Annotated in this window: 109 protein-coding genes, 1 pseudogene and 5 riboswitches (1 of these 115 running past the window's edge); of the genes and pseudogenes, 88 read left to right on the top strand and 22 right to left on the bottom strand. The window is 31.2% G+C overall.

What is annotated here, in order from left to right; all coding sequences use genetic code 11:
• The 7 genes from GOQ27_RS06635 to GOQ27_RS06605 form a co-directional block, all read left to right on the top strand.
• Window positions 1-456: the final stretch of a YfcC family protein gene (locus tag GOQ27_RS06635; RefSeq protein WP_203366050.1), read on the top strand. The gene continues 933 nt to the left of window position 1, outside the view; the window shows 456 of its 1,389 coding nt (coding positions 934-1,389); its start codon lies beyond the left edge, outside the window; the stop codon is at window positions 454-456.
• Between the two features lie 6 nt (window positions 457-462).
• Window positions 463-981, top strand: a complete 519-nt coding sequence (locus GOQ27_RS06630; RefSeq protein ID WP_203366049.1) for a GNAT family N-acetyltransferase — start codon at window positions 463-465, stop codon at window positions 979-981.
• 631 nt (window positions 982-1,612) lie between these two features.
• Window positions 1,613-2,149, top strand: coding sequence for a ribosome hibernation-promoting factor, HPF/YfiA family (gene hpf, locus GOQ27_RS06625; RefSeq protein WP_203366048.1), 537 nt, complete (start codon window positions 1,613-1,615; stop codon window positions 2,147-2,149).
• Window positions 2,150-2,456: 307 nt separating this feature from the next.
• Complete coding sequence (locus GOQ27_RS06620; protein ID WP_203366047.1) at window positions 2,457-3,038, top strand: DUF5317 domain-containing protein; 582 nt, start codon at window positions 2,457-2,459, stop codon at window positions 3,036-3,038.
• Between the two features lie 113 nt (window positions 3,039-3,151).
• A complete protein-coding gene (gene secA, locus GOQ27_RS06615; RefSeq protein ID WP_203366046.1) occupies window positions 3,152-5,890 on the top strand; it encodes a preprotein translocase subunit SecA in 2,739 nt (912 codons plus the stop codon).
• Window positions 5,891-5,900: 10 nt separating this feature from the next.
• Window positions 5,901-7,008, top strand: a protein-coding gene (gene prfB / locus GOQ27_RS06610) for a peptide chain release factor 2 (RefSeq protein ID WP_203366045.1) whose coding sequence is annotated in 2 segments (ribosomal slippage) — window positions 5,901-5,975 and window positions 5,977-7,008 — 1,107 coding nt in all. Because the reading frame shifts where the segments join, the coding sequence is not laid out codon by codon here.
• 292 nt (window positions 7,009-7,300) lie between these two features.
• Window positions 7,301-9,463, top strand: coding sequence for a methyl-accepting chemotaxis protein (locus GOQ27_RS06605; protein WP_203366044.1), 2,163 nt, complete (start codon window positions 7,301-7,303; stop codon window positions 9,461-9,463).
• Window positions 9,464-9,559: 96 nt separating this feature from the next.
• Here GOQ27_RS06605 and GOQ27_RS06600 read toward each other — a convergent pair whose 3' ends face one another.
• A complete protein-coding gene (locus GOQ27_RS06600; protein ID WP_203366043.1) occupies window positions 9,560-10,207 on the bottom strand; it encodes a GntR family transcriptional regulator in 648 nt (215 codons plus the stop codon).
• Window positions 10,208-10,387: 180 nt separating this feature from the next.
• On the opposite strand from GOQ27_RS06600, the gene GOQ27_RS06595 reads away from it, so the two are divergent.
• The 14 genes from GOQ27_RS06595 to GOQ27_RS06530 all read left to right on the top strand — a co-directional run bounded on the left by GOQ27_RS06595 (window position 10,388) and on the right by GOQ27_RS06530 (window position 23,755).
• Window positions 10,388-11,263 carry a dimethylarginine dimethylaminohydrolase family protein gene (locus tag GOQ27_RS06595; protein ID WP_203366042.1) on the top strand — a complete coding sequence of 292 codons (876 nt, stop codon included), beginning with the start codon at window positions 10,388-10,390 and terminating at the stop codon, window positions 11,261-11,263.
• A gap of 25 nt (window positions 11,264-11,288) precedes the next feature.
• Complete coding sequence (locus GOQ27_RS06590; protein WP_203366041.1) at window positions 11,289-12,953, top strand: M20/M25/M40 family metallo-hydrolase; 1,665 nt, start codon at window positions 11,289-11,291, stop codon at window positions 12,951-12,953.
• Window positions 12,954-12,977: 24 nt separating this feature from the next.
• Window positions 12,978-13,748 carry a dimethylarginine dimethylaminohydrolase family protein gene (locus GOQ27_RS06585; RefSeq protein ID WP_203366040.1) on the top strand — a complete coding sequence of 257 codons (771 nt, stop codon included), beginning with the start codon at window positions 12,978-12,980 and terminating at the stop codon, window positions 13,746-13,748.
• Between the two features lie 116 nt (window positions 13,749-13,864).
• Entirely contained in the window at window positions 13,865-15,319 is a 1,455-nt protein-coding gene (locus GOQ27_RS06580; protein WP_203366039.1) for an alanine/glycine:cation symporter family protein, read from the top strand.
• A gap of 202 nt (window positions 15,320-15,521) precedes the next feature.
• Entirely contained in the window at window positions 15,522-16,250 is a 729-nt protein-coding gene (locus GOQ27_RS06575) for a GntR family transcriptional regulator (protein ID WP_203366038.1), read from the top strand.
• A gap of 52 nt (window positions 16,251-16,302) precedes the next feature.
• Window positions 16,303-17,490, top strand: a complete 1,188-nt coding sequence (locus tag GOQ27_RS06570; protein WP_203366037.1) for an SIS domain-containing protein — start codon at window positions 16,303-16,305, stop codon at window positions 17,488-17,490.
• Between the two features lie 13 nt (window positions 17,491-17,503).
• Window positions 17,504-17,977, top strand: a complete 474-nt coding sequence (gene agaV / locus GOQ27_RS06565) for a PTS N-acetylgalactosamine transporter subunit IIB (protein ID WP_203366036.1) — start codon at window positions 17,504-17,506, stop codon at window positions 17,975-17,977.
• Window positions 17,978-18,028: 51 nt separating this feature from the next.
• On the top strand, window positions 18,029-18,802 hold the full coding sequence (agaW, locus tag GOQ27_RS06560; RefSeq protein ID WP_203366035.1) for a PTS N-acetylgalactosamine transporter subunit IIC: 774 nt from the start codon (window positions 18,029-18,031) through the stop codon (window positions 18,800-18,802).
• Entirely contained in the window at window positions 18,792-19,637 is an 846-nt protein-coding gene (locus tag GOQ27_RS06555) for a PTS system mannose/fructose/sorbose family transporter subunit IID (protein ID WP_203366034.1), read from the top strand. The genes agaW and GOQ27_RS06555 overlap by 11 nt, the downstream gene beginning before the upstream one ends.
• Window positions 19,638-19,696: 59 nt before the next feature.
• Window positions 19,697-20,128: a PTS galactosamine/N-acetylgalactosamine transporter subunit IIA gene (agaF, locus tag GOQ27_RS06550; RefSeq protein ID WP_203366033.1), complete on the top strand. Its 432-nt coding sequence runs from the start codon at window positions 19,697-19,699 to the stop codon at window positions 20,126-20,128.
• A gap of 9 nt (window positions 20,129-20,137) precedes the next feature.
• Window positions 20,138-21,292, top strand: coding sequence for an N-acetylglucosamine-6-phosphate deacetylase (nagA, locus tag GOQ27_RS06545; protein ID WP_203366032.1), 1,155 nt, complete (start codon window positions 20,138-20,140; stop codon window positions 21,290-21,292).
• A gap of 1 nt (window position 21,293) precedes the next feature.
• Window positions 21,294-22,148, top strand: a complete 855-nt coding sequence (locus GOQ27_RS06540; protein ID WP_203366031.1) for a tagatose bisphosphate family class II aldolase — start codon at window positions 21,294-21,296, stop codon at window positions 22,146-22,148.
• 9 nt (window positions 22,149-22,157) lie between these two features.
• On the top strand, window positions 22,158-23,084 hold the full coding sequence (pfkB, locus tag GOQ27_RS06535) for a 1-phosphofructokinase (protein WP_203366093.1): 927 nt from the start codon (window positions 22,158-22,160) through the stop codon (window positions 23,082-23,084).
• Window positions 23,085-23,095: 11 nt separating this feature from the next.
• Complete coding sequence (locus GOQ27_RS06530) at window positions 23,096-23,755, top strand: HAD family hydrolase (protein WP_203366030.1); 660 nt, start codon at window positions 23,096-23,098, stop codon at window positions 23,753-23,755.
• A 29-nt stretch (window positions 23,756-23,784) separates the two neighbouring features.
• On the opposite strand, the gene GOQ27_RS06525 is transcribed toward GOQ27_RS06530, so the two are convergent.
• Window positions 23,785-24,774, bottom strand: coding sequence for a Gfo/Idh/MocA family protein (locus tag GOQ27_RS06525; RefSeq protein WP_203366029.1), 990 nt, complete (start codon window positions 24,772-24,774; stop codon window positions 23,785-23,787).
• A 258-nt stretch (window positions 24,775-25,032) separates the two neighbouring features.
• Between GOQ27_RS06525 and GOQ27_RS06520 the strand changes: the two genes are divergently transcribed.
• The 14 genes from GOQ27_RS06520 to GOQ27_RS06455 all read left to right on the top strand — a co-directional run bounded on the left by GOQ27_RS06520 (window position 25,033) and on the right by GOQ27_RS06455 (window position 39,333).
• Window positions 25,033-27,210, top strand: coding sequence for a Tex family protein (locus GOQ27_RS06520; protein ID WP_203366028.1), 2,178 nt, complete (start codon window positions 25,033-25,035; stop codon window positions 27,208-27,210).
• Between the two features lie 141 nt (window positions 27,211-27,351).
• On the top strand, window positions 27,352-28,425 hold the full coding sequence (orr, locus tag GOQ27_RS06515) for an ornithine racemase Orr (RefSeq protein ID WP_203366027.1): 1,074 nt from the start codon (window positions 27,352-27,354) through the stop codon (window positions 28,423-28,425).
• Between the two features lie 72 nt (window positions 28,426-28,497).
• On the top strand, window positions 28,498-29,661 hold the full coding sequence (locus GOQ27_RS06510) for a M20 family metallopeptidase (RefSeq protein WP_203366026.1): 1,164 nt from the start codon (window positions 28,498-28,500) through the stop codon (window positions 29,659-29,661).
• Between the two features lie 223 nt (window positions 29,662-29,884).
• A complete protein-coding gene (locus GOQ27_RS06505; protein WP_203366025.1) occupies window positions 29,885-30,829 on the top strand; it encodes a metal ABC transporter solute-binding protein, Zn/Mn family in 945 nt (314 codons plus the stop codon).
• Window positions 30,830-30,839: 10 nt separating this feature from the next.
• Entirely contained in the window at window positions 30,840-31,592 is a 753-nt protein-coding gene (locus GOQ27_RS06500) for a metal ABC transporter ATP-binding protein (RefSeq protein ID WP_203366024.1), read from the top strand.
• Window positions 31,589-32,401 carry a metal ABC transporter permease gene (locus tag GOQ27_RS06495; RefSeq protein ID WP_203366023.1) on the top strand — a complete coding sequence of 271 codons (813 nt, stop codon included), beginning with the start codon at window positions 31,589-31,591 and terminating at the stop codon, window positions 32,399-32,401. Before GOQ27_RS06500 ends, GOQ27_RS06495 begins: the two co-directional genes overlap by 4 nt.
• A 164-nt stretch (window positions 32,402-32,565) precedes the next feature.
• On the top strand, window positions 32,566-33,840 hold the full coding sequence (locus GOQ27_RS06490) for an MFS transporter (protein ID WP_252187767.1): 1,275 nt from the start codon (window positions 32,566-32,568) through the stop codon (window positions 33,838-33,840).
• 450 nt (window positions 33,841-34,290) lie between these two features.
• Window positions 34,291-35,451, top strand: coding sequence for an amidohydrolase (locus GOQ27_RS06485; RefSeq protein WP_203366022.1), 1,161 nt, complete (start codon window positions 34,291-34,293; stop codon window positions 35,449-35,451).
• A 181-nt stretch (window positions 35,452-35,632) separates the two neighbouring features.
• A riboswitch (FMN riboswitch) is annotated at window positions 35,633-35,754 on the top strand.
• Between the two features lie 102 nt (window positions 35,755-35,856).
• The gene (locus GOQ27_RS06480; protein ID WP_203366021.1) at window positions 35,857-36,459 is read left to right on the top strand and encodes an ECF transporter S component; all 603 of its coding nucleotides are present in this window, start codon (window positions 35,857-35,859) and stop codon (window positions 36,457-36,459) included.
• Between the two features lie 141 nt (window positions 36,460-36,600).
• Complete coding sequence (tsaE, locus tag GOQ27_RS06475; protein ID WP_203366020.1) at window positions 36,601-37,056, top strand: tRNA (adenosine(37)-N6)-threonylcarbamoyltransferase complex ATPase subunit type 1 TsaE; 456 nt, start codon at window positions 36,601-36,603, stop codon at window positions 37,054-37,056.
• On the top strand, window positions 37,056-37,772 hold the full coding sequence (tsaB, locus tag GOQ27_RS06470; RefSeq protein WP_203366019.1) for a tRNA (adenosine(37)-N6)-threonylcarbamoyltransferase complex dimerization subunit type 1 TsaB: 717 nt from the start codon (window positions 37,056-37,058) through the stop codon (window positions 37,770-37,772). Before tsaE ends, tsaB begins: the two co-directional genes overlap by 1 nt.
• Window positions 37,762-38,211 (top strand): ribosomal protein S18-alanine N-acetyltransferase, encoded by a 450-nt coding sequence (gene rimI / locus GOQ27_RS06465; RefSeq protein ID WP_203366018.1) that lies wholly within the window; start codon window positions 37,762-37,764, stop codon window positions 38,209-38,211. Before tsaB ends, rimI begins: the two co-directional genes overlap by 11 nt.
• A gap of 120 nt (window positions 38,212-38,331) precedes the next feature.
• A complete protein-coding gene (locus GOQ27_RS06460; protein WP_203366017.1) occupies window positions 38,332-39,036 on the top strand; it encodes a YIP1 family protein in 705 nt (234 codons plus the stop codon).
• An 81-nt stretch (window positions 39,037-39,117) separates the two neighbouring features.
• Window positions 39,118-39,333, top strand: a complete 216-nt coding sequence (locus GOQ27_RS06455) for a hypothetical protein (protein WP_252187766.1) — start codon at window positions 39,118-39,120, stop codon at window positions 39,331-39,333.
• 34 nt (window positions 39,334-39,367) lie between these two features.
• On the opposite strand, the gene GOQ27_RS06450 is transcribed toward GOQ27_RS06455, so the two are convergent.
• The gene (locus GOQ27_RS06450; RefSeq protein ID WP_203366016.1) at window positions 39,368-39,544 is read right to left on the bottom strand and encodes a hypothetical protein; all 177 of its coding nucleotides are present in this window, start codon (window positions 39,542-39,544) and stop codon (window positions 39,368-39,370) included.
• A 146-nt stretch (window positions 39,545-39,690) separates the two neighbouring features.
• On the opposite strand from GOQ27_RS06450, the gene tsaD reads away from it, so the two are divergent.
• A complete protein-coding gene (gene tsaD / locus GOQ27_RS06445; protein WP_203366015.1) occupies window positions 39,691-40,710 on the top strand; it encodes a tRNA (adenosine(37)-N6)-threonylcarbamoyltransferase complex transferase subunit TsaD in 1,020 nt (339 codons plus the stop codon).
• A gap of 74 nt (window positions 40,711-40,784) precedes the next feature.
• Window positions 40,785-40,985 (top strand): TM2 domain-containing protein, encoded by a 201-nt coding sequence (locus GOQ27_RS06440; RefSeq protein ID WP_203366014.1) that lies wholly within the window; start codon window positions 40,785-40,787, stop codon window positions 40,983-40,985.
• Between the two features lie 559 nt (window positions 40,986-41,544).
• Here GOQ27_RS06440 and GOQ27_RS06435 read toward each other — a convergent pair.
• Window positions 41,545-43,455: an ABC-F family ATP-binding cassette domain-containing protein gene (locus GOQ27_RS06435; RefSeq protein WP_203366013.1), complete on the bottom strand. Its 1,911-nt coding sequence runs from the start codon at window positions 43,453-43,455 to the stop codon at window positions 41,545-41,547.
• Between the two features lie 344 nt (window positions 43,456-43,799).
• Between GOQ27_RS06435 and GOQ27_RS06430 the strand changes: the two genes are divergently transcribed.
• The 13 genes from GOQ27_RS06430 (at window position 43,800) to groL (ending at window position 60,302) form a co-directional block, all read left to right on the top strand.
• Complete coding sequence (locus GOQ27_RS06430; RefSeq protein ID WP_207751270.1) at window positions 43,800-44,429, top strand: redox-sensing transcriptional repressor Rex; 630 nt, start codon at window positions 43,800-43,802, stop codon at window positions 44,427-44,429.
• A gap of 54 nt (window positions 44,430-44,483) precedes the next feature.
• On the top strand, window positions 44,484-46,547 hold the full coding sequence (locus GOQ27_RS06425; protein WP_203366012.1) for a sigma-54-dependent Fis family transcriptional regulator: 2,064 nt from the start codon (window positions 44,484-44,486) through the stop codon (window positions 46,545-46,547).
• Between the two features lie 491 nt (window positions 46,548-47,038).
• Window positions 47,039-48,178: an acyl-CoA dehydrogenase gene (locus GOQ27_RS06420; protein ID WP_203366011.1), complete on the top strand. Its 1,140-nt coding sequence runs from the start codon at window positions 47,039-47,041 to the stop codon at window positions 48,176-48,178.
• A 23-nt stretch (window positions 48,179-48,201) separates the two neighbouring features.
• Window positions 48,202-48,990, top strand: coding sequence for an electron transfer flavoprotein subunit beta/FixA family protein (locus tag GOQ27_RS06415; RefSeq protein WP_203366010.1), 789 nt, complete (start codon window positions 48,202-48,204; stop codon window positions 48,988-48,990).
• A 21-nt stretch (window positions 48,991-49,011) separates the two neighbouring features.
• Window positions 49,012-50,235: an FAD-binding protein gene (locus tag GOQ27_RS06410; protein WP_203366009.1), complete on the top strand. Its 1,224-nt coding sequence runs from the start codon at window positions 49,012-49,014 to the stop codon at window positions 50,233-50,235.
• Between the two features lie 206 nt (window positions 50,236-50,441).
• The gene (locus GOQ27_RS06405) at window positions 50,442-52,550 is read left to right on the top strand and encodes a methyl-accepting chemotaxis protein (protein WP_203366008.1); all 2,109 of its coding nucleotides are present in this window, start codon (window positions 50,442-50,444) and stop codon (window positions 52,548-52,550) included.
• 141 nt (window positions 52,551-52,691) lie between these two features.
• The gene (locus tag GOQ27_RS06400; RefSeq protein WP_203366007.1) at window positions 52,692-53,507 is read left to right on the top strand and encodes an Asp23/Gls24 family envelope stress response protein; all 816 of its coding nucleotides are present in this window, start codon (window positions 52,692-52,694) and stop codon (window positions 53,505-53,507) included.
• A gap of 238 nt (window positions 53,508-53,745) precedes the next feature.
• Window positions 53,746-55,086, top strand: a complete 1,341-nt coding sequence (gene gdhA, locus GOQ27_RS06395) for an NADP-specific glutamate dehydrogenase (protein WP_203366006.1) — start codon at window positions 53,746-53,748, stop codon at window positions 55,084-55,086.
• A 121-nt stretch (window positions 55,087-55,207) separates the two neighbouring features.
• Window positions 55,208-56,092 carry a DNA-3-methyladenine glycosylase family protein gene (locus tag GOQ27_RS06390; RefSeq protein WP_203366005.1) on the top strand — a complete coding sequence of 295 codons (885 nt, stop codon included), beginning with the start codon at window positions 55,208-55,210 and terminating at the stop codon, window positions 56,090-56,092.
• 56 nt (window positions 56,093-56,148) lie between these two features.
• Entirely contained in the window at window positions 56,149-56,862 is a 714-nt protein-coding gene (locus tag GOQ27_RS06385; RefSeq protein WP_350445886.1) for a DUF554 domain-containing protein, read from the top strand.
• A gap of 111 nt (window positions 56,863-56,973) precedes the next feature.
• Window positions 56,974-58,071, top strand: a complete 1,098-nt coding sequence (locus GOQ27_RS06380; RefSeq protein ID WP_203366004.1) for an AI-2E family transporter — start codon at window positions 56,974-56,976, stop codon at window positions 58,069-58,071.
• Between the two features lie 278 nt (window positions 58,072-58,349).
• Window positions 58,350-58,631, top strand: a complete 282-nt coding sequence (locus GOQ27_RS06375; RefSeq protein WP_203366003.1) for a co-chaperone GroES — start codon at window positions 58,350-58,352, stop codon at window positions 58,629-58,631.
• A gap of 33 nt (window positions 58,632-58,664) precedes the next feature.
• Complete coding sequence (gene groL, locus GOQ27_RS06370) at window positions 58,665-60,302, top strand: chaperonin GroEL (RefSeq protein WP_203366002.1); 1,638 nt, start codon at window positions 58,665-58,667, stop codon at window positions 60,300-60,302.
• A 65-nt stretch (window positions 60,303-60,367) separates the two neighbouring features.
• On the opposite strand, the gene GOQ27_RS06365 is transcribed toward groL, so the two are convergent.
• Genes GOQ27_RS06365 through GOQ27_RS06355 form a run of 3 tightly spaced genes read right to left on the bottom strand, consistent with a single transcriptional unit; the run spans window position 60,368 to window position 61,304 of the window.
• A complete protein-coding gene (locus GOQ27_RS06365) occupies window positions 60,368-60,757 on the bottom strand; it encodes a hypothetical protein (protein WP_203366001.1) in 390 nt (129 codons plus the stop codon).
• 47 nt (window positions 60,758-60,804) lie between these two features.
• Complete coding sequence (locus GOQ27_RS06360) at window positions 60,805-61,086, bottom strand: spore coat protein (RefSeq protein WP_203366000.1); 282 nt, start codon at window positions 61,084-61,086, stop codon at window positions 60,805-60,807.
• A 2-nt stretch (window positions 61,087-61,088) separates the two neighbouring features.
• Window positions 61,089-61,304 (bottom strand): hypothetical protein, encoded by a 216-nt coding sequence (locus tag GOQ27_RS06355; RefSeq protein WP_203365999.1) that lies wholly within the window; start codon window positions 61,302-61,304, stop codon window positions 61,089-61,091.
• 150 nt (window positions 61,305-61,454) lie between these two features.
• Between GOQ27_RS06355 and GOQ27_RS06350 the strand changes: the two genes are divergently transcribed.
• From GOQ27_RS06350 to GOQ27_RS06335, 4 genes are all read left to right on the top strand, one after another.
• Entirely contained in the window at window positions 61,455-61,655 is a 201-nt protein-coding gene (locus GOQ27_RS06350) for a hypothetical protein (protein ID WP_203365998.1), read from the top strand.
• Between the two features lie 39 nt (window positions 61,656-61,694).
• Window positions 61,695-62,183: a hypothetical protein gene (locus GOQ27_RS06345; RefSeq protein WP_203365997.1), complete on the top strand. Its 489-nt coding sequence runs from the start codon at window positions 61,695-61,697 to the stop codon at window positions 62,181-62,183.
• Window positions 62,184-62,354: 171 nt separating this feature from the next.
• On the top strand, window positions 62,355-62,849 hold the full coding sequence (locus tag GOQ27_RS06340; RefSeq protein WP_203365996.1) for a sigma-70 family RNA polymerase sigma factor: 495 nt from the start codon (window positions 62,355-62,357) through the stop codon (window positions 62,847-62,849).
• On the top strand, window positions 62,839-64,221 hold the full coding sequence (locus tag GOQ27_RS06335; RefSeq protein ID WP_203365995.1) for a DUF4179 domain-containing protein: 1,383 nt from the start codon (window positions 62,839-62,841) through the stop codon (window positions 64,219-64,221). Before GOQ27_RS06340 ends, GOQ27_RS06335 begins: the two co-directional genes overlap by 11 nt.
• A 30-nt stretch (window positions 64,222-64,251) precedes the next feature.
• Here the strand turns inward: GOQ27_RS06335 and GOQ27_RS06330 are convergent, their stop codons facing one another.
• Entirely contained in the window at window positions 64,252-64,443 is a 192-nt protein-coding gene (locus tag GOQ27_RS06330) for a CsbD family protein (RefSeq protein ID WP_203365994.1), read from the bottom strand.
• A 71-nt stretch (window positions 64,444-64,514) separates the two neighbouring features.
• A complete protein-coding gene (locus GOQ27_RS06325) occupies window positions 64,515-64,706 on the bottom strand; it encodes a CsbD family protein (protein WP_203365993.1) in 192 nt (63 codons plus the stop codon).
• 121 nt (window positions 64,707-64,827) lie between these two features.
• Here GOQ27_RS06325 and larE point away from each other — a divergent pair, with 121 nt between their 5' ends.
• The 4 genes from larE (at window position 64,828) to larC2 (ending at window position 67,858) form a co-directional block, all read left to right on the top strand.
• Window positions 64,828-65,634 carry an ATP-dependent sacrificial sulfur transferase LarE gene (gene larE / locus GOQ27_RS06320; RefSeq protein ID WP_203365992.1) on the top strand — a complete coding sequence of 269 codons (807 nt, stop codon included), beginning with the start codon at window positions 64,828-64,830 and terminating at the stop codon, window positions 65,632-65,634.
• Between the two features lie 162 nt (window positions 65,635-65,796).
• Window positions 65,797-66,561: a nickel pincer cofactor biosynthesis protein LarB gene (gene larB, locus GOQ27_RS06315; RefSeq protein WP_203365991.1), complete on the top strand. Its 765-nt coding sequence runs from the start codon at window positions 65,797-65,799 to the stop codon at window positions 66,559-66,561.
• Window positions 66,562-66,656: 95 nt separating this feature from the next.
• Window positions 66,657-67,439 carry a nickel pincer cofactor biosynthesis protein LarC gene (gene larC, locus GOQ27_RS06310; protein WP_484477108.1) on the top strand — a complete coding sequence of 261 codons (783 nt, stop codon included), beginning with the start codon at window positions 66,657-66,659 and terminating at the stop codon, window positions 67,437-67,439.
• Between the two features lie 26 nt (window positions 67,440-67,465).
• Window positions 67,466-67,858, top strand: coding sequence for a nickel pincer cofactor biosynthesis protein LarC2 (larC2, locus tag GOQ27_RS17605; RefSeq protein ID WP_484477107.1), 393 nt, complete (start codon window positions 67,466-67,468; stop codon window positions 67,856-67,858).
• A gap of 139 nt (window positions 67,859-67,997) precedes the next feature.
• On the opposite strand, the gene GOQ27_RS06305 is transcribed toward larC2, so the two are convergent.
• Window positions 67,998-68,918 carry an LCP family protein gene (locus GOQ27_RS06305; RefSeq protein WP_203365990.1) on the bottom strand — a complete coding sequence of 307 codons (921 nt, stop codon included), beginning with the start codon at window positions 68,916-68,918 and terminating at the stop codon, window positions 67,998-68,000.
• Between the two features lie 476 nt (window positions 68,919-69,394).
• Window positions 69,395-70,939, bottom strand: a complete 1,545-nt coding sequence (locus GOQ27_RS06300) for a PucR family transcriptional regulator (protein ID WP_203365989.1) — start codon at window positions 70,937-70,939, stop codon at window positions 69,395-69,397.
• A gap of 138 nt (window positions 70,940-71,077) precedes the next feature.
• Here GOQ27_RS06300 and GOQ27_RS17455 point away from each other — a divergent pair, with 138 nt between their 5' ends.
• The 7 genes from GOQ27_RS17455 (at window position 71,078) to GOQ27_RS06265 (ending at window position 79,812) form a co-directional block, all read left to right on the top strand.
• On the top strand, window positions 71,078-73,015 hold the full coding sequence (locus GOQ27_RS17455; protein WP_203365988.1) for an oxidoreductase: 1,938 nt from the start codon (window positions 71,078-71,080) through the stop codon (window positions 73,013-73,015).
• A 30-nt stretch (window positions 73,016-73,045) separates the two neighbouring features.
• Entirely contained in the window at window positions 73,046-73,903 is an 858-nt protein-coding gene (locus GOQ27_RS06290) for an SDR family NAD(P)-dependent oxidoreductase (protein ID WP_203365987.1), read from the top strand.
• Between the two features lie 167 nt (window positions 73,904-74,070).
• A riboswitch (purine riboswitch) is annotated at window positions 74,071-74,172 on the top strand.
• A gap of 83 nt (window positions 74,173-74,255) precedes the next feature.
• Complete coding sequence (gene guaB, locus GOQ27_RS06285) at window positions 74,256-75,710, top strand: IMP dehydrogenase (protein WP_203365986.1); 1,455 nt, start codon at window positions 74,256-74,258, stop codon at window positions 75,708-75,710.
• Between the two features lie 18 nt (window positions 75,711-75,728).
• Window positions 75,729-77,261, top strand: coding sequence for a glutamine-hydrolyzing GMP synthase (guaA, locus tag GOQ27_RS06280; RefSeq protein WP_203365985.1), 1,533 nt, complete (start codon window positions 75,729-75,731; stop codon window positions 77,259-77,261).
• 318 nt (window positions 77,262-77,579) lie between these two features.
• Window positions 77,580-78,548: a serine hydrolase domain-containing protein gene (locus tag GOQ27_RS06275; RefSeq protein WP_203365984.1), complete on the top strand. Its 969-nt coding sequence runs from the start codon at window positions 77,580-77,582 to the stop codon at window positions 78,546-78,548.
• A gap of 66 nt (window positions 78,549-78,614) precedes the next feature.
• A complete protein-coding gene (locus GOQ27_RS06270; RefSeq protein ID WP_203365983.1) occupies window positions 78,615-79,250 on the top strand; it encodes a TetR/AcrR family transcriptional regulator in 636 nt (211 codons plus the stop codon).
• 10 nt (window positions 79,251-79,260) lie between these two features.
• Window positions 79,261-79,812, top strand: coding sequence for a hypothetical protein (locus GOQ27_RS06265; protein WP_203365982.1), 552 nt, complete (start codon window positions 79,261-79,263; stop codon window positions 79,810-79,812).
• A 185-nt stretch (window positions 79,813-79,997) separates the two neighbouring features.
• On the opposite strand, the gene GOQ27_RS06260 is transcribed toward GOQ27_RS06265, so the two are convergent.
• Complete coding sequence (locus tag GOQ27_RS06260; protein WP_203365981.1) at window positions 79,998-80,588, bottom strand: rhomboid family intramembrane serine protease; 591 nt, start codon at window positions 80,586-80,588, stop codon at window positions 79,998-80,000.
• A 188-nt stretch (window positions 80,589-80,776) separates the two neighbouring features.
• Window positions 80,777-80,878: riboswitch (purine riboswitch) on the top strand.
• A gap of 133 nt (window positions 80,879-81,011) precedes the next feature.
• Between GOQ27_RS06260 and GOQ27_RS06255 the strand changes: the two genes are divergently transcribed.
• The 3 genes from GOQ27_RS06255 (at window position 81,012) to GOQ27_RS06245 (ending at window position 86,033) form a co-directional block, all read left to right on the top strand.
• The gene (locus tag GOQ27_RS06255; protein ID WP_203365980.1) at window positions 81,012-82,361 is read left to right on the top strand and encodes an NCS2 family permease; all 1,350 of its coding nucleotides are present in this window, start codon (window positions 81,012-81,014) and stop codon (window positions 82,359-82,361) included.
• 180 nt (window positions 82,362-82,541) lie between these two features.
• A riboswitch (purine riboswitch) is annotated at window positions 82,542-82,643 on the top strand.
• A 156-nt stretch (window positions 82,644-82,799) separates the two neighbouring features.
• Window positions 82,800-84,179 (top strand): NCS2 family permease, encoded by a 1,380-nt coding sequence (locus tag GOQ27_RS06250; protein WP_203365979.1) that lies wholly within the window; start codon window positions 82,800-82,802, stop codon window positions 84,177-84,179.
• Between the two features lie 221 nt (window positions 84,180-84,400).
• Window positions 84,401-84,502: riboswitch (purine riboswitch) on the top strand.
• A 124-nt stretch (window positions 84,503-84,626) separates the two neighbouring features.
• Complete coding sequence (locus GOQ27_RS06245) at window positions 84,627-86,033, top strand: NCS2 family permease (protein ID WP_203365978.1); 1,407 nt, start codon at window positions 84,627-84,629, stop codon at window positions 86,031-86,033.
• A 75-nt stretch (window positions 86,034-86,108) separates the two neighbouring features.
• Here the strand turns inward: GOQ27_RS06245 and GOQ27_RS06240 are convergent, their stop codons facing one another.
• From GOQ27_RS06240 to GOQ27_RS06225, 4 genes are all read right to left on the bottom strand, one after another.
• Window positions 86,109-86,462, bottom strand: coding sequence for a helix-turn-helix domain-containing protein (locus tag GOQ27_RS06240; protein WP_203365977.1), 354 nt, complete (start codon window positions 86,460-86,462; stop codon window positions 86,109-86,111).
• A 269-nt stretch (window positions 86,463-86,731) separates the two neighbouring features.
• Window positions 86,732-86,902, bottom strand: coding sequence for a hypothetical protein (locus GOQ27_RS06235; protein ID WP_203365976.1), 171 nt, complete (start codon window positions 86,900-86,902; stop codon window positions 86,732-86,734).
• 70 nt (window positions 86,903-86,972) lie between these two features.
• Window positions 86,973-87,371: a YkvA family protein gene (locus GOQ27_RS17450; protein ID WP_203365975.1), complete on the bottom strand. Its 399-nt coding sequence runs from the start codon at window positions 87,369-87,371 to the stop codon at window positions 86,973-86,975.
• Window positions 87,372-87,510: 139 nt separating this feature from the next.
• Window positions 87,511-88,383 carry a nucleoside hydrolase gene (locus tag GOQ27_RS06225; protein WP_203365974.1) on the bottom strand — a complete coding sequence of 291 codons (873 nt, stop codon included), beginning with the start codon at window positions 88,381-88,383 and terminating at the stop codon, window positions 87,511-87,513.
• Window positions 88,384-88,574: 191 nt separating this feature from the next.
• Here GOQ27_RS06225 and GOQ27_RS06220 point away from each other — a divergent pair, with 191 nt between their 5' ends.
• The 10 genes from GOQ27_RS06220 to GOQ27_RS06175 are packed head-to-tail and all read left to right on the top strand — an operon-like array spanning window position 88,575 to window position 96,383.
• Complete coding sequence (locus GOQ27_RS06220; protein WP_203365973.1) at window positions 88,575-89,264, top strand: YeeE/YedE thiosulfate transporter family protein; 690 nt, start codon at window positions 88,575-88,577, stop codon at window positions 89,262-89,264.
• Window positions 89,265-89,287: 23 nt separating this feature from the next.
• Window positions 89,288-89,512 (top strand): sulfurtransferase TusA family protein, encoded by a 225-nt coding sequence (locus tag GOQ27_RS06215; protein WP_203365972.1) that lies wholly within the window; start codon window positions 89,288-89,290, stop codon window positions 89,510-89,512.
• A gap of 18 nt (window positions 89,513-89,530) precedes the next feature.
• Window positions 89,531-90,049: a YeeE/YedE thiosulfate transporter family protein gene (locus GOQ27_RS06210; protein ID WP_203365971.1), complete on the top strand. Its 519-nt coding sequence runs from the start codon at window positions 89,531-89,533 to the stop codon at window positions 90,047-90,049.
• A 14-nt stretch (window positions 90,050-90,063) separates the two neighbouring features.
• On the top strand, window positions 90,064-91,302 hold the full coding sequence (locus GOQ27_RS06205) for an ABC transporter substrate-binding protein (protein ID WP_203365970.1): 1,239 nt from the start codon (window positions 90,064-90,066) through the stop codon (window positions 91,300-91,302).
• A gap of 2 nt (window positions 91,303-91,304) precedes the next feature.
• On the top strand, window positions 91,305-92,171 hold the full coding sequence (locus GOQ27_RS06200; protein WP_350445885.1) for an ABC transporter permease: 867 nt from the start codon (window positions 91,305-91,307) through the stop codon (window positions 92,169-92,171).
• Between the two features lie 4 nt (window positions 92,172-92,175).
• On the top strand, window positions 92,176-92,976 hold the full coding sequence (locus GOQ27_RS06195; protein WP_203365969.1) for an ABC transporter permease: 801 nt from the start codon (window positions 92,176-92,178) through the stop codon (window positions 92,974-92,976).
• Window positions 92,977-92,995: 19 nt separating this feature from the next.
• Window positions 92,996-94,012: an ABC transporter ATP-binding protein gene (locus GOQ27_RS06190; RefSeq protein ID WP_203365968.1), complete on the top strand. Its 1,017-nt coding sequence runs from the start codon at window positions 92,996-92,998 to the stop codon at window positions 94,010-94,012.
• Between the two features lie 13 nt (window positions 94,013-94,025).
• On the top strand, window positions 94,026-94,700 hold the full coding sequence (locus GOQ27_RS06185) for a TIGR04283 family arsenosugar biosynthesis glycosyltransferase (RefSeq protein ID WP_203365967.1): 675 nt from the start codon (window positions 94,026-94,028) through the stop codon (window positions 94,698-94,700).
• Window positions 94,700-95,407, top strand: a complete 708-nt coding sequence (locus GOQ27_RS06180; RefSeq protein ID WP_252187765.1) for a TIGR04282 family arsenosugar biosynthesis glycosyltransferase — start codon at window positions 94,700-94,702, stop codon at window positions 95,405-95,407. Before GOQ27_RS06185 ends, GOQ27_RS06180 begins: the two co-directional genes overlap by 1 nt.
• Window positions 95,379-96,383: a phosphotransferase gene (locus GOQ27_RS06175; RefSeq protein ID WP_203365966.1), complete on the top strand. Its 1,005-nt coding sequence runs from the start codon at window positions 95,379-95,381 to the stop codon at window positions 96,381-96,383. The genes GOQ27_RS06180 and GOQ27_RS06175 overlap by 29 nt, the downstream gene beginning before the upstream one ends.
• 68 nt (window positions 96,384-96,451) lie before the next feature.
• On the opposite strand, the gene GOQ27_RS06170 is transcribed toward GOQ27_RS06175, so the two are convergent.
• Window positions 96,452-97,342, bottom strand: coding sequence for a LysR family transcriptional regulator (locus GOQ27_RS06170; RefSeq protein WP_203365965.1), 891 nt, complete (start codon window positions 97,340-97,342; stop codon window positions 96,452-96,454).
• 199 nt (window positions 97,343-97,541) lie between these two features.
• Between GOQ27_RS06170 and GOQ27_RS06165 the strand changes: the two genes are divergently transcribed.
• From GOQ27_RS06165 to GOQ27_RS06145, 5 genes are all read left to right on the top strand, one after another.
• Entirely contained in the window at window positions 97,542-99,365 is a 1,824-nt protein-coding gene (locus GOQ27_RS06165) for an FAD-dependent oxidoreductase (RefSeq protein WP_203365964.1), read from the top strand.
• A gap of 1 nt (window position 99,366) precedes the next feature.
• A complete protein-coding gene (locus GOQ27_RS06160) occupies window positions 99,367-100,137 on the top strand; it encodes a heterodisulfide reductase-related iron-sulfur binding cluster (RefSeq protein ID WP_203365963.1) in 771 nt (256 codons plus the stop codon).
• 159 nt (window positions 100,138-100,296) lie between these two features.
• The gene (locus tag GOQ27_RS06155; RefSeq protein ID WP_203365962.1) at window positions 100,297-101,271 is read left to right on the top strand and encodes a sulfurtransferase; all 975 of its coding nucleotides are present in this window, start codon (window positions 100,297-100,299) and stop codon (window positions 101,269-101,271) included.
• A gap of 130 nt (window positions 101,272-101,401) precedes the next feature.
• Complete coding sequence (locus tag GOQ27_RS06150) at window positions 101,402-102,109, top strand: TVP38/TMEM64 family protein (protein WP_203365961.1); 708 nt, start codon at window positions 101,402-101,404, stop codon at window positions 102,107-102,109.
• 166 nt (window positions 102,110-102,275) lie between these two features.
• Window positions 102,276-103,160, top strand: a complete 885-nt coding sequence (locus tag GOQ27_RS06145) for a sulfurtransferase (RefSeq protein ID WP_203365960.1) — start codon at window positions 102,276-102,278, stop codon at window positions 103,158-103,160.
• 35 nt (window positions 103,161-103,195) lie between these two features.
• Here GOQ27_RS06145 and GOQ27_RS06140 read toward each other — a convergent pair whose 3' ends face one another.
• The gene (locus GOQ27_RS06140; RefSeq protein WP_203365959.1) at window positions 103,196-106,438 is read right to left on the bottom strand and encodes a DEAD/DEAH box helicase; all 3,243 of its coding nucleotides are present in this window, start codon (window positions 106,436-106,438) and stop codon (window positions 103,196-103,198) included.
• Between the two features lie 152 nt (window positions 106,439-106,590).
• Between GOQ27_RS06140 and asnB the strand changes: the two genes are divergently transcribed.
• From asnB to GOQ27_RS17445, 3 genes and pseudogenes are all read left to right on the top strand, one after another.
• Entirely contained in the window at window positions 106,591-108,432 is a 1,842-nt protein-coding gene (asnB, locus tag GOQ27_RS06135) for an asparagine synthase (glutamine-hydrolyzing) (protein WP_203365958.1), read from the top strand.
• Window positions 108,433-108,537: 105 nt separating this feature from the next.
• Entirely contained in the window at window positions 108,538-109,101 is a 564-nt protein-coding gene (locus GOQ27_RS06130) for an ATP-dependent DNA ligase (protein ID WP_203365957.1), read from the top strand.
• Window positions 109,102-109,110: 9 nt separating this feature from the next.
• Window positions 109,111-109,522, top strand: a pseudogene (locus GOQ27_RS17445) (ATP dependent DNA ligase).
• A gap of 48 nt (window positions 109,523-109,570) precedes the next feature.
• Here GOQ27_RS17445 and yjeM read toward each other — a convergent pair.
• Entirely contained in the window at window positions 109,571-111,094 is a 1,524-nt protein-coding gene (gene yjeM, locus GOQ27_RS06115) for a glutamate/gamma-aminobutyrate family transporter YjeM (RefSeq protein WP_203365955.1), read from the bottom strand.
• A 590-nt stretch (window positions 111,095-111,684) separates the two neighbouring features.
• On the opposite strand from yjeM, the gene GOQ27_RS06110 reads away from it, so the two are divergent.
• Window positions 111,685-113,025, top strand: a complete 1,341-nt coding sequence (locus GOQ27_RS06110) for a sensor domain-containing diguanylate cyclase (protein ID WP_203365954.1) — start codon at window positions 111,685-111,687, stop codon at window positions 113,023-113,025.
• Here the strand turns inward: GOQ27_RS06110 and GOQ27_RS06105 are convergent.
• The 3 genes from GOQ27_RS06105 to GOQ27_RS06095 all read right to left on the bottom strand — a co-directional run bounded on the left by GOQ27_RS06105 (window position 112,989) and on the right by GOQ27_RS06095 (window position 114,475).
• Window positions 112,989-113,504, bottom strand: coding sequence for a transposase (locus GOQ27_RS06105; RefSeq protein WP_203365953.1), 516 nt, complete (start codon window positions 113,502-113,504; stop codon window positions 112,989-112,991). The genes GOQ27_RS06110 and GOQ27_RS06105 overlap by 37 nt on opposite strands.
• A 477-nt stretch (window positions 113,505-113,981) precedes the next feature.
• On the bottom strand, window positions 113,982-114,164 hold the full coding sequence (locus tag GOQ27_RS06100) for a hypothetical protein (protein WP_203365952.1): 183 nt from the start codon (window positions 114,162-114,164) through the stop codon (window positions 113,982-113,984).
• A gap of 122 nt (window positions 114,165-114,286) precedes the next feature.
• Complete coding sequence (locus GOQ27_RS06095) at window positions 114,287-114,475, bottom strand: hypothetical protein (protein WP_203365951.1); 189 nt, start codon at window positions 114,473-114,475, stop codon at window positions 114,287-114,289.
• An 86-nt stretch (window positions 114,476-114,561) separates the two neighbouring features.
• Here GOQ27_RS06095 and GOQ27_RS06090 point away from each other — a divergent pair, with 86 nt between their 5' ends.
• A complete protein-coding gene (locus tag GOQ27_RS06090) occupies window positions 114,562-114,858 on the top strand; it encodes a hypothetical protein (RefSeq protein WP_203365950.1) in 297 nt (98 codons plus the stop codon).
• Window positions 114,859-115,343: the final 485 nt, after the last annotated feature.

Genomic DNA, 115,343 nt, shown 5'->3' with positions numbered 1-115,343 from the left:
CTAGTATATGGTGCTTTGGTTATTGGTCTAGCTACATCTATCATGGTAGTGTTAGAAGATGGAAGAATATTAGACACAATAATCAATGGTATGGCTAGTGTTGTTCAAGGGCTTCCTCCTACAATAAGTGGTATTGGAATGTTTGTAGTACAGAGTTTAACAAATCTATTTGTTCCATCTGGAAGTGGTCAAGCAGCAGTATCTATGCCTATAATGGCACCAATGGCAGATGTTGTAGGTATAACTAGACAAACAGCTGTATTAGCTTTCCAATTTGGAGATGGATTCTCAAATGTAATATCTCCTACTTCAGGGTACTTCATGGCTGCAATAGCTATAGGTGGAATCTCTTGGGAAAAGTGGGCAAAATGGATGTGGCCTTTATTCCTTATTTGGACTATATTAGGTGCAGCATTTGTGGCTCTATCTGTTATAATTAATTATGGACCTTTCTAAAAAGGAGTGGTAACAATTAATAAACTAATAGAATCAGATAAAATAATATTTTTAAAAACTGAAGTTAAAGATGTAGATGAAATTATATCTATTGAAAGTCAGAAAGAAAATAGCAACTTTATCTTTTCCTGGCCTAAAGAAAGACATATTGAAGCTATAAACAATCCCAATGAACTTCATGTTACTATAAGGGATAAGGAGAGAGATTCAATTATAGGTTATGTTTTATTATCTGGTATAGGTGATACGCATGGATCTATAGAGTTTAGAAGAATAGCAATAAAAGAAAAAGGTAGGGGCTACGGTCGAGAAAGTATTAAATTAATAAAGAGATTAGCCTTTGAAGAAGAAAAATGCCATAGGTTATGGCTAGATGTATATGATGATAACTATAAAGCTTTGAACTTATATTTATCTAAAAAGTTTAGAATAGAAGGAGTCCTAAGGGAGTCAAGAAAAGGGCAAAATGGATATAGATCCATGATAGTAATGTCTATTTTAGAAACTGAATATGAACCATGTTAAATATGGATGATAGGGCAGGATATATCCTGCCCTATTTTTTTAAAAAAATAACATAGAAAATAACTAATTATTAGTGTTATTTTTTAATGAATATTAAAATAAATTATAATATAACTTATTAAAAAATTAGAAAATTAATCTTGTTAATAAAGAATTAACAAGATTAACATCTTCTCCACACTTTTCTCCACACAATAACTTGTACTATTTTACACTAATCCACAGAGTTATACACACTATCCACAGAAATGCCATAATTTTATCCACATATACACAGAAAAAATATGTGGATAAATGTCTAAATAATTATTCAATAGACTGCATAAAATATAATATATATAGATAAAATATATAGTTAAGTGTAAAATTTTAGGGAATCATATTAACCTAATGGATATACTTAAAGGACTATTGATACTTTAATAGTTTAAAAATGAGGATCTAGCTTATATTAGTAGTATTAGACATAATACGACTTAATGTAGAAATTTAATAATAAATATATGTTAGGACATATATTTATTGGGTATTAATAAAGATAATAACCTAAAGAAAAACTTAATTTATAGTTGATATTTATTTTTAATCGGCTTAGCCGATTACTTCACATAAATTGAAGGGAGTTGAATTTATGGACATTATTATTAGTGGAAAAAATATGCAGGTGACAGAAGGACTTAGAGATGCAGTAGACAGGAAGATAGAAAGATTAGAGAAGTACTTCCATAAGGATGCTAGAGTGGATGTGACAATGACTGTTGAAAAGAATAGACAGATAATTGAGGTTAATGTTCCATTTTCAGGTACTATAATTCGTGCAGAGGAAGATACGAATGATATGTACACATCTATCGACAAAGTAATAGATATATTAGAAAGACAAATTAGAAAACATAAAACAAAGCTAGAAAAAAGAAAGCATAATGGTAGAACTATAAGATTTGAGAATATTCCAGATTATAGAGATATTGCAGCAGATACAAATGAACCAAGCATTGTAAAGACAAAGAGATTTGCAATGAAGCCAATGGATGAAGAGGAAGCTATATTACAGATGGAGTTATTAGGTCATAACTTCTTTGTATATAAAGATGCAAATACAAATGAGACTAATGTAGTATATAGAAGGAAGGATGGAAACTACGGCTTAATAGAGCCAGAGTTTTAAAATATAAATAATAGGTGGAGAGAAACTCTCCGCCTTTTTTAATGGAGAGATAAGATCCTTCGACTACGCTCAGGATGACGATGGTACAGTCAGATCCTTCACAATGTTCAGGGTGACATAAAGCATGTCAGATCCTTCAACTATGCTCGGGATGACAAAATATAATAAAGATTCTAGCATAAATTAATTACTTTGATTAGATTATTTTAGAAAATTGTATAATAATAACAGTTAAAAAAAGAAGGATATTTGATATAGATATAGAATTAGATATAATAATAGAAAAAGCGGGGAGGTATAGGATTAAATGATATGGATGTTTTTAATCTTTGCCATTATTGTTGGGTGGCTTAAAGGTGGAAAATTAAGACGATTAGGTAATTTAGATTTTAGATATTTATGGATGTTTATTGTGGCATTACTCCTTCAATATTTAATTATTCTTTTTGGAGGGCAAGATATAAAATTTATTTCGGATTATTTTACTGAGATTTATATAGCCTCATATATATTATTATTTATTGGAATTATAATAAATATTAAAAACAGACCTTTATTAATAATTCTAGTAGGAAGTGTGTTGAATTTCTTTGTATTTATAATGAATGATGGAAATATACCAGTATCTCTAGAAGGGTTAAAATTAGCTGGAATGAATGAGGTAGTAGAAATAATTCAGTCAGGACAACTTAAGCTATATACAAGCCTAACTGAGACTACTAAATATGGGCATTTAGGTCAGGTAATTTCTATTCATGAATCTTTCCCTTTTCCACAAGTGTTTAGTATAGGGGACTTCATAATAGGACTAGGATTATTTATATTTATAGAGAGCGCAATGACTAGTAAAGGTCTCGATAGACGAGTAGATTTTGGATTTGGAAGATAAATAGTAAATTTACTGTTTATCTTTTTCTTTTTGTAAACTATGCATAATCTTGTATAGAAAGTTGTTTAATGATAAAATTATATGATAGGCAAACTATGGAGGGTGGTTTATAAATGAAAGGAATATTTGAAAAAATATTTGGTACTTACAGTAATAGGGAGATAAAAAGACTAAATCCGATATTAGACAAAATAGAAGCCCTAGAACCTGAAATGAAAAAACTAGAAGACAAGGCTTTACAGCAAAAAACTGAAGAATTTAAAAATAGATTGAAAAATGGAGAAACATTAGATGATATACTACCAGAAGCCTTTGCAGTAGTAAGGGAAGCCTCGGTAAGGGTCTTAGGTTTAAGACCTTATAGAGTTCAGCTTCTTGGTGGAATTGTCCTACATGAAGGAAATATTGCTGAGATGAAAACTGGTGAAGGTAAAACATATGTTGCATCAATGCCTTTATATCTAAATGCTTTAGAAGGAAAGGGAGCCCATTTAGTTACAGTAAATGATTATCTTGCATCCTTCCAAGGGGAAACTATGAGTAAACTATATAATTTCTTGGGATTAAGCACAGGTATAATAGTTCATGGTCTTAGTATAGAAGAGAGAAGAGAAGCATATAGTTGTGATATTACTTATGGAACAAATAATGAATATGGTTTTGATTATCTTAAGGATAATATGGTTATATATAAAAAGGAAATGGTTCAAAGGGATCTTAATTTTGCCGTAATAGATGAGGTTGACTCTATCCTTATAGATGAGGCTAGAACACCTTTAATCATATCAGGAAGCGGAGATAAACCCACTGAATTATATAAAGCTGCAGATACCTTTGCAAGAACATTAAAGGGAAGAATAATTGACCAAAGTGAAACTAAGAAGGATCCCTTCAACAGAGAGATGAAAGAAGAGAAAATGGATTATACCATAGATGAGAAGGCTAAATCTGTTACTATATCTGAAAAGGGAGTACAAAAGGCAGAAGACTTCTTTGGGGTAGAAAATCTAGCTGATCCTCAAAATATGGAATTAAGTCACCATATAAATCAAGCATTAAAAGCACAAAATATAATGTATAAAGATAAGGACTATGTGGTAAAAGACGGTGAAGTAATTATAGTAGATGATTTCACTGGTAGACTTATGTTTGGTAGAAGATATTCAAATGGTCTTCATCAAGCCATAGAAGCAAAGGAAGGATTAGATGTTAGAAGGGAATCAAAGACTCTAGCAACGATCACATTCCAAAATTTCTTTAGAATGTATAGCAAACTATCAGGAATGACTGGTACTGCTAAAACAGAAGAAGATGAATTTAGAGAAATATATAATATGAATGTAGTGGAGATACCTACAAATAAACCAGTAATTAGAGATGATAAGTCCGATTTAATATATAAAAATGAAGAAGCAAAATTCAATGCAATTATAGAAGAAATTAAAGAAAGACATCTAAAAGGACAGCCGATATTAGTTGGTACTATTAGTATAGAGAATTCTGAAACTTTAAGTAGACTTCTAAGAAAACAAGGAATAAAGCATGAGGTATTAAATGCAAAGCAACATGAAAGAGAAGCAGAGATAGTAGCTCAGGCAGGTAGATATGAAGTAGTTACAATTGCTACAAATATGGCTGGTCGTGGTACGGATATCGTTCTAGGGGGTAACCCTGAGTTTATGGCTAAATCAGATATGAAGAAGAAAGGATATTCAGACCATATTATTGCTTTAGCAGATAGCCCTATTGAAAGTAATGATGAAGAAGTGATAGATGCTAAAGAAGTATATAAAGCGCTCCTTCAAAAGCATGAGTCAGAAACAAAGGATGAACAAAAGAAAGTATTAGGGGCTGGAGGCCTTCATATAATAGGTACGGAAAGACATGAATCTAGACGTATAGATAATCAGCTAAGAGGACGTGCTGGTCGTCAAGGAGACCCAGGGTCATCCCAGTTCTTTATATCTTTAGAAGACGATTTGATGAGACTATTTGGTAGTGAGAGAATTAAAGGAGTAGTAGATACTTTAGGTATGCCTGATGATGAACCTTTAGAACATAACCTATTAAATAGATCCATAGAGACAGCTCAGCGTAAAGTAGAGAGCAGAAACTTCTCTATAAGAAAACATGTATTACAATATGATGATGTAATGAATAAGCAAAGAGAAGTAATATATGATGAGAGGAAAAAGGTTCTTGAAGGAGAAGACATGAAGGACCATATCTTCACTATGATCAATGATATGGTTGATGGGGTAGTAGAATTATACACTGCCAATGCAAAATATCCTGAGGATTGGGACTATCAAGGAATAGAAGATTATCTTGGAAATATATATTTACCTGAAAGTGGACTTCAAATAGAGGATAAAGAGTCCTTGACTAAGGAAAGTTTAAAGGACCAGTTATTAGAAATAGCTAAAGAACAATATGAAGATAAAGAGGAAGAAGTAGGAGAAGAACAATTAAGAGAATTAGAGAGAGTAGTACTTCTTAGAGTAGTAGATAGTAAATGGATGGATCATATAGATGCAATGGATCAATTACGTCAGGGTATTAACTTAAGAGCTATGGGCAATGAGGATCCTGTTCGTGCATATCAGGTAGAAGGATTTGATATGTTTAATGAAATGATTAAGAATATTCAATTAGATACAGTGAAGCATTTATATAATTTACAACCGGCAGAAAATATTGAAAGAAAAAGAGTAGCGAAAGTCACAGGATCTAGTCATGGAAATCAAGAGAAACCAGTACAAAAGACCGTGATAAAGGGAGATAAGATAGGAAGAAATGATCCTTGCCCTTGTGGTAGTGGTAAGAAATATAAAAAATGCTGTGGCAGATAGGAGAGATTAAATGTTAGAGCTAGAAAAGTATAATGGAGTAGTAGACTCCTTTAGAAAGAGACTTGATGAGGTAGGTGTGTCTCTTTGACTTATCTTCTTTGAAAGATAAGTTTAAGGAATTAGAAAAAGAAATGTCTCAGCCTGATTTTTGGAATGATAATAATAGGGCTCAAGACATAATACAAAGATCTAATGTGATAAAAGAAAAAATAGATGAACATGAAAGTTTATCTGATGAGATTGATGATTTAGAGGTTTTATTAGTATTAGCTGAAGAAGAACAGGATAAAACCTTACTAGAAGATATCGAAGAAAAGACAAAGGAAATAGATAATCGATTAGATGAATTTAGAATAAAGACTTTATTAAGTGGAGAGTATGACAATAATAGTGCTATTCTATCCATCAACTCAGGAGCAGGAGGATTAGAGGCTCAAGACTGGGCAGAGATGCTTCTTAGAATGTATTCAAGATGGGCAGAAAGAAAGGGATATAAATTAAGTACTTTAGATATTCTTCCTGATACGGAAGCAGGAATAAAAAGTGTAACTCTTTCTATCAAGGGCGAAAATGCCTATGGGTACCTAAAAAGTGAAAAGGGTGTTCATCGTTTGGTTAGAATATCACCCTTTGACTCTTCAGGGAGACGTCATACATCCTTTGCATCGGTAGATATAATGCCAGAGTTAGATGATGATTTGGATATAGATATAAATACTAGTGATCTTAGAATAGATACCTATAGAGCCAGTGGAGCTGGGGGACAGCATGTAAACACTACAGATTCAGCTATAAGGATTACCCATGTGCCTACTGGAGTAGTAGTCCAATGTCAAAGCGAGAGGTCTCAACATAAAAATAAAGCTACTGCAATGAAAATGCTTCAAGGAAAATTAATAGAGCTTAAAGAAATGGAACAAAAAGAAAAGATAGAGGATATTCAAGGGAATTATAATCAAATATCCTGGGGATCTCAAATAAGATCCTATGTATTTCATCCCTACAATTTGGTAAAGGATCATCGTACCAATGTGGAAGAAGGTAATACTGATAAAGTAATGGATGGAGATATAGATAAATTTATAAATGCATATTTAAAATATAAAGCAATGAAATAGGACTAAGAGCTAGACCCTTAGTCCTATTTTTGTACAGCATTCTACTTATTATTGTAGATTTTTAAGTAAATAATGATATAAGATCCTTCGACAAGCTCAGGATGACGAGAAAGTTGACCTTTGAGGGACTATAGCAATAGCAACAAAAGCAAATTTTATAGTATAATACCTACAACATTCACCAAATTTCCCGGGAAATTTTCTACAAAAAAAGAGGATTAACAGAATATTTATAGAATTCATAAAAGAGCAAAAATATATATTACATAATATTGAATGGGGGAGATTATAATTGTTAGGGAAAATAGGGAAGAAATCTCTTAAACCTAAGCTTAAGAATAAGGATAAAAAAGAGAAAAAAGATAAGAAATTATTTAAATTTTTAAAGAGAAAGAAAAAAGGAGAAACAAAACCAAAAAAAGAAAAGAAAGGACTTTTTAAATTTACTAAAGGTAAAAAGAAAAAGGATAGTACTTTTAAAACAAAGTATAAAATTAAAAATCAATTAATAGCAATGGTTCTTGTATTAGCACTTATACCAATGATTGTAGTAGGAATTATCAATTATAATTTTGAAAAATCCGGTAGGATTGAAATGATCAAGGATTCAAATCTTACTATAGCTAAATCTATAGCCAATCAAGCAAACTATATGATAACAAATTCTTTTAGTTCTTTAGAAACATTAGCTATAGCAAATAATTTCTCTGAAATGGAGTCTCAAGAATCAACTACTACCTTAATGAATGTTAGAGATGAATTAGAGGCTGTAGAGGATATCTATGTCATGGATAATAATGGGAATGTAGTAGTGGGAACCAAGACTATGACTGAATCCCTTGCTAATGAGTTATATTTTGTTAAAGCAAAGGGGGGGACTAGATATGTTTCTAATTCCTTCATAGATGATAAAACTAAAAAACCAGGAGTAATGATTTCTATACCAGTAAAGAATTTTATAGGACAGGTTGAGGGAGTTATCGCAGCTAAATTAAATGTAAACGAACTTAGTAATATAGCTAAATTTCAAAGAATTGGTGATACTGGAATAGCATACATAGTAGATAGGACAGGGGCTGTTATTGGGCATGAGGATTTCTTTAATAAAGTTTTAAAGAGATATAATTACTCAGATAACGGTAATAAAGGAGCAATAGCAGCTATAGCAGGAAATACTGATGTAATGACTTATGATAATGAGAATAATGAAGAAGTTATAGGAGCTTATACAAAAGTTGCCTATACAAACTGGGGAGTAGTAGTAGAACAAAATGTATCTGAAATAGAGAAAAATGCAGCTGGGGTTCTTCAAAGAACTGGTATAATAACCATTTTAGCGGGGTTAGTGATAGCGATTCTAACAGCAATAATCTCTAGATTATTTGCAAAACCAATTAATAACTTAGCGAAAAGTGCAAATAGAATCAAAGATGGAGATATGACTGAGGATATTAAGGTTACATCAAAGAATGAGATTGGTCTATTACAAGGTTCCTTCAATAGTATGATAGAGTCTTTGACTAATGTTATAACAAAAGTAAATACTTCATCACAAAATGTTAAGGATTCCATAGAGGAATTAAAACAACGTTCTGACCTTACAGTAAGAGCTTCCGAGGAAATATCAGCAGTGGCAGAACAAGTGGCTGCTGGAACAGAGAATCAAATCCAAAGTGTAGAAAACACCTCTCAAATTATTGGGAAAATGGCTGAGCAGGTAAAGGATGTTGAAGGTAGAGTTAAAGATATTGAAGGAGCGTCAATCCATGCTACAGATATTGCATCAAAGGGAACTGTACATATAAATGATACTCAGACTTCTATATCTAATATAGTGGATAAGGTACAAAAGGCTTCAGGACAAATCAACACATTAACTAATCAAACTAAAGAGATCGGAAAGATAATCACATTTATAGATAATATCTCCGATCAAACAAACTTACTAGCATTAAATGCAGCAATTGAAGCAGCTAGGGCAGGGGAAGCAGGGAGAGGTTTTACTGTAGTAGCCGATGAGATAAGGAAGCTAGCTGAGCAAACAGGAAATGCATCTAAGGATATAGTTAAGATAATTACAGAAATACAGAAGGAAATGAAGGATGTTACATCCTCCATGGATGATAGTATTGTAGAAGTAAATAAAGGAACAGAAGTAATAAATAAGGCAACAGATTCCTTTAATAATATTAAGGAAGAAACAGGCAAGGTAAGTGATATAGTAAGTGATTTCTCAAGTATAGTAGAGGGATTAACGGTGGGAATGGAAGAAATAGAAAGAAGTATCCATGTGGTAAGTGCAGTATCCCAGCAAACAGGAGCTGGAACTCAAACAGTTCTTGCTAGTGCAGAGGAACAGCAGTCAGCTATTGAGCATGTGGAGGAATTATCCGATCAGTTAGATAAAATGGCGGATGAATTAATAGATATTGTTAAAGAATTTAAGATAAAATAAAAAGAAAAGATAAGATAAGATCCTTCAGTTCCTTCAGGAAGACATTGAAGTTGTCATCCTGAGAGAAACGAAGGATCTTTTTTTAAAATACAATCTCTATAACTCCTCAAATTTAGCATGAGAAATATCCCAATGAGTATATCTTATGTATTTTTCAAGTTCATTTTTTCTTTTTTTTTCAAATAAATCTACAATGTTTTTATGTTCATTATTAGTTTCTTTAAGTATTTTAATAATGTTTTCCATGCTAGAATCATCATAAGGTTGTTTGATAAAACTTCTTCTAAGTTGATTTAAAATACGGATAAGTTCTTCATTATCGCATATATCAATATAAATATCGTGAAATTCTTTTTGTAATTTATAATAAAGGTCAAAATTATTTTCATCTATTCTCTTATTCATATCATTTACTTTTCTTTTCATTTCAGAAATTTCGTTTTCAGTGATAAAATTGGTAGCTAAATTAGCAGCTAATCCATCTAAGGTACCAATTGTGAGGTATAATTCTTTTGCCTTTTTCTCATCAATAGGTCTTACAATAAATCCTCGTCTAGGAAGTTTTTCTAAATAACCTTCAGTAGATAGCTGAATTAAGGCTTCTCTTACTGGCGTTCTACTAACTTGTAACGTTTCGTAAATTAGTTGCTCATTTATTTTTTCATTTGCTTTTAATGTTCCATCATTTATTTTTTTTTGTATAAAATTATATACATGATCTTTTAATGATAAATATAATGCCATAATATGCCTCCTTAAAAATATTATACTATATAGCTTGTTATTTTGAAAATTAATTTTCAAACATATTTAAGTGAATATTCAGAAAATACTGGACATAGTTATTAATATAGTGTAATATACAATATATTATATATAATATATAATATATTGTATACAAAAATAACTAATGGGAGGAACATTATGAAATATGATAGTCAATCCATGGTAAGTACTATAGGAAGTATATTGATTAAACATCCTAAAGATGCATTTATAAGTCAAGAAAACCTTAAAGAAAAACATGAAGAATTCAATTATATAGGTTGTCCTGATTATGAAAAAGTTTTAGAGGAATATAAAACTTTTGAACAGATTATTAAAGATTACGTTGAAAATATATATTATTTACCTAAGGATGATAATACAGGACTAGATTCAATATATACACATGATACTGCTAAAATAACATCCAAAGGTGCTATTTATTTTCCAATGGGTAAACGTTTGCGAAGAGGAGAACCTGAAGCTACTAAAGAATATCTTGAATCTATAGGCATCCCAACACTTGGTCAAATAAAAGGTAAAGGTAAAATGGAAGGTGGAGATGTGGTATGGATTGATGAAGAAACTGTAGCTATTGGAAGAGGTTATAGAACTAATGATGAAGGAATAAAGCAATTTAAAGAATTAGTAAAAGATTTTGTAAAAGAAGTAATAGTAGTACAACTTCCTCATGCAGAGGGACCTGATGAATGCTTACATCTAATGAGTATCATAAGCATGGTAGATAGAGACCTAGCTGTAGTATATTCAAAATATATGCCGGTATTTTTTAGAGATTATTTGTTAGAAAAAGGAATAAAACTTATTGAAGTAAATGATAAAGAATATGAATATTTAGGTTCAAATGTATTAGCCTTATCACCTAGAAAATGTTTAATGTTAAAGGGAAATCCTATTACAAAGAAAAAATTAATAGAAGCTGGAGCAGAAGTTTTTGAATATGAAGGTTATGATCTTTCATATAGAGGAACAGGTGGACCAACTTGTCTAACAATGCCTTTATATAGAAAATAAATCATAAAATAAGTGAGGATATAATATGAGTAAAATAAATTTTGAGAACTTATCACATGAAATAAAAGATATTTTTTATGATTATATTAAAATAAAAGGTTATACATCAACAAAAGATGAAAAATTAACAGAAGAATTTTTAATTAATTTTTTTGAAAGTATTGATTACTTCCAAAAAAATCCTGATAAATATGGATTATATAATATTGAAGGGGATTCTTTGAAAAGAAAAGTTAGTTGGGCAATGGTAAAGGGCGAGGGGTCTGACACAGTAGTTCTTATTCATCATAATGACATTGTAGGTATAGAAGATTATAAGAACTTTAAGCCATATGCTTTTAATCCAGAACAACTTGAAAAAGAACTATTTAAATATAAAGATAGTTTATCAGATGAATCAAAAATAGATTTAGAAAGCAAAAAATATATTTTTGGAAAAGGTACAGCTGATATGAAAGCAGGAGGAGCAATCCAACTTTCTTTAATAAAAGAATATTCATCACTTAAAAATTCAAAAGGAAATATTATTCTTTTAAGTGTACCTGATGAAGAAAATTTGTCCAGTGGAATGAGAGCAGCAGTTTTATTACTGGATGAATTGAGACAAAAATATAATTTAAAATATAAATTAATGATTAATTCAGAACCCCATCAAAGATTAGATGAAAATATAGGAATTATATCAGAAGGATCAGTAGGTAAAATGATGCCTTTTGTATATATAAGAGGTTCAATGAGTCATGCAGGTAAAGTTTTTGAAGGATTTAATCCAACTAATTTAATGAGTGAGATTGTAAGAAGAACAGAATTAAATATTGAGCTTTCAGATTTTATAAATGGAGAATCAGCCCCTCCACCTACATGGTTATATTTAAAAGATAGAAAATATGATTATGATGTATCGATGCCACTTAGTATTGGGGGTTGCTTTAGTGTACTTACATTAAATAAAGAACCACAGGATTTAATGGAAGATATAAGAAAAATTTGTGTTAATTCATTTAACAATGTAATAAATGAAATGAATAAGAGATATAAAATTTTTAGAGAAAAAACTGATAAGGAGTATAAAAAATTACCTTGGAAAACTAAAGTTGTAACCTTTGATGAATTATATAATGAAGCATATAAAAATTACAAAGAAGAATTCACTAAAAACTATAACAAAGAATTTGAAAACATAAAACAAAAAGTAATAAATAATGAAATAAACATGATAGAAGGCAACTTGGAATTAGTAGATACTATATTTCAATACATAAATGAATTATCACCAAAAGTAGTAATAGGTTTATCACCGCCTTATTATCCTAATGTATCTAATATTTATTTCGCTAATATAGATGAAAAAATAAAAAACATTTCAAATGAGATTAAGAAATATGTAAGGGATGAATTTAATCAACAATATACTAGAGAATACTTTTATACAGGTATATCTGACTTAAGCTATTCATCCATAAAAGAAAGTAAATCAATAATGATAAGCTTAGCAAAAAATATGCCGTTTTATAATGAGATATATTCTATACCAGTAGAAAAAATAGAACAAAATTCAATGCCTTGCATCAATATAGGGCCTTTAGGAAAAGATTTTCATAAATTAACAGAAAGAGTACTAAAGGAAGATTTATTTTATAGAACACCAAGAATATCAAATCATGCAATATCAATAGTATTAGATTGGTAAATAAAAATAAAAGGGGAGATTCATATGTTTAAAAATGTTATAGTAAGAAAGCCAGCAAAGTCTATGGTAGAAGGTATCACATCAGCACCAGAACTAGGAAAACCAGATTATGAGTTGGCATTAAAGCAACATGAGAATTATAGGAAAGCTTTAAAAGAATGTGGTGTAGAACTTACAGTGTTAGAATTAGATGATAAATATCCTGATTCTTGTTTTGTAGAAGATGTGGCTGTATTATCAAATAATTGTGCAATAATAACTAATCCTGGAGCTGAAAGTAGAAAAGGTGAAGAAGAAGAAATGATAGGTGTGATTAAAAAATTCTATCCTGAAGATAAAATTGGATATATAAAATCTCCGGGTACATTAGAAGGTGGAGATGTTATGATGGTAGGAGATCATTTCTATATAGGATTATCTGCTAGAACAAATGAAGAAGGTGCAAAGCAATTTATAGAAATATTAGAAAAGCATGGTCTTATCGGTTCTGTAGTAGAATTAAAAGAATTTTTACATCTGAAAACAGGAGTAGCTTATCTTGAAAATAATAACTTATTAGTAACAGGAGAATTCATTGATAATCCTATATTTAAAGATTTCAACAAAATAATAATAGATGAAGATGAGCAATACTCAGCTAATAGTATTTGGGTAAATGGAAAGGTAATAGTACCTGAAGGGTATCCTAATACTAAAAAATCAATTGAAGATGCAGGATATGAAGTTATTACAGTAGATACATCTGAGTATAGAAAATTAGATGGAGGATTAAGCTGTTTATCATTAAGGTTTTAATAGAATATATATATGGACTTTTTATAAAAAGTCCATATATATTAATTTAAATATTCAGAATATTAAGTTTATTAATAATTAATAATTAATAATTAATAAAGGAAGGTGAAGATGTTATGGCGTTACTTGAAAAGATAGTTTATGATTATTTGTGGGGATTACCATTAGTTGTTTTAGTATTATTTGCAGGTATTTTCTTTACATTTTATACTAAGTTTTTTCAATTCAGAAGGTTTAATTATTCTCTTAAAAAGACATTTAAAGAATTAAAATCTGAAAATGATGATGCTGAAGGAGTTATATCACCGCTTGAAGCATTAAGTGTAGCTCTTGGAGCTACAGTTGGTGTTGGAAATATAGGAGGAGTTGCGACAGCTATTGCATTTGGTGGTCCTGGTGCAGTATTTTGGCTTTGGATTGCTGGTCTTTTAGGACCAATAATAAAGATGGCAGAAATCTCCCTAGCAGTTCATTATCGTGAAAAGGATGAAAAAGGAGAAACTTATGGTGGTCCAACATATTATATTCATAGAGGTTTAGGAAAAGAAAAGAATCTGATGGGATTATCAAAAATACTTAATTTTATATTCATATTTGGTTTTGGTACAGGGTTCTTTCTTACAGTACAAAATTATACTATAACAGAAGCAATTGCTACAACATTTGATTTAAATATGATTTTAGTTAGTGCAGTTTTTACTCTTTTATTATATGGAATTATAGCAGGGGGACTTTCATCACTAGCTAAAATAGCTTCTAAATTAGTACCTTTCATGGTCTTATTTTATTTAGCTGGTGGATTATTTATTATATTTAAAAATATAGATATGTTACCTGAATCTTTTAGATTAATTTTTTCTAGTGCTTTAACTGGTTCAGCAGCTACAGGAGGATTTATAGGTGCAACAGTTGCTCAAGCAATAAAAATAGGAATGTCAAGAGCGGTATTTAGTAATGAAGCAGGTTGGGGATCATCTCCTATGATTCATGCTTCCGCTAAAACTAATCATCCTATAAGTCAAGGATTACTTGGCATATTTGAAGTTTTTATGGATACAATTGTAATTCTTACAATTACATCTTTAGTAATAATGACTACAGGACAGTGGTCATCAGGGCTTGATGGAGCAGCTTTAACATTAAGTGCATTTGAGTTGGGGCTTGGAAATATTGGTAGAATAGTGCTTACTGTAGGAATATTCCTATTTGGTTTAACAACAGTTTCAGGTATTTATGCACAAATTGAAGTTTTACTAAGGTATACATTAGGACCTAAAAATAAAAATAAGGATAAGATACTTTCAGTATATAAATGGTTATACCCACTACCAGGATTTTTAATGGTAGTAGTAGCTGTTTATTATGGGTTACCGGGTATTCAAGTATGGCTATTTGCAGATATGTCTACAGCCTTACCTATATTTGCTAACATAATAGCATTATTATTATTAAGTCCTAAATTTATAGAGTTAGTAAAGGATTATAATAATAGGTATATTAAAAAGAAAGATGTTGATAAAAATTTCAAAGTTTTCTATGAAGATAAAATTTTAGAAAGTAAAAAAAATTAATAGAATTTATAAATAAATAAGGTTCTTTGACTAAGTTCAGGATGACAAAATCATACTCTTATTTTGAGCTTGTCAAGGAATCTTTTTATAGTTCTAAGCATATATATTTAAAATAAATCACTTGACAACTTTTAAGTACAAGGTGTAGAATATTAATTAGAACAACTGGTACGTACAACAGAACAACTAAGTAGGTGATAAAGTGATAAATATAAATAAAAAGAATAAGTTACCTTTATACTACCAGCTATATGAGATTATAGTGGGTAAAATCGAGTCAGGTGATTATAAAGAAAATGATAAGATACCTTCAGAGAGAGAACTATGTGAGGAATATGATATTAGTAGATCTACGGTAAGGCAAGCTATGAGTGAATTAGAGAAGGAAGGATATATTTACAAAAAGCATGGAAAGGGAATATTTGTATCCCCTCAAGCTTTTAAACAAGATTTGTTGAAATTCTATAGTTTTACAGAGGAAATGAAGAAGATGGGAAAGGAACCTTCTTCAGAAGTAATAGATTTTGAGATTATAACTTGTACTGAGAAGTTATCTAAAAAATTAAATTGCCCTATAACAATAAATTTATATAAATTTACAAGAATAAGATTAGCTGATAATGAACCTATGATGCTAGAAACAAGTTATTTACCAGTAGATAGATTTCCTAATTTAACTAGAGAAAATCTTAATAACAATGCTATGTATGATATCTTTAGGAATAAATACGATGTAACCTTCTCGAAAGCTGAGGAGAGATTTAAGCCAGTAAATACTCGTAGAGATGAGGCAAAAATATTAGAAATTAGTAGTAAAATTCCTAGTATGATGATAGAAAGATTTACTTATGAGAAGGAAGATATAATAGAATATACTATAGGAATAGCTAGAGGAGATAAATTTGAATATAGAGTATTATTAGATAAATAAAAAAATTAAAACAACTGGTAATGATGACATTATATGAATGGGAGATGAAAAAATGAATTTTTTTGGAATTAATAAGGAAGAATTAAAGAAAGAAGGAGGAGATATTACTGCTGAAGAGATATATAGACAACCTAAAGTATGGGAAAAATCTTATGAAGTAATATGTAAAGAGAAGGAAGAATTAGAAAACTATGTTAAAAACATTCTTAATATTGATAATTTAAGAATAATATTTACTGGAGCTGGCACTTCAGGATTTATTGGAGATACAGTAGCACCCTATATAAAGAATAAGATTGATAAAAATTCAGTAGAATCTATACACACAACTGATATAGTAAGTCATCCTGAAAGTTACTTTAAAAAAGATATACCTACTTTATTGATATCCTTTGCTAGATCTGGTAATAGTCCAGAAAGTGTTGCCACAGTTGAATTAGCAGAAAACTTAGTGGATGAATTATACCAAATAGTGGTGACTTGTAATGCTGAAGGGAAATTAGCAAAAAAAATGAAAACAGATAAGGATAGAATGATTTTATTGCCAGAAGAATCTAATGACAAGGGCTTTGCAATGACAAGTAGTTATACTTCAATGGTTTTATCCACTTTAATATTATTTAATATAGAAACTCTAGATGATATTAAAGAAGAAATAGATAATTTAATTAGATCAGGAGAAAAAATTCTAGATGATACCAATAAAATTGAAGATATAGCAGATGTTGAATTTGATAAAATAATTTATTTGGGAGCTAATTGTTTTTATGGATTAGCTAAGGAAGCTTCTTTAAAGCTATTAGAATTAACTCAAGGAAAAGTAGTAACTAGATATGATACTCCATTAGGATTTAGACATGGACCTAAATCCATAGTAGATGATAATTCTCTGATAGTTTTATTTTTATCTCGTGAGGATTATCCAAGGCAGTATGACATTGATTTATTAAAGGAATTAGCCTCTGAAGATAGAGGTTACAAAGTATTAGTAATATCAGAAAATAAGGATAAAGCTATAGAGAAACTGTGTGATTACCAACTATCGATGGGTATAGAGCAGTCTGATATAGATCAGGTCTTCACAGCTATTAACTATATAATTTATCCTCAAATTCTCGCATTATTAAAGTCATTGAAATTAGGAATAAGTCCAGATAATCCTAGTCCTGATGGTAGTGTGAATAGGGTGGTAAAAGGGGTAACTATTTATCCTTATAATAAATTAAGTTTACAAATATAAAGGAGGAATTCATATGCCAAATATTTTACTAACAAGAATTGATAACAGACTTGTCCATGGGCAGGTAGGTGTTACATGGACGAATCATCTGGGTGCTAACTTAGTTTTAGTTGCTAATGATGATGTCGCTAAAGATACAGTAAGACAAAATCTAATGGATATGGTATTACCAGATACTGTTCAAACAAGATTTTTTACTCTACAAAAGACTATAGATGTTATTCATAAGGCGGCGGATAGACAAAAGATATTTATAGTTTGTAAATCTCCTCAAGATGTATTGGCTTTAGTAAAGGGTGGAGTCCCAATCAAGGAAGTTAATGTGGGTAACATGCACTATGCTGAAGGAAAAGAACAGATTACTTCAACTATTTCTGTAGATGAAAATGATAAAGAAACCTTTAGAGAATTAAATAAATTGGGTGTTAAACTTGATTTAAGAAAGGTACCTGATGAAAAAGGAAAAGATATAATGAATTTGATATAGATATCTACAATAGTAGATTTTTATATAAATAATTTTAAGGGGGTTTAATATATGTTATTAGAAGCTTTACTTTTAGCACTTTGGGCTGGAATAACGGGAATTGATTTATTCAATGGTCTAACCCATATTCATAGACCTTTAGTATCAGGCTTAGTAGTAGGATTAATATTAGGCGATGTTCAAACTGGACTTATAACAGGAGGTATGCTTGAGTTAGTTTGGATGGGGATGGCTCCATTAGCTGGAGCACAACCACCAAACGTTGTGGTAGGTGGTATAATAGGAGCGTCCTTTGCTATATTAGCAAATCAAGATCCAAATGTAGCAGTAGGTATAGCGGTACCCTTTGCAGTGGCAGCCCAAGCAGGAATAACATTATTATTTACAGCATTTTCACCAGTAATGCACAAGGCTGATGAGTATGCTGAAAAGGCTAACTTAAAGGGAATTGACAAAATAAATTATTTAGGAATAACAATATTATTTGTATCATATTTCATAGTAGTATTCTTACCAATATATTTTGGTGCAGATACTGCAGCAACAGTAGTGAATAAATTACCTCAGACATTTATTGATGGTTTATCTGTTGCAGGAGGGATGATGCCAGCTATAGGTTTTGCATTATTACTTAAAATTATGTTGAAAAAAGAATATGCAGGGTTCTTATTAGTAGGATTCGTTTTAGTGGCTTATCTTGAATTACCGATATTAGCTGTAGCCCTTATTGGAACTGCAATAGCTCTATATGATTATTACAATAATAAGAATAAAGGCAACACACCACCTAATTTTGATGAGGGGGGAATAACTGATGGAATCTAATATTAATAGAGAGAATTTATCAACAAATCCTGAATATCAAGATCAAACAACTGATGTAAAGTTAGATAAAAAAGATTTGAATAAGATGGCGTGGAGATCATTACTATTGCAAGCATCCTTTAACTATGAGAGAATGCAAGCTGCTGGATGGTTATATTCAATGGCTCCAGCGCTTAAAAAGATTCATAAGAAAAAAGAAGATTTGTCAAAATCAATGAAGCTTCATATGGAATTTTTTAATACTCATCCTTTCTTAGTAACTTTCATAATGGGTATAGTAGCTGCTATGGAAGAGAATAAGAATGATACAGAGACAATCAGAGGAGTAAAGGTAGCTACAATGGGTCCTCTTGGAGGAATTGGAGATGCTTTATTCTGGTTAACATTATTACCTATTAGTGCAGGTATAGGTGCTTCTTTAGCAATAGAAGGCAGTGTAGCAGGGCCTATAATATTCTTGATAATGTTTAATATAGTACATTTTCTACTTAGATTTGGACTTATGCACTATGGATATAGAACAGGAGTTAATTCTATAGGTGCCCTTAAAGATAATACAAAATTAGTTTCAAGAGCAGCAAGTATTTTAGGACTTTCAGTTGTAGGTGCTTTAATAGCTTCTTATATAAACTTATCAACAAGCTTAGTTATAAAAGCAGGAGAAGCAAAAGTAGCATTGCAAGCAGATGTTTTAGATAAGATAATGCCAAAAATGCTTCCCTTAGGTTATGCATTACTGATGTATTATCTATTAAAGAGAGGTTGGTCACCTATAAAACTTATTGGTATAACAGTATTAGTAGGTGTTGGAGGTAAATATATAGGAATCTTTTAATTAAATTAAATATGGAAGGCCATTGGCCTTCCATATTTTAAATGATAGGAGTGGAAGATATGGTAGGAGTAATAATAGCTGGACATGGAAATTTTGCATCAGGAATAGAATCTGTAATAAAACTTATAGTAGGAGAACAAGAAAATATAAGAATTGTAGATTTTTTAGAACAACACTCTACAGAGGATTTAAAAAGAAATATACTGGAAAATATTAATGAGTTAAATTGTAACAGTTATTTGATATTCACGGATATTCCAGGGGGATCTCCCTTTAAAGCATCTGTGGAAGTCTCAATGGATAATGAGAATATTGAAGTGATTTCAGGTACCAATGTACCTATGATAATGGAGATATTATTTGATAGAGATAATGAAGAAGTAGAAAAATTAAAACAAAGAGCTATAGAAACTGGTAAAAAACAGATTCTATCCTTTGAATTAAAGGAAAGTAAAAAAGAAAAAGAAATAAAAATCGAAGATGGAATTTAGGGTGGTAAAATGGAATATTATTTAAAATGTAAAGAAATCTATGCAGAGGATAAGGTTATAGAGGATAGTTATATTTTAATAAAAAATGGATATATCGAAAAAATTGGAAAAGAAAAAAACAGAGATGTTGAAGTCATAGATTTAGGAGAGTTTAAGGCCATACCGGGACTTATAGATCTCCATATTCATGGAGCAAATGGACAGGATGTAATGGATGCTACTTATGATTCTTTAAATAAGATTTCATTGTATCTAGCTAAGAATGGAGTCACATCTTTTCTAGCTACAACCCTTACAGCTCCCTTAGAAAAGATTAAAAATGCCATCGAGAATGTTAGGGAATCAATGACTAAGGGACTTGAAGGAGCAGAAGTATTAGGAACTTATCTAGAAGGTCCTTATCTTACTGAAGAACATAAAGGTGCTCATCCAGTAAGATATATGAGAGAACTAAAATTAGATGAAATAAGAACTCTCTTAGATATATCGGGAGATACTATAAAGATAGTAACTATAGCTCCAGAGAAGGAAAATTCTACTAAGATAATAGAATATCTAAAAAAAAGAGACGTAAAGACTTCTATAGGTCATACAAATGCTACCTATAAAGAAGCTATAGAAGCTATAAAAATGGGTGCAAAGATTGGAGTTCATACTTTTAATGGTATGACAGGACTCCATCATAGAGAGCCTGGTGTAGTTGGAGCTATAATGGATTCTGAGGATATCTATGCAGAGTTAATAGCAGACAATATTCATGTTGATTCAGCCGTGATGAGGATTTTGTATAGATTAAAAGGGAATGACAAGTTATATCTAATCAGTGACTGTATGCGGGCAGGGGGATTAGATGATGGAGAATATATCTTAGGTGAATTAAAAGTAGAGGTAAAAAACCGCATAGCTAGAACAGAATCAGGTTCTTTAGCGGGAAGCACCCTTAAAATCAAGGATGGAATAAAAAATATAATGGATGCTACAAATATAAATTTATTTAGAGCTATAAGACTAGCTTCAATAGTCCCAGCAAAAGCCTTAGGATTAGCGGATGAAATAGGAAGTTTAAAGGAGAAAAAGAAAGCTAATATCACTATAATTGATGATGAATTAAATATATGTGGGACTATTGTTAACGGAAAAGTTGTATATGAAAAGGGGAGATAATATGTTTATTGTATCTAGTAAAAATTTATTAATTAATGCACAGAAAAGAGGTTATGCAGTACCTGCATTTAATATACACAATTTAGAGACAGTTCAAGTAGTAGTGGAAGCAGCAAATGAGATGAAATCACCGGTAATCCTGGCAGCTACTCCCGGTACTATAAAATTTGCTGGAGAAGAATATCTGATAAATATCATGAAAGCAGCAGCTAAAATATCTGAAGTACCTATAGCTTTTCATTTAGATCATCATGAAGATGTAGAGGATATAAAGAGAGCAATACTTCTTGGAGCCAAATCTGTAATGATAGATGCTTCATCTCTTCCCTATGAAGAAAATATAAGTAAGGTAAGGGATGTTGTTGAATTCGCAAAAAGATATGATGTGACAGTAGAAGCTGAGTTAGGGAAACTTGTGGGACAGGAAGATGATCTTATCGTTGAAGAAGGAGATTCCCAATTGACTGATCCAGAGTTAGCTAAGGACTTTGTAGAGAGGACAGGAATAGATTCACTAGCTGTAGCTATTGGAACCGCCCATGGACTATATAAATCTGAACCTAAAATAGATTTTGAAAGATTAGAAAAGATTGAGAAAAGAGTTAATGTTCCTTTAGTTCTTCATGGGGCATCGGATGTTCCTGATGAAACAGTAAAAAAATGTATAGAATTAGGTATATGTAAGGTAAATATAGCAACAGAATTAAAAATAGCTTTTTCTAGTGGAATAAAAAAATATTTTGATAATAATCCAGAAGCAAATGATCCTAGAAAATATCTTATTCCAGGGAAGGATAAGATGAAAGAATTAGTTAAAAGGAAAATACTGCTATGCAATAGTCAAAATAAGGCTTAGGTGATTAAAATGATTGGAACAGTTACTCTAAACCCTGCAATAGATAGAAGATATAATGTTGATAAACTGGATATAAACATAGTAAAAAGGACATCGGATTATTCAGCTACAGCAGGAGGTAAGGGATTAAATGTATCTAGAGTGGTTCGAATATTAGGAGAAAAAGTTTTGGCATTTGGATTTCTAGGGGGAAGTGAAGGAGATTTCATCCAAAGGAAAATAAGTGAATTGGGAATAAAATCTTACTTTATTAATATAAAAGGAACTACTAGAACTTGTCTAAATATAATAGATGAACTAGGGGATAATATTGAAATATTAGAAGGAGGTCCCACCATAACAAAAGACGAAGAGAATAGGCTATTAAAGGTATTTAAAAGTCAAATAGATAATTTAGATGTAGTTACTTTGTCTGGGAGTTTACCTAAAGGTATAGATAATGATATTTATGGAAAGTTAATAAAGGTTATAAATGAAAAGGGAAAAAAAGCTATATTAGATACGAGTGGTAGGGATTTAATAGTTAATTTAGATTCTAGACCTTTTTTAGTAAAGCCTAATAGGGAAGAGTTAGAAAATATAATAGGGGGAGTACTAAATACAGAAGAAGATATAAAAAAGTCTGCTAAGAAAATATTAGATCTAGGAGCTCAGAATATAGCTATTTCTCTAGGTAGTGAAGGAATGTACTTTTTTGGTAAATTAGGAAATTTCAAAGTTAATATTCCAAAAATAAAAGCAATAAATCCTGTGGGTTCAGGAGATAGCTCTATCGCTGGTTTTGCTTATGGAATATCTAAGAATCTAGATATTATAGAAGTTCTTAAGTATGCTAATGCCTGTGGTGTGGCTAATGCTATGGAAAAAGAAACAGGAAAAATAGATGTCACAGTGGTGAATGAAATTTTAGAAAAAATAGAGGTTGTTATTTTATAAGGAGAGGTAATATGTTTAGAGGTGTGATATTTGATATGGATGGAGTGATTGTTGATACCGAGCCTATTTATATAGAGATAGATAAAGAGGTTTTTAGTGATTATGATATATATCTTTCAGAAAAGGAAATAGAAAACTATATAGGGGTTAATTTAAGGGAAATATGGAAAGAATTGCTTGAGAAAAATAATCTGCATGAAAAATACACAGTCGATGAAGTTTATCAACATCATGTGAATGAGTTCTATATAAAATTAAAGAATCACGAGAGTTTAGTTTTGATGTCTGGTCTAGAAGAATGGTTAAAATATTTCAAAGATAATGGCATTAAAATGATCATAGCTTCTTCATCCCATAGTAGAATTATTAACTTTATATATGAGAAGTTTAATTTAGGATTATATATGGAAGGATATGTGGATGGAAATGCTGTAGAAAATGGAAAACCAGCACCGGATATATTTTTAAAGGCAGCAGAAAAGTTAGAATTAGACCCTAAAGAGTGTATCGTTATAGAAGATTCTCAGCATGGAGTGAGGGCTGCTAAAAGGGCAGGAATGAAATGTATAGGACTCAGTAATAGAAAAAGTGAGTTTCAAAGTTTAGAATTAGCTGATATGGTTATTGAAAATTTTAGTAAAGATAATTTGAAAAAAGTACTAAAGAAATAGGATAGGGCAAGTATCATCTATGCCCTATCCTATTTTTCCCTATCGGAAGGATATATTACTCCCATTTGTCTTCTAGACTCTTCTAATATTTTCATTGCTTTTCTTGAAATATCGAAGGTATTTATACTTGATTCTGTTTCTCCTGATTTTATTAATTCTATAAACTCTGTAGCTTCATAGTACATTTTAGCTTCTAATTGCTCCACAGTGATATCTTCTTCTTCTCCATTTTTATAAACTATTTTTACGTTTTGTGGAGTGGATAGTTTATCTATTATCATGCTGCCTTCCTCGCCTTGTATTTCGCTAGGCATATAGGAGTTAGATATTTTGGAATGGATTATTATAGCATCCATATCTTCATAGGTTAGAACTACAGACCCTTCTCCATCTACTCCTGATTCTAGTAAGACTCCATTGGCCTTTATGCTATCGGGTTCTCCAAAAAGATGTAGTACAGGATGAACTCCATAGACTCCAATATCCATAAGAGATCCATTAGAAAACTCTGGGTTAAAGGTGTTGGGATTTTCTCCCCTTTTATATTGATCATATCTGGATGAATATCGACAGAAGTTTGCTACGTATCTTCTTATTTTACCTATTTTATGTAAATTATCCTTTATAGATTGGAAATTTGGTAAGAATGAGGACACCATTCCTTCCATTAATAACACATTTTTTTCTTTAGCTTTGTCTATCATAGAATTTAATTGATATAAATCTGATGCTATTGGTTTCTCACAGAAAACATGCTTTTCATTTTCTAAGAATATCAATGAATACTTAGAATGAAGAGAGTTGGGACTTGCTATGTATACCGCATCAATACAATCACTTTTAGCCATAGCTTCAACATCAGTAAATATATTTTTAACTCCATATTTATCGGCAAATTCCTTTGCTCTATTTTCAGTACGAGAGTAAACTGCATTGAGTTTGAAGTCATTGTTTAATTTGGCACAGTTTAAAAATCTTTCTGTTATCCAACTAGTGCCTATCACACCAAATTTTATCATTATATCAGCTCCCAAAATGATATTTCTATATAATTTTATTATATCATAAATATAAGATTCTTTCCTATGGTCATAATGACAGAACTGTGAAGAGTCACTACTATGTATGTCATCCTGAGGTAACGAAGGATCTTGTCTTTAAGATTCTTCACTGTGTTCAGAATGACAACACTGAGAGGAGTGATTAATAACTTCACCTTGAGTAAAGCTTTACAAAAATATATAATAGTAACATGAGATTTTAGGAGGTAGAAAAATATGGATATGGCTTTAAAGTTAGCTAAAGAATTTGATATACGAAAAAAGCAAGTAGAAGATACAATTAGTTTAATTGATGAAGGAAATACCATTCCTTTTATAGCTAGATATAGAAAGGAAATGACCGGTGGATTATCAGATGAGTTATTAAGAGACTTAAGTGAGAGACTTACATATCTAAGGAATCTAGAAGCTAGAAAAGAAGAAGTTATAAGGTTAATAGATGAGCAAGAAAAGCTTACAGAGGAATTAGAAAAGGATATATTAGAAGCAGAAGTACTACAAAGGGTAGAGGATCTATATAGACCCTATAAACAAAAGAGAAGAACAAGAGCTACAAAGGCTAAGGAAAAAGGCCTAGAGCCCTTAGCAGAGACAATATTAGAACAGAGAATGGAGTCTGGAAGTACAGAAGATGAAGCTCTTAAATATATTGATGAAGAAAAGGAAGTAAATACAGTAGAAGATGCTATTGTAGGAGCAAAGGATATAATAGCTGAGATAGTATCTGATAATGCTGACTATAGAAAATATATTAGAAGTGTTGCTTATAATAAGGGGACCCTTAGCTCTAAAGCTTCTAATGAGGAAGAAGAATCAGTATATGAAATGTATTATGATTATAATGAGAAGGTAAGTGGAATACCAAATCATAGAGTATTAGCGGTAAATAGAGGAGAAAAAGAGGGAATATTAAAGATAAATATAATAAATCCAGATGATATTATATTGGACTATCTTAAACGAAATGTTATAACTAACGATAAATCCATATTTAAAAACACAATAATAGAAGCAATAGAGGACTCATATAAAAGATTGATATCTCCATCAATTGAAAGGGAGATTAGAGGACTACTTACAGAAAGAGCAGAAGAAGAGGCAATAAAAGTATTTGCAAAAAATACTAAACCATTATTAATGATACCTCCAGTAGCAGGAGTAAAAGTGATGGCTATTGACCCTAGTTATAGAACGGGATGTAAGATTGCAGTATTAGATGAAACAGGAAAAATGCTACATTATACTACAATATATCCAAATGAACCTCATAATAAAGTAGAGGAATCTAAGAAGATAATGAAGGAAATTATTAAGAAATATGATATAGATATTATACCAATAGGAAATGGTACAGCATCAAGGGAAACTGAAACTTTAGTTTCTGAAATGATAAAAGAAATAGAAGAAGAAGTACATTACACAATAGTAAGTGAAGCAGGAGCTTCTGTTTACTCAGCATCAAAGCTAGGAACAGAGGAATATCCTGATGTGGATGTATCTATAAGAGGGGCTATAAGCATTGGAAGAAGACTTCAAGACCCATTAGCTGAACTAGTAAAAATTGATCCTAAACATATAGGTGTAGGTCAATATCAGCATGACTTAAACCAAACTAAATTAGGTGAATCCTTAAAGGATGTAGTGGAGGATTGTGTAAATACAGTGGGAGTTGATTTAAATACAGCCTCTCCATCATTACTTAATTATGTGGCAGGATTATCTCCAGCAGTCTCAAAAAATATCGTTAAATATAGAGAAGAGATAGGAAAATTTAAGGATAGAAAAGAAATTAAGAAGGTTAAAAGGCTAGGTGGGAAGACCTTTGAACAATGCGCAGGATTCTTAAGAATATCAGGAGGAACAAATCCTTTAGATAATACATCGGTTCACCCTGAGTCCTATAGTATTACAATGAAGCTTATAGATAAATTAGGTTACACTAAGGAAGATATAGAAAAGGGTAGGCTTAAAAATATAGATGCAAAAATAAAAGAATACCAATCTATGGGAGATATAGATAAGGCTATAGATAAACTAGCAGAAGAATTAGAAGTAGGGGTTCCTACCCTGAAAGATATAATATCAGAAATAAAGAAGCCTGGTAGAGACCCTAGAGAAGATATGCCAAAGCCAGTATTTAGAAGTGATGTACTGAAAATGGAGGATTTGAAATCAGATATGATATTAGGTGGTACAGTTCGAAATGTTGTAGATTTCGGGGCCTTCGTTGATATTGGAGTGAAGCAGGATGGATTAGTCCATATATCTCAATTAAGTGATAAATATGTTAAAAATCCTATGGCTGTAGTGTCTGTAGGAGATCAAGTAAAGGTTAAAATAATGGAAGTAGATATACAAAAGGGTAGAATCTCTCTTACTATGAAAGGAATATAAATAAAAGTCTGTCGATTATTAAATCGACAGACTTTTTTTAAGTAGAGAACTAATTAAAATTTTCGATAAAATGAAGGGGATTTAAAAATAAGAAAGAATATATTTTAATAAGACTAAAATTAAAAAAAGGATGAGGATAATATGGGGGAGACAAAATATCCAAGACTTCAGATTGACTTAAACAAAATAACTCATAATACCAAAAGATTAGTAGAGATATGTGATTCATTAGGAGTAGAAATAGTAGGGGTGAACAAAGTGACCTCTGCATCATTAGAGACTGCCCAGGCTCTAGTGGATGGGGGAGTAAAAATAATTGGGGAATCAAGGATAGAAAGTCTTGAATTATTAAAAGACATTAAGGCAGAAAAGATGCTTTTAAGACTACCTATGATTAGTAATGCAGAAGAAGTAGTTCGCTATGCAGATATATCCTTGAATTCAGAGATAGAGACTATCAAGGAGTTATCAAAGGAGGCTTTAAAAAGAAATATAATCCATCGTATTATTTTAATGATTGATGTGGGAGATTTAAGAGAAGGAATATTTGACGAGGAAGAAATTTTACTAATTGTAGAAGAAATATTGAAGTTAAAAGGGATTAAATTAATAGGACTAGGAACAAACCTATCTTGCTTTGGTGGAGTATTGCCTAGTATAGAAAATTTAGAGAAACTTGTAGTATTAAAAAAGAAAATTAAAGAAGAATTTAATGTTGATATCAGTACTCTTTCAGGGGGGAATTCTAGTAGTTTTCATTTAATACAAAAAGAAAAACTTCCTAAAGGAATAAATCAATTAAGACTTGGAACTGCCTTGATGCTAGGTACTGTGGAGGTTACGGATAGTAGAATAGAAGATACTTTTATAGATGCATTTAAATTAACAACAGAGATAGTGGAAGTAAAGAAGAAACCATCAAAACCAATAGGTGATATTAGTTTAAATGCCTTTGGTGAAGTTCCTCATTTTGATGATAAAGGAGATATGATTAGAGCTATATGTGCAGTAGGTAAGCAAGATGTAGCTATAGATTGGATGACCCCTTTTGATAAAGATATAACCATTCTAGGGGGAAGTAGTGACCATACTATTTTAGATATTACTAACTCTAAGCATACTTATAAGGTGGGAGATAAAGTAGATTTTTACCTAAACTATATTGCTATATTAAGGGCTATGGACTCTAAATATCTATATAGAGAGTATATTTGAAAAGAAATAAGGGCTCTATGTGTTTCATGCTAATAGTGAAAAATACATACAAGAAAAGGGAGGGATATTATAGTGGATAAAGATATAGATAAATTAATAGGGGAATTGGAAAGGGAACTTATAGATTTAAGTGAATATATATATAATAATCCAGAATTAGGATATGAAGAGCATAAGTCCAGTAAAGCCCATGTAGACCTATTGAAGAAATATGACTTTGATGTGGATGAAAAGTATATGAATATGGATACAGCCTTTAGAGCAGAATTTGATAGTGGAAAAGATGGACCAACTATTGCATTTCTTTCAGAATACGATGCATTACCAGGGATTGGTCATGGATGTGGTCATAATATCCTAGGAGCTACTAATACTGGAGCTGGTATAGTACTGAGCAAACTAATAAAAGGTATTGGGGGAAAAGTTATTGTATTTGGCACTCCTGCTGAGGAAACCAGTGGAGCAAAGGTAGAAATGGCCGATAAAGGAGCTTTTAATAATGTAGATGTAGCTATGGTAGCCCATCCATCCAAGGAATATTGTAAAAGTGGAGAATCTTTAGCTATGGAAGCTATAGAATTTATTTTTCAGGGAAAAAGTGCCCATGCTGCATCCGATCCTGATAAAGGAATTAATGCCTTAGATGGTGCTATAAATACATTTAATAATATCAATGCATTAAGGGAGCATGTGAAACCTTCAGCAAGAATTCATGGAATAATAAAAGAAGGAGGAAAGGCAGCTAATATTGTCCCTGACTTAGCCATAGCTCAGTTTTATGTAAGGGCAACTACTAAAAAATATTTAATAGAGTTATCAGAAAAGGTTAAAAACTGTGCTAGAGGAGCTTCATTAGCAGCAGGAACTACTTTAGAATTTAGGAACTATGAAGCTTCCTATGATAATATGGTAACAAATAAAGTATTATCCAATATCTATACTAAGTTTCTTAAAGAGGCAGGAGTAGAAGAGATTATTGATCCCGAGCAAAGTTATGGATCTTTAGATGCTGGAAATGTAAGTCATAAATGTGCTACTATCCATCCTTTCTTTGGGATAAGTAGTAAAGAGATAATAGCTCATACTAAAGAGTTTGCAGAAGCCACCTTAACAGAGGAGGCTTATGATAATATGAAAAGAACAATTAAAGCATTAGTATTAACAGGAGTTGAAGTCATTAAGAATCCTGAAGCTTTAAAAGATATAAAAAAAGAATTTGATGAATCTATCAAATAAAATAGACAATAAAAAGTGCTAGGTTGTCACCTAGCCTTTTTTTATTGTCTATATCATGTCTAATAATACTTACTTTTGTTAATAATGAAATTATCTGTGACATTTAAGGTAAAGTTTTTTCATATAGGGTAAGAATAAAATAATTCTATTGACAGATGAAAAAATTCTGATAAAATAGTAGTATGAATTTTAATGCAAATGATTTGCAATAAGGGGAGATATAATGAAAAGAATAATTACAATAAGTATTTTAATATTAAGTTTAATAGTGATATCTACTGGATGTACTTCCGATGTTGGAAATGTAGAAAACGAAGAGAATGGAGAAGAAAGACCTATCGTAGGGGTATCAATACCTCCTCAAGAATCTTTCATTAGAGAAATCGCTAAAGATAAGGTTGAAGTGATTACTATGATACCACCAGGAAATAGTGAAGCTAACTATCAACCTACACCTAAGGAATTAACTAAATTAAGTGATGCTAATTTATACTTTTCAATAGAGGTACCGGCAGAGGTTAATAATATATTACCAAACATAGAAGATTTTAATGAAGATATAAAAATAGTTTATTTATCTGATATAGTAGCAGAGGTTCATCCTGAAAGAAATTTCAGTGAAGATGAGGAGCATAGTCATGATGGGGAAGATGAACATGAAGAAGATGATCATGATCATGAAGGAGTAGATCCTCATATATGGATGTCACCTAGAAGATCTAAGGTGATGGTAGAAACAATAAGAGATGAACTTATAAAGTTAGATTCTGATAATAAAGAGTTCTATGAAAATAATGCTAAAGAATATTTAAGTAAAATAGATAAAGTAGATAAAGAAATAAAAGAAAGCGTAGAAGGAGCTAGTCAACAATCCTTTATTATATATCATCCTTCTATGGGATACTTTGCTGATGATTATGGTCTAAATATGGTGGCTATTGAAGAGTCTGGCAAAGAAGCCTCAGCTAAAAAGCTTAGAGAAGTTATTGATTTTGCAAAAGAAAATAATATTAAATTCGTATTCTACCAAGAAGAATTTGATAAATCCCAAGCGCAAACTATAGCAAAAGAGATTGATGGAGCTGCAATAAGTATAGATACATTATCTATGGATTACATTGAGAGTATGAAAGAGATAGCGGAAAAATTTAAGGAAGTACTTCAATAGAGGTGAGTTTATGAATGTTATAGAAGTAAAGGATCTTAGTGTAGATTATGGACCAGTTAGAGCTTTAGATAATATAAATCTACAGGTAGAAAAAGGAGAGTTCTTAGGAATAATAGGACCTAATGGGGGTGGAAAGACTACTCTTTTGAAGGTTTTATTAGGATTGATCAAACCTAATCATGGGGAAGTCGAGATTAATTTTAAAAAACCTATTGGTTATGTTCCCCAATTCAGTCACTTTGATAGGGAATTTCCTATAAGTGTCCTAGATGTAATACTTTTAGGGGCATTAGAAGGGAAAATTAAGATTCTTCATAAATTTAAGAAAGATCAAGTTAAAAAAGCAGAAGAAATAATGAAATCTCTAGGTATATTAGAGTTTAAAGATAGACAGATATCTCAGCTTTCTGGTGGACAACTTCAAAAGGTATTGATAGCAAGAGCTCTTATGGTAGAGCCAGAGGTTATGATATTAGATGAGCCCACAGCAAGCTTAGATGCCAACTCTAAAACAGAGATATACAATTTATTAAAGCTTTTAAATAAAGATAAAACTATTCTAGTTGTAAGCCATGATATGGGAGTAATAAACTCATATATTGATACGGTGGCATGTTTAAATAGGAATCTTCACTATCATGGAGACGATACTAAATTAGATCAAAATGTTCTAGAAAAGGTATACGGTTGTCCTGTGGAATTAGTAGCCCATGGACCAACTCCTCATAGGGTATTGAAGATTCACGAGGAGGATGAGAAATGATATTAGAAGCCTTCAGTTATAATTTTTTTCAAAATGCATTTATATCAGCAATCCTAGCTAGTATTGTATGTGGAATTATAGGTACTATTATAGTAGAGAAAAAATTAGTTATGATGAGTGGTGGTATTGCCCATACTTCCTTTGGAGGAATAGGTCTTGGATATTTATTAGGGTTCGAACCTATACTTGGAGCTTTTGGATTTGCAGTATTTGCTGCCCTATCTATATCTAGTATAAATAGAAAGGCTAGGACAAACTCTGATGCATTAGTGGGAATATTCTGGTCTGTTGGAATGGCTTTGGGTATTTTCTTTGTATCCTTAATGCCTGGATATCCACCGGATATGACTTCTTATTTATTTGGAGATATATTAACTGTTTCAGATTTCTCAATGAATATTATGATTATAGCAAATATAGTAGTAGTAGCTTCAGTGGTATTATTATTTAATTATTGGAAGGTATATTTATTTGATGAAGAATTTGCATCAGTATTAGGAATTCCAACTAGACTACTGGAGAATTTCCTTTTTATTATGATAGCCCTTACTATAGTAGTATTACTGAAAGTAGTGGGTATTATCTTAGTAATAGCCCTACTTACTATACCCCCGGCTATTGCCAAGTTATTCACTTATGATTTGAAAAATATTATGATTATATCAAGTCTATTAGGTGTATTATTTACTGTTTCAGGATTATTTATATCCTATGCTTTTAATATAGCATCAGGAGCAACCATCATACTTTTATCAGCTTCTGCTTATTTTATATCGGCTTTTGCTAAAGGGAAAATATTTAAAAGTTAACCTTGGAGGGTGCACTCCGAGGTTTTTTTATTTGTAATCCTGAGCATAGCGAAAGATCTTATCTTTTAGACTCTATACTATAGTGAAAGGAATAAACTACTTTAATAATTCAGAAAATTGAGATATACTTTAAGGTGGACATATTATGCGAAGGGGGAGTTTTCTTGGAGAGTGTAAATCAGAAAAGCTACAATAGAAGATGGGTTATATGGGGAGTTTTAGCTATGGCTTATGTAATCGTTTTCTTCCATAGAGTGGCTGCTGGAGTAGTAAGACAAGAATTAATCAATTCTTTTAATATTACTGATGTAGAGTTTGGGAATTTTGGAGCAATGTACTTTTATCCATATATGTTAATGCAAATACCTAGTGGTATTTTGGCTGATACTTTAGGAGCGAGAAAAACTGTATCTGTAGGAATCATATTAGCAGGTATTGGATCTTTGATATTTGGATTTGCCCCGAATATTACCTTTGCTTATATAGGAAGACTTACGGTAGGACTGGGAGTATCTGTAGTATTTATTTCAACCTTAAAGATATTATCTCAATGGTTTAAGCCTGATGAGTTTGGTAGGATGTCAGGACTTACTTCCTTTATCGGAAATGGAGGAGCACTACTTGCTCAATATCCTTTAGTTGTATTAGTGGCAGCTATTGGATGGAGAAAGTCTTTCTCTGTTATTGGGGGAATAAGTGTTATTATTGCTATAGTTACTTATATTCTAGTAAGAAACAAGCCTGAAGATTTAGGATTAGATCCTATAGTTATTATAAAAGAAAAGAAGAAATCTAGTATTAAGGATGGACTTAAAATAGTATTTACTAATCCTCGTACATGGCCAGCATTCTTCGCAATGGGAGGAATATTTGGATCAGTTATTGCTTTTATGGGAACTTGGGGAGTTCCATATATGATAGATGTATATGGTCTAACCAAAGGAGAAGCTTCAATATTTACTATGATGGTGACATTAGGGCTTATGATAGGAAGTTTGATCGTAGGAAATATCTCTGATAGGCTAGGTAAGAGAAGATTACCTTTTGCTGCTTTTTCTATTGTATATTTAGTGGTATGGATAGTATTTTTATTTGTTAATCCAGGAAATATGAGTTTAGGATTTATGTATGTGCTATTCTTCCTTATGGGACTTACTTCTTCAGGGTTTGTATTATCCTGGGCTTGTGGTAAGGAAGTTAACCCTGAGAAATATGCAGGGGTATCTACTTCTATAGCTAATATGGGTGGTTTCCTATTTGCAGCTATAATTCAGCCTATTATTGGATTTGTATTAGAACAGTCCGATGGAGCTGGAGGGGTTTACTCTGTAGAGGCATATAATAAGGCCTTTATGGTTTGTTTAGTTGTTATTATCATCTCATTAGTGTCATTGTTTCTCATCAAGGAGACTAATTGTAAGAATATTTATAGTGAGTAGGAAATTTTAATATTGGCAATATTGAAAATCTAGTAAAGAACGTTCACCAGGTTAAAATTTAGAGAAAACTACTGCCTGGGTTCATTTGAAAATCCTAACCGCCCCAGTGGGACGTCTTGTCCCATAGGGGCTGATGAGACCTACTGTCTCATCCACGGATTTTCTGCATTCACCCTCGTCAAGTTTTCAAACTAAATATCCACAATGGTTCTCTTATCTTTGCTAGATTTTTTGACATAATAATGAAGGAATTGTGATATATCTATCAGTACTCAGACGAACAATAATTAAAAGAAAGATCCTTCGCTTTGCTCAGGATGACACTACTAATCTGTCACTCTGAGCTTGTCGAAGAGTCTTAAGTTTCTTAACTATATTCAGGATGACAACTATATAGTTATTAATTATGATAAATAATTTTTTACATACAATTTTAAAGGGGGTAACAAAATGATACTTATTAGAAATGGTAATATTCATACTATGGCTGGAGAGATGATAGAAGGCGGTAGTATACTTATTGAAAACGGAAAGATTAAAGAGGTTGGTAAAGACATAGTAGCGACTTTAGATGCAGAAATAATTGATGCTGGTGGTAAGATAGTACTACCGGGACTTATCGATGCCCATTGTCATGTGGGGTTATTTGAAAGTTCTATTGGGTTTGAAGGGGACGATGGAAATGAAATGACTGATCCAGTAACTCCACAATTAAGAGCAATAGATGGGATAAATCCAATGGATGAAACATTAAAAGAAGCCTATGAAGCGGGAGTTACTTCTGCTGCTACTGGACCTGGAAGTGCTAATGTAGTAGGTGGCCAATTTGCATTGATAAAAACCTATGGTAGCAGAATAGATAATATGATCATTGATGAAAGTATTGCTATGAAAATAGCTTTTGGAGAAAACCCTAAGAGGGTTTATCATAGCATGAAAAAGTCTCCTTCTACTAGAATGGCTACAGCATCCATATTAAGAGAGACACTATTCAAAGCTAAAGCTTATGTAGAAAAGCAAGACAGGGCAGAGGGTGATCAGACTAAAATGCCAGAATTTGATATGAAGATGGAGGCAATGGCTAGAGTTATCAGAAAAGAGATCCCATTAAAGGCCCATGCCCATAGAGCAGATGATATATTTACTGCTCTTAGAATAGCTAAGGAATTTGATGTGGATATCACATTAGAGCATTGCACTGAAGGTCATCTTATAGCTGATGAATTAGCTAAGGATGGTAAATCAGTTATAATAGGACCTACCTTTGGTCATAAATCAAAATTTGAGTTAAAGAATAAGAGTTTTGAAACACCGAAAGTACTTCACGAAGCAGGAGTAAAATTTGCAATAATGACTGATGCTCCAGTAATACCTTTAGATAGATTAGCTTTATGTGCTGCCTGGGCAGTAAATGCTGGCTTAGATGAAGAAGAAGCTTTAAGAGCTATCACTATAAACGCTGCTGAGATATTAGGAGTAGAGGATAGAATAGGTAGTATAGAAAAGGGTAAGGATGCGGATATAGTAATATTTGATGGACATCCCTTAAGAGACATTAGTGCTAAAGCAGCAGTTACAATAATAGATGGTAAAATTGTTCATAGAGGATAAGATAAGATCCTTCGCTATGCTCAGGATGACAACTATACTGTCACTCTGAGCGTAGTCGAAGAGTCTGAGGACCGACCAGGATTACTTGAGTAATAATTTACAATAAAAAACACTTAACATATTATTGACAAAATAATAACTATATTTTATAATAAAGTTAAGAATAAAATAAAAATTAATAGTTAATCTTCAGGGCAGGGTGAAATTCCCGACCGGCGGTAAAGTCCGCGACCCGTATGAAAATACGGTTGACTTGGTGAAATTCCAGGACCGACAGTAAAGTCTGGATGGAAGAGGATTAAGTATGTTACATACTTAATAATGTAGAATTTTAAAGCCCTTGGAGTTTATCCAAGGGCTATTTTAATCTATCTGAAGAAAGACTAAAACAGGAGGTAGGTTTTTATGTTAGCTACAAAGAAAAAATTTGACACAAGGTATCTTACAAAAACAGCAGTGTTATCAGTATTAGCTTTTTTAATAATGTTCATCGAAGTTCCCCTATGGTTTGCACCCCCATTTTTAAAGGTGGATTTTAGTGATATTCCTGCCTTAATAGGAGCCTTTGCATTAGGACCTATGACAGGAGTAGTAATAGAGCTTATCAAAAATGTTCTTCATATAGCTCTAAAGGGAACCACTACAGTAGGAGTAGGAGAGTTAGCAAACTTTATAGTAGGTAGTGTATTCGTATATACAGCGGCAAGTATTTACAATAGGAATAAGAGCTTAAAAAGTGCAATAATAGGACTCATATCAGGAACTATAGCAATGACAGTAGTAGCAGCCTTTGCAAATTATTTCTTCTTATTACCCTTCTATGCAAAACTATATGGAGCACCTTTAGAATCCTTCGTAGAAATGGGAGCAGCAGTTAATAAGTTTGTAAATGATGTAAAAACATTAGTAATCTTTGCAATATCTCCCTTCAACATAGTAAAAGGGATAATGATATCAGTGGTAACTATACCACTATATAAAAGAATATCACCATTACTTCACAAGTAAACCGAAGCCTTAAGCTTCGGTTTTTATTTTTTACAAAAAACCAAGTAAAATTAATAATCTTGTGTATACTTGGTAAGAATTATATAATATTTAGTAAGTACATATTTTTAATAACAAAAGATATAGAAGAAGGAATGGGATATGATTAAAATAATAACAAACTCACTAAAAGAGACAGAAAAATTAGGAGAGAAAATAGGAAAATCACTTAAATCAGGAGATGTTCTTTGCTTAGATGGAGATTTAGGTGCGGGAAAGACTACTTTGACGCAATCTATAGCAAAGGGTTTAGATGTGGATGACTATGTGACTAGTCCTACATTTACTATAGTTAATGAATATGAGGGAAGATTCCATGTTAATCATTTTGATGTATATAGAATAGCTGATGTAGATGAAATGTATGATATAGGATATGAAGAGTATGTTTATTCAGATAGTGTTACAATAATAGAATGGGCATCAATGATTGATGAGATATTACCAGAGGATAGGGTAGAGATAAAGATAAATAAACTTCAAGATGATGGTAGAGAAATAAAGATAGAAGTAAAGGGTAAGGGTAATAAAGAGTTAATTAAGGAGTTGGATAAGTAATGAAGATACTTGCAATAGAATCTTCCAGTAGAGTAGCTACCTGTGCTGTTATGGATGATGAAAACCTTTTAGGAGAATATATAATAAACGATAAAATGACCCATTCAAAAAAATTAATGCCTGCTATAAGGGAATTAATGAATAGTCTAGATTTAAAACCAGAGGATATTGATGTATATGCTGGAGCAGTGGGTCCAGGCTCCTTTACTGGACTTAGAATAGGTCTGGCCTCAATTAAAGCTATGGCCCATGCCCATGAAAAGGAAGTAATAGGAATACCTACTATAGATGCTCTAGCCTTCAATATACCCTATGCAGAAGGTATAGTAGTTCCTATGATGGATGCTAGACGGGATAGAGTATATACTGGCATATATAAATGGGAAGATGGAGCTTTCTATACTATAATGGAGCAGGATGTTCTTCCAGTGGAGGAAATGATAGATATTTTACTTAAGAGAAATGAAAGAATTATTATAAATGGAGATGGAGCAAAAAAGTATAGAGAAATATTAGTAGAAAGACTTAAGGAAAGAGTAATGTTTTCTCCTAATTCTACAAATATGCCTAGGGCATCTTCTGTGGCGGAGTTAGCTCTTAGGAAGATAAAGGATGGGAAAGGAATAGACTATAGAAAATTAGTTCCTGACTATTTAAGAAAATCCCAAGCAGAGAGGGAATATGATATGAGGATGAATGGAAAATATGAAGAATAAAGTTAAATTAAGAAAAATGGAAAAAAAAGATATAGATGGGGTATTGGTTGTGGAGAAAATGTCCTTTTCTACTCCTTGGTCTCGTGATGCATTTGTAAAGGAAGTAACTGAGAATAACTTGGCTAGATATATGGTAGCGGAGATAGATGATACTATTATAGGATATGGTGGAGTGTGGTTAATCCTAGATGAAGGACATATTACTAATATTGCTGTTCATAAAGGCTATAGAGGATATGGAATAGGTCATATTCTAGTAGATGGTTTAGTTGATATCTGTAAGAAATTGAATATTGAAAGAATGACCCTAGAAGTAAGGGAGTCAAATACTCCTGCTAGAAATTTGTACAAGGGTCACGGGTTTGAAGATATAGGGATAAGACCTGGTTATTATGCTGATAATAAGGAAGATGCGGTTATTATGTGGAAGGAAATATAAAAAAGATTCTTCACTCCGTTCAGTATGACAAACTTAAGGACATAGATATCACTATGTATTGTCATCCTGAGAGCAACGAAGGATCTTGGTTTTAAGTATTATATGAAAAGGGGAGATTATATGAGTGATAATTTCAATGAATTTGAAGATTATAGTGATGTTACTGAATTAAAATGGTGGGAAAAAGTTAGAGATGTTTTTATAGATCCTAAAAGACTGTTTAAGAGTTTAAAATTTTATCCTAATTTAAAACTATCTATATTTGTAATTGTAATAACAACAGTATTAACGGCATTTTTACAGATTAATTCTGAAGAATTTATTAATAATGTATTGAAAAGTATGGGAGGAACTACCCCTTCTGGTAGTACATTAAATGCTTACGTATATATTACAATAGCATTGATACCCTTAGTGCCTTTATTTGTGATATTCTTTAAGGCTTTTATGATAAGTGGCTTGGCAGTATTAGCAGGGGGAGATAGTGACTATACAGATGCAATGGTAGTAACTACCTATGCTTATATCCCAGTTGCAGTAGGAACTTTAGTGTTGGCAGTGATAGCTTATCTTTTAGGAACAAATCCAATAGAATTAAGCTTAGCCCAAATTTTGCCCGAATCTATGGCTGGAGGATTAGTATATGGTATTGCATTAAGAATGGATATTCTTGTAATTTGGTATCAAGTATTATCTCTTATAGGAACATCTTATATATTTGAAATTTCAAGAAAAAAAGCATTAATCCCAGTAATACTTCCTTGGATTATATGGATAATATTTTCCGCAGGTCTTCATGTGTTAAGTTATGGCGGTATGATTTAAATCTGAATATAATCCTCTAAGTTAGTTATACTAAAGGTATGAAAATAAGGAATTAATATAATTACTTAGGAGGATGAATATATGGGAAATATGGTTAATAAAGATCAATTAAAGAATATAGCTGAAAGATGTAGTCAGTATAGATTTGAGCGAGATAGTTCATTACGATCTGATGTTAAAAGTATGGGTGAAACTGTCTCTAGTTGTGAGAATTGTGAGCATTTTAATTCTGAGCATAAATGCAATCTGAATCTTATAGATCAGATACTATCAAATATGGACGTTAAACTTGATTAATTAGGGCACCCTAGGGTGCCCTAATTCTTTTAGACTACCTAAATTCATTTTTTCTTTTATCAAAATGAATTTTTCCTTCATAGGGATTAGCAAAATTGTGAACTTGATTATAGAAGGATAGGTCACCAAATATGGTTGCTTTGTAAAGATCTGTAGGGAAATCTCTATTTCTATCTACGCCATTATACCCAGGATGCCTATTTTTAGCCATCTAATCACTCCTTTTGTGATAATCCCTATACTTAGTATTCATATTAATAGGATAAATTATTCTTAAGGAGAATTAATGGAAAGCTTGTTTAAATTAAAGGGTATATTATATAATGAACAGAAGATTAAATAGCTGGAGGGATTTTTTTGGAAAATATAATTACATTGGCTATAGAAACCTCATGTGATGAAACATCTATAGGGGTATTAAAAAATGGTAGGGAAATTTTAAGTAATAGAATATCTTCACAAATAGAATTACATAAAAAATTTGGTGGGGTAGTTCCTGAAGTTGCTTCAAGAAAGCATATAGAGACCATTGACTATATATTAGATGATGCATTGAAGGAAGCAAATATATCATTAAATGATATAGATAATATAGCTGTTACTTACGGACCGGGATTAGTAGGAGCACTTTTGGTAGGTCTATCCTATGGTAAAGCTTTAGCCTATGCTTTAGATAAGCCTTTAGTAGGAGTAAACCATATAGAAGGACATATAAACGCAAACTTTATTGAACATCCAGAGTTGGAGCCTCCCTTTGTATGTCTAATTGTTTCAGGAGGTCATTCTCATTTAGTATATATAAAGGATTATGGCGAATATGAAATATTAGGTAGAACAAGAGATGATGCTGCCGGAGAAGCCTTTGATAAAATAGCCAGAGCCATGAATCTAGGATATCCTGGAGGACCAATAATTGATGAATTATCAAAAGAAGGTAATAAAGATGCTGTTAATTTTCCTAGGGTATATTTAGAGGAAGATAGCTTTGATTTTAGTTTCAGTGGATTAAAATCAGCAGTTCTAAACTATTTAAATAACCAAAAGCAAAAGGATTTAGATATAGTAGTAGAAGATGTGGCAGCTAGTTTTCAGCAAGCTGTTATTGAAGTATTAGTGAATAAGACCTTAAGAGCTGCTAACTTAAAGAACTCTAATATCATAACAATAGCAGGCGGGGTGGCAGCCAATGAGGGTCTTAGAAAGCTTATGGAAGAAAAAGCTAAGGGATTAGGTATAGATGTGAAGTATCCATCAAAAATATTGTGTACAGATAATGCTGCCATGATCGGGTGTGCAGGATATTATGATTATATAAAGGGAAGAATATCAGATTTAGATCTAAATGCAGTACCTAATTTAAAACTCGGGGATAAGTAGTTCAATTATTAACTTCCACCTTTATGGGTATAAATATATTAAAGTATAAACTAAAGAAGATAAAGGTGGTTAATATGAAAAGTAAAGTAGTGGCTGGATTGTTAGCGATTTTTCTTGGAGGATTCGGAATACATAAGTTTTATTTAGGACAAACTGGGCAAGGAATATTGATGCTTTTATTTGCTTGGACTGGTATTCCAGAGATAATAGGAATTTTCCAAGGAGTATTAATGTTACTTATGACAAAGAAAGATTTCGATAGAAAATATAACTAGTAGTAAAAATGATTCCCTAGAGGGATCATTTTTTTTATGGTATAATAATCCTCCAAAGAATCTTGTCTTTAAGGTTCTTGAAAAAACATACAAATTAAAACAAGACTCTTCGACTACGCTAAGAGGGACAATAGAGTAGTCATCCTGAACGTAGCGAAGGATCTTATATTTAGGACCCCTGGACTAGGCTCGCAGGTACATAGCACTTATTAGAAAAAGAAAGTAAAAAAACAATATTTTTGTAAATCGAATAATGTAAAATGCCTTGTTTTTATAAGTTTATGTTAACCATTATGGTATAAATTGACGAAAATTGTCTGGACAAGCTTTATAAACATTTTATCCACATTGTTGACAGATTTATATACAAATTTTGTGGATAATGTGGAAAATCAATAGACAAAAGAGCCTGTCCCATGATAAATATGTGGATAACGCTGGGGATTATGTGCATAAATTGTGGATAAAATGGTTAAAATAAATTTTTTCCATTTTTCTTAGAAAAATTTGGTATTAATAGTACGTCTGTTTGGTAAACATAAAAATCTACCTATTGAAATTAATCAACAAGTAGATTTTCCCATTCCTCATATAATTCTTCTAGACTATTTTTTACATTAGTAGTCCTCTGATGTATTTCTAAGCTTTTATCTGGATCTGAGTATACTTCTTCTTTACACATCAGATCTTCTAAAGTAGTTAATTCTTTTTCTAAAGATGCTATTTCTTTTTCTATATTAGTCAGGCGTTTCTTTTTTCGTTGATCTTCTCTGATTTTTTCACGTTCTTTTTTTCTTCTATTTTTTATTTCGGTTTTTGTTTCGGTAGATACTATTTCTTCTTCTTCCACTAGACTATTCTTTTTTTCTATATAATAGTTATAATTACCAAGGTATTCTTCTATGCCATCTCTGCTTAATTCTAGTATTTTATCTGTAACCTTATTTAAGAAGTATCTATCGTGGGAGATAACAAAAAGAGTACCATTATAATCAATAAGGGAATCCTCTAAGGCCTCTTTAGAGTCGATGTCTAAATGGTTAGTTGGCTCGTCCATTAATAGGAAGTTAGCTTCTGATAACATAAGCTTTATTAAGGATACTCTGCTTTTTTCCCCGCCACTTAATGTGGATATTTCCTTAAAGATATCATCCCCGGTAAAGAGGAATCTGGCTAGAATACTTCTTATTTGAAAATGATCAAGAGTAGGATTATCATCCCAAATTTCATCTACAATTGTCTTATCATTATCCAAATTTGTTTGTTCCTGATCATAATAGGCTGTATTCACCTTATGACCAATATTTACTATACCCTCATCATAATTTAAATTATTTAGTAATATTTTAAATATAGTAGATTTCCCTATACCATTAGGTCCAATAAGACCTACTTTTTCCCCTCGATAAATATTAAAGGATACATTTTTAAAAACTTCTTTATCATCAAAGGATTTAGAGAGCTCCTCTACTTTTAAAACATCATTACCACTTTTGACCTTTGGTTCAAAGCGAATCTTAGCTTTACCATTAACAGTGGTAGGTTTATCTAATTTCTTCATTTTATCAAGCATTTTTTCTCTACTTTTTGCTTGCCTTATAGCCCGCTTGCCACCTAAAGATAGATTATTTATCATTTCTTCTTGTCTTTTAACTTCCTTTTGTTGTTGTTCGTAATTTTTGGTTAAAAGCTCTAATTCTTTCTTTCTTTTTTGTATATATACAGAGTAATTACCATTATAGGACTTTAGCTGATTATTCTCTAACTGAAGAATTTTAGATACAGTAGAATCTAGAAAATATCTATCATGGGAGATTATTATAGCTGCTCCTTTATATTCTCTTATATACCTTTCTAACCAATTTATTGCATCGATATCTAAGTGGTTAGTTGGTTCATCTAGGAGTAATAAATTAGGTTTTTCTAATAATAGCTTTGCTAAAGTAACTCTAGTTTTTTGACCACCGCTTAGATTATTTATGGGCTGATTGAATTCTTCTTCACTAAAACCTAGGCCTTTTAGAACTCCCCTAACTTCACTTTCATATCCATATCCATTATTCTCAGTAAACTTTTCCATTAATCTTGAATACCTATTCATTAGGTTATCTAACTTTTCAGAGTTTTGTTTTTTACCTTCAATACTAATATCTTTTTCTAAGTCTCTTAAATCTTTTTCCATTTGTATAATATTTTCAAAAACTGTCAATGTCTCATCATATACAGTTTTCTCACTATTAAAGGTGGTATTCTGTTTTAGATATCCTATTTTAGTTTTTTTGGCTAGATAGATATCTCCCGAATCTCTAGAAATTTCATCAGTTAATATCTTAAATAGGGTAGTTTTGCCTGCGCCATTCAGTCCTACAAGACCTACTTTTTCCCCATCATTTATAGCAAAGGATACATTATTTAGTGTTTTTTCTGCAATATAGCTTTTGGTTATATTATTACAAGATAGAATTATCATTTTATTAGCCTCCTTACTCTATGAGGGTATAAGTATATTATACATTAGATATGGAGTATTATGTAGAATTAAAGTGATAATTGGTTATAATTAAGTATATATTAGGGTAAATATAAAATATTGTATAGCTTTTTGATATTGAATAAAAAATTTAGTATAATAGAAAGAGTTCAAATTGACTGGATAAATAATCTTGATATATAATTAACATATCTTATACCTATTTGGGTATTAAAAGGATTATAATATATAGTGGATTTGAATTTCTAAATGATTGTATAGAAAGTACTTTGATATACTTTTGACATAAAGAGAAAAAATATTATATTGCGAGGGATAGAATAATGAAAAATAAAAAAGTTTCAATGGCGGTAATAAGAAGGTTGCCAAAATATTATAGGTATTTAACAGATTTATTGGATAATGATATAAAAAGAATATCATCTCAGGAATTAAGTAAATTAACAGATTTTACTGCATCTCAAATCAGACAAGATCTAAACAACTTTGGAGGATTTGGACAACAGGGATATGGATATAATGTTGAAGATTTGCATAAGGAATTAGGAAGAATCCTTGGATTGGATAAAACATATAAAGCGGTATTAGTAGGAGCTGGTAATTTAGGTCAAGCAATTGCTAATTATAGAGGGTTTGAAGATTCTGGATTTAAGATAATGGGTATATTCGATAAGAATCCTAAAATGATAGGAATAAAATTAAGAGATGTAGAAATTGAAGATGTAGATGAAATGTCAAACTTCATAAAAGAAAATGATATTGAAATTGGCATAATATGTACTCCTAAAGAAGGAAGTCAAGAAATAGCTGAAGAAATGGTGAAAAATGGAATCAGTGGAATCTGGAACTTTGCTCCAGCTGACTTAAAACTTCCTGAGGAAATAACAGTAGAAAATGTACACTTAAATGAGAGTCTATTTACACTTTCATATTTATTAAAAGAAAACGACTAAAGTTGTAAGGCCGTCAGAAATGATGGTCTTTTTTCGAATAATGGAGGGGAACTGATGAGGGTAGAAGATATAATGACTAAAAACCCTATAATTATAAATGAGGATATGAGTATAATTGATGCCACTTCCTTAATGCTAGAAAATAATATTGATGGAATTCCTGTAGTTGATAATCATGATATATTGGTTGGATTATTTACTAAGGGGGACCTATATTATTCTGTAATGAATGATATAGACACTACAACTAGAGTTAAGGATATTATGAAAAAGGAAATAAGCTACCTTAAAAAGGAAGACAACACAGATGAAATATTCAAATTAAATGTGGGTAGGCTTCCAGTAATAGATGATGATAAAAAAGTTATAGGGATAGTGACTACTAAGGATTTACTTAAGGAATACCATAATAGAAATAGCTATATAAATGAGGAGTTAAATACCATATTTACAGCTATTCATAATGGTATAATGTTAGTTGATAGTAAAGGGAAAATTAAAAATATTAATAAATCAGCTAAAGAAATACTTAAAAGAGAGTCATTGAATGATATAAATAATCTTCCCTTTGAAGAGGTAGTTAGGGAAGTATTAAATAAAAGAAAAGACTCTATTGGCAATAGTTTTAATATCAGAGGTAAAAATATCATAATAAATGTAACTCCATTTATGAAGGAAGAAGTAATAGAAGGAGTAATAGTAGAATTAAATGATATAACCACATTACAGGATGCTTTAAAGGAATTAAATACAGAAAAGAATCTTACAGGAATTTTGAGAACAATCCTTGATAATGCCTATGATGGTATTGTGGTAATTGATAAGGATAAGAAAATTACAATGATAAATAATTCCTATGCTAAGTTTTTAGGAGTAGATAAAGATGAAGTGATAGGTGAAATAGTTACTGATGTAATAGAAAATACAAGACTCCATATTATTTTAAAAACTGGTCAATCAGAAATAGGGGAGATTCAAAAGATTGGTTCCAAAAATATAGTGGCAATGCGAGTTCCTATTAGAGAAGGAAATAATGTAGTTGGAGCCATGGGAAAAATAATGTTCAGAGATGTTCAAGAAGTAAAATCCTTAGCTTCTAAGTTAAGTGATGTGGAAAGAGAACTACAATATTATAAATCTGAGCTTATAAAGGAGCGTCAAGCAAAATACTCCTTTGAAAATATTCCCTCAGAAAGTAAAAAAATGAATGATGTAAAGAGTCTAGCTTTAAAGGCATCAAGAAGTAACTCCACAATATTAATAATAGGAGAAAGTGGTACTGGAAAAGAATTATTTGCTCATTCCATTCATAATGCTAGCCCAAGGCATATGAAGCCCTTTGTAAAAATGAATTGTGCAGCAATTCCAGCAGATTTACTAGAATCAGAGCTCTTTGGATACGAAGAAGGAGCCTTTACTGGATCCAGGAAGGGTGGAAAGGTAGGGAAGTTTAAATTAGCTGATGGTGGAACTATATTTTTAGATGAGATAGGAGATATGCCTCTAAATATGCAAGCAAAAATTCTAAGGGTATTACAAGAAAAAGAAGTAGAACCTATTGGTTCAAATACTACATTAAAAATAGATGCAAGAGTTATAGCTGCTACCAATAGAAATCTTACTAAGATGGTTAATGAGGGAAAGTTTAGAAAGGACCTATATTATAGGCTGAATGTTATAAAATTAGAGGTTCCTTCTTTAAGAGAAAGAAAAGAAGACTTAGAGATATTAATAGATATATTATTTCAAAAGCATAGAAACGATGTGGGAAAATTTATTCCAGGAATATCTAAAGAAGCCATAAAAATATTAAAGGGATATCATTGGCCAGGAAATGTAAGAGAACTAGAGAATGCAGTGGAAAGAGCTATAAACTTAGTTGAGTCAGGAGAAGAAATAAAGCCTATAAATCTTCCTCAATATATTAAAGGGGGAGAGAAAGTAAATTTTGATAATACTTTCTCCCTTAAGAATGCAGTGGAAGAGGCAGAGAGAAATACTATAATAGATTGCTTGAAATTCACTGATGGAAATAGGGCTAAGGCAGCTAAAATACTGAATATAAGTAGATCTACTTTGTATGAAAAGTTGGATAGGTATGATATAACGAAGAGTTAAACTTTGTTATGCAAAGAAAGTATGTCATCCTGAACGTAGAGAAGGATCTTATCTTTAAGACTCTTCGAAAATCTCACGGGGTAGCGAAAGCATGTACGATTCTTCGGACTGTGTATAAAAATTAACACATGATAGAATTGTCATGGATTTAACAAGGGTTGAAGACCATTACTATAAATGTGTAAGGAATACTGTACAGATATAGTTAATTAATTAACAAATACAATTAAGGAGATAAGACCTGTTTGAGGGTCTTATTTTTGTGTTTTAATAAAAAGTATTTTTTCATAAAAACAGATGAAATCAACGGTCTTACCCGGAAATTATGATAAAATTTATACAAAATAGGATATATTTTTAACAAAGATTTCGTTTTTGGCACGGTCTATGCATTATATAGTGGTGCAAGGAAAAGTAATATATATTTTTAATAGGTATATAGCCTATTTAAAAAATTAATTAAGTTTTTATATATTTAAGGAGGGAAAATAATGAATTTCAGTTTGACTAAAGAGCAAGAAATGATTAGAAAAGTCATGAATGACTTTGCTGAAAAGGAAGTAAAGCCTATTGCAGCAGAAATCGACGAGACAGAAAGATTCCCAAGTGAAACAGTTGAGAAAATGGTAAAAGCAGAAATGATGGGAATTCCATTTCCTAAGGAATATGGTGGAGCAGGTGGAGATGATTTAGCCTATGCAATAGCAATAGAAGAATTATCTAAGAAATGTGGTACTACTGGAGTTATATTATCAGCTCATACATCTTTAGGTGCATGGCCGATATATAAGTATGGTACAGAAGAGCAAAAGCAAAAATATCTTAAGCCCTTAGCAGAAGGTAAATTATTAGGAGCTTTTGGTTTAACAGAGCCTAATGCAGGAACAGATGCAGCAGGACAACAGACTATTGCAGTATTAGATGGAGATCACTATTTATTAAATGGATCAAAAGTATTCATTACAAATGGTGGTAAAGCAGATATCTATATCATAATGGCTATGACAGATAAGTCTAAAGGTACTAGAGGAATCAGTGCTTTTATAGTTGAGGCGGATTACGAAGGATTCAAGATTGGTAAAAAAGAAGATAAATTAGGTATTAGAGCATCAGCTACAACGGAACTTATATTTGAAAATGTTAGAGTTCCTAAAGAAAATCTTCTAGCAGCAGAAGGTAAAGGATTCAAAGTTGCTATGACAACTCTTGATGGAGGAAGAATAGGAATAGCTGCTCAAGCTTTAGGAATTGCTCAAGGAGCTATGGATGAAACTGTTAAGTATGTAAAAGAAAGAGAGCAGTTTGGAAGACCTATAGCTAAATTCCAAGGGTTACAATGGATGATAGCAGAAATGGAAACTAAGATTAATGCTGCAAGACATTTAGTATATAATGCTGCTTGTAGAAAAACAGCAGGACTATCCTATGGTAAAGAAGCAGCAATGGCTAAGTTATATGCTGCAGAGGTAGCAATGGAAGTAACTACAAAAGCTGTTCAATTACATGGTGGATATGGATACACAAGAGATTATCCAGTTGAGAGAATGATGAGAGATGCTAAGATTACTGAGATATATGAAGGTACTTCAGAAGTTCAAAAGATGGTTATAGCAGGTAATGTGTTAGCGTAGAAATTATGATAGGAGGAAAAACTATGAATATAATCGCATGTATTAAGCAAGTTCCTGATACTAACGAAGTTAGAATAGATCAAAAGACAGGAACACTTATTAGAGAAGGGGTTCCAAGTATAATAAACCCTGATGATAAAAATGCTTTAGAAGAGGCATTAAGACTTAAAGATAAATATGAAGATGCAAAGGTTACAGTTCTTACTATGGGACCTCCACAAGCAGAGGTTGCTTTAAAAGAAGCATTAGCTATGGGAGCAGACGAAGCGATATTATTAAGTGATAGAGCTTTTGCTGGAGCTGATACTTGGGCTACATCTACTACATTAGCAGGAGCAATAAAGAGATTAGGCAATTTTGATATTATATTCTGTGGAAGACAAGCAATAGACGGAGATACAGCTCAAGTTGGACCTCAAATTGCAGAGCGTTTAGATTTACCACAGATAACTTATGTAGAAGACTTAGAGATAGATGGAAATACTGCTATAGCTCATAGGGCAGTAGAGGATGGACACTATATAGTTAAAACTGAAATGCCAGTTGTATTAACAGCTATTGGAGAATTAAACGAGCCAAGATACCCTTCTATCAAAGGTATATATGAAGCTTTCAGAGAGAAAGAAATAAAAGTATGGTCATTAGATGACATTATAGTAGATACTTCTCAAATCGGACTTAAAGGTTCACCTACACAAGTTAAGAGATCCTTTACTCCAGCTACTAAAAGTGCAGGAGAAATGTTAGAGGGAAGTACTCAAGATAAGGTAAGAGACCTTATAGTAAGACTTAAAGAAAGACAGATTATTTAATTTGCCAAAGGAGGTAGAAAAATGTCTATAAGAGTAATTAGTGATAAATGTATTGGATGCGGTATATGTGTGAAAGTATGTCCATTTGATGCTATAGATATGATAGATAAGATAGCGGTAATAAAAGATAATTGTACATTATGTGGAGCATGTGTTGATGCTTGTCCAGTGGATGCAATTGTTATGGAAGAAGAAGAAGTTGAGCAAAAGATTAATATCGAAGATTATAAAGGTGTATGGGTATTTGCTGAGCAAAGAGGAGGAGAAGTTTTAAATGTATCAATCGAACTTCTGGGAGAAGGTAGAAAAATAGCAGATATACGTAATGTAGAGCTTACAGCAGTATTATTAGGTGAGAACCTAGATGAAAATGCTGAAATGTTAGTTAAATACGGAGCAGACAATGTTATAGCAGTAGATAATGAGAAACTTGCTGTTTATACCACAGATGCATATACTAAGGTAATAGCTGATCTAATCAATGAGAAGAAACCAGAAATTATGTTAATCGGTGCTACAACAATAGGTAGAGATTTAGGACCTAGAGTATCAGCTAGAGTTAAGACTGGACTTACAGCAGACTGTACTCGTTTAGAAATAGATGAAGAAGATGGAAAGTTACTACAAACTCGTCCAGCTTTCGGTGGAAACTTAATGGCTACAATAGTTTGTCCAAACCATAGACCACAGATGTCAACAGTAAGACCTGGAGTTATGGAGAAGGCTAAATTCAACGAGAATAATGTAGGAAACATAGAAAAGAAAGAAGTATCCTTTGCTGATGGAGAATTAAAAACAGAAGTAGTAGAAATAGTTAAGAGTGAAAAGGCAGCAGTAGCTCTTGATGAAGCTCCAATCATCGTATCTGGTGGTAGAGGATTAACGGACGGAAAAGGATTTGAACTATTAGAAAAATTAGCAGATAAACTTGGTGGAGTAGTGGGAGCATCCCGTGCAGCAGTTGACGAAGGATGGATCGAGCATTCTCATCAGGTAGGTCAAACAGGAACAACAGTAAGACCTAAATTATATATAGCAGCTGGAATATCTGGAGCTATTCAGCATTTAGCTGGTATGCAATCATCAGATTGTATTGTTGCTATAAATAAGAATGCAGATGCACCAATATTTAAAGTTGCAGACTATGGTATTGTAGGAGACCTATATGAAGTAATCCCTCAATTACTAGAGGCTCTTGACAATGTAGATGACATAGTTCAAGCTTTAAAAGCAGTAGAAGCTTAAGCGTAGGCAGTTGATTTCGTTAAGATACAACTGACCATTAAAACAAAATGTATGACCCCCATCATATAAATATAAGGACCAAGGATATTAAACGCCTTTCACCAAGGAGTATCCTTGGTCTTTTTTATTGATCTTATAAAAAATTTGCAAAAAGATTAAAGAAAATTGAAAATACTGTCGATAAATATAAAAGGAGGTGGGGACTTATGAAAAAAATATTTAATAAAAAATCTAAAGAAAAAAGCAGTGAAAAGAAAAGAGGAAAACTATTCAGAAAATTAGTAGCATTTATAATCTTGTTAATATTAATTCCTATAGGGGCATTAGGTGTTTCTTCTTATATTAACTCAGTAGAAGCTTTAGAAGCTGAGCTCAAGATATCAGGGGAGCAGTTTGTAGAAGAAGTAAGGAATTCGATCGATACATATTTAATAAAATATGAGGAAAGTGTAGATTTACTTTCTAAAGAGACAAGTCTATTGAACTTTGGAATAGAAGAAGAAGTTATTCCTGAGGAGGAAGTAGAAGTAGAAGGAGAAGGAGAAGAATCTATAACAATGCCTGTAGTATCTACTGGAGTACAGGATATTCAAGAAGTATTTAAGAAATATATAGAGACCTATGATGAGGTAATAAGTGTCTATATAGCTGCTGAAAATAATGATTTTTATGATTATCCTATAACAGATATGGGGGATGATTATATTCCTACATCTAGACCATGGTATATAAAGGCTGTAGAAGAGGATAAGATGGTATGGAATGACCCATATATAGATGCAGATACTGGAGAATATGTTACTACTCTTTCTAAGCCTATCTATGATGGGAATAGATTTGTAGGGGTTATGGCAATAGATATACCATTAACTACTATATCCAATAGACTAAATGGTATACAATTAGGGAAGTATGGAGAGGTAGTATTAGTAGATAAAAATGATAATATAATGACTCATAGTAATAAAGAGTTAATAGGTAAGGACATGCCTGTTGAAGAAATCAAAACTGCTCTTAATAATCAAACATCCGGGTCAGTAGATTATGCAATGGAAGAAAATGGAGTTACAGAACAGAAATTCACCACATTTACAACTATAGATAGATTAGATTGGAAAGTATTAGGTACCAGCTATATAAAAGAATTAAGGGAAAGCGTTAATGGAATATTATTTGATATATTAACTATTGGTGGAATTGTTTTGATAATAGGTATTATTGGAGCTATTATATTCTCTAAAATGATAACAAAACCTTTAGGTGTATTAGTGACTGATATGGAAAGGGTTAAGATAGGAGACTTCACTGTAGTATCAAATGTAAAATCTAATGATGAAATAGGTACATTATCTGATACCTTTAATTTAATGATAAATGAGGTTAAAAACTTAATATCTCGTTCTAGAGGTGTATCTCAAGAAGTTATCCATGCCTCTCAAGAGTTAGCTGCTACCTCTGAGGAGACTAGCGCATCAGCTGAAGAGGTATCCCGAACAGTAGAAGAAATAGCTAAGGGAGCATCAGAACAAGCATCAGATGCAGAAAGTGGAGCTTCAATGGTATCTGCTTTAGGAAATAAAATAAATAACCTAGTAACAAATAGTGATGAAATAATAAAGGTTACTCAAGATGTTATGGATGCCAACCTAAATGGAGTAAAGGCAGTGGAAACTTTAAAGAATGAAAATGAAGAGAGTAAATATACTACAGATAATATAGAAAAAGCAGTACTAGGATTAAGTGATAAGTCTAAAGATATCGGAAATATACTTCAAACTATAACATCTATTGCAGAGCAAACTAATCTACTAGCTCTAAATGCCTCTATTGAAGCAGCAAGAGCGGGAGAACATGGAAGAGGATTTGCAGTAGTTGCTAATGAGATTAGAGAATTAGCAGAAGGATCTGGTAAAGCAGCTGAAGAAATCAGAGGAATAGTTACTGGAATCCAAGATCAGAGTGAAAACACTGTGAAAGTTATGGGAGAAGTAAAGGAAAGTTCTATTAAGCAAGGAGAAGCAGTAAATATGGTAAATGAGAGTTTTACCAATATCTCATCTAAGATAGATGAAATATCTGCAAAAATAGAGACTATGAATGACTTTATCACTGATATAGATCAAGGTAAGAATTCATTAGTTGATTCAATAGAAAACATATCTTCTGTATCTGAGGAGACTGCAGCAGCCTCAGAGGAGGTAAGTGCTTCAATGCAACAACAAACTAGTGCAGTAGAGCAAGTGGCAACATTAGCAGATAATTTAAATGCTTTAGCAGATAGATTAAATAAAGAAATGGATAAATTTCAAATATAGATGATAAAAAGGGACTAATATATATTAGTCCCTTTTGTGTTATAATAGGGTTGATGTGAAGAGTCTTAAAGATTCTTCACTTTGTTCAGGATGACAATATAATATTTAAAAAATAAATACATCACCCCTGGAGGAATTCATATGAAAGTTTTTGCTTTAGTTGGAGAGAGTGGTAGTGGAAAAAGCTATAAGGCAATAATGGTAGCTAAGGATAAAAAAATAGAGTATATATTGGATGATGGATTGTTAATTAAGGGAGCTAGGGTGATAGCAGGAAAATCTGCTAAAAGGGAACAATCAATAATAAGTGCTGTAAAAAGAGCATTGTTTATGGAGGAGTCCCATAGAGAACAGGTGATAAATGCTATTAATAATAATAATCCAGATAGAATTCTTATATTAGGTACTTCTGATAGAATGGTAGAAAAGATAGCTAAGATATTAAATCTTGGAGAGATACAAGAAAAGATATATATTAATCAAATATCTAATGAAGATGAAATATCAAAAGCCAAAAACTCTAGAATGATGGAAGGTAAACATGTAATACCGGTACCTACATTTGAGATAAAGAAGGATTTTTCAGGATACTTTATAGACCCATTAAAGATATTTAGAAGAAAAGATGAAAATACAAATGAACATATATATGAAAAGACTGTAGTACGGCCTACATTTAGTTATTTAGGCAGATATACTATTTCTAATGGTGTATTAAAAGACTTAACTAAAGTGGGAGGATATAAGATAGAAGGAATAAATAAAATAAGTAATATATATATCAAAAGTAATGTTAATGGTATACATATTAATATAGATGTTATTCTTGACAAAATCGTAATAATTCCTGATTTAGTACAGAAGTTACAGAGATCTATCATCTCAGAAATTGACTACATGACTTCTCTTAATATACTCTCTGTAAATGTTACAATAAAAAAGATTATAAAAACTTAAAATTTATTTACAAAGAAATATTCATATGTTATCATTACAGTGTAATGAAGATTATAGTATATATTTTGGATAGAGAAGTAGAAGTATCCAAAATGAAAACCTTTTCTTAAGTTCGCTTAAGTTAAATTTTTAACGAGTGATTATTTAGTAGGAGTAGTTTATTTTTAAGAGGTTTGGTCTTAGTATATAACTACACCTTAAGTTTTTAATTATTTTAATTAAAAGGGGAGATTAAGTCATGACCTATGTAAAAGAAGTATTTGAGAAAGTTAAAGCAAGAAATCCACACGAACCTGAATTTCTTCAAGCAGTAGAAGAGGTATTAGGATCTTTAGAGCCAGTATTAGAGAAGAATCCTCAATATGTGGATGCAAATCTTCTTGAGAGAATGTGTGAGCCTGAAAGACAGATTATGTTTAGAGTACCATGGGTAGACGATGAAGGAAATGTTCAAGTAAATCGTGGTATGAGAGTTCAATTTAATGGAGCTATAGGGCCTTACAAGGGTGGTCTTAGATTCCATCCATCTGTTTATATAGGTATCATCAAATTCTTAGGATTCGAGCAAATATTTAAGAATTCATTAACTGGACTTCCAATAGGTGGAGGTAAAGGAGGATCTGACTTTGACCCAAGAGGTAAGTCTGACGGAGAAATAATGAGATTCTGCCAGAGCTTTATGACTGAGTTATATAGACACATAGGACCAGATGTAGACGTTCCTGCTGGAGATATCGGAGTTGGAGCAAGAGAAATAGGCTACTTATATGGACAATATAGAAGACTAAGAGGAGCTTTTGAGAATGGAGTTCTTACTGGTAAAGGATTATCCTATGGTGGAAGTCTTATCAGACCAGAGGCAACAGGTTTTGGTGCAACATACTTCTGTCAAGAAATCTTAAAACATGAAGGTGAAACTTTTGCAGGTAAAACAGTTGCATTATCAGGATTCGGTAATGTTGCTTGGGGAGCTGCTCAAAAGATTAATGAATTAGGTGGTAAGGTTGTAACTATCTCTGGTCCAGACGGATATGTATATGATCCAGATGGAATCAGCGGAGAAAAAATAGATTATATGCTTGAAATGAGAGCATCAGGTAGAGATAAAGTTAAAGATTATGCTGATAAGTTTGGAGTAGAGTACTTTGAAGGAGAAAGACCATGGAATGTAAAGGTTGATATTGCAATGCCATGTGCTACTCAAAATGAAATTCACTTAGAGCATGCTAAGAAAATGGTAGAAAATGGAGTTAAATATGTTACTGAAGCTTCTAACATGCCTACTACTAACGATGCATTAGAGTATTTACAAGAGAATGGTGTAATAGTAGGACCTGGAAAAGCAGCTAATGCAGGTGGAGTTGCTACTTCAGCTTTAGAAATGTCTCAAAATAGCATGAGATTATCTTGGACTAGAGAAGAAGTAGATGAGAAATTACAACAAATCATGAAAAATATCCATAACAATGCTATGACAGCAGCAGAAGAGTATGGATATGGATATAACCTAGTAGCTGGAGCTAATATAGCAGGATTCCTTAAAGTTGCAGAAGCAATGGTAGCACAAGGAGTTTATTAATTATAAAATTTAAGGACCCTTTATGGGTCCTTTTTTGATGCCTTTCTGATGACATTATAGGTTTAAATAACCTCTGTTTGGGTAATTATCTATGATATATAGGATAAAATGGAGGGATATCATGGATATAAATTTAATAGAAAAAGATAACAGGATTATATTAAAAGATGTGAAAAATTTTGAGCCTAAGCATATTTTTGAATGTGGCCAGTGTTTTAGATGGAATAGAGAAGAAGATGGAAGTTATACAGGAGTTGCTTATGGAAAAGTTTTAAATGTAGATAAAGAAGGAAATGATGTAATTTTCTCGAATACTAATAAAGAGGATTTTGAAAAAATATGGTATAATTATTTTGATTTAGGTAGGGATTATGACGAGATAAAGTTAAAATTATCAAAGGATGAGACTTTAAGAAAAGCTATAGAATTTGGAGAAGGAATAAGAATACTTAGACAGGATGAATGGGAAATATTAATTTCTTTTATAACCTCAGCCAACAATAGAATCCCAATGATAAAGAGAGCATTGGAGACCCTAAGTGAAAGATATGGAGACTTTATAGAGGAGTATAATGGAAAGAAATATTATAGTTTTCCTACAGCAGAGGCTTTGAATCATTTATCAGTAGATGATATAAAAAGTTGTTATACTGGTTTTAGAGGAAAATATATATTATCAGCAGCAAATATAGTAGATAATAGAGAAATAGACATTTATGCTATAAAAAATGTTTCTACAGAAGATGCTAGAAAAGATCTTATATTATTTCCAGGAGTAGGACCTAAAGTAGCTGATTGTATTATGCTATTTTCCATGAATAAACCTGATGCCTTTCCTATTGATGTTTGGGTTAAGAGGGTTATGGAGTATTTTTATTTAGATGAAGATACAAAATTAAAAGATATTCAAAAGTATTCTCAAAATAGATTTGGTGAGCTAGCTGGATTCGCACAGCAATACTTGTTCTACTATGCCAGAGAATTAGGTATAGGAAAGAAGAAGTAAAGCTGTTATTCTGAACGTAGTGAAGAATCCTAAAGATAAAATTAAATAAGGAGCTGATGGGGTTGTTAGGTACTATAGTTAATTTTTTAGCTATATTAGCTGGGGGGCTAATAGGTGTAAATATTAAGCATGGTCTTAAGGATAATTATAAAGGAATAATAATGAATGGACTTTCCTTAGTAGTTATAGTAATAGGTTTAACTAGTGCTTTAGAGAGTAATAATATACTAATAGTTATATTTAGTGTAGTACTAGGATCATTAGTAGGGGAAGCTCTAGGAATTGATAAAAAGTTAAATGTTTTAGGGAATGTTTTGGAGAAAAAATTAGGAAGAGGAGATTCTAACTTTTCTAAAGGGTTTGTTACAGCCTCACTAATATACTGTGTAGGAGCAATGGCTATTGTAGGGTCATTAGAAAGTGGACTTACAGGAAATCATGATACTCTTTTTGCTAAGTCGGTGATAGATGGTATAACTGCTATAGTGTTCGCATCTACTTTAGGTATAGGTGTAGCTTTTTCAGCGGTGAGTGTCCTTATTTATCAAGGAACTATTACAATACTTGCTTCATTATTAAATAATGTATTAACTGATGCTGTTACTCTAGATATGGCAGCGGTGGGGGGACTTTTAATAATAGGGATAGGTATAAATATATTAGAAATAAAAGAAATAAAGGTGAGTAATATGCTACCAGCAATCTTCTTTCCTTTAATATTTTATGTGTTAAAACTAGCATGGGAAAATATTTTTGTTCTAATTTCTTAATATGTATCTTTTAGAATAGTATTTAATATATAATTGAATAAGATTATTTGATACAATAGTCTAAGACTTTTTTAAGTTTCATATAAGATTTCATTTTAAAGGGGAGTAGTAATGAATAATAAGAAATTTATACCATATTTAAGTTTTCTTCCATTAATTATATTATCAATATTAATATTTAAAGTAATAGACAATCCAGATTCAATATCTGTAGTCGCGAGGGTACTAAGTCCTTTTTTAGTAGCTTTTGGTATAGCTTATCTTCTTAATCCCATGGTTAAATATATAGAACGAACATTTAAATTAGATAGAATAGGAAGTATATTTTTCACTTATTTAATTGTATTAGGGGCATTAACCTTTTTAATAGCGATAGTTACACCTAATATAATTGAGAGTATAACAACTTTGGTATCTAATACACCGGAATATGTAAAGAACATCCAGAGATTTATTGAATATAATGTAAAGAAATTTGAAATATTAAGTGGGACTAATATTACTCAAAATCTAGAAGAAATCTTATTTAACTCTTTAGATAAGATTACAAGAATAGCAAATACGGCAGTGAATGAAGTATTATTTCAAGCAATTAATGTAACTGCATTTTTATTGGAAATAATTATTAGTATAGTAGTATCTATATATATGCTTAAGGATAAAGAAAGTTTTAATAGACAAATAAAAAGACTATTATATGCAACCTTTGACTATACTAATGCCACAAAGATTATACATCTAGGTCAAGATGTGAATAGAATATTTAGTAGATATCTAGTAGGTAAGTTTATAGATTCATTAATAATTGGAATTATATGTTTTTTAATATTATTTCTAATAGTAAGAGCACCTTTTTCATTGCTTTTAAGTGTTATAGTGGGTATTACTAATATGATTCCTTATTTTGGTCCATTTATCGGAGCAGTACCAGCTGTAATTATCACCTTGTTTATTTCTCCAATAAAGGCCTTATGGGTAGCTGTTGCCATATTAGTGATTCAACAATTTGATGGTCTATACTTAGGGCCTAAGATTCTAGGGGATCATGTAGGAGTCACACCTTTTTGGATAATATCAGCCATTACTATAGGAGGAGCATTGTTTGGATTTATGGGGATGCTTCTAGGAGTTCCTGTGATAGCTGTGCTTAGAATGTTAATAATACGTTTTGTAGATAAACGTCTAAATAATAGTAATTTAGATATATAATCGGGATCATTGAGTTCCCGATTATTATTTTTACTAACACAATATTCAAAAAATAAAGAAAACAAAAGATATTTAAAGAAATATCATGAAATAGAGACCTAATTAAGCATAATTGAATATATTGGTTGATATTAGTCAAAAATACAAGAAAAAGCTATTTGCATATAGTCTATCTATTTTGTAACATTATATTTGTAGGTATTAGCACTCGGCAGATGAGAGTGCTAATAAAATGAGTTTATTATATAAATTAAAGATAAATATTAAGGAGGGTAATTATGAAAATTAAGCCATTAGGTGATAGGGTAGTTATTAAGAAAATCGAAGCAGAAGAAAAAACTAAAAGTGGTATAGTATTACCAAATTCAGCTCAAGAACAACCTCAAATATCAGAGGTGCTAGCATTGGGTGAAGGAATAACAGGAGACGATAAGAAAAAAGATACAATAAAAGTAGGAGATAGAGTCATAGCTTCTAAATTTTCTGGAACAGAAGTTAAGCTTGACGGAGAAGAATACACAATTATTAAATTAAATGATGTATTAGCAATAGTTGAGTAATACCCGTAAAAATTTAAAAGGAGTGATTGTTTAATGGCTAAGCAAATTAAATTTGGCGAAGATGCCCGCCGTTCAATGGAAAGAGGAATAAATAAATTAGCTGATACTGTTAAAGTAACATTAGGACCTAAAGGAAGAAATGTTGTTTTAGATAAAAAATTTGGTTCACCACTAATAACTAATGATGGTGTTACTATTGCAAGAGAGATAGAATTAAAGGATGCCTATGAAAATATGGGTGCTCAATTAGTTAAAGAGGTAGCTACAAAGACAAATGATGTAGCAGGAGATGGAACTACTACAGCAACCCTACTAGCTCAAGCAATGATAAGAGAAGGACTTAAAAATGTTGCCGCTGGAGCAAATCCTATGATTCTTAAGAAAGGAATACATAAAGCTGTAGAAAAGGCTGTAGAAGAGATAAAATCAATATCAAAGACTATAGAAGGAAGAGAAGCTATTGCACAGGTTGCTTCTATTTCAGCAGGAGATGAAACAATAGGAAATCTTATAGCTGAAGCTATGGAAAAGGTAGGAAAAGATGGAGTTATTACTGTTGAAGAGTCAAGATCAATGGGAACTACTTTAGATGTAGTTGAAGGTATGCAGTTTGATAGAGGATATTTATCTCCTTATATGGTAACTGATACAGAGAAAATGGAAGCTGTATTAGAAGATCCATATATTTTAATAACAGATAAGAAAATAACAAATATACAAGAGATATTACCAGTACTTGAGCAAATAGTACAACAAGGAAAGCAATTATTAATAATTGCAGAAGATATAGAAGGAGAAGCATTAGCTACATTAGTAGTTAATAAATTGAGAGGAACATTTAATTGTGTTGCTATTAAAGCTCCTGGATTCGGGGATAGAAGAAAAGAAATGTTAAGAGATATTGCTACTCTAACAGGAGGAGAAGTAATAGCTGAAGAACTAGGATATGATCTAAAAGAAGCAACATTAGATATGTTAGGGTCTGCAAGTACAGTTAGAATAGATAAAGAAAATACTACTATAGTAAATGGTAATGGTGAAGAATCAGCAATAAAAGCAAGAGTGAATGAAATTAAAGCTCAAATTGAGCAATCTACTTCTGAGTTTGATACAGAGAAACTTCAAGAAAGATTAGCTAAATTATCTGGTGGAGTAGCTGTAATTCAAGTAGGAGCTGCTACAGAAACAGAGTTAAAAGAGAAGAAATTAAGAATAGAAGATGCATTAGCTGCAACAAGAGCGGCTGTAGAAGAAGGAATTGTTCCTGGTGGTGGAACAGCTCTAATTAATGCTATACCTGCAGTACAGAAGCTTATATCTGAAACTAAAGGAGATGAAAGAACAGGAGTGAATATAGTTCTTAGATCTCTAGAAGAACCAGTTAGACAGATATCAGAAAATGCTGGATTAGAAGGATCAGTTATAGTTGAGAAAATCAAAACTAGTGAAACAGGAATTGGATTTGATGCATTAAATGAGGAATATGTAAATATGATAGATAGTGGTATAGTTGATCCTACTAAAGTAACAAGATCAGCTCTACAAAATGCGGCTTCCGTATCAGCTATGGTATTAACAACAGAGAGTGTTGTTGCTGATGAGGAAGAGGAAGATGATAGTCCAATGGGCGGTGGAATGCCAGGAGGAATGGGCGGAATGCCAATGATGTAATAAGTAAGACATAAAAAATCCGGGGAAATCCGGATTTTTTTTGCCTTAAATTAAAGACATTTATATTATTTATTATAGAAGTTATCCCATGCCTTAGACTCTGGATTTAAAGAGTTCTTTTTATACTCCTTATCTTCTATATGTTTTATGAATTTCATTAATAATTGACCCATAATATAGGCTATTGTCCCTGCTATAGCTGTTTTATATGTAACATCTGTTAATTGCTGCATAATTAGATCTTTATTATCAAGAATTTCATACTTTATTTGAAAAATTGTTACTCCAGTTTGAACTCCAGTGTACATATAACCCAAAACTATAAAATTACTGATGATAACAAAAAGTTTTAATATAAGGTGACCATCTCTAAATTTATTAAATAGATATTGTAATAGAACTTTCATTGATAAAATTGTTAGAATCACCATATATATAGTTGCAAATAATATCAAATAATCCCCTCCCTCTTAGATAATTATACTAAAAATTTACAGAATTTTCAATAAACATCCATTGTGTTAGGGGATAAATATTTATTAACTAATATTTCTTTTTCTATTTGAGATACAAGATTAACTTTCTCCCAGTTTCTTCTGTCAATAGCATCCTTTAATAAATATTGAGACCATTGAATATTTATCTGACAGTTTATAAAGGTATCTCTTAATACCGGGCAATTAATATCCATTATTGAGTTATTATAAGAGTGAGAAAGTTGTTTTTCGGATAAAATTAAGTCTTGAAGAATGTCCTTTTCTGTAAGGTCTCTAGATAATATCATCTTTAGCTCCCTTCTTTAGCTGTTAGGTAATTTAATATACTATCATAGTTTTCCTTATGTTTTTTGCTTCCTGAGATGCAGATATCCTTTAATTCACTATCAAATAATTGGTTGGAATAATTAATATACTTCTTTTGCATTAATAATTCTTCTTGAAGTTGTTCATCAATAAAGTGAAGCATCTGGGAATCCATTTCTTTCCGATTTAAAATATCCATAGTAAACCTCCTAATATAGGAATTAGTTAATATATGAACTTTCTTATAGTTTATTATTTGAAATAAAGGGAATTATATTGCATGTAATTTTTAGAAATAATATTAATGTTTATATTTTGGGTAATAATCTAATGAAGGAGTTGTTGAATCATGATTTTAGTTACTTTTATATTGACTTTAGGATTTGTTCTTATTCATATATTTACCATACATTTAAAATTTTTAGATAAAATACCTCGCAGTAGATTTTTATCTATATCCGGTGGAGTAGCGGTAGCCTATGTATTTATTCATATACTTCCACAGTTGAGTGAACATCAAAATGAAATTGAAGAAACTATGGATATATGAGGGATTAATTTTTTTGAACATCATATTTATTTGATATCTATGATAGGATTAGTTGTTTTTTATGGATTAGAAAGAGTGACAAAGGAATCAAAGAAAAATGATATTACTACAGGAGAGAATGCTGATGAGTCTGTGTTTTGGGTTCACTTAGCTACTTCTGGTATGTACAATATTCTTATTGGCTATTTATTATTACATAGGGAAAATAACAGTTTTAGTGATTTGTTTTTATATTTTATAGCTATTGGATTACATTTCTTTGTAATAGATCATGGTTTAAGAGAGCATCACAAAGAAATATATGATAAATTTGGCAGATGGATATTGGCTGTATCAAGTGTTGTGGGATGGGCCATAGGAAGCTTAATAGAAGTGAATGAAATTACTATTGCAATACTATTCTCCTTTTTAGCAGGGGGTATAATATTTAATATACTTAAAGAAGAATTACCTGAGAAAAGACAGAGTAGTTTCTGGGCTTTTTTAACTGGTACAGTAGCTTATTCAATACTATTATTATTTGCATAAAATATTTAATAAGATTAATTTTTATAATTCAATTGAATAATCCCAATTAAACTAATAGTCTGCCTTGAAGGCAGGCATTTTTTGTTTATATATGATAAATTAAATATTAGAAAAGTTTTTGAAACAGTTTAGCCTATTATATTGTCTAATTTATATAAGGGAGGTGAAGGTATGGGAATTAAAAAGATAGAATCGGAATTTTATAAAATACTCAAGGAAAATAAAGAACAGTTATATAGAATTGCTTATTCTTATTTGGGGGATAAAGATGAAGCCTTAGATGCAATACAGGAAACAGCCTATAAAGGATATAAAAACTTACATAAACTAAAGAAAAAAGAATATATGAAGACTTGGACTATCAGGATATTAATTAATTATTGTATTAATAGAAAAAAGAAAATGGAAAGAAAAGTAGAATTATATAAAGAGTTTGAAGACGGTAATATAAATTTCCAAAAAGACTTAGAAGTCCATGACTTAGTAGATCGATTAAGACCTAAATATAGGGAGATAATTATTCTTAAATATTTTGAAGGATTAACCATATCAGAGATATCTAATATATTAAATACCCCAGAGGGTACTGTAAAGACCAGATTAAGTAGAGGTTTGAATAGTTTAAGGGATGGAATTAATATTGGAGGTGACGTTAATGAAATTTGATGATTATAAAGATAAATATGACAATATTGAAATACCGGACAATATAGAAGAATTTATATCAAAAGGTATAGATGAAGGGAAAAAGTCTAAAAAGAAAAAGAATATAAAGATATTATCCACTATAGCAGCAAGTGTATTAATAGTTATATTTACAATATCTATAAGGATATCCCCAGCTTTTGCAGATATGGTAAGAAAACTTCCATTAGGTGATGCTATAGTTCGTTTTATTAGTGATGATAAGGGACTTCAATTAGCTCAAGAATATGATTATATTCAACATGTAGGTAAAAGTGATGAGCAGGAAGGATTAGTACTTACAGTAGATGACTTTGTTATGGATCAAAAAAGAGTATTATTATTTTATAGTATAGAAAATAAAGGGGACCACAAATATATTGGATTTGAATCAATGGATTTTTATGATGAAAATGGCAATAGACTCTTTTTAGAGTATAATCGGTTGGGTTACTCTAGTTTTCCTAATATGATGGAAGAAGAAAATAGAAAAATATCCCGTGTTAAAAATGTATATAGACATGAAGATATTCCCTGGAAAATTCCTGAAGAAATAACTATGAAGGTTAAGTTTAAAGAGTGGGATAGTCCTCAAGATTATAAAACAATTTTAAATTCTACAGAGGAAACAGGAGCGGTATTAGATTCTACATGGGAAGTAACTTTCAAAGTAAATAAAGAGAAATTTGAATATGAAAAGAAAGTGTATGATCTTAATAAAGAGATTGATATAGCAGGACAAAAAGTTACAATAGCTAAACTCATCCAACACCCAATCACCACTGAAGTAGAGATAGAGTATGATGAAAAAAATTCAAAGTATATATTTGATCTCTATAATTTTAGAGTAATTGACGAAAAAGGAGAATACAGAAACTCCTTTGGTGGAGAGTTTAGTAAAATTAAACAAAGTAGGATAATAGAGAGCAACTATCTTAACGAGCCTAAAGATTTAACCATAGCCTTTGATGGGATCTATGCTGTAGATAAAGATAATCTTCAGTTAAATATAGATATAAAGGAAGAAAAGATTCTAAATCCAATAGATGACAAATTAAAAATCATAGATATAGAGGAAAAGGATGATGTGTATAATATAGAATTAGGAATTAATTTTAGTGAAGAAGAATTAAATAATTTGATTATGTCATCATCTGATTTCGCAATTTCCTCTGATGATGGAATTTCAACAAGAGAGTATGGAAAAGTTAGAGAAGAAGAGAAAGAAAAAGGATATAACTATTTCTACAAAGTAGAAGTGGATAAAGATAAGGTTTCCGATAATATTATTAAAATACCAATTTCATATTACCCTAATATAATAAAAGAAGATATAAGAATAAAGGTTAAGTGATTTTTCACTTAACCTTTACTTATACTAAGATTAAAGTCTAAAGCTATCTACTTCTCTTTCAGCCTCTTCTCTAGACATATCATATCTTTCTTGAAGTTTTCCAATTAATTTCTCTCTGTCACCTTCTATTACATCTAAGTCATCGTTAGTAAGTTTACCCCATTTTCTTTGAGCTTCACCTTTAATTTGACTCCATTTTCCTTTTAAATCTGAGTTATTCATACTTAATTCCTCCTTTGTTTATTCCTGTTCATTCTATTAATACTTATACCCAACTACTTTGTGGATAATAATTAGAACTGCCAGAATTTTAGTTCCTTATCAATTTCATTATAGGTCTTACCATATCGCTCTTGAATTTTTAGAGCTAATTTCTCTCTGTCTCCGTTGATATGATTGATATCATCATCGGTCAATCTGTCCCATTTATCTTTGATTTGGTGTTTTATATCATCCCATTTGTTTTTAGAATCTTGATTATTCATGATATCCCTCCTTTTAAAGTATATATACCCTGATTTGAAGATTAAAAGCAATAGTTCACAATTAATCTCTATGATATAATAACTTTAATGATGTAGAAAGTTACTTTGAGGAGTTGATTATATGGCTAGTTTAAAATTACAGAAATTAAAAGAATATATAAGGAATATTGGAAATGTAGCAGTAGCCTTTTCTGGTGGAGTAGATAGTACTCTTTTAGCAAAAGTAGCTTCAGATGTTCTCGGGGATAAAGCCATAGCTATAACTATAAGTGCCCCTATGCATTCTAAAACTGAAATAGAAGAAGCGAAAGAATATGCCAAAAAGATAGGTATAAAACATGAAGTTATTATTATAGATGATATAGAAGATGAGAGTCTTAAATTTAATCCAGAAAATAGATGTTATATATGTAAGATGAATGTATTTACTACTATAAAGGAAGTAGCACAAAAACACGGAATAAATAATGTTTTAGATGGAACAAATCTGGATGATTTAGGGGATTATAGACCAGGACTTAAAGCTATAGAAGAATTAAATGTAATAAGCCCATTAAAGGAAGTGGGACTTACCAAAAAGGATATTAGAGAAATTTCTAAGGAATTAGAACTTCCTACCTGGGATAAACCTGCATTTGCTTGCCTTATTACAAGACTTCCATATGGAGAAGAATTAACTAATGAAAAGCTTAGAATGATAGAAAGGGCAGAAAACTATTTACATAGCATAGGTTTTAGACAATATAGAGTAAGGTATCATGGGGAAGTGGCAAGGATAGAAGTATTACCTGAGGATATGAAGAAGTTTTTCAATGTAGAGTTTATGGCTAAAGTATCTGAGAAAATAAGAGAATTTGGATTTAAGTATGTTGCATTGGATTTAGAAGGATATAGAATGGGCAAAATGAATGATGGTATAAATCAGTAGATATCCTGGGATTTATTGATTTAAACTTGTGAAGAGTCCTAAAAGATAAGATCCTTCACTTCGTTCAGGATGACAATCATAGTATGTCCCTGTGAGCTTAGTCGAAGAGTCTAATTTTTTGTTAAGGAAGCTGGAATTTTAATATTGCCTGGAGGTGTAACAATGAATAAAGATCAATTGAAAGCTTTTTTACAAGGGGTAAAAGATGGGGAAATGTCCATTGATGAAGGAGTGGATATCCTTAAAGATTTTCCCTTTGAAGATATAGAATATGCAAAAATAGATAATCATAGGGCATTGAGAAATGGATATCCTGAAGTGATTTATTGTGAGGGTAAAGCCAAGGAACATATAAGAGGAATAATTAAAACTATGCTAAAAAAGGACAATAATATTTTAGCAACTAGAGCTGATAGAGAAGTGTATGAATCTGTTAAGGATTTACATGATAATATAGAATATCATGAACAGGCTAGAATAATAGTTATCAAAAAGAATGAAGTAAAACTTACAGAAGGCAAAGTTCTTGTAACTACTGGTGGTACTTCTGATATAGCTGTGGCAGAAGAGGCTGCCCTTACCTTAGAGGCATTTGGTAATAGGGTAGATCGATTATATGATGTGGGAGTAGCAGGAATTCATAGACTATTATCTAATAGAAGTAAACTAGATGATTGCAATGTAATAATAGCTGTAGCTGGAATGGAGGGAGCCCTAGCCAGTGTGGTAGGAGGTCTAGTGGATAAACCTGTTATTGCAGTTCCTACTAGTATAGGATATGGAGCAAATTTTGGAGGATTAGCTGCATTATTAGCTATGCTTAATAGTTGTGCCAGTGGAATAGGAGTTGTAAATATAGATAATGGATTTGGAGCTGGATATTTAGCTAGTACTATTAATAGGCAGATAGAAATGGCTGGGAAATAGTATCACTAGTGGTCATCCTGAGCGTAGTAGAAGGATCTTATTACTTATAAGGTTATACAGTAAAGATAAAAGTTTATTACATAGGAGGATTACATATGGAAGAAAGAATTTTATATTTCGATTGTTTGTCTGGGATTAGTGGAGATATGACCATTGGAGCCTTATTGGACTTAGGTATTGATAAGGAAAAATTTTTAAATGAACTTAAAAAGATAAATATTGAAGGATATAGTATTAAGATAGAAAAAGGTGAAAAAAGTGGAATAACAGGGATGGGCTTTAATGTTATTTTAGAAGATGAGGGTCATCACCATCATCATGATCATGGGCATAATCATGACAATCACCATGGAGAACATAGAAACCTTTATGATATAGAAAAAATAATAGATGATAGTGATTTAAATGATGGAGTTAAAAATATGAGTAAAAATATATTTCAATATGTAGCAAAGGCAGAGGCTAAGATTCATGGGAAGACTATAGAGGATGTACATTTTCATGAGGTGGGAGCTATTGATTCTATAGTTGATATTATTGGTACAGCTATATGTATTGACATGCTAAAGGTAGATAAAATATACTCATCCCCCTTACACATAGGTACTGGACATGTGAAATGTGCCCATGGGATTATTCCTGTACCAGCTCCAGCTACACTAGAAATATTAAGAGGGATAGATGTGTATTCTACAGGAATAAGAAGTGAGTTAGTAACTCCCACAGGGGCCGCTATCATAAAAGCCTTAGCAAAGGATATCATCCCTACACCGGCTATGGAGATTGAAGGAATAGGATATGGAATAGGTAAAAAAGATTTAGAAATAACTAATATCCTGAGAGTTATGATAGGTAAAAAAAAACTAAAGACAAATTAACTATATTAGAAACTAATATAGATGACATGAATCCAGAGATTTATTCTCATATTGTACCGAAGCTATTGGATATGGGAGCTTTAGATGTATATCTTACTAATATAATTATGAAAAAGAATAGACCTGGAGTGAAACTGTCTGTATTGGTATCAGAGGATAAAAAGAAAAATATAGTAAATGAGATTTTTAAAGAGACCACTACCTTTGGAATTAGAATGTATAAAGTGGATAGAGAGATTCTAGATAGGAAATTTCAAAATATCAATACAAAATATGGAGATATAAGCATGAAAATAGGGATGAGAAATGGTGAGATTATTCAAAGGTCTCCAGAGTATGAAGATGTAAAAAAAGTTGCAGAAAAAAATGGTGTAGCTTTGAAATGTATATATGATGAAGTGACAACAAAGAAGGGATAATAGCCTAAGGCTATTATCCCTTTTTTTGTTGTCATCCTGAGGAATCGAAGGATCTTTCTTTAAGATTCTTCACATCCGTTCAGAATGACAATCTTAAAACTAAATTACATTCTTATATTAGTTAGAGGATCTGTATTTATTAATCCAACTTCTTATCTTCAAATAAATAATCTTGCATTTGTTTTATAGTATCTTCCTCATCATATACTAAATAATAAACTCCGTTGATTTTTTGTCCCTTGACATATCCATCTCTAGGGAATCTCTCCATTTCAGGAGTTATAGATCCATTTGACATTACATTGGTACCCATTTTTATTATTTCTGTATTAGTAAGATTAGTTTTAACCATAGGTAATATTTGATTAGCTAAAGTTATATTAGAAGGAATACTTCTTTCCATTACTTTATGAAATAAAGCCATAAGAACTTCCCTTTGTCTTTGAGTTCTTTCAAAATCTCCATTCCCTACATATCTGATTCTACTATATTTAAGAGCTTGTTCACCGCTTAAATTTTGTAGACCAGCTTGAGATACTCCAGACCTTGAAACTTCATAATCTTTAACATCAATTTTTACTCCACCTACAGCATCTATAATCTTAGGTAAAGTTGAAAAATTTACAGTAGCAAAATCTTGGATATTTAGATTGAAATTTTGATTTATTGTTTTAACTGCTAACTCTGGTCCTCCAAAGGCATAGGCATGATTAATCTTGTCCTTACCTCTACCATCAATATTTACATAGGAGTCCCTCATTATTGAAGTAAGTTTAAGTTTATTATGTTCATTATCTATAGTAAGAATCATAATAGCATCGGACCGACCTGTTACTCCTTCTTCTGCATCTATACCGAATAAGGCAATATTTTTCACTTTAGAATTCTTTTCTTCTAGTTCTTTCATTACATCTTCACTAATTCCCAAATCTTCATTATTATTAGAAATTGACTCTCTATCTAACTTATTCATAGTTGTTACAAAGTACAATCCTCCACCTATTAATAGACCAATAAGAACAGCAGATATACCCAGTAATATGATTTTCTTTTTTGTCATTCTATCATTCCTTTCCTTAAAATACCTACTAAACAATTATATACCTACTTAATCAGAACTACAATATAGTTATAAAAAAATAATATTTAATCTATCTATTTCTTTTAAAAGAAATAGATAGATTAAATAAACTCATTGGAGATGCAAATAAAGTAATTGGGTGTGAGGGGGATGAGTAAAAAAACAAACATAAATTATTTAAATATGACTAATTATCCATTGATAGAAGACTATTTATCCAGTATGGCTAAAAAGGGATGGATGATTAAGAAAATAATCTATAGGAACATTTTTTATTTTTCATGCCACTGAAAAGAGAAATTTAGATTTTTAAATAACTCAATTGATAGTCTATAAAAAGTTTCTAAAGAAGAATGATGGAAATATAGAGCTAGGAAATGATATAGAATTTAGTGGGTCAAATAAATATGGGAAAATTATATGTGGAAAGTGAGTATGAAAGAGTAATGTTTGAATTAAGATACAGATAAATACTTTATTATTTTCATAGAATAATTTACTTTAAATATATTTTCCCCATCCTTTAGGTCCATGTCTAATATCTCTTCTATTTTATTGATTCTGTAACTTATCGTATTTCTATGAATGAAAAGACTTTTTGAAGTTAAGTTGATATTTTGATTATGTTTCAAATAATTATATAAAGTATTGAAATAGTCTTTATTGTGCTTTTCATCATATTCTTTTAGCTTTAGGACATTGGGGGTACAAAATTTTAACATTTCATTCTTGTTATGAAACTCAGATATTAAATCGAAAAATCGTAAATCATCATAAAAAAATATGGAGTCATTTAATGATAATTTTTTTCCGATATTTAGTGCATTGAGAGCTTGTATATAATATTTTTTGAAATCAAGGATGTTATCAAAACTTTCGCTAATACCAGAGATGAGGTTTTCTTTTTTTGCAAATAAAATAAACTTATCTATTTTAGATTTACTTATCTCATTATTTTTATTAGATTCTGATATTAATATAATATTATCTTTATAAAATAAGGACTTTGAGTTTGGAAATAAATTTTCTAAGGAATTTCTCAAGAAATCAGAAGAATTATTAGTTTTATAATTAGATATATCTATTACAAACACATAAAGAGAATTATTATAATTAAAGTTTATAGATTTTAATCTTTCCTGTTTGATTCTTTCATCTTTTATATTATTTTCTAAAAGTTCTAGGAAAAAACTCTCGTAAACAGCTCCTTTTGATTTGTTAAAAAACTTATTAGTAAGAAGCTCCTCTGATATAACATTACTTATTATTGGCAAGAGATTTTCATTTTTATTTTCAAATAAGGTAAAAGATTCTAATACAATTATATATCCAACTAAGCTATTTTTTATAAATACTTTGCTTACTAATCTTCTTATAGGACTTTTATCGCAAGTAACTATATATGGTTCGTTATTGTTGGGTGAATTTTTTACGGATTTTAATTTTTTAACTTCATTAATAAATTCATAAGAACAATACCCAGCATGAATGTTTTCATTCCATAGCTTATCTGTTATTTCATAAGTTGAGGAATAAGATATAATTTTAAAACTGGCATCTATAAATATTAATGGGTTATTTAGTATTTTGGATGATATATTTATTAAATAATTAAGTCCTTTACCTTGTATTAAAGAGTTTAATAATATCGCAGAATTTTTCATGATTTTTAGTTCTTCATTATAAATATCTTGTATTTCGTTAAACAGTAAGAACAAATCAATATTATCTGATAGCAAAATAATATTGAAATCTTCGAATTTAATATTTTCTAAATTGTTTTTGTTACTATCTACTATTACATAAAAGCATTTAGATGATAGCATAGAGAGGTTTATATCTGATGAATTTCCTATATAGAGTATATTATCAGAAAAGATTTTTTGATTTTTAGTTATCAGTCTTATATCTAATATATCTTGTAAAGAATTATAATTGAATATTTTTATATTGTTTTTTTGATTTATAGAATTATATAAATTTAAAAAATTCATAGACATATTATCCCTCCATTTGGTTATTGTTTATGAAGCACAAATTATAAAAATTATTTGTGAAGTATGAATATAGGTTTGTAATCACAAGAATGATAAAATTAAAACAAAGTTAATTCTATTATATAACAAGGGGGTCTCAAAGTGAAATACAATCATCTTTTTGAAAAAGGAAGAATAGGAAAATTAAGAATTAAAAACAGAATTGTCATGCCTGCTATAGGTGTATCTCTTGCCAAGTCAACGGGAGAGGCATCTGATGAATTAATAGCTTATTATGAAGAAAGAGCTAAAGGTGGGTGTGGTTTAATAATTACGGAAATCACAAGGATCGATGATGAATATGGAGTAGGAACATCTAATCAATTAAGTGTTACAAGTTCCAAACATATACCTAGATTAGAGAGGTTAGTAAAAACTATTCATAAATATGATTCAAAAATATTTGTGCAATTACATCATCCTGGTAGACAAACTCATAGTCAGTTGATAGGTGGAAAACAAGTTGTAGCTCCTAGTGCTATAATGTGCCAAAAGACAAAGGAAATGCCAAGAGCTCTTACTACTGAAGAAGTGGAAGGGTTAGTTAAAAAGTTTGTAATAGGAGCTAAGATTGCTCAGACAGCTGGGGTGGATGGAGTAGAAATCCATGGAGCTCATGGATACTTAATAAATCAATTTATGAGTTCTTATTCAAACAAAAGAACAGATAAATATGGTGGAAGTTTTGTAAATAGAATGAGATTTATTACTGAGATTATTTTAGGGATAAAACATATCTGCGGAAAAGACTTTCCTGTAAGTGTAAGAATAGATGGGGATGAATTTTTAGAAGGTGGATATAAAATAGATCAAGGTAAAAAGATAGCCGTTTATTTAGAAAGCATAGGTGTAGATGCTATAAATGTAAGTAATGGAACCTATGAGTCAGGTATAACTATTGTTGAACCAATTTCTTATCCCCAAGGCTGGAAAAAACATCTAGCTAAAACTATCAAAGATGCTGTAAAAATACCTGTGATTGCAGTAGATGTAATAAGAAAACCTAGTTTTGCAGAACAACTTTTAGATGAAGGTGTTCAAGATTTTGTTGCTATAGGTAGAGGTCAATTAGCAGATTCTGAGTGGGCTAATAAGGCATTTTTAGGGAAAGAAGAAGATATCCGTCCTTGTATATCATGTCTTCACTGTTTTGAAGAGCTAGAGTCCGGTAGAATGATTAAATGTGCAGTGAATCCAAAGACAAGCAGGGAATTAGAATTTAAAGAAATTGAAAAATCAGGAGATAACAGAGTGGTTGCTATAGTAGGAGGAGGACCAGCTGGGATGGAAGCTGCTAGAGTATTAGCTCTCAGAGGATTTAAAGCAGTGATTTTTGAGAAAGAGAATGAATTAGGTGGAATGTTGCAATATGGAAATAAACCTCCTAAAAAAGAGAAGATTACTTGGCTAATAGATAATATGCATCATCAAATAAAGGAATTAGGCGTAGACATAAGACTAAATACAGAAGCTACAGTAGAGGAAATTAGAAAACTAGATCCTTATGCTGTATTTGTTGCAGCAGGAGCAGCGCCTACAGTTCCCCCAATCCCTGGTGTTGATAATGACAATGTATATACTATTATAGATATTTTAGGTGGGAAGGTAAGTTTAAAAGATAAAAATATAGCTGTGATAGGGTCTGGATTAACTGGATTGGAAACAGCAGAGTATCTAGGAGAAAATGGTAATAAAATAACTGTTGTAGAGATGCTATCTGAGATAGGGAAAGGTACAAATCCTTCAAATTTATTTGATGTAATGAGTAGACTAAAACAGTTTAATACTGAATTAATTCCAAATCATAGATTAATGAAAATAAATTCCAATTCAATAACTTTAATGGACACAAGATCTCAGAAATACACCAATAAAGAAGTGGACGCAGTTGTATTATCTCTTGGAGTGAGTCCTAGAGAGAATATGGTCAAAGAAATTGAAGATAACTTCGGAGTAGTAAGAGTAATAGGGGATGTAAATGAAGCGGGGCGTATAGCTCAAGCTACTAGAGAGGGATTTGAAAAAGCCTTTGTTTTATAGGTATATACTGATATTTAAGGAGGAGTAGTGATGAGGGAATTCAAAAATAAAGTTGCTGTTATTACAGGAGCCGGTAATGGGTTTGGACTTGAGTTTGCAAAGGAATGTGCGGAAAGACAAATGAAAGTAGTCATTGCAGATATAGAAGAAGATGATTTAAAGAACACAGAAAAAATAGTAAAAGAAATGGGAGCAGAAACTTTAGCTATAGTTACAGATGTATCTATATATGATGAGGTTAAAAAATTAGCAGATAGAACTATCGAAAAGTTTGGATCTGTAGATTTACTATTTAATAATGCAGGGGTTGTAGTAGCCGGTCCTGTTTGGGAATTACCTATAAGAGAATGGGATTGGATAATGGGATCAAACGTTTATGGAATTATTCATGGACTTAAAGCTTTTATTCCAATTATGTTGAAGCAAGATACTCCTTGTCATATTGTTAACAGTGCATCAGTGGCAGGACTTTTAACTACACAAAATATGGTTGCATATCATACAACTAAACATGCTAGTGTTGCCTTAACTGAATCTACTAATTATAGTCTTCAGGCAATTAATTCTAAAATAAAAATGTCTGTTTTCTGTCCAGGATTTGTTCAAACAGATTTAGATAATTGTGATAGACATAGACCTGAGAGATTTAAGATAGATCCTAATGAACCATATTATGAAAGTGCAGCTTATAAAGCTGGAATTGAAAGAGGACATTATGTAATAAATAATGGAATGCCTATAGATTCAATAAGACAAAGTGTATTTATGGCTATCGAAGAAGAGCAATTCTATATCCTAACACATCCACAGTACAACCTTGTTATCGGAAAAAGGGTTAAGGATATGCTTGAAGGAAAAAATCCAGATGTATCAATGTTTTTTAATTAATTTAAACTGACATATAAATTAATATGGATAATTACAGAATTCAAAAAGAAGGTGAGGTATCACCTTCTTTTTGAATTAATAATTAATTAATGACAAAATAGATATGTTACTATATTTTCTCTTGATTTTCCATTGACATAGTACAAATCTTTTGTTAACATATATGAAACTTAATATTTTGAGAAACTCATATATACTCTGGGATATGGCCAGAAAGTCTCTACCGGACAACCATAAATTGTCTGACTATGAGTGGAAAATTGGTGTATACTATATTTTTATATATTTATAACCCCAAGTTCCACTTATGGAGCTTGGGGTTTTTATTGTACGAAAAAAAAGGAGGGTTCTTATGGAAAAGTTTATTGGAGAGGGATTAACATTTGATGATGTATTATTGATTCCAGCTAAATCAGAGGTTCTACCAAAGGATACAAAAACAAAAACACGACTTACAAATAAAATTAAATTAAATATACCCTTATTAAGTGCAGGAATGGATACAGTTACGGAGGCAAGAATGGCAATAGCCATAGCAAGGGAAGGTGGAATTGGAATCATTCATAAGAATATGACCATAGAAGAGCAAGCTATGGAAGTTGATAAAGTTAAAAGATCTGAGCATGGTGTAATAACAGACCCATTTTATTTAGGAAAAGAAAATCTTATATCAGAAGCTGTAGCTCTAATGGAGAGATATCATATATCAGGGGTGCCAATAGTAGATGAGGATAAAAAATTAGTTGGAATTATTACTAATAGAGATATAAGATTTGAAAGAAATTTAGATAAAAAAATAGATGAAGTAATGACAAAAGAAAACTTAATAACAGCTACAGGAAGTATATCTATGGATGATGCCTTAGAGATAATGAAAAGAAATAAGATAGAAAAATTACCTCTAATAGATGAAGGAAATCATCTGACAGGACTTATAACTATAAAAGACATTGAAAAATCAATAGAGTATCCTAATTCCGCAAAGGATGATGGAGGAAGACTTATAGTTGGGGCAGCTGTAGGTGTAACAGTGGATATGATGGATAGAGTTATAGCCCTTAAGGAGAGACAAGTAGATGTGATAGTAGTAGATACAGCCCATGGGCACTCTAAGGGAGTAGTAGATGCAGTAAGGGCTATTAAAGAAAAGTACTCAGAATTACAAGTAATTGCTGGAAATGTTGCAACTTATAATGCTACTGTCGACTTGATAAAGGCTGGAGCAGATGCAGTGAAAGTAGGAATAGGACCTGGATCTATATGCACAACAAGGGTTGTAGCAGGAGTGGGGGTTCCCCAGATAACAGCAATAGTAGAATGTGCTAGAGCAGGAAAAGAATATGATGTACCGGTAATAGCAGATGGTGGAGTGAAATTTTCAGGAGATGTGGTTAAGGCTTTGGCAGCAGGAGCTGATACAGTGATGATGGGTTCATTATTTGCTGGATGTGAAGAAAGTCCTGGAGAAACTGAACTTTATAAGGGAAGAAGATTTAAAGTATATAGAGGAATGGGCTCAATGGGAGCAATGGCAAAGGGTAGCAAGGATAGATACTTCCAAGAAGATAATAAGAAGTTTGTTCCAGAGGGAATAGAAGGAATTGTACCCTACAAAGGACCTTTAAAAGATACTATATATCAATTGATTGGTGGACTAAAATCTGGTATGGGGTATTGTGGATGTGAAACAATTAAAGATTTACAAGATAAATCCCAATTCATAAAGATAACAGGAGCAGGACTTATTGAAAGTCATCCCCATGATGTAGAACTAACAAAAGAAGCGCCAAATTATAGCAAAAGTTAAAAATTAGGAGGGGATATGATGAAAAGTAACTATATTTTAATAATGGACTTTGGTGGTCAATATAGTCAGTTGATAGCAAGAAGAGTTAGAGAAGCAGGGATATATTGTGAGATTTTACCCTTTGATGTATCTATTGATAGGATAAAGTCAAAAAGTCCTGATGGTATTATATTTTCTGGAGGGCCCTCTAGTGTATACGGAGAAGAATCTCCAAAATGTGACGAAGGAGTATTTAAACTAGACATACCTATTCTTGGAATATGTTATGGAGGACAATTAATAGCTCAGCATTTTAATGGAAAGGTAATGAGAGCAGAAGAAAGAGAGTATGGAAAGACAGAACTTAATATAGTAGATAGTAGTGGGATATTTAAAGATTTAGGAGATAATTTAAATTGTTGGATGAGTCATACAGATTTTATCAGTCAGCTTCCTGAAGGGTTTAGTGTTATAGCTAATACTCCCTCCTGTCCTGTAGCAGGAATGAAGGATGAGAATAGGAAAATTTATGCTCTTCAATTTCATCCAGAAGTAAATCATACAGAAAAGGGAACTGAGATGATAAGGAATTTCCTATATAATATCTGTGGATTAATTCAAGATTGGAATATGGGGGATTTTGCAAAGGAAGAGATAGAAAGAATCAAAGAAAAAATTGGAGATAAAAGAGCCATTTGTGCCCTTTCTGGAGGAGTAGATTCTTCTGTGGCGGCAGTATTGGTCCATAGAGCTATAGGACAAAATCTGACCTGTATATTTGTAGATCATGGTCTTCTAAGAAAGGATGAAGGAGATCAAGTTGAAAAGATATTTACAGAAAGATTTGATATGAATCTTATAAGGGTAAATGCCCAAGAAAGGTTTTTATCAAAGCTTGAAGGGATAACTGATCCAGAAATGAAAAGAAAGATTATTGGAGAAGAATTTATCCGAGTATTTGAGGAAGAAAAAAATAAGCTTAAAGATATAGATTATCTTGTCCAAGGGACTATATATCCTGATGTTATAGAAAGTGGTACTGATAAAGCTTCGGTTATCAAAAGTCATCATAATGTAGGAGGCCTGCCTGAGGATGTGGACTTTGAGATCATAGAACCTTTAAGGGAATTGTTTAAAGATGAGGTAAGGGTATTAGGCAGAAGCTTAAATATTCCTGAGGATGTATTGATGAGACAACCTTTCCCGGGACCAGGATTAGCTATAAGAGTTTTAGGAGAGATAACAGAAGAGAAGCTTCATATAGTTAGAGAAGCAGACTATATTTTTAGAGAAGAAATAAAACGGGCTGGATTAGACAAAGATATATGGCAGTATTTCGCAGTGCTACCTAATATAAAAAGTGTTGGGGTAATGGGAGATGGAAGAACCTATGCCCATACTATAGCTTTAAGGGCGGTAAATAGTAGTGATGGTATGACCAGTGATTGGGCTAGAATTCCTTATGAAGTATTAGAAAAAGCTTCTAATAGGATTGTTAATAATGTAGATGGGGTTAATAGGATCGTATATGATATTACGAGTAAACCTCCATCAACTATTGAATGGGAGTGATGATTACTTGTAAAGTAGACATCACGTATTAATCGCGATTTAAATAAGAACTGCATAAAAATAAAAGAAAAGCCTCCTGTCAAGCTTGCTTGTAAAGGAGGCCTTCTTTTATTTTCATATAGGGCGCAGCCCGCATAGTGGATGGCCGCCTAGCGGACATCCACGGGCAGTTCGTTGAATAGAAAATATAATTTGTTTTTTTAAAACTTTTCTTGAAAAGAATTTTATATTAGGTTAGACTTTTCTTAGATCAATATTGATTCAAATAAGAAAAGGAGAGAGTTAAGTATTCTGTGCAGATAATTGACGGTGTAAGAAATGAATGAAAACCAATTTAATGCCCTTGAAGAAATCATTAAAGAACAATATGCCAATATTGCGGGAATGGTGATTTTAAAAAAAGACAACTTCGTTTACGAGAAATATTTTAATGGATATACACAGGAAGATACCATCCATATTGCTTCGGTTACAAAAAGTGTTATTTCAGCGTTGATCGGTATAGCCGTTGATAGAGGCTATATTAAGAACATCGATCAAAAAGTATTGGAGTTTTTCCCTAAGTACAAGGTTAAGCGTGGTGAACGAAAAATACATGAAATCACAATAAGGAACTTGCTGACAATGACAGCACCATATAAATATAAATCGGAGCCATATACCAAAGTATATTCAAGTGATGATTGGACCAAAGCAGCTCTTGATTTATTGGGTGGTAAAGGGACTATTGGAGAATTCAAATATTCTACTGTAGGTGCTCAAATTCTATCCGGTATTCTCACGAATGCAACAGGTAAAACAGTTCTTGATTTTGCAACGGAAAATCTATTTAAGCCTATGAGCATTCGACCGCCTTATAATCAGAAGGTACAAGATAAAGATCAATATCTTGCTTTTCTTAAAAATAAATATGTTAGTGGGTGGGTAGTGGATCCTCAAGGAGTTAATACTGCAGGCTGGGGACTTGCTATGAAACCAAGAGACATGACAAAATTTGGTCAACTGTACTTGAATAAAGGGATTTGGAATGGAAGGCAAATACTTTCGTCAAAATGGATTGAAAACAGCATGAAGGAAAACAGTCGATGGGTTGAAGTGCCATACGGTTATTTGTGGTGGATTATAGAAGACGAGGTTTGCAGTGGTTATGCAGCATTAGGTGATGGTGGGAATGTGATTTTTGTAAGTCCGGAAAAGAAACTGGTTGTTGCTATCACATCCACTTTTATGCCGCGGGTTAAGGATCGAATTGAATTGATAAGAAAACATATTCTACCATTAATCTAAAAAGCTAATTATGATAGTTGAATAATATAACCTAGAAAAGATAAATAATAAAAACAAGAAATAGCATTGACCGATCGATCGGTCAATGCTATAATTCTATTAGGAGGTAATTTGATGAATAAACAAACTATTCAAGGAAAAGAGACATATGAGTTACTTATACAATGTGCGCTAGAAATTGCTTCCGAAGGAGGAGTGAAAAATATTACTGCAGGCAGATTAGCTTCAAAAGCACAGGTAAGTAAAAGTAACGTATTTAATCATTTCAAAACTGTTGATGGAATATTTGAATCATTGTTTAGTTATCTGATTGAATATCAACTCAGAGAATTAGAAAGCGCAGAATTCGAATGGATTGATGACTTTATTGCAGCAATAAGTAAACAAATATGTTTTGAAGATGATGACAGTAATAAATTTGCTAGAGTATTTTTATCGTTTTTTAACGAGAGTATGTTTAGTGAAAGAATGCAAATGTTATTTAAGGATTATTTAAGTAAGACTATTGATTTGATGCAATCCAAGATAAAGAATTGTAAGGATAATAAAGCAGATGATTCAACAGTGCGAACAATTGCTAGATTAATTGTCGTAGCACTTGATGGATTCGGATTACATATTATAATGACGAATGATACAGAAGTCTACAAAAAAGCTTGGAAAATTCAGATAGAGTCTATTGCACAACAATTAAAAGTATAAGGAGATCATAATGGAAAAAATGAAAGTACCTAAATCACTTCATGAATTGATGGGTAAAGAGACTACAAAGTTTGAGTTTATGTATATTTTGGGATTTGCCATTGCAAGCACATTAGTGATAGCGTGGATAGCACGTACTGAATTAGATGTCCTAATTATTTGGAAAGCTATATTTATGATAATACTGATGATTGATATTTTTGGTGGAGTAATTGCGAATCTTTCATACGGGACTAATGAACATTACAGTCAATCAAATAAAAGAAGGATTATTTTTATTAGTATTCATGTTCAGCCATTGCTTATGATGCTGATTAGCGGTGGTCATAATATCCCTTTTGTAATTATATGGATATTTGCGGTTGTAAGCGCCTTTTTAATTAATGCGATTAGAGAAAATCCTGCTCAAAGAGTTATTGGACTCTCTTTATCCATAGTTGGATTATTTATGGTAAGTCAGTTTGCAAATGAATTACCATTTTACATTATAGCGATGTTGTCAATGTATATCATTAAAGTGGTATTTAGCTTTCCGGTCAATCATTATCGAAAAGCAGTATAAGCAAAAATATCTGACTTCATTTTGGCTCCCAAAATTCTAATAGTTAATTATTTACTAATAATAATGATAAAATTGTAGGTATTACCCCTGCCCTGTCAGAGTTGGCGAGACTTATAGCGACCAAAGGAGCTAAAAGACCTCAACTTATGGTGCTGGAGTAATACAAAAACCCTTATAATAGCTAATTAGCTATTATAAGGGTTTTTAATAAATATATAAGAAAGTAGATATCCTATCACCAGGCCTCCAAGATGGGCTGTAATACTAATACTAGGTACAAATATTGTTAAAGCCAAATTTATACCTAGTAATGTTAAAATGCTTTTTCTACCTTCTTTTGTGATCATATTTTTATGACGATGAATAAGGTATAGAAAGGCACCAAATAATCCAAATAAACTCCCGGAGGCCCCGGCAGATATGGAAACAAAATTAAATAAAAAAGTTGTTAAATTTCCACCTATTCCTGCTAGCAAGAAGAAAAACAGATATTTTTTACTTCCCATCAGATTTTCTATTTGAGGACCAAATAGAAATAGAGCATATCCATTAAAAAACATATGCATAAATCCTATATGAATAAAAATTGAAGTTATAAATCTATGATACTGATTAAATGGGATAATAATAGGAGGATAGAAAGCACCATATCTTACCAGTGTCTCCACATTTGTAGTTCCTCCATTTAAAGTCATAAATATAAAATAGACTATCATGATAGTTAAAAGTATAAATGTTACCTTACTTCTTTTATAAAATTCTTTTAATCTTTCCATCAGTATGGCTCAACTCCTTTCATACTATTATATAATACAAGAATATTTAATGAAAACTAATCTTGCTTATTTTTGTTATTACTATAAAAGATGTGGAAGTGTTATAAAGAGTATGCAAAATACTATATTAAAACAACTTAATATTTAAATATTTCATTGACACATTAACAAACCTCTGTTAATATTTAATATAATTAAATAAAAGAACTCATATATTATTCGGAATATGGCCGGAGAGTTTCTACCTAAGAACCGTGAATTCTTAGACTATGAGTGAGACTTGTATTACTAATGTAATACTCTACTTAAGGATATAAATCCCTCAGTAGGTTTCGCTTATAGGTGAAATCTATTGAGGGATTTTTTATTGTCTAGGAGAGTTAATTTTATAAAAATCAAACAAAAGAAAAGGAGTGTGACATCATGGAAATTACAACTAATAGAATAAAAAAAAGTAATGATTATTTTAAAATAGAAGAAAGAAATACTACTGTTAAAAGGGAGATTGTAGCTGGGATCACTACATTCATGACTATGGCCTATATACTTATTGTAAACCCTATAACTTTAGCAGAGACAGGGATGGATATAAATGCTTTATTCACTGCTACAGCACTATCAGCTATAATCGGAACATTAGTTATGGGTCTATATGCCAATATGCCCTTTGCTCTAGCTCCAGGTATGGGACTTAATGCATTTTTTGCATATACTGTAGTATTGGGAATGGGTTATCCTTGGGAGTTTGCATTAACGGCAGTATTTTTGGAGGGGTTAATATTTATTCTTCTGACTGCTTTAAATATTAGGGAAGCTATAATAAATTGTATCCCTATGACTATAAAAAAGGCAATATCCGTAGGGATAGGACTTTTTATAGCGTTTATTGGACTGGTGAACTCTGGAATAGTAAATACTGGTATGGTAGCAGTAGATGAAGGGGTATTATCTGGAGTAGTAGTTAAATTGGGCAATATAGCCCAACCAGGACCTTTATTAACCTTGATAGGAGTTGGTATTACAGGAGCATTATTAGTAAAGAATGTTAAGGGTGCTTTATTGATAGGCATGATCTTAACTACACTTATAGGAATACCTCTAGGAGAGACTATTTTACCAGAAGGATTGAACATAATTAGCAGACCTCCTTCCTTAGAACCTATTTTATTTAAATTTCAATTTCATAATATATTAACTTGGGATATGTTTATAGTACTATTTACATTCTTGTTTGTAGATTTATTTGACACTGTGGGAACATTAGTAGGAGTAGGAGCAAAGGCAGAAATGCTTGATGAGAAAGGGCAATTACCAGGAGCAAAAAGAGCTTTATTTGCTGATGCCATAGGAACAACATTTGGAGCTATGTTTGGTACAAGCACTGTTACTACCGTGGTAGAAAGTGCCTCTGGAGTAGCAGAGGGAGGTAGGACAGGACTTACAGCTGTAAGTACAGCAGGTATGTTTATAATTGCTTTATTTTTATCTCCATTGTTTCTTATGATACCTTCTACTGCTGTAGCTCCAGTATTAATACTGGTAGGGTTATTTATGATGACTCCTATTAAAGATATAGATTTAGAAAATTTTACAGAAGCTATCCCGGCTTTTTTAACTATAATAATGATGCCATTAACTTATAGCATAGCAGAAGGAATAACATTTGGTATATTATCTTATGTATTTATTAAAGTAACAACAGGAAAGTATAAAGAAGTATCTCCTATTATGTATGTATTATCTCTATTGTTTATAGGAAAATTCTTACTATAAAGTTAACTATTTTATAAAATTTCTCTTATTAATTCGTATAAAGTCTAAATATATTAATTATTTATATATAAAAGTTCGTAAAAACTATTGACTGATAAAATATATTTTGTTATCATAATTAATGTTGTTATAGTGAACATTGATCATAAAACAACAATTAATATTCGTATTAATAAAAAATAATTGAATAGTAGATTTAATCATATAACTTCTAGAATATGGCTAGAAAGTCTCTACCAAGTGACCATGAATTACTTGACTATGATAAGAAAGTGTATCTAGGGTTCCGAAGGATTCCTTGACTGGACCAAGCGATACAGATATTACCTTTGTAATATTACACCGAAGAGATAAAAACTCAGGCGGATAGGTTTCGAGTATTATACCTATCCCTCTGAGTTTATTATATTTACACTTAATCATAAGAGGAGGATCATCATGGAGAGATTTTTTAAACTTTCAGAGAACAAAACAAATATTTCTACAGAAATAATAGCGGGAATTACCACATTTGTAACTATGGCATACATTCTGTTTGTAAATCCTACTATAATGAAACAGGCAGGAATGAACGAATTAGGAGCATTAGGTAAGGACGCCTTAGCTATAGGATTTGAAGATCCAGTTGTGTTAGCCATATTTGCATCCACTTGTTTAGCTGCAGCCCTGGGAAGTTTGCTTATGGGAGTATTAGCTAATTTGCCCTTTGGACTAGCTCCAGGAATGGGACTTAATGCATTTTTCTCTTTCGGTATAGTTATCGGAATGGGATATACATGGCAAGAAGCTTTAGCAGCAGTATTTATATCTGGAATTTTATTTATTATTCTTACTATTACAGGACTTAGAGAAGGAATTGTTGATGCTATCCCAGACTCTTTAAAAAGAGCAATTGGTGGAGGTATAGGATTATTTATAGCTTTTATAGGATTACAAAATGCCGGAATAATAGTATCAGCACCGGATGTATTGGTTGGTTTTGGTGACTTCACTAATAAAGGAACTATTGTAGCGGTATTAGGACTTATTGTTACTGGAGTATTAATGGCTAGAGGGGTAAAGGGATCAATGCTAATTGGTATAGTTATGGCAACCCTTATAGGTATACCCATGGGAGTATCAAATATCCCTGATACATTTACATTTGGACTACCAAGCCTTGAGCCTACATTTTTTAAGTTGGATTTTGTTGGATTATTGAGATTAGGTGAAGTAGGGCTTCTAGGGGCTATAGCCAATGTAGTCACTATTGTAATATCCCTTAGTTTAGTGGATTTATTTGATAGTTTAGGAGCTCTAATAGGTACAGGAGCTAAAGCTGGATTTTTAGATGAACAAGGAAGACTTAAAAATATGAAAAAAGCATTATTTGCAGATTCTATCGCTACCTCTATAGGTGCTTTATTTGGTAACTGTACAACAACCACTTATGTAGAAAGTGCATCGGGAGTTAGTGAGGGTGGTAGAACAGGATTAACTGCAGTAGTGGTATCTATATTATTTGTATTATCATTATTCTTTGCTCCTGTTATAGGAATCGTGCCTCCTCAAGCTACTGCACCAGCTCTTATCATAGTAGGTGTTTTGATGATGTCTCCAATAATGGAAATAGATTTTAATGATTTTACTGAAGCACTACCAGCGTTTTTAACTATGGCAATAATGCCTTTTAGTTATAGTATTGCTAACGGTATTGCTGCAGGATTAGTTTTCTATCCTTTGATGAAAATTGCTACAAAAAAATATGATGAGATTCATCCAGGGATTTATATATTAGCATTTTTGTTTATAATTAAATTTACGGTATTACCACATTAAGACATAAGATTCTTCACTGTTGTTCAGAATGACAGAAGGTTTTTACTGTACTCTTAGATTTGGTTTATAATTTTATTGTCATCCTGAGTGAAACGAAGGATCTTATCTTTATATTCATTCATAGCTATGAGAATCACACTCAAACAGAACGTTATCGTAAAATTTAATGAAAATATTCGTATTTCCTATTGACTTATAAATAATCATTTGTTAATATAAATGTATAATTAAATACAAGCACTCATATAATATCCGGGATATGGCCGGTAAGTTTCTACCTAAGAACCATTAATTCTTAGACTATGGGTGAGACGGTATCTTTGGATACAGGTATTACTTTTTGTAATACACTACTTAGGATTTTATCCTCCACAAGTAGGTTTCACTTATAGAAATCTATTGTGGGGGATTTTTGTTTATTTAATAAATATTAAGGAGGTATTTGGGATGAATACTACAAAAAAATCATCAATGATGGACTCATTTTTTAAACTTAGTGAAAATGGTACAAATGTTAAGACGGAGATAATGGCAGGAATCACCACTTTTGTTACTATGGCTTACATTATATTTGTTAATCCAAATATTTTGAAATTAGCGGGAATGAATGAAGCAGGGGCTTTAGGAGATGCAGCAGCCGGGATAGGATTTGAAGATCCTATAGTAGGATCAGTTTTTGTAGCTACTTGTATAGCAGCAGCGATAGGTACCTTTATCATGGGATTCTATGCAAATCTACCCTTTGCATTAGCACCAGGAATGGGACTTAATGCATTCTTTACTTACGGAGTTGTATTGGGTCTAGGGTATACATGGCAAGAAGCTTTAGCAGCAGTATTTATTTCGGGAGTACTATTTATTATATTGACCATAACGGGACTTAGGGAAGCAATAGTAAATGCATTGCCTGATTCATTGAAAAGAGCAATTGGTGGAGGTATAGGTTTATTTATAGCATTAATTGGATTACAACAGGGACATATTATAGTAGATAATCCAGCTACTTTAATTGGATTTGGAGACTTTACTCAGAGTGCCACAATAGTAACATTGATAGGATTAGTAGTTATGGGAATATTAATGACTAGAAAAATAAAGGGTTCGATATTGATAGGTATAGTATTAACTACCCTTATAAGTATACCTATGGGAGTAACTACAATACCAACAGACTTTACGTGGTCAATACCTAGTATAATGCCTACATTAGGCCAAGTAGACTTTAAAGGACTATTAAATCTAGGTGAAGTTGGAGTTATTGGAGCTATAATGAGTGTTGTAACGGTAGTTATATCCTTCAGTTTAGTAGATATGTTTGATACAATAGGAACTTTAGTAGGAACTGGCTCAAAAGCAGGATTTATAAAAGAAGATGGAAAGATGAAAAATATGGATAAAGCATTATTTGCAGATTCTATTGCAACATCAGCGGGAGCATTATTAGGAACATCAACTACAACAACTTATGTAGAAAGTGCATCAGGAGTAAGTGAAGGTGGAAGAACAGGACTTACTGCAGTTACTGTAGGAGTACTATTTGTTTTAGCTTTATTCTTGGCACCTATTGTGGGAATAGTACCAGCGGAAGCTACAGCACCAGCTCTTATTATAGTAGGGGTATTAATGATGACATCTATTAAGCATATAGATTTTGAAGATTTCTCTGAAGCATTACCTGCATTTTTAACTATGGCAATAATGCCTTTTAGTTATAGTATTGCCAATGGTATTGCAGCAGGACTTATATTCTATCCATTAACTAAAGTTACAATGGGTAAAGGAAAAGAAGTACATCCTGCAATATATGTATTAGCAATATTATTTATATTGAGATTTACAATCCTACCTCATTAGATTTTAATAAATAAGAGGATCGTCTAAATTAGACGATCCTCTTATTTTTCTATTGATTTATAAGAGTGTTAAAAATTATACTTCTTTAGAGAAACGTCTAGTACAATTGAAGATATGTTGTCTATCGTTATCATCTAATTTCCTATAAAGATTTAACATCTCATCTTCCTGAGGGGTCAAAGAACTAGAATCATAACTATCAAAGTCATTTTTTGATTTATAATCTATTTTCATACCCAGTAATAACCAATCAATAGAAACATTTAATGAATTTGATAAAGATATTAGGGCTCTTGATGAAGGCAGAAATTTATCATTCTCCAACTCACTTAGATTACCAGTGGAGAGTCCGGTTAGTTTTTGTAAATCTTGAAGAGTTAACTTCATTTTTTTTCTTGATGACTTAATTCTCTTTCCTACTGTATCCAAAGTATACCCCCTTTTTATAAAGTAATACATTTTTTTATTACTCGTTGCTTAAGATGAAGTATTAGAAGTGTAAAGTATCTCGTATTATTGAGAAAAAAGGAAAAAATTTCTTGACATTCTCTAAAATTAGAGATATCATTAAGAATTATACTATATTCATTTTAACATATATAATGTTGATTTTACAATTTTTGAGGGAATTTTCTATAAAAAATGAAAACAGATAATGAAAAAGGCTACCTATAATATGGGTAGCCTTTTTAGGAGTACTATTTATTATAGAACTTCATAGTGTCTATATAGTCTACATCCCTTTTCATATCCCAAGGAAATACTGTAGCATTAATTTCATTTTCTAAAATAGAAAATTTATTTTTATCATAGGTGTCTAAAATATAGTTATATCCATTTTTACCTATTGAATCATTTTTATTTTTCATAAGCACTCCATCCCTTCAAAATGTACTCCTATCTATATTGTTTACAATATAATTAGAAGGTATGTAATGATTATTCGTATATTTTATTTATTTCTTTCCATCTTTTAAAGTCTTCTATTTCATTTTTAATACTTCTTATGGCTAAAGAAATAACTAATGCATCATCAATGAAACCTGCATATATGATGAAATCAGGAACTACATCTAAAGGATTTACAAAGTATAATAGTGCAGCTATTATTGTAATAATAGTTCTTTTAGAAACAGACCTATATTCACCAGAGATAAATGCTTTGAACATATTTATTATGGTGTGTAAATCTCCTGAAAACTCTTTAATTCCACTGCTTTCCTCCCGGGACTTGTGGATAGCCTCATCAATAAGTTTTTTGCTTTTTTCTTTATCTTTCATATATTCTAAGGCTTTCTTTTTATCAGAGTTAATCATATCTTTAACTTTTGTTTCCACAAAATCATCTCCTTTAATATATTTTTACCCAAATAGGAAAATAATTCATCAATAAATTATAGAAATGTTATTTTAAAAACTCTTCCACTAGCTCACAGGGACAGACTTATGCATGTCATCCTGAACTTAGTGAAGGATCTTAGTATTCCACATTATTCCAACTATCAAATATTGTATCATTAAATTTATCCTTATCATTTATGTGGATAGGGATATTTAGTTTATAACTCTTTTCACTAGAATCTTTTCTGATAAATCCTGTCTTTAAATCTTCTACAGTTGATCCTACTTTTACTATATTTTCATCAAAGAGCTCAGGGTTTGTTATATATACAGCAGCAACTATATCCCAATTGTGAAAACCTTCTATACCATATTTCTTTTTAATAAATTCATACCATGGTAATGTCATTTTTCTGATATAATTAAATATAGGTTTTTGTTCCTCTAATACTCTATTTGACTCATGTTTACCGAATAAAGCTTGAAGGCATAATTGGGCAGATATTAGTGTGATATTGGCATCGGAACTTAGGACATTATAAGCTGCATTAGCATCAGAGGATAGGTTTAATTCATCCATGATTTTGCCATTAAAAATAAGAGGTTCTAAAATTCCACCCATTATAACTATATCCTTAACTTTTTTAAAGAAGTCCTTATCTTCCATATAGGCACCATAAAGATTAGTTAGGGATCCGGTGGCTAAGATAGTAATTTCCTTTGGAGATTTATTAACCATTTTCACTAAAAATTTAGAGGCATCACTAATTGGATCATCAATAGAACCTCCGCCTTTATATAAAGGTATTTTACTTGTAATATCTAAATCATTAAAAAGTGTTTGAGTAGCTTTAGTAACAGTCTCTATATCACTGTTGCCAAAGGTGTTTGTTACCCCTAATAGATTAATTTTTTCATTTCCTAGTAAATACAGTAGGGTTAAGCCATCATCAACATCTCTTTCCTTAACACCCATAGTATTATCACAATCAAAGATTATTTTATTCATATTATTCTCCTTTTCTATTAAATTATAATAATATTATAACAGATGAAATCTTGATATAAGATAAATTATTCTGTTATAACAGATACTTATTTAATATAAGGAGAAAGTATATAAGTATAGATAAGATTCACGTTATAATAGTAGTAGGACTTTGACTATAATTTAACATATTTTAAATTGGAGGTTTTAGTATGTCTTCTAAAAAAATAGAAGAATTGAAGAAAAGAAGACAAATAGAAATAAGAAAAAAGAAAGATCAGAAAACCTATGCTTTATTAGTATTAGCATTATGGATGATACTTTTATTAACATTTATATATACAGATTATCAATATACATCCGTATGGATTATTGGACTACTTATAGGGATAACTCTTCAAAGGACAAGGTTTTGTTTTACAGCTGGGTTTAGAGATCCTGTATTAGTAGGTAGTACAAGCATACTAAAAGCTATAATACTAGGACTTATTATATCCACTATTGGATTTGCCTTTATTCAATACTTTGCCATAGGAGGTAAAGAAATTGTAATAGCTAATGTTCCGGGAAACATATATCCTGTGGGTATCCATACTGCTGTTGGAGCAGTTATTTTTGGGATAGGTATGGTTATAGCTGGAGGATGTGTAAGTGGTACTGTTATGAGAATAGGTGAGGGATTTATCCTTCAAATAGTAGTAATGGTAGGAATAATTATAGGAACTATTTTAGGAGCAAGCAGCTTTAAATTTTGGGATTTAAATGTAATAAAGGATACAAAGGAGATATATTTGCCTAGTTTTGTAGGGTTACCTTTGGCGACTATATTACAAATAATAGCCTTAGTAGGACTATATATATTAGCAGACTGGTATCATAAAAAGAATAATATTATGTTATAGGTTATCGACTAGGAGGAAGAAAAATGGCTGAAGTAAAATTAGATTGTATGTATGAAGCATGTCCTATTCCATTATTAAAGGCCCATAAGGAGCTAAAGAAAATGAAAAAGGGAGATGTACTCATAATGGAGACAGATCATACCTGTTCTATAACAAATGTATTAGAATGGGCTAATAAACAAGGATATGAGGTAGATTATATAGAAGTAGCAGAAGGAGAATGGGAGATTTATATTGAGAAAGAATAGTTTTTGAGGAGGGTTAATGTGAAGAATTTAGAAAAAATCTATAAAAAACCATGGCCCTATTGGATAGGAGGAATAATACTAGGAATTTTAAATATTTTTTTGCTTTTATTTGTTGGAAAATCCATGAGAATGTCTACAGGATTTTTGTATTGGGGATCATATATTCTAGATAAGATAGGTGTAGATTTAGACAGTTGGTATTATTTTTCACAATTTGATGATGTATTTAGGAATAATGAAAGTTTAATAAATAATTTTTATACAGTGATTATTATAGCTGCAATAATAGGTTCACTATTTTCAATATTATTAGCATCAGAATTTAAAGTTAAAAAGGTAAAAAGTAAAAAACAATTGTTTTTTGGACTTTTTGGAGGAATATTGATGGGATATGGTACAAGAATAGCCTTTGGATGTAATCTAGGTGCTTTTTTTAGTGCTATACCAAGTCTTTCATTACATGGATGGGTATTTGGGATATTCATGTTTGTAGGGGCTTATATTGGATCTAAAATATTAATCAAATTTATTTTGTAGGAGGAGAGATATAGATGAGAAAGGTATTGAGTATATTAATTATACTGACTCTAGCTATTTCACTAGTAGCCTGTGGAGGCAATGGAGAAACTAATGAAGAAGGAAATGTATTAGATAAGGATTGGAAAGAAATTGTTAAAGAAGCAAAAGGAACTGAAGTTAGCTTTTATGGTTGGGGTGGAAGTCAGCAGACAAATGAATGGATAGATGGATTTCTTGCAGATACTATGAAGGAAAAGTATGATATAAAAGTAAATAGAGTTCCTATGAATATAGAAGATATTTTGAATAAAATGTTATCAGAAAAGCAATTAGATTCTGAAGGAAGTATTGATGTAGTATGGATTAACGGGGAAAACTTTTCCACTGCAAAGAAAAGTGACTTATTAATGGGTACCTTTACTGATGTATTACCTAATTTTGAGAAAAATCTTGATGTAGACTCTGAAGAAGTTAAAAAGGATTTTGGACATGAGGTAGATGGAATGGAAGCACCTTTCGGTAAAGCTCAATTTGTTATGATATATGATGAAGCTAGAGTAGATAAGTATCCAGTTAATCATAAGGAATTAATGGAATTTGCAAAAAGTAATAAGGGTAAGTTCACATACCCTGCCCCGCCAGATTTTACTGGTAGTGCCTTTGTAAGAAATATTATTTATGATATTGTAGGATACGAAAATGTTAAAGATTTAGAACCAAATAAAGAACAAGTAAAAGAAAAAATAATGCCAGCAATAGGATATTTACAAGAATTAAAGCCTTATTTATGGAGAGAAGGAAAGACATATCCAGCAACTATAGCTCAATTAGACAATATGTATGCAGATGGAGAAGTTGTTATGGATATGACATATAATCCTAATAGTGCCGAAGCTAAGGTTAGAACAGGAGAATTTCCAGAAAGTACTAGAACATTTTTATTTGAAAATGGTACTATTGGAAATACCCATTTCCTTTCAATACCTTTTAATAGTCCCAATAATCCAGGGGCATTAGTGTTAATAAATGAGATATTAAGTATAGAAGCTCAAGCATCTAAATATGATCCTAAGAATTGGGGAGACCTACCAGTAATAGATAACTCAAAGCTTAGTGAAGAAGAAAAAGCATTATTTGAAGAAATAGATTTAGGGGAAGCAACTCTTCCTCAAGAAGAATTATTAACTAATAGAATTCCTGAATTACCTGCAGATTTAGTTCCTATAATTGAGGAGATATGGCTAGAAAACATTCCAACAGAAGGTGAGTAGAAGTGATAAAAGATAAAATTAAACCATATATTTTGCTATTACCTATAATGACGATAATATTTGGTATATTTGCCTCTGGTCTTATAATGGGTTTTATGCAAAGTTTGGGAAGATTTGAAGCAATAGGTATGACTGAATTTACATTAAGATACTATAAAGAAGTATTAATAGATAAGGGCTTCCTATCCTCCTTTGGTTTTAGTTTTTATATTTCTATTGTATCTTCAGTTATAGCAGTGGTGGTAGGGGTAATTTTAGCATACTTACTACTTATAAATAAACATAAAAAAGGAATAGAAGAGATAATATATAGGATACCTATAATAGTTCCTCATACTGTGGCCAGTTTATTAGTTTTTAATATACTGGCTCAAAGTGGGGTCTTACCAAGAATATTAAACTTTTTAGGAATTATAAATGAGCAATCACAATTTCCCGCATTAGTATTTGATAAAAATGGTTGGGGAATTATTTTTTCTTATATATGGAAGGAGATTCCCTTCATTGCAATGGTAGTATATACAGTTCTTAAAAACATAAATGATAAATTAAGGGATGTTGCATTGAATTTAGGGTCCGATAAAAAACAAGTGTTTTTTCATATTTTATTACCTTTGATGATGCCTTCCATAATATCTTCATTTATAATAGTATTTGCTTTTTCTTTTGGTGCTTTTGAGGCTCCCTATCTATTAGGACCTACTAGTCCAAAGGCATTACCTGTAAAAGCATTTATTGAGTATAATAATCCTGATTTAACAAATAGACCTTATGCTATGGTAATAAATATGATACTTACTTTTTTTTCAGTAATGTTCATATTAATATACTATAAGGTGTTTAACCTTATAAATAGATACAGTAGGTGATAAGATGAATTTTAAAATATCTAAGATAATACTATATTTACTACTATTTTTTCTTTTAGTTCCCTTATTTGTTTTAGTGATATGGAGTTTTAGTAATTCTTGGCCCTGGCCTAACATGTTACCAAAGGATTTAGGAATAAGGGCATATAAACATATATTTAGCTTTAGAACCGGGACCTTAGGAGTATTAATCTACAGTATAATATTATCTGCTACAGTGACATTAATAACAATAATAATAAGCATACCGGCATCAAAAGCCTTGGGAGTATATGATTTTCCTTTAAAGAAATTATTTAAGATATTAGTATTAGCACCGATAATAGTACCACCAGTAGCAGTAGCCATGGGTATTCATGTATCCTTTATAAAGATGGGTTTAGCTAATACATTTTTAGGAGTAGTTTTAGTTCATTTAATCCCATGTATACCTTATGGAGTTAGGATAATAACCAGTGTGTTTGAAGGTATAGGAGAAAAAATGGAGATTCAAGCAAAAGTTTTGGGGGCCAGTTCTCTGCAGACCTTTTTTCATATTACATTACCTATGATAACTCCTGGAGTCATATCAGCTGCATCCATGGTGTTCATTGTATCCTTCAGTCAATACTTTTTAACATTTTTAATTGGAGGAGGAAAAGTAAAGACATTATCCTTAGTAATGTTCCCATATATCCAAAGTGGAGATAGGATGATGGCATCAGCCTACAGTATTGTTTTTAGTTTAACAACATTAATGATACTATTAATAATGGAGAAATCAATAAAGAAGAAATATAAACGAGAGACAGACTTATTCGTCTAATAGCTAAGGAGAAGATCGTATGTCACAAATAGAACTGAAAAATATAAATAAATCCTTTGATGGAAAAACCATATTAAATAATATATCTCTTAAGGTTGAAGAGGGAGAGAGAATATCCTTACTCGGTCCATCAGGCTGTGGGAAAACTACTACCCTTAAAATTATAGCAGGATTATTGAAAAATGATAAAGGTCAGTTACTTATAGGGGATAAGGATGTATCAAAGGTACCGGTAGAAAAAAGAGGAGCAGTAATAGTTTTTCAAGATTATCTTTTATTTCCTCATATGACTGTAGCTGAAAATATAGGATTTGGCTTGAAAATGGCAAAAAAGAATAAAAATATTATAAAAGAAAAAGTAGATGAATTATTAAAATTAGTTAAACTAGAAGGATTGGGAGATCGATACCCTGATGAACTTTCAGGGGGACAAAAACAAAGGGTTGCTATAGCAAGAGCATTAGCGGTAGACCCTAAGGTATTATTATTAGATGAACCCTTTTCTAATTTAGATACTGGATTAAGGGATGAAATGAGAGAATTTATATCTAATTTACAAAGGAAATTAAATATTACTACAATTTTAGTAACTCATGATAAAGAGGAAGCCTTGATGATTTCTGATAGAATAGCAGTTATGTTAAATGGTGAAATAAAACAGATAGATGAACCCTCAGAGATATATAAGCATCCTAAATCTATAGAGGTTGCAAATTTTCTTGGAAATAGGAATTATATAAAAGGAAATATTAAAGAAGGAAAGTTTGAGACAGAGATAGGTCTTTTTAATATAGATAATAGAGAACAAAAAGAAGTAATAGCAATGATAAATCCCGAGGACATTTATTTAGACAATAGCTCTAATGAAGGGTTAGAAGGCACCATCACTGAAGTAAGATATGCTGGAGATAGAATATATTATAAAATAAAAATTAAAAATAAACAAATTAGAGTTATTTCTAATAGTGATAAAGTATATAGATTAAATGAGAAGATATTTATTCATATGGATTTCAATAATGGAGTATTTTTTTAAAAGGGGTGATTAGGTGATATCTATCATTGTTCCGGTATTAAATGAAGAAAAAACTATTGGAAAAACTATAGACAAGCTTAATAATCTACAGGGAGAAAAAGAGATTATTATAGTGGATGGAGGTAGCAGTGATAAAACAGTAGATATGGCTTTAGAACTAGCTACAGTCATAGAAAGTCCTAAAGGTCGAGCTAAACAAATGAATGCTGGAGCTCAAAAAGCAAAGGGTGATATATTATGGTTCGTACACTCTGACTCTTTACCAGGAGAACAGTCCTTAGAAGAAATTAATAAAGCTATAAAAGAAGGATATAAGGGTGGAGGATTTTCTCTTTATTTTTATGATGATAATTCCTTTTTTATGAAATATGTATCCTATACTTCAAACTTGAGGGCTAAATATTTAAAAGTGTATTTTGGAGATCAAGGTATGTTTATAACAAAGGATTTGTTTAATAAACTAGATGGATTTAAAGAAATGGCATTAATGGAGGATTGGGAATTATCTAAAAGAATATCAAAAGAAACTAATATGAAGTTAATAGATATCCCTTTAGGAACATCGGCAAGACGATTCAATAAAGGTGGAAAATTAAAAGTACATCTATTCATGCATAAACTTAAAATGTTATATATATTAGGAGTAGCAGATGAAAAATTAGAAAAGATGTATAGGGAGGCAAGGTAATGATAAAAGCTTTGATATTGATGACTAGGATACCTATTCCAGGAAAAACTAAGACTAGACTAATGAGTATATTATCAGCTGATGAATGTGCAGCTCTTCATAGAGCATTTTTAATGGACTTATTTTTATTATTTGATAAATTAAAGGATTCAATTGATATATATTTAACATACACTCCAGAGGACTCCTTTCATATAATTGAGGGTATTATTCCAAAGCATATAAGAGTATTTCCCCAAAGGGGAGAGACCCTAGGGGATAAAATGAGAAATGCTATAGATGATGTTTTAGATAAAGGCTATGACTGTACCTGTCTTATGGGAGCAGACATACCTCAAATCTCTGAAGAATCCATACTAGATGCATTTAATAAGTTGGAAGAAAAGGACTGTGTAATAGGACCTACATTTGATGGGGGATATTATTTAATTGGAATGAAAGAAATGAATAATAAAATATTTGATGGTAAACTTAAATGGGGAAATAAAACAGTATTAGAAGGAACTATGGATATATTAAATTCCTGTGAATCAATGGTGGCATTAGGAGATAAATATAGGGATATTGATACTAAAGAAGATCTGATAGATTTTAAAGAACAACTTGAAATGGGAAAGTTCGGGAAGTCTTATCTTAGAAATACGATAAACTATATTAATAATATCTGGAGTTGGTATGATGAGCTTGGCACAAGTATTAGAGGCTAGGATAAAGACATATGTATTAAATAATGATGTAAATATAATTCTTAATAAAAATCGATTAATAGTAAGTTTTTTAGCTCAAGGAGAATATAATATAAACTTTACTATTGAAGATGGTACTAACAAATATGTCTTTAGAGTAAACACTGGAAGCCAAATCAATGTAGATAATCAAATTGAATATGAGTTTAATGCATTAAAGACATTGGAAGTATCAAAGGTTACCCCTAAAGTATATTATGTGGATTCTAGTAAATCCCAATTAGAATATGGAATTTTAATAATGGAATATTTAGAAGGAGAACCTTTAATTTATCAAAAAGATTTAATGAAAGCTAGTAAAGTATTTGCAAAGATTCATTCCTTAGATTTGAAAAATATGGATACTTCTAAATTTATAGTAGAAAGTAATATTTGTGGAGATAGAATATTAGAAGGTAAAAACCTTTTAAAGGATTATTTAACCTCTCCTATAATTAATAAAAAAAATAAAAAGTTTTTTAAAGAATTCTTGTATTGGGCTGAGGATAATAAAGATAGAGATAAATATTTTAATGAAAATAAATGTCATGTAATTAATAATACAGAAGTTAATTCCAGCAATTTTATAATAGGTAAAAAAGAAAGTTTCCTTATTGATTGGGAAAAGCCAGTTATAAGTGATCCTTCTCAGGATTTGACTCAATTCTTAGCGGAGACTACTACCCTTTGGAAGGGGAATTATATATTATCTAAAGATGAAAAAAAGGCTTTTTATAAAGAGTATAAAGACAATCTAACTATATCTATACCCGATATAGAAGAAAGAGTACATCTATATACCCCCTATCTATATTTAAGGGCATTATCCTGGTGTGCATATGCCTATTTAGAATATCAAAAGCCTGGAAAGGATATAAAAAACATGGATACTTATGTAAGAATTAAACAATATCTAGATATAGATTTTATGGAGAGGTTACTTAAGGAGTACTGGTAGGATTTTTTAAGATTCTTAACTACGTTCAGAATGACAACCTAATAAATTTATACAATAAAAAAAGAGGCTTAACAAAAGCCTCTTTTTTTTGATTTCAAAAAATCTACAAAACCTTGCTCATAGGGATTAAGATTATTATTTTTTTTATAGACGATATAGTAATCAGAGACTATATCTAGGTCTTCCACATCTATATTTGTTAAAACTTTGTCTCTTAATTCCCTTTTAATAATCAATTCTGGAATAAAGGAAATACCCTTAGCGGAAATAACTGATGTTTTAATTGCCTCCATTGAGTTTAATTCATAAATAATATTCAAATCATCTGTTAATATATTTTTCTCTGATAATGCTTTAGTAATATCTTCTCTAGCACCAGAGCCTTCTTCTCTAAATATCAATGGAAGTTTTTTTAATTCTTCAATTGTTATATTATCCTTAACTAAGGGAAGAGAAGTTACTAGTAGCATTTTGTTTGAAGTAATCTTCTCATATACTAAGTCTTTATGGTCTATCTTTCCTTGGACGATTCCCACATTAACAGTTTTATTTAATACATTGTCAATAACAGTAGCTGTATTGGATATCTCAAGATTGATATCAATATCCGGATTTTCATGCTTATAAATATAGACACTGCAAGGGAGAGCATACTCTCCTATTGACTTACAGGATCCAATCAATAGTTTTTTCTTATGGGTTTTTAAATTTGTTAAATCCCTTTCAATATTATCTTGAAGAGAAAGTATAGTATTAGCATAGTCAAATACTATTTGTCCAGCTTCGGTAAGTTCTACTCCTCTATTACTTCTATTTAGAAGACTTACTTGAAGCTCTTTTTCTAAGGATTGTATTTGCATACTTAATCCTGGTTGGGTCAGATGCATTATTCGTGCAGCCTTAGATATACTATTTGCCTTTACTGTAACGTAAAAGGCCTTTAGATAATCTATATTCATATTCATCACCTTCATTTCATTGTTATAGAATTAACATAACTTACTATTATGCATTATAAGGAATTCTTATTATTCTAAAAAGACCCCTTATAGTATAATTATATTGAGATTAATTTAACAAGTATTTTACGTTAAATTTCGTGGAATCATTATTTTTTATTATATCATATAGTTTTATTTATTATAAAGGGGGTTCATTATGAGTAAGTTTACTTATCCACAAGAAGTATTAGATAAGATGAGAGATATAGTTGATAACTGTATGGGGGAAGAAGTACCATATTGTGAAGCAACTTGTCCTATGCATACAGATGTAAAGGGATATGTTAATCTAATAGCTGAAAAAAGATACGAAGATGCAATTAAACTTATAAGAGAAAAATTATTTTTACCAGCATCACTAGGAAGGGTTTGTGCCCATCCCTGTGAAGAGAATTGTAAGAGAGAGACAGAATATAGACAGCCAATGGCAATAGCTGCTCTAAAAAGATTTGTTGCTGATAATTTTGACAAAGAAGAACTATGGAATTTAGACAAAAAAGAGAATAACAACAAAAAAGTTGCAGTAATTGGTGCTGGTCCAGCAGGGGCACAAGCAGCATTAGATTTAGTAATGGAAGGTTATTCAGTTACAGTATATGACAGACTTCCTGTATATGGTGGAATGATGAGAGTTGGTATTCCAGAGTACAGATTACCAAGAAATATAATTGATTTTGAATACAGCCTACTTGAAAAATTAGGTGTAGAATTCAAGATGGGTGTAGAAGTTGGAAAGGATATTTCCTTTGATGAACTAAAAGAGAACCACGATGGAGTTATTATCGCAGTAGGAGCTCATAAAGGAGTAATTATTCCGATAGAAGGCCATGACAAAGATGGAGTATTAGATGCTGTTAATTTCTTGAGAGATGTTAGCCTAGACAAAGAAAATGTTAAGATAGCAAAGAAAATAGCAGTTATAGGTGGAGGAAACGTTGCTATAGACGTGGCAAGATCTGCTAGACGAGTAGGAGCAGAGGAAGTTCACTTAGTATGCTTAGAAGAAAAAGGTAAAATGCCAGCCCATGATTGGGAAGTAGAAGAAGCAGAAGAAGAGGGTGTTACTCTTCATGCAGGATTTGGTCCTGAAAAGATTGTAGACGAGAATGGAAAAGTTGTAGGATTTGAAATAAAGAAATGTCTATCAATAATTGATGATGAAGGAAACTTTAACCCACAATTTGATGAAAATAATAAGCTTGTTTTAGACGTAGAAAATGTTGTTTTTGCTGTAGGTCAATCAGTGGATAATGCTTTTGTTAATGAAACTCTAGAAACTAAAAGAGGTGGAAGATTTAACGTAGACCCAGTAACATTACAAAGTCAAATAGAAAACGTATTTGTAGCAGGAGATGCTAGTGGCGGATCAGTTATAGCAATCGAAGCAATGGCTGAAGGAAGAAAAGCTGCAAAATCTATGATGAGATTATTTAATGGAGAAGAACTTCATACAGATAGAGAAAAAGAAGGTACTTATGAAACAAGATTAGAAACTGATATAAAAGAAGGAACAGAAGACCTTCCAAGAATAAGCACTACTCAATTAGACCCTAAGATAAGAATACAAGACTTCAGAGAAGTAGATTTAGGTCTTACTGAAGATAACGCTATAGAAGAAGCTTCTAGATGCTTAAAGTGTGAATGTAAGCTTTGTATGAATGAGTGTGTAATGCTTAACGACTATTGTGAATGTCCTAAGGATCTATTTGAAAACATTCTAGAAACTGGAGATGTGGATCCAATGATTCCTTATTCATGTAATATGTGTAGCCAATGTACAATTGCATGTCCAAAGGATTTTGAAATGAGTGGAAGATTTATGGATATGAGAAAAGTAATGATTAAGCAAAATAACGGTAAGTCACCAATTAAAGGTCACAGTGCAATTGAAATGCATCAATTACTTGGTTTCTCAAAATTATTTAATACATCAAAACCAGCAAAGACTAGCTCAAAAAAAGCTGAGAAGGGGAGGAGCTAATATGGCAGATACTAAAAGAGTATTTATTCCAGGATGTAGTTTACCTTCATACAATCCTGACGCAGTAATGAAAACATTAGAATTTTTACAAGAGAAATTACCTGGAACTGGTGGAATATTGAAATGTTGTGGAAAACCAACAAAGGCTCTAGGACAGGTAGATAAATTTAAAGAGAGATATGGAGACTTCCAATCTGAAGTAGATAAATTAGGAGCAGATGAGATTATAGTTGCTTGTCAATCATGTTTCTTGACTATGTCAGCAAATAGTCCTAATCAAACAGTTAAATCCTTATGGGCGATGTTCCCTACATTAGGATTACCAGAAAGAGCTAAAGGAATAGGAAAGAAAAGTGATATTACTTTTGCAATTCATGACTCTTGCTCAACTAGAGATAGAAAAGATATTCATGATGGAATTAGATGGATAATGAGTGAATTAGGATATAAAGTAGAAGAACCTCCTCATACAAGAGAGAACACTAAATGTTGTGGATTCGGTGGAATGATAGTTCCTGCTAATCCAGATTTAGCTCAAAGAGTTATGAACAAAAGAACAGAAGAAGTTGAATCTGATTATATGGTGACATATTGTGCAGCATGTAGAGAATCAATGGTAAAGGGTGGAAAGAAGGCAGTTCATATTCTAGATCTTATCTTTGGAGATATGTATGACTCTAATAGTGAGTTTCCAGGAAATCCTTCTAGTCCTCTAAAAGGTTGGACTAATAGATATAAGTCTAAGTCAAATATCAAAAAAGTATTAAAGTAGTATTAAAAGTGTATAAATGTCATCTGAGCTGTTGAAGGGCTAATATCCTTCGACTAGCCTCAGGATGACATAATATGTTGTCACTATATTTAAATATTTTATTTTTATTATAGTTTTAAATGATAATATTTTAACAAAAAAAGGAGTGTGGGGTATAAAATGAAAAAGTTAGTGGTATTATTAATGGTATTATTTGTAGCTGCTACAGCTATAGGATGTGGAGGTCCTGAAGTGAAAACAAGTAAGGAACTAGAAAAGCAACAAAACAAATATGAAGAATATGCAAATCAAGATATACTAATCAGTGCAGTAGATGCAAAGGATCTTATAGAGAATGAAGATAATATTGCAATAATAGATATTAGAAAATCTCCAGAGTATTTAATAGGTCATGTTGAAGGAGCTATAAATGTTTGGAGACCAGATTATAGTGCTGAAGAAGAGGAATATGACTTCGGTGGAATGAGAGCAGATAAAGAAAAAATGGAAGCATTCCTAGGTAAAAATGGAATAGATAATGAAACATTAATTCTTTTATATGATGCATCAGGAGATTATGATGCAGCAAGATTATGGTGGCAATTAGATATGTATGGACATAAGAATGTTAAATTAATCGATGGTGGTATCGATGGATGGAAAGCTGCTGGACTTGATACAACAGTAAGTAAACCAGAAGTTGAAGAAAAAGAGTACAAATTTACTGGTGAAGTAGATGAGAGTAAATTAGCTACAGTAGAAGATGTAATGGCAGCAATGAAAGATGATAATGTAGTAATATTAGATACAAGATCAATTGAAGAAGCTACAGGAGAAGATTTAAAGAGTGGTGCTTTCAGAAAAGGTAGAATTCCTAGTGGAGTTTGGATTGAGTATAAAGAAGCAATCAACACTGGTGATGGAGCAGATATGACATTCAAAAATCTAGAAGAGCTTAAGAAAATGTATGAAGAAGCTGGTATAACTAAAGATAAGATTATAATTCCTTATTGTCAATCAGGAGTTCGTTCAGCTCATACAACTTTTGTATTAACTCAATTATTAGGATATGAAAATGTTAAAAACTATGATGGTTCTTGGATAGAGTGGAGTTATAATGAAGATCTACCATTAGAAACAGGAGATGTAGAATAATTAACAATTAATTAGATGCTAATGAAGAAAAGAGTACTCTTTTCTTCATTACAGCATCATTTAATCTTTTTGATAATATAATTAAGCAATCATACTATTTATTTCATGAAATATTTGGGAGGTGTAAGTTATGACAGTAGCAAATAATAAGAAAAATAAAAAAGCAGATATGATTAAGTTAATAGCTGCTATCGCAATAATTGGAATAGTATTTTTTATAGCATATAAGACAGGTATTGTAAGTAAAATTCAAGATCCTAAGGCAATGCAAGAGTTTTTTAGTTCTTTTGGTATATGGGGATATCTTGTATTTATATTAGTATTTATAGCTTCTTGTGTATTCATGTTACCAGGATCAATGCTTACAGTAGTAGCAGGTATAGCCTTTGGACCTATAACAGGGGCAATAGTAGCTTTAATAGGAGCTACATTAGGTGCAACAGCTGCTTTCTTAGTAGCTAAGTATGTGGCAAGAGGATTGATTGAAAGTAAAGTAGGACAAAACGAAATGTTTAAAAAGATAGATGATGGAGTTGAAAAGAACGGAACAAGTTTCTTAATTTTAACTAGATTAGTTCCAGCATTCCCATTCTCATTCCAAAACTATGCTTACGGTTTAACTAAGATCAAATTAAGCACATATGTGACATTTACATTTATTTGTATGGCTCCAGGAGCATTTATCTTTGCATACATGGCTGGGGAAATAGTTAAGAATGGTATATCCGCAAAATTACTTATACAGTTTGCTGCAGCAGGAATCGTCCTATTCTTAGTATCATTAATACCTAAATATATAGCAAAGAAAAAAGGTATTAATATGGATGAATTAAAATAATATATTACATCATGAAAAGTAGCTCACTAATATTAGTGAGCTACTTTGAAAAAAACTATATAATGATACCTAAGTATTGGTAATTTCTATATAATGGGGACAATATAATTTACTATGATATAATATTGGCGTTAAATAATTCTCAAAGGTGAAAGGAGAGGGGACTATGCTTAAGAACAAAAAGGGATTGGTTTTGGTTGCTATATTACTTATAGCAGTATTAGCATTAAGTGCTTGTACTAAAAATGTAGAGAATACTACAAGTACAAATGAAAGAGGATATGCTAAACCAGAGAGTATAGTAACAGCAGAAGAATTAAAAGGTATGTTAGATGATGTAGTAGTGGTTGATTTTACTGAAAAAGGTGGAAAGTACATACCAGGAGCAGTAAAAATTGAGAGAAGTGCTATTCAAACAGAAGTAGATGGAACACCTGGAATGAATATAAGTAAAGAGCAATTTGAAGCTATGATGAGTGAAGCAGGAATTAAAAATGATGATACAGTAGTTATCTATGATGGAGATCAGGAATTATGGGCATCCCGTGTATGGTGGGCTATGAAAGTATATGGACATGAAAATGTTAAATTACTTGATGGTGGAATAGATGCTTGGATTTCAGCTGAGTATGAAACTGAAAATGATGCTGCACAACCAGAAGCTACTGAGTATAAAGCAGAAGATGCTAACGAGGCTTTAGTTGCTACTATTGAAGAAGTAGAAGAAAGCTTTGATAATGAAGAGATGCTAATATTAGATACTCGTGGTGATAAAGAGTGGAATGCTGGTAGAATACCAGGGGCAGTTCAGTTAGAGTGGACTCAAGCCTTAAATGAAGATGGTACTTTCAAAAATGCTGATGAATTAAAGAAGTTATATGAAGATGCTGGAGTAACTGCTGACAAAGTAGTTATACCACACTGTAAGAGTGGAGTAAGAGCTACTCATTCATTATTCGTATTAACTGAATTATTAGGATATGAAAATGTTGAGAACTATGATGGTTCTTGGTTAGAATATGAAAAATCAGGATTAGAAATAGAGAAGTAAACATCATAAAAAGCCGCCTTTTAAGGTGGCTTTTACTATTCTATATCTAAAATATTTCTCAATTCTTCTTCAGTCATTTTGGATACTAATTTTTCTCCAGGTTTTATAACTGCATCAACTATTCGTTTTTTCTTTTCTTGAAGTTGGAATATTTTTTCTTCAATAGTACCTTTAGTTATCAATTTCATTACTTGAACTGAATTTTTCTGTCCTATCCTATGGGCTCTATCCGTGGCTTGATTTTCCACAGCTGGATTCCACCATGGATCAAAGTGGATTACAATATCTGCTCCAGTAAGATTAAGGCCAGTACCCCCTGCTTTTAATGAAATAAGGAATACATCCCCATCACCATTATTAAACTTTTTAACTAATTTGCCTCTTTCTTGAGATTTAGTAGATCCATCAAGGTACTTATATTTTATTTCTTTAGAATCTAGTAAATCTTTTATTATTGAAAGCATACTAGTGAATTGTGAAAATAGTAAGACTCTATGGCCACTCTCTATGGAATCCTCTAAAATCTCTTCTAATAGCTCTAATTTACCACTGCTACCAGGATAATTATCAATAAAGGTACTAGGGTGGCAACAAATCTGTCTTAGCCTAGTCAGTCCAGCTAGTATTTTAATATGACTTTTATTAAATCCATTTTCCTTTATCTCTGATTCGATTTCTCCCTTGATTTCCTTTAAATAAGAAAGATAAATTTTCTTTTGATCATTAGTAAGTTCTGCCACCAATTTATGCTCTATTTTATCAGGAAGTTCCTTTAGAACATCTTTCTTTAATCTTCTTAAGATAAAGGGACGAATATGCTTTCTTAAGGTATCTAAGACTTTTTGATCCTCTTGTTTTATTATAGGTCTTTCATACTTCTTTAAGAATTTTGAATGAGATGATAGATATCCTGGCATTATAAAATCAAAAATAGACCATAATTCACCCAAGGAATTCTCTATAGGAGTTCCAGTAAGAGCAAAGAAATTTTTTCCCTTTAACATTTTTACTGACTTTGCATTTTGAGATAAAGGATTTTTTATATGCTGAGCTTCATCTAGAATACAATATCTAAAGGTGATATCCTTATAAAAATCTATATCTCTTCTAATCAATGGATAGGATGTGATGACTATATCATGATCCATTATATCTTCAATTACTTCTCTCCTATAATCTTTATCTCCAGATATAACTAAGGTCTTTAGTTTTGGAGTGAATTTATTAATCTCATCCTCCCAATTATAAACCAAAGAGGTAGGGACTACTATAATAGATGGATGAGAACCTTTTTCTTCTTTTTCAGTGAGAAGAAAGGTAAGAACTTGAAGAGTTTTACCTAGACCCATATCATCAGCTAAAATTCCTCCTAAACCATAGGTGGATAGAGTTTTTAACCATTTAAAACCAAAACTTTGATAATTTCTTAAAATATTATTAAGGTTTTTAGGGATGGTATATTCCATATCTCCTGGTTCTTTTATATTTTGAACTAACTCTTTAAAAGCTAGATTTCGGTTAAAATAATGTAAATCTCCTTCATGAATCTCTTCATCTAGATAAAGGGCTCTATATTTAGGTAGTTCTATCATAGAGTCTTTAAGGTCACTGGTATTTAAATCTAGAGTATCTACTATATTTACAACTTTATTTAGACTATCAAGAGATAAAGGAAGGAAAGATCCATCCTTAAGTCTATAATATTTTTTCTTTTGTTTTATTGAATTAAATACCTCTGCCAATTCCTTATCGTTAATACCTTCAATTTCAAAGTTGAATTCTAGCATATCCGTATTATCGTTTAGTCTAATTCCACCAGAAAAAGAAGAAGAGTCTTTTATATTAATTTTTCTAAAACTATTGGAATAGTAAACCTCGGAGATTTTTTGTAAATCACTTAGACCATTATATAAAAATTCATATACCTTTTCTTCATCATCTAGATAGATTTTATTCTTGCTAACTTTGAATTCCCAAGTTTCAAAAAATGTTAATATTTCTTTTTCCTTTTCCATATCTCTAAGGAGTATTTTATTATCTTTTCTTGATTCTTTTTCATCTCCAGAGAAAGGATCAATAGAGATATCACCATATACTAACTTTACATTAGCAATAATACTGTCTTTTTCATTATCTAAATATACTTCTGTAGTTAAATCGGGATTATATATAGAGGATTTGACTTTATCATCTATATTAACATCTCCAATTTTTTCAATGGATGGATATACTTCTGAAATAAATCTTTCTTTATATTCTTTAGGGATACTTAATATCTTGTTATTTTTCTTAATAAGAGAATTATAAAAAGGCATCAAATTATCTTTTTGGTTTTGAGGAATTTTGTATATATTTTCTCCAGAAAAGAAAAATTCCTTATTAGGATCTAGAGGAATTAAATTATCCTGATGATTAATATTTAAAGACAAATTATTCCCCTGTTCCTTTAATAAGAAGTCTATAGGTATTTCTTCATTTAGTATAGTTATATTATTGTAGTCCCTGCCTAATATTTTTCCATTAAAACTTCTATCCTTCATCATATAAAAGAATCTACTTAGAGTCTTAGGGGTAAGGGTTACATATTTTCCTTTAAATAGACTATATTGACCATAAGAGTAATCATTTATATAGGTTTCATTATCATATAATTCCTTTAAGAGATCAATTATTCTTTGATCTTCTTCCTTGAAAGTATGAACCTTAGGAGAAAAAGTGAATTTCTTTCCAAAATAGATATCATCCTCCATGTCTATACTATGGAAGAATTTTTTCAGACTTTTTACTACATAAAGTTTATCCTCACCCATTTTTAGATTGAGAGTTGAGGCGTTCTCTATTCCAATAAAATCATTAGGATCATACTCATAGTTAAACTCCACTTCAACTGGAGTTTTTTCAGAAACTTGATTGAAACGGAAATAGTCTAGGATATCTAGTATATTATTATTGTTTTTTTTGTAAGTTGATTTATCAAAACGACCTGCTTTATCTTCTTCCATTATTTTAAAAAGAATGGCAATTATATGTTTACAATATCCCCAATACTCACCATAGGCAGGACAAGTACAGGTGGCATCTTCAAAGTCTCCCAAAGGATTAAAAGAAACACTTACATGATAATGATTATTTCCTTTAACTGTTCCATTAAATTTCAAATTGCTTTTATAAAAATGTAAGTCTTTAATTTTGCCACTGGAGAAATATTGCTTTCCTCTTTGCAAAGTTTTGTAGTTCAGACTAGTTTCTTGAATTATTCTTTCATTAAGATTAAACATATTTCACCCCGATAATTAGTCTATATTCTTAGTTTATTATAGCACAGATACACACAATTCCCAATTGGATTACAGTCACAATATTAGGACTGAAATCATAATTTATATAGTGTAATGATAATGAAAATCAAATACTAGTGGAGTGTGATAATATGTGTGGAATAGCTGGATGGATAGATAATAATATAGATTTGACAGAAAAAACCCAAATCATTCAAGAAATGATTCATACATTAGAAAATAGAGGTCCCGATAATGGAGGTATATACATATCAAAGGATGTTCTATTAGGTCATAGAAGACTGTCGATTATAGATCCTAAGGGTGGATATCAACCAATGATTAAGAATATAGAAGAGAGGGAATTTACCATTGTATATAATGGAGAATTATATAACACCGAGGAAGTAAGAGAAAAGTTAAAGGATAAGGGATATAAGTTTACCTCCTATTCTGATACGGAGGTTCTATTAACTTCTTATATAGAGTGGGGAGTAGATTGTCTTAAACATATAAATGGAATATTTTCTTTTGGTATTTGGAATAAAAAATATAAAAGATTATTCTTATCCAGGGATCATCTAGGAGTTAAGCCTTTATTTTATTCTTGTATAAATGGTTCACTTATATTTGCTTCAGAGATAAAGGCTCTTTTAAAGCATCCATATATAGAGCCTACAGTAGATAAGATAGGATTAATGGAAGTCTTTGGACTGGGTCCTGCTAGGAGTTTAGGTAGCGGAGTATTTAGGGATATAAAAGAAGTTCCTCCTGCCCATTATCTTATATATGATGAAAATGGGTTAAAAGTAAATCAGTATTGGGAACTTGAAGCAAAGCCTCATACTGAAGGATTAGATGAGACTTCAGATCATGTTAGAAGTTTATTTATTGATGCGGTAGAAAGACAATTAGTATCTGATGTACCCCTATGTACCTTCCTATCAGGAGGACTAGACTCCAGTGCTATATCAGCTATAGCATCAGAGGCCTTTAAAAGAGATGGTAGAGGTAGGTTAGATACATTTTCAATAGACTATAAGGATAACGATAAATATTTTAAATCTAGTGAGTTTCAACCAGACCCAGACTCTCAGTGGATAGGGGTGATGGAGGAGTATATTAATAGTAATCATACTAATGTAGAATTGACTAGTAAAGAATTAATAGATTCCTTAAGAGGTGCAGTATTAGCTAGGGATCTCCCGGGAATGGCAGATATAGACTCATCACTACTTTTATTTTGTAAAGAAGTGAGAAATACCCATACAGTAGCATTATCCGGAGAATGTGCAGATGAGATATTTGGAGGCTATCCTTGGTTTAGAAATAAAGAGGATATAAAAACTGATACTTTTCCTTGGTCAAAGAATGTAGGAAATAGAAGAAGGATATTGTCAAAGGATTTAAAAGATCTACCTATAGAAGAGTATGTAAGAGAGAAATATAATGATACATTAAACCATGTTCCAAAATTATATGGAGAGTCCTCCACTGATGGAAGAATGAGAGAATTATTCTATCTAAATATTAAATGGTTTATGATCACCTTACTTAATAGAAAGGATAGAATGAGTATGGCAAATAGCTTGGAGGTAAGAGTCCCCTTTGCGGATTACAGATTAGTTGAATATGCCTACAATATACCAAAGGAATTTAAATTCTATTTAGGTAGGGAGAAGGGAATACTTAGAAAAGCCCTAAGAGGAATACTTCCTGATGAGATAATAGATAGAAAGAAAAGTCCTTATCCTAAGACCCATCATCCAGTATATACAGAATTAGTTCAAAAAGAAATGAAAAATATACTTTCAGATAAATCCTCACCAGTATTAGAACTAATAGACTATACAAAAGTAAAAGAAATAGTAGACAGCAAAGGTAAATCCTATACAAAGCCCTGGTTTGGACAATTAATGACAGGACCCCAGTTGATGGCATATTTAATACAGTTAAATATCTGGCTTAAGGAATATAAAGTAAGGCTGGTGTGAGACAGGGGTTAATATAGACTTATCCTAATGAGTATGTTTGCCACCCTTCTAAATATGGTATCTAAATAATAAGAGATAAAACACTATATAAAAGGATGAAAAATAATGGATACTTTAGATAAATATCTAAATGATAATGAAAAGGATTTAATTGAAGAAAGAGATATACCAAAGAAAATGGAGTCTATGTTAGCCACCTTAACCCATGATCATTTCTCAGATGATGATTGGATATTTGAAAGAAAGTTAGATGGGGAAAGATGTATTACCTATTGTAGAGATAATAATATATATATGAAGTCACGAAATGATAAAGACTTAAATAATCAATATCCTGAGTTAGTAGAAAAATTACAGGAGTATACCGATAAGGACTTTATTATAGATGGTGAAATTGTAGCCTTTGATGGAGATGTAACTAGTTTTTCAAAATTGCAGAATAGGATGCATGTAAATAATCCTGATAAGGATTTATTAAAGAATGTACCAGTATATTATTATATATTTGATATTATGTATATTGATAAATATGATATATCTAATCTCCCTCTAACAGAAAGAAAGTCTATACTTAAAAGTGAATTCTCCTTTGATGATCCTATTAGATTTACTAGTCATAGAAATACAGAGGGAGAAGAATATCTTGAAGAAGCCTGTAGGAAAGATTAGGAAGGATTAATTGCTAAAAAGAGAGATGGTAAATATATTCATTCCCGTTCAAAGAAATGGCTAAAGTTTAAATGTGGCCATAGACAAGAGTTTGTAATAGGAGGATATACTGATCCTCAAGGGGAGAGGATAGGCTTTGGAGCTTTACTTATTGGATATTATGATGGGTATGATCTAGTATATGCTGGGAAGGTAGGTACTGGATATGATGATGAAACTCTAGATAGGATAAGTAAACAATTAAAAGACTTGGAAAAGGATAAATCTCCTTTTAAAGGAAAAAGGTGTTCATTGGGTGAAACCTAAATTAGTAGGGGAAGTAGGCTTCTCGGAATGGACTAATGATAATAAATTAAGGCATCCTAGATTTGAAGGGTTAAGAGAAGATAAAAACCCTAAGGATGTAGTTAGAGAAGGATAAAAAGAAATAGCAGGGCATTTGCCCTGCTATTTATACATTAATATTTAATTAAGCAACCTTATCGTCTTTAGTTCCTCTAGGTTGTACTTTTATTTTTCTTTCATATGATCCAAACATTAATAAAGCAACTACTGTGAAGAATAATGGACCAGCAATACTCCAGATTGTAGAGCTTATATCTCCATTTATTGCAGGATCTATAATTGTAAAGAAGTTAGCAAAACCAACTGTGAATGTAACAACTATAGCTGCAATCATACCACTTTTAACGCTCTTAAACATAACAAATGGTTTGTGAATTTCATCTTTCTTTTTAAATCCGATGAATGCTCCAGCAATAAACATATAAGGAAGTGTCATAGCGACGTTTGTCATCAATACAAGTTTAGCAAAGAATTTATCTGCAGCATCTCCCCCGAAGGATACTAAACCTATCATAGCAATAACAATACCAGCTTGAATCCACATAGCATTTTTAGGGATACCATCAGTAATTTTACCCATTTTTCCAGGCCATAATTCTTTTGGAGTACCACCTATAAGTTGATTTAAAGGTGCATAAGTTAATGTAAAGAATGCTCCTGTTAAAGCTAATAACATTGAAATACCAACATATCTAGCTACCCAATCCCCCATTGTTATTGAGATAGCTTCACTAAATCCAAAGGCTTGTCCGAACTCATATCCTAAGTTATTCATTATAATATAAGCAACATTACTCATATGAACTCCTTCAACATCTAATGCTGAGAAGTTTGTAAAGATACCTATAAAGAAGATACCAACAGCATATCCTACAGCAATTATTATTGCAGCTAGGGTAAGACCTTTAGGGAAAGTCTTTTCAGGGTTATCAGTTTCATTTACAAGACCACCTGCAACCTCAGTACCACCGAATGCAAATATTGCAAATACTGTGAAGGCTAATACTGCAAATGGAGTTTGATAAGAGGCATTTGGTGATGATACAAAGTCACTTATTGAGTTAATTGGTTGTGCTAATTGACCGCCATTTGCTATTAATATAGCAACACCACCAAATAGTAATACTACATTTAATAGAGTAACTGCTATACCCCCTACAGATGTAATCTTTTTGATCTTATCTAATCCTTTAGTAGAAATAAATGTAACCAAAGAAATCCACATAACACCTAAGATTCCAAGAGTTTGTGTAGGTGCTAATCCGAATAACGACCAGGAGCTAGTTAAGTCTTTACCGAATATAGCTGTTGATACAACAACCCAAATACCTGATCCTACGTTTACCATCCAGATGATATATGAAGCATACCACATAAAAGTACCAACGAATGCAAATTTAGGACTTACAGATTTAGACATCCAGGAGTAGATACCACCCTTTTCATCTTTAAATGCCGCACCGTATTCAGCCATCATGAATGCGAAAGGTATAAAGAAAGCAAGGGCTGATATTACATACCATGGTATCGCACCATAACCCATTAAATAGAAAGATCTTGGCATGTTAGCAAAACCAAATACAGAAGTAAATATCATTAATACTAATGAAACTAAGGTTAATTTACCTTTATTATTGTTTGAAGACATTTATAATTACTCCTTTTTGTTTGGTGAGTCAAAATTTAGGGGATAAAATATTAGAAAACGATTTCCCTTGTTTAAACTCTTAATTAAATTTATAAAGCCAGTAAATAAATTATATAAGGTTTAAGCTAAAATTCAATAACTATAGAATATGTTGCAATTTTCACTGTTTTCCATATAGTCAGAAAAATATAACATAAGGAGATTTTGAAGGAAATAAGGGATTAAGTAGTTTATTATAAAACTATAGTGTAAATAAAAAAGTAACTTGTTAACTACATCACAAGGTTATGTAAAATTAAAAATAATTAAGAATTATCTATAAAATGACTTTTTTATGATGATGATAATGCAAAAATCTATATAAATATAAGACTTTAAATAATTGCAATAAATAGAAAGAAGCTTGAATTAAGGTTTTCTTTCTATTTATTTATAAAACAATATAGTAGTATAATGAATGATGTTAACTTGAAAATTTTATTTTTTATAAAGTTTCCTTTAGTGCAATTTAATACTAGATTATATATGATATAATATTCTAAAAATACAAATATTTAAGTTACATATAAAAGTTTTTCAAGGAGGATAGTATGACTAATATAAACAAAAAAATATTAACATTAGAACTATCATTAGCTTTAATTTCTGTTCTAGTTATATATCTTCCGAAGATTATTTCCAGTGAAAATATCTCTATTATTCAATTGGTTATTATATTTCTTACAATGAATTTAATTATAGTAAAATTAATGGAATATATAAATAGAAAACTTATTATTAATCTTAGGGAAAAAAGTCAAAAGGATAATGGTAGGATGGATGATATAAATATATTTAAACATTCAAAGAACCTATCTAATAATCTTTACTTATTAAAGGACCAATTAGAAATACAAAATAGTATAGTAAATAAGATATCAAAAGATAAAGAAATATTAGAACGAATGTCATTGATAAAAGATTGCATACTAAAAATAAATAGAGAAATAATTAAAAAAGATAATGTAGAAGAAGTCTTTGATTATATATTAGAAAGAGCAATTAAATTTATAGATAATGCCCATAAAGGAAGTATATTAGTATTTAAGGATGGATATTTTACTATTGCTACATCCATTGGATTTAATCATAATGAAATAAAAAAGATAAAATTGGCACCAAAAGAAACTTATTTTTGTGATAAAGAATTTATGCATAAGGCATATATTATTAATAATATTTCTGAGTTTAATAAGATAAATATGGAGAACAATAATTATAAAAAACTAAAGGACTCTAATGCATTAAATATAAAGACTACCTTAAGTTGTCCAATAGTGTTAAATGATAAGGTGTATGGAATTCTAAATGTAGATAGCCATATACAAGATGCCTTTAATGAGGATGATAAGTTTTTAATAAATTATTTTTCTGAGGAAATCAGTAAAGCCATCTATAGCTTTAAATTAATGGAGGAAAAATTATATTTAGCTAGATATGATAGTTTAACTGGTCTATATAATAGGGATTATTTTATAGAAATTCTTGATGAAAAATATGATAAAAAGAATAATGAAGATTTTTCATTTATTATAATTGATTTGGACAAGTTTAAAGAAATTAATGATAAATATGGTCATATAATTGGAGATGAGGTACTTAAGGAATTTTCCTATAAATTGAAAGATGTATTTGGAAAAAATGAAATTCTGGCTAGATATGGTGGAGATGAATTTGTGGGAATATTAAGTATTACTGATATGAGTATTATAGAAAATAAGATGAAAAAGTTAAAGAAACTATTGAGGAAACCTATGTTAATAGAAGATGAAGAAATTTTGATGAAATTTAGCTATGGTATATCATCATATTCTGATGAAAGTAAAGACATAAAAAAATTATTTAAAAAGGCAGATCAAAAAATGTATAGGGATAAGAATAGAAATAAATAATAGGATAATAAAGATGAAGGTAGGGCGAATTTTGTTTTATTTCTACTATAGTCAGTACCCAATGTAATTTCATAGTCAAATATATTATCATCCTCAACATAAGTTGATTTGACTTCTTCAACTGATGCATTGGGGACCTGTCTAGTTATGAATTTAAACCCCTCATCTGTAATTTTGTCATACCAAGAACAACTGTAGTAGCCTCTATCGGATAAATATAAGCATTCATTATCATTAATAAATCCATCTATGCATTTTCTATCATTTATTTTTCCAGGCACTATCTGTACCCTTTCGGGTATTCCTTGAGATAAATTCAAAAGTGTACTTATTTTTATGCCTGATAAATTACCTTCTAAATATAAGTGAGGGGCAAGTGATGAAGCTATAGTAATAATTGAAGAGTCAAAAGCTCTTATTTCTTTAAAATAACGATTAGTTATATTAATCCCCAATTTCCTTTTTACTGTATTAACCATATTTTCAAAAAGCTCTACAAATATTCTATAATCTCTATTTCCATTTTTCTATTATGTTATTTAGTTGATTTTCATTAATTACATTTGTTAATCTACTAAAAACTGTTTTATTATTATAATGTAACATAAAAAGGACCTCTTTTGTATGGTGTATTGGGATACTACCATTTAATCAAAGGAAGTCCTTTTTTCATTATATAATTTTTTCCATGTCAATCTGTAATTATTTTTTTAATGCAACACTATAGTAGGGTTTAAGCCCTTTCTTTTTATTGGTATACTTACCTAATACTCTTAGTAAATTGAGTTTTTATTTTTTCATGTTAGTAAAGTTAATGGATGGATGAATAGGGAAGGGTAGTGTATAAACCTCTTTCAGTGGTCAAAATCCAAAGCATCATGAAAAATCGTTCATTAACTTTTGAATCTCCATACTTTAGTAAGATTAGGAATTAGATGAAAGATCCAGTGTATTTATTAACGATGACGTAAATTAAAAGAGAATGATCTATGAAGTGAATAACCTTTTCTTTCTTGAGCATACACTTTTACCTTTAACTCTGATCTAGTATCAACTAAATATTTTTTTCCTGTTAACATATGTACCTTATATCTTTTTACTACAGTTGTTGTTGTTAATACATAACCTGCTACATTCATGTCATAAATGGCATTACCTACTAATACAGCTATACTAGAACCTACTCCAATAGGTCCTGAAAGTCCTAAGATTCCAACAGCAGCATAATGTGATAAATCTTGATTTCTAGCTTGTGATGCTGTTATATATTTTTTCTAGTCACTGGTTTGGATCGTTCTGTTTTATAAGTAAACCTATTAGCACTTTGAATTTCAATTGTTCTTTTTTCATTTTCATAGTTAGCAGTATCAGCAAAAGATATCATAGAAAAATTTAATATAGTGATAACTGAAAGAAACATAGCAATACTTAGTTTTAATTTATTTTTCATTGTAAAATATCTCCTTTTATTATAGAATTTAGATACGTATAATATATATAAATCTTAAATATTTGTCAATAAAGGAGGTTTTTATCATGAGAGATATTATTGTACAGTTTTATAGACGTAACAAACAAAATAAGTTTAAACATTTTTTGCTCCGTGTATCTCTAACTTTTATCTTTATTATAATTTTTTCGAGAATTACAAATTATATAATTAATGATTTGATTTTTAAAACACCTAAACCCAATTTAACTATGACAGGAAGTGCTTTAGATTTTATCTATTATATTTTTTCTAAAGAAGGATTAATTTTTTTTACTTTTATAATATTAGGTTTATTTTTAATAGACTTTTTTTCTTATAAAAATCGAAATAAGAGTCAATGATTAAATTATACAGCTATATTTAAAATTTCAAGTTTAAGACTAAAGCATATTATATTTTTAAATATAGAAATAGAGTATTATAAAAATTGTTGAAAAAAGGAATTAATAAGAGACAATAGTATTAAGTTTAAAAATATAACATATAAGAAATAAAAAAAATACATAAAAAAAACCGACCCCTGTCGGTTTCGGAGCTTCAGTACTTTTAATATGTTGGCGCATATTAGAAGTACTTCAGGTAGTAGCGATACCTAGAAGCAATAGGACAAGCCTAAAACCAAAGCCTTTTTTTAAAATATACTCCAATTATATCAAAATTATAAGGATAAGACAAGGTAAATACATAAAATTTGGTTATAGGAATTATAAGGAAATTTTAAGCCCTAGGTATCGTATACCTAGGGCATTTATAATGCTTTTTAGAATCTCTGAAAGGTGTTTTTAAGCTATTATTTCTCCTATATAAAAAAATAATAGGTGTGGAC

The organism is Anaeromonas frigoriresistens (assembly GCF_016820655.1).
GTDB classification, from domain to species: domain Bacteria; phylum Bacillota; class Clostridia; order Tissierellales; family SIT17; genus Anaeromonas; species Anaeromonas frigoriresistens.
This window is presented reverse-complemented; position numbering and strand designations above follow the sequence as displayed.

Coding starts and splice junctions, on each gene's coding strand:
- tsaE (WP_203366020.1), top strand. CDS start 36,601: ATGATTAAAATAATAACAAACTCACTAAAAGAGACAGAAAAATTAGGA.
- GOQ27_RS06495 (WP_203366023.1), top strand. CDS start 31,589: ATGATATTAGAAGCCTTCAGTTATAATTTTTTTCAAAATGCATTTATA.
- gdhA (WP_203366006.1), top strand. CDS start 53,746: ATGACCTATGTAAAAGAAGTATTTGAGAAAGTTAAAGCAAGAAATCCA.
- GOQ27_RS06580 (WP_203366039.1), top strand. CDS start 13,865: ATGGCGTTACTTGAAAAGATAGTTTATGATTATTTGTGGGGATTACCA.
- GOQ27_RS06620 (WP_203366047.1), top strand. CDS start 2,457: ATGATATGGATGTTTTTAATCTTTGCCATTATTGTTGGGTGGCTTAAA.
- GOQ27_RS06420 (WP_203366011.1), top strand. CDS start 47,039: ATGAATTTCAGTTTGACTAAAGAGCAAGAAATGATTAGAAAAGTCATG.
- GOQ27_RS06325 (WP_203365993.1), bottom strand. CDS start 64,706: ATGAATAATCAAGATTCTAAAAACAAATGGGATGATATAAAACACCAA.
- GOQ27_RS06155 (WP_203365962.1), top strand. CDS start 100,297: ATGAAAAAGTTAGTGGTATTATTAATGGTATTATTTGTAGCTGCTACA.
- GOQ27_RS06300 (WP_203365989.1), bottom strand. CDS start 70,939: ATGTCTATGAATTTTTTAAATTTATATAATTCTATAAATCAAAAAAAC.
- GOQ27_RS06410 (WP_203366009.1), top strand. CDS start 49,012: ATGTCTATAAGAGTAATTAGTGATAAATGTATTGGATGCGGTATATGT.
- GOQ27_RS06455 (WP_252187766.1), top strand. CDS start 39,118: ATGGGAAATATGGTTAATAAAGATCAATTAAAGAATATAGCTGAAAGA.
- secA (WP_203366046.1), top strand. CDS start 3,152: ATGAAAGGAATATTTGAAAAAATATTTGGTACTTACAGTAATAGGGAG.
- hpf (WP_203366048.1), top strand. CDS start 1,613: ATGGACATTATTATTAGTGGAAAAAATATGCAGGTGACAGAAGGACTT.
- GOQ27_RS06090 (WP_203365950.1), top strand. CDS start 114,562: ATGAGAGATATTATTGTACAGTTTTATAGACGTAACAAACAAAATAAG.
- pfkB (WP_203366093.1), top strand. CDS start 22,158: ATGATTGGAACAGTTACTCTAAACCCTGCAATAGATAGAAGATATAAT.
- GOQ27_RS06400 (WP_203366007.1), top strand. CDS start 52,692: ATGAAAGTTTTTGCTTTAGTTGGAGAGAGTGGTAGTGGAAAAAGCTAT.
- GOQ27_RS06145 (WP_203365960.1), top strand. CDS start 102,276: ATGCTTAAGAACAAAAAGGGATTGGTTTTGGTTGCTATATTACTTATA.
- GOQ27_RS06430 (WP_207751270.1), top strand. CDS start 43,800: ATGAAAAATAAAAAAGTTTCAATGGCGGTAATAAGAAGGTTGCCAAAA.
- yjeM (WP_203365955.1), bottom strand. CDS start 111,094: ATGTCTTCAAACAATAATAAAGGTAAATTAACCTTAGTTTCATTAGTA.
- GOQ27_RS06525 (WP_203366029.1), bottom strand. CDS start 24,774: ATGATAAAATTTGGTGTGATAGGCACTAGTTGGATAACAGAAAGATTT.
- GOQ27_RS06150 (WP_203365961.1), top strand. CDS start 101,402: ATGACAGTAGCAAATAATAAGAAAAATAAAAAAGCAGATATGATTAAG.
- GOQ27_RS06530 (WP_203366030.1), top strand. CDS start 23,096: ATGTTTAGAGGTGTGATATTTGATATGGATGGAGTGATTGTTGATACC.
- agaV (WP_203366036.1), top strand. CDS start 17,504: ATGCCAAATATTTTACTAACAAGAATTGATAACAGACTTGTCCATGGG.
- larE (WP_203365992.1), top strand. CDS start 64,828: ATGGCTAGTTTAAAATTACAGAAATTAAAAGAATATATAAGGAATATT.
- larC2 (WP_484477107.1), top strand. CDS start 67,466: ATGAATCCAGAGATTTATTCTCATATTGTACCGAAGCTATTGGATATG.
- GOQ27_RS06485 (WP_203366022.1), top strand. CDS start 34,291: ATGATACTTATTAGAAATGGTAATATTCATACTATGGCTGGAGAGATG.
- nagA (WP_203366032.1), top strand. CDS start 20,138: ATGGAATATTATTTAAAATGTAAAGAAATCTATGCAGAGGATAAGGTT.
- agaW (WP_203366035.1), top strand. CDS start 18,029: ATGTTATTAGAAGCTTTACTTTTAGCACTTTGGGCTGGAATAACGGGA.
- GOQ27_RS06355 (WP_203365999.1), bottom strand. CDS start 61,304: ATGGATATTTTAAATCGGAAAGAAATGGATTCCCAGATGCTTCACTTT.
- GOQ27_RS06375 (WP_203366003.1), top strand. CDS start 58,350: ATGAAAATTAAGCCATTAGGTGATAGGGTAGTTATTAAGAAAATCGAA.
- tsaB (WP_203366019.1), top strand. CDS start 37,056: ATGAAGATACTTGCAATAGAATCTTCCAGTAGAGTAGCTACCTGTGCT.
- GOQ27_RS06190 (WP_203365968.1), top strand. CDS start 92,996: ATGTCACAAATAGAACTGAAAAATATAAATAAATCCTTTGATGGAAAA.
- GOQ27_RS06160 (WP_203365963.1), top strand. CDS start 99,367: ATGGCAGATACTAAAAGAGTATTTATTCCAGGATGTAGTTTACCTTCA.
- GOQ27_RS06390 (WP_203366005.1), top strand. CDS start 55,208: ATGGATATAAATTTAATAGAAAAAGATAACAGGATTATATTAAAAGAT.
- GOQ27_RS06500 (WP_203366024.1), top strand. CDS start 30,840: ATGAATGTTATAGAAGTAAAGGATCTTAGTGTAGATTATGGACCAGTT.
- GOQ27_RS06175 (WP_203365966.1), top strand. CDS start 95,379: ATGAGCTTGGCACAAGTATTAGAGGCTAGGATAAAGACATATGTATTA.
- GOQ27_RS06405 (WP_203366008.1), top strand. CDS start 50,442: ATGAAAAAAATATTTAATAAAAAATCTAAAGAAAAAAGCAGTGAAAAG.
- GOQ27_RS06205 (WP_203365970.1), top strand. CDS start 90,064: ATGAGAAAGGTATTGAGTATATTAATTATACTGACTCTAGCTATTTCA.
- GOQ27_RS06170 (WP_203365965.1), bottom strand. CDS start 97,342: ATGAATATAGATTATCTAAAGGCCTTTTACGTTACAGTAAAGGCAAAT.
- GOQ27_RS06265 (WP_203365982.1), top strand. CDS start 79,261: ATGGAAAAAATGAAAGTACCTAAATCACTTCATGAATTGATGGGTAAA.
- GOQ27_RS06305 (WP_203365990.1), bottom strand. CDS start 68,918: ATGACAAAAAAGAAAATCATATTACTGGGTATATCTGCTGTTCTTATT.
- GOQ27_RS06255 (WP_203365980.1), top strand. CDS start 81,012: ATGGAAATTACAACTAATAGAATAAAAAAAAGTAATGATTATTTTAAA.
- GOQ27_RS06180 (WP_252187765.1), top strand. CDS start 94,700: ATGATAAAAGCTTTGATATTGATGACTAGGATACCTATTCCAGGAAAA.
- GOQ27_RS06290 (WP_203365987.1), top strand. CDS start 73,046: ATGAGGGAATTCAAAAATAAAGTTGCTGTTATTACAGGAGCCGGTAAT.
- GOQ27_RS06385 (WP_350445886.1), top strand. CDS start 56,149: ATGGGGTTGTTAGGTACTATAGTTAATTTTTTAGCTATATTAGCTGGG.
- GOQ27_RS06555 (WP_203366034.1), top strand. CDS start 18,792: ATGGAATCTAATATTAATAGAGAGAATTTATCAACAAATCCTGAATAT.
- guaB (WP_203365986.1), top strand. CDS start 74,256: ATGGAAAAGTTTATTGGAGAGGGATTAACATTTGATGATGTATTATTG.
- GOQ27_RS06450 (WP_203366016.1), bottom strand. CDS start 39,544: ATGGCTAAAAATAGGCATCCTGGGTATAATGGCGTAGATAGAAATAGA.
- GOQ27_RS06330 (WP_203365994.1), bottom strand. CDS start 64,443: ATGAATAACTCAGATTTAAAAGGAAAATGGAGTCAAATTAAAGGTGAA.
- GOQ27_RS06140 (WP_203365959.1), bottom strand. CDS start 106,438: ATGTTTAATCTTAATGAAAGAATAATTCAAGAAACTAGTCTGAACTAC.
- GOQ27_RS06480 (WP_203366021.1), top strand. CDS start 35,857: ATGTTAGCTACAAAGAAAAAATTTGACACAAGGTATCTTACAAAAACA.
- GOQ27_RS06260 (WP_203365981.1), bottom strand. CDS start 80,588: ATGGAAAGATTAAAAGAATTTTATAAAAGAAGTAAGGTAACATTTATA.
- GOQ27_RS06415 (WP_203366010.1), top strand. CDS start 48,202: ATGAATATAATCGCATGTATTAAGCAAGTTCCTGATACTAACGAAGTT.
- larC (WP_484477108.1), top strand. CDS start 66,657: ATGGAAGAAAGAATTTTATATTTCGATTGTTTGTCTGGGATTAGTGGA.
- GOQ27_RS06440 (WP_203366014.1), top strand. CDS start 40,785: ATGAAAAGTAAAGTAGTGGCTGGATTGTTAGCGATTTTTCTTGGAGGA.
- GOQ27_RS06095 (WP_203365951.1), bottom strand. CDS start 114,475: ATGAAAAATAAATTAAAACTAAGTATTGCTATGTTTCTTTCAGTTATC.
- GOQ27_RS06600 (WP_203366043.1), bottom strand. CDS start 10,207: ATGGCATTATATTTATCATTAAAAGATCATGTATATAATTTTATACAA.
- GOQ27_RS06585 (WP_203366040.1), top strand. CDS start 12,978: ATGTTTAAAAATGTTATAGTAAGAAAGCCAGCAAAGTCTATGGTAGAA.
- GOQ27_RS06100 (WP_203365952.1), bottom strand. CDS start 114,164: ATGAATGTAGCAGGTTATGTATTAACAACAACAACTGTAGTAAAAAGA.
- larB (WP_203365991.1), top strand. CDS start 65,797: ATGAATAAAGATCAATTGAAAGCTTTTTTACAAGGGGTAAAAGATGGG.
- GOQ27_RS06225 (WP_203365974.1), bottom strand. CDS start 88,383: ATGAATAAAATAATCTTTGATTGTGATAATACTATGGGTGTTAAGGAA.
- agaF (WP_203366033.1), top strand. CDS start 19,697: ATGGTAGGAGTAATAATAGCTGGACATGGAAATTTTGCATCAGGAATA.
- guaA (WP_203365985.1), top strand. CDS start 75,729: ATGAAAAGTAACTATATTTTAATAATGGACTTTGGTGGTCAATATAGT.
- GOQ27_RS06235 (WP_203365976.1), bottom strand. CDS start 86,902: ATGAAAAATAAAAATGATTCAATAGGTAAAAATGGATATAACTATATT.
- GOQ27_RS06245 (WP_203365978.1), top strand. CDS start 84,627: ATGAATACTACAAAAAAATCATCAATGATGGACTCATTTTTTAAACTT.
- GOQ27_RS06250 (WP_203365979.1), top strand. CDS start 82,800: ATGGAGAGATTTTTTAAACTTTCAGAGAACAAAACAAATATTTCTACA.
- asnB (WP_203365958.1), top strand. CDS start 106,591: ATGTGTGGAATAGCTGGATGGATAGATAATAATATAGATTTGACAGAA.
- GOQ27_RS06350 (WP_203365998.1), top strand. CDS start 61,455: ATGATTTTAGTTACTTTTATATTGACTTTAGGATTTGTTCTTATTCAT.
- GOQ27_RS06130 (WP_203365957.1), top strand. CDS start 108,538: ATGGATACTTTAGATAAATATCTAAATGATAATGAAAAGGATTTAATT.
- GOQ27_RS06215 (WP_203365972.1), top strand. CDS start 89,288: ATGGCTGAAGTAAAATTAGATTGTATGTATGAAGCATGTCCTATTCCA.
- GOQ27_RS06595 (WP_203366042.1), top strand. CDS start 10,388: ATGAAATATGATAGTCAATCCATGGTAAGTACTATAGGAAGTATATTG.
- GOQ27_RS06540 (WP_203366031.1), top strand. CDS start 21,294: ATGTTTATTGTATCTAGTAAAAATTTATTAATTAATGCACAGAAAAGA.
- GOQ27_RS06590 (WP_203366041.1), top strand. CDS start 11,289: ATGAGTAAAATAAATTTTGAGAACTTATCACATGAAATAAAAGATATT.
- orr (WP_203366027.1), top strand. CDS start 27,352: ATGGGGGAGACAAAATATCCAAGACTTCAGATTGACTTAAACAAAATA.
- GOQ27_RS06335 (WP_203365995.1), top strand. CDS start 62,839: ATGAAATTTGATGATTATAAAGATAAATATGACAATATTGAAATACCG.
- GOQ27_RS06425 (WP_203366012.1), top strand. CDS start 44,484: ATGAGGGTAGAAGATATAATGACTAAAAACCCTATAATTATAAATGAG.
- GOQ27_RS06275 (WP_203365984.1), top strand. CDS start 77,580: ATGAATGAAAACCAATTTAATGCCCTTGAAGAAATCATTAAAGAACAA.
- GOQ27_RS06165 (WP_203365964.1), top strand. CDS start 97,542: ATGAGTAAGTTTACTTATCCACAAGAAGTATTAGATAAGATGAGAGAT.
- GOQ27_RS06340 (WP_203365996.1), top strand. CDS start 62,355: ATGGGAATTAAAAAGATAGAATCGGAATTTTATAAAATACTCAAGGAA.
- GOQ27_RS06570 (WP_203366037.1), top strand. CDS start 16,303: ATGAATTTTTTTGGAATTAATAAGGAAGAATTAAAGAAAGAAGGAGGA.
- GOQ27_RS06220 (WP_203365973.1), top strand. CDS start 88,575: ATGTCTTCTAAAAAAATAGAAGAATTGAAGAAAAGAAGACAAATAGAA.
- GOQ27_RS06360 (WP_203366000.1), bottom strand. CDS start 61,086: ATGATATTATCTAGAGACCTTACAGAAAAGGACATTCTTCAAGACTTA.
- GOQ27_RS06345 (WP_203365997.1), top strand. CDS start 61,695: ATGATAGGATTAGTTGTTTTTTATGGATTAGAAAGAGTGACAAAGGAA.
- GOQ27_RS06110 (WP_203365954.1), top strand. CDS start 111,685: ATGACTAATATAAACAAAAAAATATTAACATTAGAACTATCATTAGCT.
- groL (WP_203366002.1), top strand. CDS start 58,665: ATGGCTAAGCAAATTAAATTTGGCGAAGATGCCCGCCGTTCAATGGAA.
- GOQ27_RS06435 (WP_203366013.1), bottom strand. CDS start 43,455: ATGATAATTCTATCTTGTAATAATATAACCAAAAGCTATATTGCAGAA.
- rimI (WP_203366018.1), top strand. CDS start 37,762: ATGAAGAATAAAGTTAAATTAAGAAAAATGGAAAAAAAAGATATAGAT.
- GOQ27_RS06380 (WP_203366004.1), top strand. CDS start 56,974: ATGAATAATAAGAAATTTATACCATATTTAAGTTTTCTTCCATTAATT.
- GOQ27_RS06520 (WP_203366028.1), top strand. CDS start 25,033: ATGGATATGGCTTTAAAGTTAGCTAAAGAATTTGATATACGAAAAAAG.
- GOQ27_RS06195 (WP_203365969.1), top strand. CDS start 92,176: ATGAATTTTAAAATATCTAAGATAATACTATATTTACTACTATTTTTT.
- GOQ27_RS06460 (WP_203366017.1), top strand. CDS start 38,332: ATGAGTGATAATTTCAATGAATTTGAAGATTATAGTGATGTTACTGAA.
- GOQ27_RS06505 (WP_203366025.1), top strand. CDS start 29,885: ATGAAAAGAATAATTACAATAAGTATTTTAATATTAAGTTTAATAGTG.
- GOQ27_RS06105 (WP_203365953.1), bottom strand. CDS start 113,504: ATGGTTAATACAGTAAAAAGGAAATTGGGGATTAATATAACTAATCGT.